This is a genomic window from Rhodoferax sp. GW821-FHT07F03 (genome assembly GCF_059418745.1).
Genome location: NZ_JBWKQM010000008.1, coordinates 1 through 115343 on the forward strand (window position 1 = coordinate 1; position 115343 = coordinate 115343).

The following is a 115343-nucleotide window of genomic DNA, read 5'->3' on the forward strand; positions in this document are numbered from 1 at the left end:
GCTTGACGGCTCGAATTCGCTCTTCGTATGAATACATGAACTACCTCCAAGTAGTCCAAGTTATTGTCCGCACCCCCTACGGGTCAGGTTTGCGTGGAAATTAACACTCCTCTCCTTGATTACATGATTTTTCGTGTTCAACACGGAAGTCCGCCTTTGGCCGACGACCGTAGCCGGACGCGCTGTCGTCGAAAAGGGGCCCAAATCGAGCCTTGCCAGCGACTCGCTATGCCCTCGGCACTAGCGCCCTGTTGACCGCATACCAGAACTCGGCTGTCCCGGCATCGCCCACGTCATTGGCTTGCTCAGACAGGCGCAGCGCATACCTGTATGCATCCCGTCCGTGGCGAAGCACAAGTTCGTGCGACTCACGGCCGACTTTGACGTAGTCCACTGTTGCAGATACTGGGCAGTTTTCTGGCGTCATGGCGAAGGTCTAGTTATGGCCGATAGTACCAATTCGCTCCCACCTCTCCACGTTGAGCACGATTGCTCAATGATTGCATGTACCGTCGCTCCACTAGGCCGGACCACGCAGCCAGCCACTTGTTCACAATAGTCCGTTTGGCAAATCTGCTGGAAGGAACGCAATGGATTCGGTGTATGCGGTGGTCGTGGTGGGGGCTGTGGTGGCGGGCTTTGTGCAGGGCTTGTCTGGCTTTGCCTATGGGCTGGTGTCCATGTCGTTCCGGGTGTGGACGCTGGAGCCTCGTCTGGCGGCGGCGTTGGCTGTGTTTGGATCATTGACGGGGCAGGTGATTGCCGCCGTCTCGGTGCGCCGTGGTTTTGACATCCAGGTTTTGCTGCCCTTTGTGCTGGAGGACTTGCTGGGCATACCGCTGGGCGTGGCCTTGCTGCCGCGCATGGACATGGACTGGTTTCGCCTGGTGCTGGGTTGCCTGCTGGGGCTGTGGTGCCCGGCCATGCTGATGGCGCGGCAGTTGCCCCGGGTCACGGTGGGTGGCCGGCTGGCCGATGGGCTGGTGGGGCTGAGTGGCGGTGTGATGGGCGGCCTGGGTGGCTTTACGGGTGCGCTGCCTACGCTGTGGTGCACGCTGCGCGGCTATGAGAAGGATGCGCAGCGTGCCGTGGTGCAGAACTTCAACTTGTCCATGTTACTGGTCACCATGGGCAGCTACCTGGCAGCCGGCATGGTCACGCAGGACATGCTGCCCATGTTTGGCCTGGTGGCGTTGGCCATGCTGGTGCCCACGCTGCTGGGTGCCCGGCTGTACATAGGCATCAGCGAAGCCGCGTTTCGCAAGATCGTGCTGGGCCTGTTGACAGCCTCCGGCGTGGCGATGCTGGTGTCTGCCGTGCCCAAGCTGCTGGCACGTATCATTTGAATTTTTTTGCTATGAAATGAATAGCTGCCAGCGCAGATGTTATGTGCGCTGGCGGCCTATTTCTTCTGTATCAGAGCTTGAGCGTCAGCTGGCGCCAAGCGCCGTCTACCGTGCTGCCCAGCAGCGTGGCGTTACCGAACTGCAGGCTGCGCGTGTCGCTGGCGGGCACATACAGCACCACGCTGTCTTGCACCGGCGCGCGGGCTCCTTCACGCAGCACCTGGATGTTGAGTGTTTCCGCCGTGCTGCTGACCTGCAGCCGCCATTGGCCGTAGTCGCCGTCGCGGCAGGCCTGGGTATGGCCGTCGTCCTCGAAGCAGGTAGCTTCGAACTGGCCTGTGCCCTGGAATGGGAAGACCTGGAAGCCACGCATGTCTTGCACCTGGGCGAAATGGATGTCGCCCACGTTCAGCGCGATGGCGCTGCCTTCACGCGCCAGCAGGGGCGGGGGGCCGTCCAGCGGCGCGTCCAGCGTGATGTGCTGGCCTGCCTTGTAGTACCGCGCCGTGGCCCATTCGACCCAGCCGCCGCTGCCGGGCAGCCAGACGCGGCGCTGGGTGTGGCCTTCGTCCACCACCGATGCCACCAGCAGGTTGGCGCCCAGCAGCATGTCGTCGTTTTCTTCCAGGCAGCGCGTGTCTTCGGGGAAGTCGTGGTAGGTCGGGCGGATGATGGGCTCATACGCGCTGTGGTAGCGCCACACCAGGTCGTATAGGCAGGGCATGAGCTGGTAGCGCCGGTGGATCAGCGCGCGGATCTGCGGCGTGGCGGCCGGGTACATCCAGGGTTCGTTGACCGTCTTGTCGTCGTTCCACGAATGGATGCTGAAGCGCGGCAGGAAGATGCCGTGCTGCACCCAGCGCACCAGCAGTTCGGGGCTGGGCGCGGGGCCGGAGAAGCCGCCGATGTCGTGCCCGGTGTTGGACACGCCGGACATCGCCAGGCCCAGGCCCATGCGGATGTTGTAGCGCAGGGTTTCCCAGGCGGTGTAGTTGTCGCCCGACCAGGTTTGCACATAGCGCTGCATGCCGGCCGCACCCGAGCGCGATACCAGGTAGGGCCGCTCGGCCGGCGCGAACTCGGTCTGTGCGGCGTGGGACGCCTGCATCATCAGCAGGGTTTGCAGCGGCTTGGCTTCACGCGCAGGGCGTGGCGTGCCAAAGCCGTACGACATAGCCTGGTCGCTCCAGATTTCGTATTCGTTGTTGTCGTTCCAGGTGGTGGGGATGCCGTACTGCAGCAGCTGCTCCGTCACCTGCTTTTTCCACCAGGCGATGGTGGCGGGCTGGGTGAAGTCCAGGTAGGCGCCGGTGCCGTCCCAGAACTGGATGGCGGTGGGCTGGCCGTCGGGGTCGGCCACCAGCAGGCCGGCTTGGCGGGCTTCTTCGAAACGCGGGTGGTCGCGCAGCAGGGCGGGCTTGATGTTGGGCACCAGGCGCACGCCTTTGGCGAGGTAGCTCTCTACGAATGCTGCGGGGTCGGGGAACTTGTCGCGGTTCCAGTTGAACACGTAGCGGCCCGGGCCGATGGAGGTGTAGCCGGAAGACAGGTGGAACGAGTCGCAGGGGATGTCGTGCTCGGCGCAGCGCTCCAGAAATTCGCCCATGCGTTCCTGTGCGTTCGGCGCGTCGGTGTAGCTCATGGTGGAGCCCGAATAGCCCAGCGCGTAGCGCGGTGGGAAGATCGGGCGGCCGGTCAGCCAGGTGTAGCGCTTGGTGATGGCGGCGGGGTCTACACCGGCGATGTAGTACAGGTCCAGGTCGCCGTGGTCGGCCACGAAGTAGCGGTAGTGGCCGTGGTAGTTGTCCAGCTCGCGGCCCATGTCGAAGCTGCAGTCGGACAGGGTGTCGTAGAACAGGCCGAAGCACAGGCCGGCATCCTTTTCGCCGCCCTTGCGGGTGATGTAGAACGGGATGTGCTTGTACAGCGGGTCGGTGTTGCGCGCGCTGTAGCCCATCGGGTCCAGGTTGCACATGCGGTAGCGCTGGCCGGCGCGGTTGGCGTCGCCTGCGCGCTCGCCCAGGCCGAAGTACTGCTCGCCACGTTCGCGCTGCAGGTAGTGGTAGACCTTCTCGTCCCACCAGCCGAAGTTGTAGCTTTGGGTGGAGCGGTCAGTGGCGGTGGCTTGCCATTGGCCTTGGTGCTGGCTTTCCCAGCGGCAGAAGAAGCCGGCCAGGTTGATGGTGAGGCGCACGGCGGCAGTGGTGATGCACAGCTGCTTTTCATCCTGCGTCAGCGCGAAGGCCGGTAGCGAGAAGCCGCTGGTGTCGAAGCGGTCGCGGCCCTCCACGGGCAGGTTTTCCAGGCCGGGGGCCACCGTCCAGCTGCGGGGCATGTGCAGCTGGCCACTGGGTAGAACCAGCACGCGCAGGATGTCTTCTTCAAGCACCCAGACATGGGCCACGGCGCCACCGGTGCTGCGCAGTTCGAGGTGGTTGCCGCTGCGTGCATGCAGGGCGAAGAGGGGAGGATTGTCGAGACGCATGGTGTTGGTGTGCAAGAGTTACAGACGCAAGCCGTTCTGATCAAAGCAGTGCAGGTGCTCAGGGGGCGCGCTGACGCGCACGGTGTCGCCGCGCTGGATGGTGGTCTGGCCGTTCAGGATCAGCTCGAACGGCGCATCGGCCACCACGTTGCCGTGCAGGATGCTGGTGGCACCCAGTTGCTCTACCTGCTTGACCTTGAGCTGCAGCGGCCCGGCGTCGTCCAGTTGTGCGTGCTCGGGGCGTATGCCCACGGTGTGCGCGCCGGGCAGGGCGGTGGGGAACTGCTCAGCGGGCACAAAGTTCATGCGCGGGCTGCCGATGAAGCCGGCCACGAACTGGTTGCAGGGCTTGTTGTACAGCTCCAGCGGCGTGCCCACCTGCTCGATGCGGCCGGCGCGCAGCACCACGATCTTGTCGGCCATGGTCATGGCTTCGACCTGGTCGTGGGTGACGTAGATCATGGTCGCGCCCAGGCGGGCGTGCAGGTCACGGATTTCGGCGCGCATGGAAACGCGCAACTCGGCATCCAGGTTGCTAAGGGGCTCGTCGAACAGGAACAGCTTGGGCTCACGCACGATGGAGCGGCCAATGGCCACGCGCTGGCGCTGGCCGCCCGACAATTGCGTGGGCTTGCGCTGCAGCAGTGGGGCCAGCTGCAGCATGGTGGCGGCGGCGGTGACCTTGGTTTCGATGACCGACTTGGCCACACCCAGGTTTTCCAGCCCGAAAGCCATGTTGTCGTACACGCTCATGTGCGGGTACAGCGCATACGACTGGAACACCATGGAGCAGCCTCGGTGCGCGGCCGAGACTTCGTTGACGCGCTGGCCGTCAATGAGGATGTCGCCGCTGGTGGCGGGCTCCAGCCCGGAGATGATGCGTAAGAGCGTGGACTTGCCGCAGCCTGAAGGGCCGACGAAGACCACGAATTCACCGTCGGAGACGGTCAGATCCACGCCATGGATGATGGTGCTTTTGTCAAAGGCCTTGACGATATTGGAGAGTGCCAGAGTAGCCACGGTATACGTCCTATGAAAGTGTTACTTCACACCGGCACCGGCGATGCCAGTGGTGATGTATTTCTGCAAGAAGGTGAAGACCAGGCTGATCGGGATGAGCGTGATCACCGTCATCGCCAGCAGGTAATGCCACTGGGTGTTCAGCTCGCCCTGGAATGCGTTCAGCGCCAGCTGCAGGGTGAAGTTTTCCGACTTGGACAGCACGATCAGCGGCCACAGGAAGTCGTTCCAGCGCCACATGAAGGAGAAGATGGCCAGCACCGCCATGGCGGGTGCGGCCAGCGGCAGGATGATCTTCCAGTAGATGCGCCATTCGCTGGCGTTGTCCATGCGCGCGGCTTCCAGCAACTCGTCGGGAATGGTCAGCATGTATTGGCGCAGCAGGAACACGCCGGTGGGCGTGGCCACGGCTGGCAGGATCACGCCCCACAGGTTGTTTAGCAGGTTCAGGCCCGAGATCACCAGAAATGCCGGCACCAGGATGATGGTGGGCGGAATCATCAGTGTGGCGATGATCAGCACGAACACCGTCTTCTGCCCACGGAACTGGTACTTGGACAGTGCGAACGCGGCCATGGAGTTGAACAGCAGCGTCAGTATGGTGGCCACCACGGTGATGAAAACGCTGTTCCACAGATAGGTGCCAAAGGCGAACTTGCCGAACAGCTCGGTGTAGTTGCCGCTGGCAAACTTCAGCTCATTCAAGGGCTTGCGGTCGTTGATGTTGACCCTGATTTCCGTTTCCGGCTGGGCCGGGTCCACCATGGTGGCGATGATGCCGATGCGGCGCACCTGGGCCAGCTCGCGGGTTTTACCGCTTTCGTCCTTGGCGAGGAACAGCGGCAGCGGTTTGTCAAAGCCCGCCACCACCACCTCTTTCTGGCTGTAGGGCAGGAAGCTGGGCGGGAACTGGCTCAGCGCGCTTTCGGTTTTGAAAGACGACATGACCAGCCACAGTACGGGGCCGAACATAACGACCAGGCCTGCCAGCAGGTAGGCGTAAGAGAGCCAGTCGGTCCAGTGCAGGCGGCTGCCACCATATTTGCCACTGTTTGCGCCACCACGGGTGCGGGTAATGAAATTGGCCATTGGGCTTGTCCTCTTATTTCTTGGTCTTGCCGGCTTCGCTGGCCTTGGACAGGCGCAGCTGCACCAGGGTCAGCGCCATCAGGCCCACGGCCAGAATCAGCGATGCCGCAGCGGCCAGGCCGTACAGGTGGATCTGCTCGGCAAAGCCGGTCTGGTAGATGTATTGCACGATGAAGGTGGTGGCCGAGCCTGGGCCGCCACCGGTCAGCACAAAGACCTCGTCAAAGCTTTGTACCGCGCGGATCATCACCAGCACCAGCACCACGATCAGGTTGGGCATGAGCAGTGGCAGGGTGACCCGGGTGAGCACGCGCCAGGGCGGTGCCGCATCCATCTCGGCGGCTTCGTACACGTCTTTCGGTATCGCTTGCAGGCCGGCCAGCAGGATCAGGGTGTAGAAACCCATGTGCGCCCAGATGGAAACCGCCACCACCCAGAAGAAGGCCCAGTGCCGGTCCAGCAGCCAGTCCATGGGTTGCGAGCCCATGGCGACCAGGCCGGCGTTGAACACGCCCTGGCTTTGCAGCAGCCACTTCCAGATCAGCGCCACCACCACCGGCGACAGCAGCACCGGGTAGAAGAAAACGCCGCGCCAGAAACCCCGGCCGATGATCTTGCGGTTCAGCACCAGGGCCGTGAGCAGCGAGAACAGCACCATCAGCACCACCTGGATCAGGCTGAACTTCACGGTGTTCAGAATCGAGCGCCAGAAGATGTCGGTGCGGCAGGTCTGCAGGTCCATGTAGTCACGGCACTCCAGCAGGATGGAGAAGTTTTCCACCCCCACAAACGGGCGCTGCGTGGGTAGCAGATTTACACCGCCCGTGGCTGCGTACACCAGGTTGATGACGATGGGCAAAAAGGTGAACACGCCGATCACCAGCAGGTTGGGCCCGACAAACAGCCAGCCTATGCGGGAGTTGCCCAGCCATTTCTGGCCCAGCCGAAAGACCGGCTCGAACAGATTGAAAAACAAGCCTAGAAGGCGCAGAAACACGGACATGGATATCCTCTCCTGTAGCACCCGCTTGGCGCAGGCGGGGCCCCTAGACGCAATGGCGCCTAGAGGTGGCTATTCAAATACTACAAACTTTATAGCTGCTTGCGCAGTATTTATCTGTGCTGGAGGCCAAAAAGGCATCTGGCGCAGCGCGGAGCAGCTGGCTACTTTTCAGCTTGCTTGACGGCCTCATTCATGTCCGCGCTGATCTTGGTGATGGCTTCGTCCACGCTGATCTCGCCGACGATGGCCTGCGTCACGCGGGTCACGGTGGGCAGCATCAGGGCGCGGTTGTACTTGTAGCCTTGCAGTGCGTAGGCCGCAGGGGCCACGGTGGGCGCGCCGTTGGTGAAGACGGTCAGCGCAGCCTTGGCAGCAGGCCCGGCACTGGTGTAGGCCAGGCCACGTTGTGCCACTCCGGCGTGGGCTGGAATGGTGTTGGTGCGGGATGCGAATTCGGCCACGTTGGCTTCTTGCGCCATGAAGTCCAGGAACTGCGCCACTTCCTTGGGCGACTTGGTGGTCTTCAGCGCGACCCAGGCCGAGCCGCCGGGCATACCGCTGCAGGCGGCGGTGCCGCAGGGGTTGGGCACGGCCACCCAGTCAAAGGCGTTGCCGATTTCCTTTTGCATGCGGTTGATCTGCCATGAGCCGGACAAGATCATCACCAGGCGGCCGTTCTTGAATTCGCCCACGGTGTCGGCATAGCTGGAGCCGCCGGAGCCACCCCATACGTCCTTTAGCATGGTGCCGTCTTTATGCCAGGCGACGAACTTGCCTACAGCAGTCTTGTAGCCTTCGTCTAGCGCCAGGTTGCCCTTGGCATCGAAGATCTTGGCGCCATAGCTGATGGCCGGGCCGGCAAAGCGGTGGCCCGAGCGGTCCCAGGCCATGGCTGCCGGGGTTTGCGTGGCCTTGGCGACCTTGCGGGTGGCGTCGGCCCATTCATCCCACGTGGCTTTGGGGCCGGGCAGGGCGATCTTGGCCTGTTCGAACAGTGTCTTGTTGACGAAAGGCCCGGTCATGGTCATTTGCGACAGCATGCCGTAAATGCCCTTGTCGCCCGCCTTGTTGCGCATCCAGGGCAGGGTGGTGCCGAAGTTGGTTTCCCAGTACTTACGGTCTTTCAGGTAGGGGCCGATGTCGATGTAGTTCTTCGACAGGCCGCCGATTTCAGCCACGCGGGCGATGTCCGGGCCCTGGCCAGCGGCCAGCTGGATGGGCAGCTGCTCGACCACAGTCTTGTAGGGCACGATGTCCAGGGCCACCTTGGCGCCGGGGTTTTGCTTCTCGTAACGCTTGATCAGGTCGGCGGTCACATCGCATTCGATGCCGTCTTGGTAGCACATGACGCGGATGTCGGCCAACGCCATTCCGGGCAGGGTGGCGGCGAGGCCGAGCAGGCCAACGCTGGCAGCGATCTTCAAGGGGGTGTGGTTGAGCTTCATGGCTTTGTCTCCTTTGGGTATGTTTTGATATTGGATCAGGCTCAGCGCACCATGCACGGACGCTTGTTGTCGAACTTCCAGCCGGGGATCAGGAACTGCATGGCCTGTGCGTCGTCGCGTGAGCCCAGTCCGTGCTGCAGGTACAGCTGGTGGGCTTTTTCGACCTCGGCCATGTCCAGCTCCACGCCCAGGCCGGGCTTCTTGGGCACTTGCACGTAGCCGCCCTGGATCTGCAGCGGCTCTTTGGTCAAGCGCTGGCCGTCTTGCCAGATCCAGTGCGTGTCGATGGCGGTGACCTTTCCCGGTGCGGCTGCGCCCACATGGGTGAACATGGCCAGCGAGATGTCGAAGTGGTTGTTGGAGTGCGAGCCCCAGGTCAGCCCGAAGGACTGGCACAGCTGGGCTACGCGCACGGAGCCGGCCATGGTCCAGAAGTGCGGGTCGGCCAGCGGAATGTCCACCGACTGCAAGGCCAGGCTGTGGGCCATTTCACGCCAGTCGGTGGCGACCATATTGGTGGCCGTGGGCAGGCCTGTGGCGCGGCGGAACTCGGCCATCACTTCGCGGCCGCTGTACACGCCCTCTGCGCCGCAGGGGTCTTCGGCATAGGCGACCACGCCGCGCATGCGCTGGCCCAGGCGGATGGCGTCGCGCAAAAACCAGCCACCGTTGGGGTCCAGTGTGACGCGGGCTTCGGGGAAGCGCTCGTGCAGTGCCACCACGGCATCGACTTCCTCGTCGCCGGGTAGCACGCCGCCCTTGAGTTTGAAGTCCTGAAAGCCGTAGCGTTCTTGCGCGGCTTCGGCCAGGCGCACGATGGCTTGGGGCGTCATGGCTTCTTCATGGCGCAGGCGGAACCAGGCGTTGTCGGCGCCGGGCTCGGTGCGGTAAGCCAGGTTGGTCTTTTTGGCGTCGCCCACGTAGAACAAATAGCCCAGCATCTGCACCGCGTCACGCTGCTGGCCTTCGCCCAGCAGGGCGGCAACCGGCACCTCCAGGTGCTGGCCCAGCAGATCCAGCAGGGCTGACTCGGCAGCGGTGACGGCGTGAATGGCTACGCGCAGGTCGAAAGTCTGGGTGCCGCGCCCGCCGCTGTCGCGCTCGGCAAACTGCTTGCGCATGGCGTTCAGCACGGCCTGGTAGTTGCCGATGGATTGGCCGACGATCAGGGCCCGGGCGTCTTCCAGCGTCTGGCGGATTTTTTCGCCGCCGGGCACCTCGCCCACGCCGGTGCGTCCGGCGTTGTCGGTTAGGACCAGGATGTTGCGGGTGAAGAACGGGCCGTGCGCCCCCGACAGGTTCATCAGCATGTCGTCGTGGCCCGCAACGGGAATCACGCGAAGTTCGGTAATGCGGGGCGTGGAGTGTGAAGATGGAGTGGACATGGGCGGCGTATGTGGTGGGTTGGTATTGTTGTTTGTTATCGATAACAAAGTGAGCGAAGCATAGCTTCTGGAAAATCCTCAAAACAGAGGGTATACCCTTAAATACCTATGAAAGAAATTAAATTCCATACCTAAAACACCTTGTTGACAAGAATGTTATTGATATCATTCGTGCATGTCACAAGCCCTGACTGTTCACGATATCGCCCGCCTGGCTGGAGTCTCCGCCATGACGGTTTCGCGCGCGCTGAACCACCCGGAGCAGGTGTCGCCGACCACGTTGGCCAAGGTGCAGGAGGTGGTGCAGCGCACCGGCTTCATCCCCAACGGCATGGCCGGTGGCCTGCGCTCGTCGCGCGCCCGGCTGGTGGCGGCGGTGCTGCCCACGCTGGTGGGGCCGGTGTTCCAGGAGACCATACAGTCACTGAACCAGGCGCTGGACGCCCGGGGCTACCAGCTGATGATTGGCCAGAGCGGCTACGAGCAGTCGCGCGAAGATGCGCTGCTGGACGCCATCATCCGCCGCCGGCCCGACGGCATTGTGCTGACCGGCATCATGCATTCGGCCGCCGGGCGGCGCCAGCTGCTGGCGTCCGGCATTCCGGTGGTCGAGACCTGGGACTTGACGCCCACGCCCATCGACATGCTGGTGGGCTTTTCGAACGAAGAAATCGGTGCCGCGGTCTGCTCCTATCTGCACCAGCGCGGCTACCGCAAGCCTGCCCTGATGTGCGGTGATGACGAACGCGCGCGCCGCCGTAACAGCGGCTTTCAGCGTATGGCGCGCAGCCTGGGCTGGCAGACCGATGTGCCGGTGTACCTCACGCCACCGCCCACCACCCTGGGCGCCGGGCGTGCGGGCCTGGCCGAGCTGCTCGGCCGCGCGGAGGCCCCAGATGCCGTGTTTTGCAGCTCCGACATGCTGGCCTTGGGCGTGCTGATCGAAGCGCAAACGCGGGGCATCAGCGTGCCTGACCAACTGGCCATCGTCGGCCTGGGCGACGTAGGCTTCGCCGCCAGCCTGGAGCCGGCGCTGACCAGCGTACGCATAGACGGCACGCGCATCGGCCAGACGGCTGCCCAGTACATCGTGGACCGGGCCGATGGCATTGCGATTGCCGAGCCAATTGTGGACATTGGGTTTTCGATCGTGGAGCGGGGTACGGCTTAGTTTTTCCTAGGGTCTTTTTGCTATATTTAACGTAGCCGCTTGTGCAGTATTTGTCTGCACCAGGGCTGGTTTTCTTGTGTAATAAATGGACTTTGGCGCAGGCGATAACTGCGCGCTCACTGACTCACTAAGGGGCCTAGCGCCCGTGCCGCCCGGTCTAGCGCGGCTATGTTGTAGCCCGCGTATCCGAACAGCCAGCCCCGGCGCCGCGCCTCCATGCAGTAACGGGAGATCGGCGCAAGCAGTACGCCGGCATCGTGTGCGCGCTGGCTGAGTTCGGTGTCCTGCACATGTGCGTCCACCGTCAATGCCAGATGCATGCCTTGCAGGCTGGGAGTGAGCCGGATCGCACCGTGGCTGGCACGTGCCAGGCTATCGATCATGGCGGCCTGGCGCTCGTGGTACAGCTCGCGCATGCGCCGCAGATGGCGCAGCAGATAGCCGTCTGCGATGAAGCGGGCCAGCACGTCCTGCACCGCGCCCGGCGACTGCCGGTCGCTCAGTGCCCGCCCTTGGGTAAATGCATCGACCAGTGCATCAGGCAGCACGATAAAGCCCAGCCGCAACCCAGCGCCCAGCGACTTGGAAAACGTGCCCACATGCAGCACCCGTGCGCCGTGCGCCATGCTGCATAGCGCCGGAATCCGCTGTGCACCGTACTGGAATTCGCCGTCGTAGTCGTCTTCCACGATCCATGCGCGCTTGGCTTGGGCCCAGGCAATCAATTCCGCGCGGCGTGCCAGGCCCATGCTGACCCCTAGCGGGAATTGGTGGGTGGGCGTCACCACCGCGAGCTTGGCCTGCGGGTATTGGGCGGCGCCCTGGGCAATGCACAGGCCTTGGTCATCCACCGGTACCGGGCGCACCAGCGCCCCCTGTGCGACCAGGTTGGCGCGGATGCCGGGGTAGCCCGGGTCTTCGACCAGCACCTCGTCGCCCACATCCAGCAGTAGCCGCGCCACCAGGTCCAGGGCCTGCTGCGAGCCGGCGGTGATCAGCACCTGGCCTGGGTCGCAGCGGATGCCGCGCGACACCAGCAGCCATTGGGCGATGGCGGCGCGCAGCGGCGGGTGTCCTGCGGCTTCGGTATAGCCCGCGTTGGCGGTGCGTGTGCCGATCGGCGTTTGTCGTTCCAGTCGCTGCCACAGCGCGAACGGAAACTCCTCCAGCGCCGGCCGACCGATGCGAAACGGCAGGGCGTTGCTGTTGGCTGGAATCCAGCGCGCCCCGACCTCGGCAATCAGCCGGCCCCGCTGCGATAGCAACTGGTGCGCGGCCAGTTGCGGGGCGCGCGTGTTGCCACGCAAGGGCGCACTGCGTTGTGCCACGTAGGTGCCATCGCCGACGCGGCCCACCAGGTAGCCCTCGGACTGCAGGCGCTCGACCGCCCACAGCACCGTGTTGCGCGACACACCCAGCACCCGCGCATGCTCGCGCGAGGCCGGCAAACGGCTGTCGGGTGGCAAGGTTCCGGTCTCTATTGATTCGCGCAGCTGTACATAGACCTGCTGGCGCAACTGGCCCGAAACGGCTCTTTGGTTTGCCAAGAAATGGCCCCTTGGATTGAGTTAAATAATCTTAGTATGAAGGGCCATTTTACGGAGCACCCATTCCATGTACCTGCCCGCCTACTTTGAAGAAACCCGCCCCGAGGTATTGCAGCCACTGCTCAACGCACACCCGCTGGGCCTGCTGGTCACACAGGATATGGAGGGCGGGTTGGTGGCCAATAGCCTGCCGTTTCTGTGGGAGCCCGACCCGGCTGGAGGCCCCGGCATACTGCGCGGCCACGTGGCCCGCGCCAACCCGCTGTGGCGCGAGTCCCGTACCGATGTCGATGCGCTGGTGGTGTTCCAGGGGCCACAGACCTATATCTCGCCATCCATGTACCCCAGCAAGGCGGCCACCGGCAAGGGCGTGCCGACCTGGAACTACACCATGGTGCAAGCGCGCGGCCCGCTGCGCGCGGTGGACGATGCGGACTGGCTGCGCGCCTTTGTCACCCGTCTGACCGAGCGCCACGAGGCGCAACGCCCGGTGCCGTGGGAGGTCAGCGATGCACCTGCTGACTACATCGACACCATGCTGCGCGCCATCGTCGGCATCGAGATCACGTTGACCTCGCTGCGCGGCAAATGGAAGGTGAGCCAGAACCGCGCCCGGCCTGATCGGGAGGGTGTGGTTTACGGACTGCGCAGCCAGGGTGGTGCCGAAGCCGAAGCCATGGCCCAGGTCGTTGCGGATGCCATCGCGCCGCTGTGCTGACTGGGGCGTATCCGCCTAGACGCTATTCAAAAGCTGAATTTGCTATTAAATAAGTAGCTGCTAGCGCACGCAGAATATGCGCTGTAGGCTATTTTTTACTGCAAGAGTGGGCGTGGTGAGGTATCCGAACGCATATTCCAGTGCCGATGTGTGTTTACGCTTCGTCGGCAAGCAAGGCGTCATCGGGGCCAATATGTGCCGGCGATCTCCACGACGCGTCGCGCATCGACCGTTGGACCAGGCTGTCGACTCCGAGCATTTGCGCAAACAGCGCCATGCGGATGGGAATGCCGTTGTCGGTCTGCCGGAAAATCGCCAGTCGAGGGTCGGTGTTCAAGTCCACGCTCAGGTCGAAGGAGCCGGGCCTGCTGTCTCGGGGTAGGGGGTGCATCAACACGGTGTCGGCTTTGCCCGTGGCATCAAGAAGGGCGCGATTCACCTCGAAGCTTTGGTCGTAGCCATCTATCGCTTCCTCTGTAAATCGTTCTTTTTGTATCCGGGTTGCATAAAGTACGTCGGCCCCCACCACGGCCGTGCGCAAAGAGTTGGATTGTTCGACGACATGCCCCCGGCTCGAAGCCAGATGGACGAGTTCGGATGGCATCTCCAGTGAGCGCGGAGAAACCAGGCTGATCTTCATGCCGCGGTAGAGCGTCAATAACTTGACCAGGGAGTGCACTGTGCGCCCATATTTGAGGTCGCCCGTCAGCACGATGTGCGAGCCGTCGATCAGCTTGCCGATGTGTGAAAACTCTCTTTGTATCGTGTACAGATCCAGCAGCGCCTGGCTTGGATGCTCGCCTGGGCCGTCGCCACCGTTGATCACGGGGATGTTGGTTGCGCTTGCAAACTCTGCCACCGAGCCTTGCTCTGGATGCCGAATGACCAGTGCATCCACATAGCCACTGATGACGCGACTTGTGTCGTAGATGGATTCGCCCTTGGCCATGGACGAGAAGGTGAAGCCCGTGGTGTCGCAAACGGAGCCCCCGAGTCTGCAGAACGCAGCGCCAAAGCTCACCCGGGTTCGGGTGCTGGCTTCAAAGAACAGATTGCCCAGCACTGCGCCCTCCAGAACCCGGGAAACCTTGCGGCGGCGCGCAATCGGCTGCATTACGTCTGCCAAAGAAAACAGCGCCTCCACTGCTTCGCGGCTGAACTGAGAGACAGACAGCAAGTGCACTGTTCCCGGCCAGGCATCCGATGGATTTGCATTTGTGCTGTATACGCTTTGCGTACTTTTTTCTGTTGCACTAGCCTGGGTAAGAATTTCCCCTATGAACCTCCGTACAACCTCGGGCATTGCTCGGTACTCTGCCGATTCGTCGGGCAGGAGCCAAGCGTCAAGAGCACGCTTTCGAGAGCCAATTCGCTCAGCGAAGGCCTCGCGGGTCATGTTGAGCCGCCGCATCGCATCGCGAAGAAGTACCTGTTGCGCTTGAGTCATGGATCGCAAATATATACGCTTAGCGTACGTTTTGCAATGGGTGAATGCATAACGCTTGCTCTGATGGTCAAGTCGAGTGGGTGCGACGGCAGCAAGTCTGGTCTTCGTTAATTCGTGGACACGTTACCGCCCTATATTTGAGGTTATGACTTACACCATCAAAGAAGAAATACCCAGCGTTCCCGACTACATTCGCATCCGTCTTGCGGCCGGGCTGAGTAGAAAGTCCCCGGAGGCTGCGGCAATCGGTCTCAAGAATGGCTTGTTCAGCGTGGTCGTGTATTGGGGCGAAGTGCCGGTGGGCATAGGCCGCGTCATTGGTGACGGAGGCTGTTTCTTCGAAATTGTGGACATTGCCGTTGTTCCAGAGCATCAGAAGAAGGGGCTTGGTCACATCGTCATGCAGCGACTCATGGCGTATATCCACGCAACGGCTCTGCCAACCGCCTACGTAAGCCTCATGGCTGACCATGGAACGCCGCGGTTTTACGAGCGCTATGGCTTTGAAGCTTCGCTTCTTCCCAAAAAAGCGGGTATGTCGCTGCGCATAGGTTAGCTACCACGCCAGGGCCCAACATTTGTACTGGGGCGTTCCATGTGCGCAAGAAGTCCTGGCGCCATGCTAGATTGATTTGCTACTAAAAAAATAGCTGCTAGCGCAGATAATTCCTGCGCTAGCAGCCTATTTCATCTGTAGATATCAGCCGCTATTACCCCGCGTTAATACTCTCCGCATGGTGGCAAGCCACCTCGCGCCCTAGCAGTGGGCGCAGCTGTGGTTCCTCGGTCGAGCAGCGGGCCGTGGCGTGCGGGCAGCGCTTGTGGAAGGCGCAGCCTGTGGGAGGGTTCAGCGGGCTGGGCAGCTCGCCGGTGATCTTGATCTTCACCTTGCGCTGGTGCCGGTCGATGGACGGCGTGGCCGACAGCAGGGCCTGCGTGTACGGGTGCAGCGGGCGCTCGAAGATCAGGCCCTTGGCGCCGACCTCGACCGCGCGGCCCAGGTACATCACCATCAGGTCATTCGCCACATGCTCGACCACCGCCAGGTTGTGCGACACGAACACGTAGGCGGTCTGGAACTCTTCCTGCAGGTCCATGAACAGGTTCAGCACCTGGGCCTGGATGGAGACGTCCAGCGCCGATGTGGGCTCGTCGGCCACGAGGATCTTCGGCTGCAGAATCATCGCCCGGGCAATCGCAATCCGCTGGCGCTGGCCGCCAGAGAACATGTGCGGATAGCGCTGGGCGAACTCGGGCCGCAGGCCGACGCGGCGCATGGTGTCATGGACCTTGGCGGTGCGCTCTGCGGCGCTGAGCTTGGTGTTCAGCAGCAGTGGCTCGGCTAGCTGGTCGATGATCTTCTGGCGCGGGTTCAGCGAGGCGTAGGGGTTCTGGAACACCATCTGCACCTTGCTGCGCATGGCTTTGCGTTGCGCCGGGTTGGCCGTGTCCAGCGCCTGGCCGTCCATCACCAGGCTGCCTGACGTTGGCGCTTCGATCAGCGTCAGTGCGCGGGCCAGTGTGCTCTTGCCGCAGCCGGATTCACCCACCACGGCTAGCGTCTTGCCGGCCTGCAGCTGGAAGGAAATGCCATTCAGTGCCTTGACCTGCAGCTTGGGCTTGAACGCACCCTGGGTTACCGCGTAGTAGCGGGTGAGGTTCTTTGCCTCTAAAACGATAGCGCTCATGCTGCCACCTCTGCATTCAGCGGGAAGAAGCAGCGCACGGCGTCACCGTTGTGCTGGGTCAGCGCTGGGCGTTCGGTCTTGCAGCGGTCTTGTACGCGCGGGCAGCGCGGCGACAGCAGGCAGCCCTTGGGCCGATCATATTGGCCGGGCACCATGCCTTTGAGCGTGCTCAGGCGGCGTGCGCCGTGGCTGCGCTCGGGCACGGCCTGCAGCAGTGCGTCGGTGTAGGGGTGGGCGGGGTGGTCGAACAGGCGGTCCACCTTGCCGGTTTCCACCACCTGGCCGGCGTACATCACGGCCACGCGGTGGGCCACCTCGGCCACTACGGCTAGGTCATGGGTGATCATCACCAGCGCCATGTTGTGGGCTTTCTGCAGGTTCACCAGCAGGTCCATGATCTGTGCCTGGATGGTCACGTCGAGTGCCGTGGTGGGCTCGTCGGCGATCAGCAGGCGCGGCTTGCAGGCAATGGCGATGGCGATCATCACGCGCTGGCTCATGCCGCCGGACAGCTGGTGCGGGTACACGTCCAGCCGGCTCTTGGCGGCAGGGATTTCCACCATCTCCATCAGCTCGACCGCGCGGGCCGTGGCCGCCGCGCCGCGCAGGCCCAGGTGCTGCTTCAGTACTTCAATGATCTGGTAGCCGACGGTGAAGCTGGGGTTCAGCGAGGTCATCGGGTCCTGGAAGATCATGGCCATGTCTTTGCCCAGCAGCTTGCGGCGCTGGGCGGGCGTGATCTTCAGCAGGTCCTGGCCGTCGAAATTCAGCGTGTCGGCGGTGATGCGGCCCTGGCCGTCGAGCAAGCCCATGAGGGCCATCATGGTCACCGACTTGCCGGAGCCGGATTCGCCAACGATGCCGACGATTTCACCCTGGGACACGGCCAGGTCCAGCCCGTCCACCGCCCGGAAAGCGCGGCCTTGTGGGCCGAACTCTACGGATAGATTTTTAATGTTTAACAAACTCATCGTGTTTCTTTTCGCGGGATCAGGCCGCAGTTTTCAGTTTCGGGTCCAGCGCGTCGCGCAGGCCGTCGCCCATCAGGTTGATCGCCAGCACCGACAGCAAAATGGTCAGGCCGGGCAGGGTGACGACCCACCAGGCGCGTTCGATGTAGTCGCGCGCCGAGGCCAGCATGGTGCCCCACTCGGGGTTCGGTGGCTGCACGCCCAGGCCTAGAAAGCCCAGTGCCGAGATTTCCAGAATCGCGGCCGAGAAGCCCATGGTGGCGTGCACGATCAGCGGCGCCATGCAGTTGGGTAGCACCGTGACGAACATCAGGCGCAGCGTGCCGGCACCCGACAGGCGGGCGGCGGTGACGTAGTCGCGGTTCAACTCGGTCATGGCGGAGGCGCGGGTCAGGCGTACATAGGCGGGCAGCGAAACCACGGCAATCGCCACCAGCGCATTGCCCAGCCCGGGGCCAAGCACGGCCATGATGGCCACGGCCAGCAGCAACGCGGGCAGGGCCATCATGATGTCCATGATGCGCATGATGGTGGAGTCCAGCGCCTTGCCAAAGAAGCCTGCGCACAGGCCCAGCACCACGCCGGGGATGAGTGCCATCAGCACCGAGAAGAAGCCGACGAACAGCGACAGCCGCGCGCCGTGGATCAGGCGCGAGAGGATGTCGCGCCCGACTTCGTCTGTACCCAGCAGGAACTGGCTGGAGCCACCGGCCACCCAGGCGGGCGGTGTCAGGAAATGCTCGCGGAATTGTTCAACCGGGCTGTAGGGCGCCACCCAGGGCGCGAACAGCGCTGCCAGGCAGACCAGGGTCATGAAGCACAGGCCGATGACGGCGCCTTTGTTCTTCGTGAAGCTGCGCCAGAACTCTGACCAGCTGGATGGAGGTGTGCCGGGTGCGAGTTCCAGCTCGTCGGTCACGGGAAGGGGTAGGGTAGACATGGGGGTTCTATTTCTGGTGTCGGATGCGTGGGTTGGCCACGCCGTACAGGATGTCGACGATGAAATTGGTGGTGATGACCAGGCTGGCGACCAGCAGAATGCCGCTTTGCACCACCGGGTAGTCACGCCGGCTGATGGCGTCGATCAGCCATTTGCCGATGCCGGGCCAGGAGAAGATGGTCTCGGTCAGCACCGCGCCGCCCATCAGCGTGCCGACCTGCAGGCCAATCACGGTCAGCACCGGTATCAGCGCATTGCGTAGCGTGTGGATGAACACCACGCGTGCGGGTGACAAGCCCTTGGCGCGGGCGGTGCGCACATAGTCTTCACGCAACACCTCCAGCATGCTAGAGCGCGTCATGCGTGCAATCACCGCCAGCGGAATGGTGCCCAGCACGATGGTCGGCAGTATCAGGTGCTTGATGGCGTCCCACAGCGCGCCTCCGTTCAGGCCCGGGTCGGCACGCTGGGCGCGCCAGGCGTCGATCAGCATGAAGCCGGTGTCGGGCGGTATGTCGAATGCCAGGTCGATGCGGCCGGACACAGGCGTCCAGCCCATGCCGCTGGAGAACACCATGATCAGCACCAGGCCCCACCAGAAGATGGGCATGGAGTAGCCGGTGAGTGCCAGCGTCATCACCCCGTGGTCCAGGATGGAGCCGCGTTTTACCGCCGCCGTCACGCCCGCCACCATGCCCACCACCAGGGCGAACAGCAGGGCCATCAGCGCCAGCTCCAGCGTGGCGGGGAACAGGGTTTTGAATTCGGTCCAGACGGGGATTTGCGTCTTCAGTGAAGCGCCCAGGTCACCCCGTGCGAGCTGGCCCAGGTAGTGAAAATACTGCACCGGCAGCGACTGGTCCAGCCCCAGGCGGTGCATGGCTTCGGCGTGCATTACAGGGTCCAGCGTGCGCTCGCCCACCATCACTTCGATGGGGTCGCCGGGGATCATGTGGATCAGGGAAAAGGTCAGCAGGGTGATACCGAAAAAGGTCGGAATCACCACGGCCAAGCGTTTGAGGATGTAGAGGAACATAGCTGCTTAAAACAAAAAAGCAAGGTAACGAACTTTGCCGTTACCTTGCTTTCTGGACTGACGATAGGGGCTTACTTCGAGCTCACACCTGCGAAGTCAAACACAGCAAACGGGCTGATCTTCAGGCCGTCCACACCCTTGGCGGTGGGCAGGCTCACCGTGGAGTGGGCAATGGTGGACCAGGGCAGGTCGCGCTTGAAGACTTCTTGCGCCTTCATGTACAGCGCTGTGCGTTCCTTTTGGTCCAGGCTGTTGCGGGCCTTCAGCACCAGGCCGTCGAACTCCTTGCTGCAGTAGCGCGCGTAGTTGTTGCCGCCCACGGATTCGCAGGTCAGCAGCACGCCCAGGAAGTTGTCGGGGCTGGCGTAGTCGCCGCTCCAGCCGATCAAGCCCGCGTCTTGTTCGCCGGCCTTCATGCGCTTGAGGTATTCACCCCACTCATAGCTGACGATCTTGGCCTTCACGCCGATCTTGGCCCAGTCGGCCTGGATCATCTCGGCCATCAGCTTGGCGTTGGGGTTGTAGGGGCGCACCACCGGCATGCTCCACAGATTGATCTCAAAGCCATCGGGGTAGCCGGCCTTTTTCAGCAGCTCCTTGGCTTTTTCGATGTTCGTGGGGGCGTTCTTCAGCGTCGGGTTGTAAGACCACAGCGAGGATGGGAAGGGGTTGGTGGCTTCCTGGCCCTGGCCTTGGTACACGGCCTCGATGATGGCCTTGCGGTTGATCGCCATGTCCAGCGCCTGGCGCACTTCCAGCTTGCCGGTGATGGGCTTTTCAGTGTTGTACGACAGGTAGCCGATGTTGAAGCCAGGCGCGCTGATGACCTTCAGCTTGGGGTCGGCCTTCAGGCTTTCCAGGTCTTGCGGCTTGGGATAGGACATGGCCTGGCATTCACCGGCCTTGACCTTTTGGGCGCGCACCGATGCATCGGTGGTGATGGCGAAGATCAGGTTGTCCAGCTTGATGTCCTTGGCGTTCCAGTACTGCTTGTTGGCCGCGTAGCGGATTTGCGAGTCTTTTTGGTAGCGCTTCAGGATGTAGGGGCCGGTGCCCACGGGCTGCTGGTTGATCAGCGCGGGCGTGCCGGCGGCCAGCAGCTTGTTGGCGTGCTCGGCCGACAGGATGGAGAACACCGGCATGGCGATCTTGGCAAGCAGGTCAGGGTCGGGCTTCTTCAGCAGGAAGACCACGGTGTTGTCGTCTGTCTTGCGTACCGAGGCCACGTTCGTGTCCAGACCGGTGTCGCCCGCGTAGGGGAACTGCACCGGATAGGCCTTGGCGAAGGGCGTGGTTTTGTCGAACATGCGCATGAACGTGAACACCACGTCATCGGCATTGAAGTCGCGGCTGGGGGTGAAGTTCTCGGTGGTGTGGAACTTCACGCCCTTGCGCAGATGGAAGGTGTAGGTCAGGCCGTCGGGGGCGCTGTCATAGGACTCGGCCAGGGCGGGGATCACCTTGGTGGTGCCGCGCTCGAACTCGACCAGGCGGTTGAAGATGGCCATGCCGGCCGCATCGAAGGTCTGGCCGCCGGTGTACTGTGCGGTGTCAAAGCCCTCGGGGCTGGCTTCGGAACAATAGACAAGGGTGCCTGCGGCGTGGGTTGCCAAAGCGGCGGCGGTCAAGCCCAGGGCCACGACCAGTTTGCTCAGATTTTTCATGGTTCTCCAAATATGTCAAAACGCAAAGTCAGACGTGCACTGCGATGGTGCTCGCATCGTGCGGTGGAGGGATTGGTAAATACCCCAGCGTCTGCCGGCGACATTATCAGCAGATTCCATGCCATCGTCAGACATCATGTCACTTAGGCGTCTTTGCTATGGAGTTTGTAGCTGCTAGCGCAGGTGATATCTGCGTCGGAGGTGGATTTTTTACATTTTTTACTTGGGTTGTACTCTGGCACCACCCAACAAGGGCCGCGCCATCAATGCGCAGCCGCTGGCCAGCAGCCACACCAGAGGCCAGCCCTGCAGCGCCAGCAGATGCGGCACGGCCAGCGGCGTTACAAAGCAGACGCTGAAGACGCAGGTATTCGCCATCGCCAGCGCCGTGCCGGACCGCTGCGCGCCGGCGCAGCTGGCCAGCTGCACGTAGGCCACGCCATGCCAGGCGGATACGCAGATGCCGCAGATGGTCAGCAGCACCAGCAAGCTAGCGCGTAGCAGCGGCGAGGCCAGCAGTTGCCCGCCGTCGGCCAGTGCGCTGAATATCGCCAGCCCGGCAAACAGCGCAGCACTCAGGTCGCTGCAGGAGCGCAGATAGGCCGGGCGATTGCGCCGCTGGTCGGTCCAGCGGCCGCTCCAGACGCGCATCACCATCGCGCCCAGCTGCACCAGCGCCATCGCCACGGTGATGGTCGCCAGGCCGGCATGTCCATAGTCGTGCAGGAACACGGTGCCGAAGGACAGCACGGCAAATTGCGGCGCACACAGAATGCCGATGCCGGCCACGGTGCGCCAGATGCGCGGGTCACGCAGTGGGCCGTTGCGGGCGGCGGCGGTAGCCGGTTTGGCGTGTGACATCAGCGCCGGCTCGTGCACCCAGGCCCAGGTCAGCAGCGCAGCCAGCAGGCACAGCACGGCCAGCAGGCTGTAGATCGCGGCAAAGCCGTGCTGCAACGCCAAAGCCGGCAGCAGCAGCGCGCCAATGCCGCCGCCCAGCGGCACGGCGGTCTGGCGGATGCTCATCGCCAGGCCGCGTTCGCCGTCGGCAAACCACAGCATCACCGCCCGGCCGCTGGCGCCGTTCACGCTGCCGCCTAGCAGGCCCACCAGCACCAGGCCGCCGGCCAGCAAGCCCAGCGGTGGAATCTGCCCGCCCGATGGAGCCGCCCACAGCGCCATGGCTGCCAAGGCCAGTGCGGTGCTGACCAGGCCGGTCAGCAGCACCGGGCGGTCGCCCCAGCGGTCGGTCAGCAGGCCCCAGGGCAGCTCGCTGATGGCGATGCCCAGGCCCATTAGGCCCAGCACCAGGCCCAGCGTCGCGTTGTCGAGCCGGTAGCCGTCGCGCATCAGCACCGCGGTCATCGGGATGCCGCTGAAGGCTACGGAAAAAGCCGCATTCGCGGCAACGCCGGCGGCCAGCACCTTCCAGCGGTGGCGCGGCGGCGGGCAGGTAACAAGGGGGGTGGAAAGAGTCGCTTGGTGTGTCATGCGGCAGATTGTGGGCAGCGCAGACTGTTTTGAAAATCAGAAACTAGTAGACTAATCATTTTGAAAATCAGGACGATTGCCATGGGCCAAGTCACCTACGACATCGACATGCTGCGCAGCTTCTCCACCGGCATTGCGCTAGGCAGCTACGCCCGCGCGGCGGATCGGCTGGGCCGCTCCACCTCGGCCGTCAGCGCGCAGCTGAAGAAGCTGGAGTCGCAGTCCGGTACGCCTTTGCTGCGCAAGTCCGGCCGTGGGCTGGAGTTGACGGATGCGGGCGAAACCCTGCTGGCCTACGCCCACCGCATGCTGGCGTTGAACGACGAAGCCGTGGCCGCGGTGCGCGGCACCGACCTGCAGGGCCGGGTGCGCCTGGGCCTGCAGGAAGACCTGGGCGAGGCCGTGCTGCCCGAGGCGCTGGGCCGCTTCGCCCGCGCCCACCCCAAGGTGCGCATCGAGGCCTGTGTGGCCACCAGCGCGGTGCTGCGCGAGAAATTGGCGCTGGGCCAATTGGACCTGGCGATGTTCTGGGACGTAGGCTTAGACGCTGCCGATGCGCGCACCGACAGCGTGCTGCGTCTGCCACTGCAGTGGATAGGCCCGGCCGACTTGGACGCGCTGGACGCCCCCTGGTGGCGTCAGCTGCGCCGCGGTACGCAGGGTGGCTTGCAAGAGCCGCTTCCGCTGGTCGTCGTAGACGCCCCATGCCCGCTGCGCGACATCGTTACCACTACGCTGGAACGCGCCGGTATGCCCTGGCGCTATGTGTTCACCAGCTCCAGCCTGGCCGCGCTGTGGGCCGCCACCTCGGCCGGCCTGGGCCTGTGTGTGCGCACGCCGTTCGGCCTGCCGGCCCATGTGCGGACGATCGAACGTACTGGCGCCGTGCTGCCGGCGCTACCGCAGATCACTCTGGCCCTGCGCCGGGCCAGCAGCGAGCCAGAGCCGCCGGTGCAGCGGCTGGCGGAATTGCTGACAGAGTCGGTGCAACAGGGTGGGTGGGGGAGGTTGCCAGCGGGGCGGGATGTAAGGGTGCTGGCTAAGGCTTAGTTTAGGCTGCGAGATCGCGTGCCAGTTTCACCCCACCCTCATCCCGCAAATCGCTTCCGGTATTCCACCAGGCTCACCCCCAGCCGGCGACCAAATGCCCGTCTGAAGCCGTCCACATTGGCATACCCCACGGCATCGGCCAGCCGCTTGGCGGGCCAGTCTGATTCTTCGGCCAGGCGGCGGGCCGCGTCTATGCGGGCGTTTTCGACAAATTCGGCGGGCGTGGTGCCGGTCTCAGCGCGGAAGATGCGGGCAAAGCTTCTCTCGCTCATGCCGGCCTTGGACGCCAGCAGCGGCACGGACAGATCGTCCTTCAGGTTTGCCAGCACATAGTCCTGCAGCGCGCGCACATGGGACCGCTCCGCGGTTTGCGCCGCCAGGTGGGCGCTGAACTGGCTTTGCCCGCCCGGGCGCTTGAGGAACATCACCAGCTCGCGCGCTACGCGCAGCGCAAGCTCGCGGCCATGGTCCTGCTCGACCATCGCCAGGGCCAGGTCCATGCCGGCGGTGACGCCTGCGGAGGTGAACAGCTTGCCGTCTTGCACGTAGATGGCGTCCGCTTCGACATTGGTATTGGGGTAGGCCGCTGCGAGGCGGGCGGCAGAATTCCAGTGGGTTGCGACCCGCTTGCCGTCCAGCAGGCCGGTGGCCGCGAGTACGAAGGCACCGGTACAGACCGAGCCATAGCGTCGCACGCTGCGCGCCTGCCGTCTAAGCCAATCTTGCAGTGGCAGGTCATTGGCCATGTCCTCGATATTCGGGCTGCCCGCGACCAGCAGGGTGTCGATAGGCCCGCGCTGTGTGGCCACGGTGGCGTCGACGGCCAGGCGCAACCCACCGCTGCTTTTGAGCATGCCTTCTTCGGTGCCAATGACCTGCACCTGGTAGGCGCTTGGATTGCCGAGCTGGCGCGAGGCTTCGACGAAAACGTCTGCGGGCCCTGCAACATCCAGCAGCTGGAAACGGGGAAAAGCGAGTATGGCGATACGCATGGCAGACATTGCCCAATGATTGGCAGAAAACGCCTTATGTCGGCGCAGACAGTAGGCGGAGTCTGGCAGAAAATATATGTTCATGCAAATCCAGCCAAAATATTCATCGTGCCAAACCTGTCCATCACTCCGTCCCTGAACCCGTCTCTCGACACGTCCGCCGTGCGCCATTCGCCGCCTGCCGCAGCGTCGATCCGCAACCTGCCGGTCAATTTGTTTGGCGCGGTGATGGGGCTCAGCGGGCTGGCCCTGGCCTGGCGGCTGGCGCACAGCAGCCTGGGGGTGCCGGCCTGGATCGGCGAGGGTGTAGGCGCATTCGCCGTGGGCGTTTTTCTGCTGCTGGCCTGGGGCTATGTGGCGAAGCTGGTGACGCATCCACAGGCGGTGCGGGCCGAGTTTCAACACCCGGTGGCCGGCAACTTCTTTGGCACTATCGCAATCTCGTTGTTGTTGCTGTCTGCTGTTACCGCTCCGTATAGCCCAGCGGCTGCCCGCGTTGTCTGGACCGTGGGCGTGCTGGCGACGTTTGCGTTGTGCTACCTCGTGGTTTCGCGCCTGCTGAATGGCCAGGTGGATGCTTCGCATGCGGTGCCGGCCTGGATTGTTCCGTGCGTGGCCACGCTGGACATCCCGGTGACCGGTGCGCAGATGCCTATGGCCTGGGTGGCTGAGGTGAATTTGCTTGCCGGTGCGGTCGGCGCCGTGCTGGCGCTGGTGCTCTTCGCGATGATTATTAGCCGGCTGGTGCACCGCGATCCGCTCGTGCCGGGCATGATGCCGTCGCTGATGATTCTGGTGGCGCCGTTTGCGGTGGGCTTTCTGGCCTACAGCAATATCGTGGGCAGCATAGACCGTTTTGCTGCGCTGCTGTTCTACTTCGCACTATTCATGTTCGCCGTGGTCGCGCCTAAGGTGTTCCGCCCCAGTGTGAGGTTTTCTGCGGCCTGGTGGGCGATCAGCTTCCCCATGGCTGCGCTGGTGAATGCTGCGTTGAGGTACGCGGAGTTGCGCGGTAGCGCACCGCTCTGGGTTCTTGCCACGGTGTTGCTGGGCGCGCTCAGCCTGGCCTTGGCGGTCCTTACCCTGCGAACCCTAAGGAGCGCACTCGATGGGACGTTGTGCAAGTAATTAGTTGTGGTGTTGCTCGCACTTAATCAAGCAAGCGTGCCGCAAGTATGTCCATGCTCAAGCGGACGCATTCGTTCAAATCTTGTATTCCCGTATTGAAGGACAAATGGGGGGACAGTGGCGCTTCATACGGGGCGCTGATTCCGGTAAAGCTGCTAATGTCGCCACTGCGTGCCCGACGGTAGAGGCCTTTGGGGTCGCGGGCCTCACATATCTCCATGGGGGTCGCCAAGTACACCTCAATGAACCGTGTCGGACCTATGGTTTGGCGTGCCATGTTCCGGTCATCGCGGTACGGAGATATCAGCGCAGCAATGGCCATAGTTCCTTCGTCATTCAATTGACGGCACAAGTTGGCGACGCGGCGAATGTTTTCACGGCGATCTTCCCGCGAGAAGCCGAGATCGCGGCTCAGCTGTTGACGTATCAGGTCGCCGTCCAGTACTTGGCACGACGCCCCATCCGCAGTGAGTGCTTCAGCCAGCGCTTGAGCCAAACTGGTTTTACCTGAGGCGCTGAGCCCAGTCAGCCAAAGAGTACAAGCTAGCTTTGACATTCTTACTCCTGTTCGATCGGACCAACCGAGGAAGGCAAACTTTGACGATTGTGAACACATCCAGATGCGGCCCGCGTGCCAGAGATGCCAAACGGCGCTGATTGATTTTCTGAACGGTGATGCTATGGTCGTTCCATCTTCGATATTGACAATTTAAATGGCAATTCGAGGTGTGTTTTATCCTCAATATTGGGGATGCGGACTCGCTGCTACTCTGGTCCTCCTCACCTCTGTAGCAGAGTCCCCATTGCAGTTTTTGAGCATGTGCGACATGCTAAACAACGTTTGGGGCAAGTTGGTTTTTATTACGCATTCCGTGGTTTCCTGACGTTGCTGCAGGAAAGATGTTTTGCGAATTAATTGTTGGTTTCAACAGCAGACAGGAGGTCTGATGGCCGAATCGGGAGTCCATCCCAATCCCCATATCCTGATCGTTGACGACGAAGCGGTGCACATGCGCGCTTTGTGCGATATTTTGGGTAGCCACGACTATAGGACAACCGGTCTCGTCTCTGGAGAGGTTGCGCTGGAGTTGCTGCAAACAGAGACATTCGATTTGTTGCTATCTGATCTGATGATGCCTGGCATCAACGGTATTGCCTTAGTGCAAGCGGCAATCAAGATGGACCCCAATCTCGCCTGCATCATCATGACGGGTGAGGGCTCCATCGCTTCTGCGGTGCAGGCAATGAAAGTCGGTGCCCATGACTACATTGTCAAACCTTTCAAAATAGCGGTCATTCTTCCCGTCCTTGCGCGCGCACTGGAGACGCGGCGGTTGCGCATCGAAAACGCGATTTTGGAGCAGCGCCAACGGACCCATGCTGCTGAACTCAACATATTGAACCGAGAGCTGGAGGCGGCAAAAAAAGAGGCGGAACGCACCAATCAGGAAAAATCAAAATTCCTGTCGCATATGAGCCATGAGCTACGCACGCCGCTCAATGCCATTCTTGGATTTGCACAAATCCTGAAATCAGAGTCAATTCCATCGACACTTGAAGAAAAGAGAAAATTTGCTACGCATATTGAAAGTGCGGGAAAGCATTTGCTCACATTAATTAACGGTGTTCTCGATATTGCGCAGGTTGAATCAGGGAATATATCTATTTCATTGGAGTTGATTCCCTTGGCGCTCATTTTTGATGAGTGTCAGACAATGATAGGACCCATAGCAGAAAAATATAAAATTGGAATGACTTATCCAGAGAATATTGATTTGTTCGTGTTTTCTGATAAAACACGGCTGAAGCAGGTGTTGATAAATTTATTATCAAATGCAATCAAATACAACACAAAACATGGAACGGTCACGGTATATTGTCAACCCATAAAAACTGACCGCATTCGAATTTCTGTCGTGGATACTGGGATTGGGCTCAGTTCCGAGCAATTAAAAGAAATATTCCAGCCATTCAATCGTCTTGGAAGAGAAAAATCTCAGGAGGAGGGCTCTGGAATTGGTCTTGCCTTCACTAAAAAAATAATAGAAGCCATGCATGCGGAAATTGGCGTTAACAGTGCCGTAGGTCTCGGTAGCACTTTTTGGATTGAGCTTCCGGTTAATAAATTAACCGCACCAGTATCGAATGATTTTGTTGGTGAGCCAAGTTGATTGCTTGGATGTGAGGCCATTAGCTGTCCAATAAGGTTTTTGTATTTTTGCAGGCCAAATGCAACGATCTGGTTTTTTTGTCGATGAGGTATGGTTGTTTAATTTTTAAAAGGTGGAACTTATGGAAAATAAATCTGCTTTAGAAGATGCAAAAATAAATCGCTGGCAAAAGGGGCGGCAAAAATTATTCAAATCGGTATCGCCTGAAGGAAAGGTTGTTAAATATTTGGGAAAAGAATTTTTGGTTTACCCAAATACATTTTGGCCGTTTACGGATAGCAAGCCTCTAGTGAAAAATTTCCACGTGCAGAGTGGAGAGAGCGTACTGGATGTTGGAACGGGGTCAGGTGTTATTGCTATTTTTTCTTGCTATCAAGGGGCGGGTAAGGTAGTTGGAGTTGATATTAATCCTGCTGCAATTAAAAGTGCAAAATATAATGCCAAATCTCATGGTTTTGAGAAAATCATGAAGGTTGTTAAGTCTAATTTGTTTGATAACCTGAAGGGTCAAAAGTTTGACGTTATTACGGCGAATATTCCATTTAGGGATAAATTTGCCCACGATATAGTTGCCAGGGCACAATGGGACACGGACTTCCAAACAAACACACGTTTCTTTGCAGAGGTTGGAGAGCATTTGAATCCAAATGGTCGTATATATTTTATACATTCCAATTTTGGAGAAACGGAACGAGTAAAAAAACTTGCCAAAGAGGCTGGATTTTCCGTGAAGGCGATAGGGCGTGAGTCGGCCGATAAATCAGAAACCAAAGTGTTTCACGCGTTTCTTATGAAGAGAGTGGCAAAAGTGGAATGATGCCGGGTGATCTCATTAAAGCCGTGAATGCAGCTCGAAATATTCAGCATTCCGAGCTGAATGTTTTAGTGAAAAGAGTTGCTGTGATTTTGTGTAGCCCTCGATCAGGGTCAAGTTTGTTAAAAAATGCATTGGAATCGCATCCTGGCGTCGCTTCATTGGATGGTGAGATTGAGCCTTTTCTTGTATTAACAGAAAATGGCTTTGGGTATAACTCGGATAGTGATGCGATTGGTAATTTAAATAATAAAAAATGTTTGATTGACAATATTTTCGACGAGCTTTCTACCTTTTCGGATGATGTTCCCGGTGCAAATTTTCTGGTAAAGAAATATGCAAAAAGATTTTTGTTGCAATTTCCTGTGAAGTTTTCGAAGAGTGCTGGCTTTGAGGATCTTCTTCGTATTTTACGCAGTATTTTTGATGAAAATAAAAATTGGGCTCATATAGAAAATGAGCGTGATCTAGATAAATTTGTTCTATCCAAGGTTTTTGAGAATGAGGCTTGGCGAATCAATTATTACGATGGAAATTTATCTGCAAATGAAAACCTCTGGTTTGATGAGTGCTTGAAAATTGAGGAGCCCCCATTTGTCATGCCCAGAATTAAACGGAGACCATTTGGTTCTGAGGATGTTGAGAGTAAAGTTTTGCTTTTTAAAACTCCACCGGATGTTTACCGAATCGGAATGTATGAGGATATTTTTCCGAATGCCATCGTTAAATATATTCACTTGACGCGTGGGTATGCGCAGTCTGTCAATGGTTTAATGGATGGTTGGTTGTCTCCTGTGGGGTTTTTTTCCCATGACTTAAGAAAATATGGGCTAAGTTTAAATATCGAAGGTTACTCTGATTGCGTTCCGTTTGGAAAATCGTGGTGGAAGTTTGATTTGCCACCGAATTGGAGAGATTTCCAAAATGAAAAATTGGAGAATGTTTGCCTTAATCAATGGTTGTCTTCACACCAAGCTATTATTTCTAGTGGTGTAGATGCTCTTCGGGTTGCTTTTGAGGATTTTTTGATGACACCACTTGCGGTGGTTAAAAGAATTGAAAAATACTTAGGGTTGCATGAAATGGAGGTCCTAAATGATCTCCCTGTTTTAATGGCAACCGAGACTCCAGCACTGAAGCGATGGAGAAAAAGGAATGATTTGCTGCTTACGCTAGGTCGCCGAGAAGAGGTTGCTAGCATGATGGGTTTGTTGGGTTATGAGATGAACTCGGAAACCTGGTTATGAACAATCATTTGATTGTTCCGTTCTTAATGGGGCAAAGACGTGATGGTCTTTGTCGTCTTCGAGAGTTAGACGATCATGTTTGGGACGTGCTTGCTGTTTCTGAACTGGACAAAGTAAGTATTGATGATCCAGATGAAAAGCTACGAAGAATGGGTGGGATTTATCGTGTGCTATCAAATAAAGTGAAAGAATTGGCAAGCATGGGTTTGCGTCCCATTAGCGTTGCTGGAGATTGTGTTTCTACATTGGGTGTTTTAAGCGGCTTGCAAAAGGCTGGAAAAACACCAGATCGTATTCTTTGGTTGGATGCCCATGGTGATTTTCATACTTGGGAGACATCGATCACAAAATATATTGGAGGCATGCCACTGGCTATGTTGGTTGGTCGAATTGAGCACGGTGGTTCCCATTATAAGGCCTTAAATTCGATGTTTGCGGATATCGGCTTTACCCCTTATGCTGAAAATAAAATCATATTATCAGATGCCCGCGATCTTGATGCTTCTGAAAAAGATGCATTGCACAATTCTGAAATTACTGTTTGTGGTATTTCGGAGGTTCTCAAGAATTTTAATTCCGATGAAAGCCTATATATTCATTGGGATACCGATGTGGTGGATGCAGAGGCGGAAACTCCTGCTCTAAAGTATCATGTGAAAAATGGCCCAACGTATTCAGAGATTGAGGCTCTTTTTAAAACTCTTTCTTTTGCAAATATTGTTGCAGTCTCCGTGTCTGCCTGGCATGAAGAAAAGGATGTCGGAAATAAGGCGGCAATCGCCTGTTTAAAGGTTATAAATGCTTTGAGGGCACCTCGATGATGAAAGAGATACAGACACCTGGTATGCGAAAAGCCTCCATATTTATGCTGGTGGGCGGAGTTAGTTTGTTGTTGGCCGTGTTGTTTGGGGTTTTTATTTGGTTCAAATATGCATCTCTGGTGTCAGCGAATTTGCAGTCCGAGCAAGTTGTTTTGGCCGTGAATACTGAATATGTGGGTAGTTGTTCCGTCATTGTTGCCCAGGAAGAGGGTTTTTTTAAAAATGAAGGACTTCAGGTTTCAATTAAACCTTATACCAGTGGAAAAGCTGCCATGGCAGCGATTACTCAAAAGAATGCTGATTTAGGTACGGTTGCCGATATTCCTGTAATGTTTGCTGGTTTGGATGCAACCCCAATTTCTGTAATTGCAACAATTTTTTCGGGAGAAAAAGACCATGGAATTGTTGGCAGAAAAGACAGAGGAATCAATGTGCCTAGCAATCTAAAAGGGAAAAATGTTGGTGTTCCTCTAGGTACATCGGCTCACTTTACTTTGGACGCATTTCTTAATCGGCAAAAATTGCTGGCAACTGAAGTGACAGTGCATAACTATAAGCCGGAGGAATTGCCTGCTGCACTTGCAGAAGGAAAGGTGGATGCAGTTGCTATATGGGAACCATATTTAGGCAATGCGATGGAGAAACTTGGAAATAATGGTGTTGTTTTTTATGGTCAGGATGTATATGAAAGCATCTATAACATGGTTGGAACGCAGAACTATGTTTCGCAGCATCCTGAAACTGTAAAGAAGGTTTTAGGTGCATTGATTCATGCAGCAAAAATATGCAACAATAATCCAGAGGTCGCTCAGAAAATTGTCTCTAAGGCTACAAAAATTCAAATTGAAAAACTGAGGGCTGATTGGTCGTCATATCAGTTTGATATTGTTTTGGATCAAGGATTGATATTGGCCTTGGAGGATGAGGCTCGTTGGGCCATAAAGAAAAAAATGACCGATAAACTGAAGGTGCCAAATTATTTGAATAATATGTATATTGGTGGATTGGAATTCGTCAACCCATCCGCCGTGACAGTTATTCATTGAGAGTTTTACCGTGAAAATCTCTACACGACTAAAACTTATTGAGCTATTTTGTGGGGTAGTGGTCGCCATCATTGTGGGCGTTTTACTATTTACAACTTCACAAATGAAGAGGGAGCTTGTAAAAAATGAGCAAGCCGGTGAGGTTTTACGTGCAGTTACCGCTCTCCGATATCTTTCGATGGAATATGAGCTTCACCATGAAGAGCGTGCACAGGAACAATGGCAATTGAAGTCTGCTTCTTTTTCCAAATTTCTTGCGGAAACGATGGGCTCAAATGATTTAGACGATGCAGAAATTATTGGAGATCTTCGACGCAACCAAGAAGACGTTGGAAGATTGTTCGGTTTATTAGTGGCGAATCGCCATGAACTCGAAAACGATCAGGGTCGAAGAGAAATACTTGAGGAGTTGGAGTCCAGATTGTCTGGACAGATATCAAACAAAACCCAAGCCATGATTTCTGACGCTTTGGTTTTGTCGGAGCGTAGTCGCAATGCTGTGCTTGATGCGCAACACAGAGCGAATGTTACGGTGATTGCGTTTGGCCTGTTGGTTGTGCTGGCTATTGCTTTTACTATCTTTATCACGTTGAGAAGCGTAACGCGACCGCTCGAGAGACTTCGTGAAGGCACGAAGGTGGTTGGTGAAGGTAATCTTGATTTTGTCTTAGGCGCGGCTTCGCAAGATGAAATTGGCGAACTCGCTCGTGCGTTTGACGGCATGACGGAAAAATTGAAGTTAACCACCGTTTCACGAGATGAACTGCTCAACGCCAATGAGACGCTCGCATCTGAAATTCTGGTTCGTCAACAGGCTGAGCAAAAGGCACATGCGCAACTTGAGCGGTTGAATCTGCTGCATCAGATTACCCGTTCTACGGGCGCACGCCAAGATTTACGAAGTATCTTTCAGGTGGTTATCCGTAGCCTGGAGGACCAACTGCCGATGGATTTTGTCTGCCTCTGCGTATACGACCAACCACAAAATGTGCTGATCGTTACCTGTGTGGGACTGCGCAGCGAAGCGCTGATGCATCAACTCTCTTTGGAGGAGAACGCCCGCATTTCCATAGACACGAATGGCCTATCCCTGTGCATGAAAGGGCAACTGGTATACGAGGGTGATATCAGTGGAGTAGATTTTCCTTTTCCACAACGTCTAGCCAAAGGTGGTTTGCGCGCATTGGTGATGGCTCCGCTGCTGGTGGAAAGTACGGTGTTTGGTGTCTTGGTCGTTGCGCGACAACAGCCGAACAGTTTTAGTAGTGGTGAGTGTGAATTCCTCCGGCAATTGTGTGAGCACGTTGCGCTCGCTGCCAACCAAGCGCAGTTGTATACCGCTTTGCAGCAAGCCTATGACGATCTACGTCAGACGCAGCAATCGGTGATGCAGCAAGAACGGTTGCGTGCGCTGGGTCAAATGGCCAGTGGGATTGCGCACGATATCAATAATGCTATTTCTCCAATCGCGCTATACACGGAGTTGCTGCTGGAAACTGAGCCCAACCTGAGCAACCGTGGCCGCAACCATTTGGAGGTGATCCAGCGGGCCATTGACGATGTGGCCGCAACGGTCGCTCGGATGAGGGAGTTTTATCGGCAACGTGAAACGCAGCTAACTTTGAGTCCGGTAAATGCCAATCTCCTGATCCAGCAGGTGGCCGACCTGACGCGAGCGCGCTGGAGCGATATGCCACAGCAACGGGGTGTTGTGATTGAGCTGCGGACCGAACTTGACCCTGATCTTCCTTTCTTTATGGGAGTCGAGGGTGAAATACGGGAGGCATTGACGAATCTTATTTTCAATGCGGTCGATGCAATGCCTGATGGTGGCACGCTGACACTTCGCACCAGGGTTGCGGGGGTTGAGGACCGGGATAGGCAGATCGTCTCAAGACATGTGTTTATCGAAGTGAGCGATTCTGGGATCGGGATGGATGAGGACACGCGTAAACGTTGCTTGGAACCATTTTTCACGACAAAAGGAGAGCGTGGAACAGGATTGGGGCTGGCAATGGTCTATGGCATGGTGGAGCGGCACAGCGCCAGCGTCGAATTGGAGTCGAAATTGGCCGTCGGGACAACGGTGCGTTTGGGCTTTCTTGTTCCTTCAGATGTTGCAGAAACTGCATCTCATGCCGACGAAAAGAGTGCGCCGTCACATTTGCGGATACTGATCGTGGACGACGACCCTTTGGTGCTGAGATCGCTGCGCGATATTTTGGCGTTTGATGGGCATACGGTGGTTTCTGCTGATGGTGGTCAAGCCGGCATTAATACGTTCCATAGTGCACAGGAGCAGGGCGAGTCATTCGCGATTGTGATTACGGACCTTGGAATGCCTTATGTAGATGGGCATAAGGTCGCTACTGCCATCAAATATTTGTCGCCGTCAACGCCCGTGATATTGCTGACGGGTTGGGGGCAGCGATTGGTTTCTGACGGCGTTGGACCCGCGAACGTGGACTGTGTGCTGAGCAAGCCGCCCAGGCTCAGGGAGCTGCGCGGAGCGCTGATCAAACTTGTTCCCACCAGCAACAGCACACTTTGATGGAGTTGAGTGTTTACCGGGTTGAATTCCAGCCGCTGGTGAATTAGCCAATATTCATCAAGTTGCTAAGGCTTGCCCATGGTGCCCCGTTGGGCATGGCTGCACTGCCGTAGATTATGTTGGCGCTGCCCACGTCGGAAGCGGGTCGGTATGACTTACCCGCTCCCAGCCCCGGAGGGGGCGTGGCAGTTCACCCCGCTTCACCCTGCAGTAGGCACACCGTCCATCAGGTTGTGTTTGTCAAACGCCTTGCGGGCCAGGGCAACCAGCTGCTTGTCCGTGGGATGGTCCACTATCTCATAGCCGATGATGTGCTGCGCGGTTGCGGGCTTGTGTTTGTCGGCATAGTGGCGAAAGTCGGCGATGGAGGTATGTGAGCCGGTGACCAGCACCTGGCTGATGCCGTCCAGCACATCGCATACATGGCCAAAGAACTCGTGCTGTGAGCGCACGGCGCTGCCGTGCTGGGCGGTGTCGTAGCTATGGGAGTGGAGCTTTTGCGGCAGCACTTGCTCGGCATCGAACTGGATGACCTGGGCGGATTGGTGGTCGGTCCAGACTACGGCGTGGAATAGTGGCATGTCAGAGTTTCCTTTCAAAAATGGAGGCACAGGCCACGCAGCGCAGGGCTTCGGGCTCAATCATCAAACGTGCAAACGGGATGGGTTGTGCGCAGTCCACGCAGATGCCAAAGCTGTCGTCCTGTAGGTGCTGCTGGGCACGCTGCACGGCAACCAGTTCAGCCGAGTCCATATCGGACAAAGCGGCTTCGACCTCGCGGTCGTTTGCGTTGGCCGGGTAGGCGCTGCTGTTTTGTGGGCGCTCTGCCAGCGTTGGGGCCAATGCGGCCAGATCTTGCCGGTGGTCGGCCAATTCACCCTCCAGCGCACGGCGGCGTTCTTGCAATACGCGGTTCAGGGTGGCCCGTTGTTCCGGGGTGAGGTGTTGCATGGTGGGACTCCTTGGACCTGATGGTCCTCCTATGCACCTGGGGCCACACTGATGCAGATCAAGGCATGGCGAAAGAGCCACAGGCTCCAGCCGTGCGCGGAGGCGCCTGGCGGCATCGGCTGTTTGCTATCTAAAGCGTAGCTGGATGCGTAGTGTTTGCCAGCGTTAACCAGGCTTTAGGGTCTATTGTTGAAGCGTCGCACTAAATGGCCCAAGGTGCGATACTTGCCGCCCGAACCAACAAGGAGACCCATCTTGCAATACCGTCCTCTCGGCCGCACTGGCTGGAATATTTCGACCGTCAGCTTCGGCGCATGGGCCATTGGCGGCACCTGGGGCGATGTGGATGACGCAGAGTCCATGGGCGCGCTGCACAAAGCGCTGGATATGGGCGTGAACTTCTTCGACAGCGCCGACGTATACGGCGATGGCCGCAGCGAACGGCTGCTGGCCCAGCTCAAGCGCGAGCGTAGCGAACCCTTCTACATTGCCACCAAGGCGGGGCGCCGCCTGAGCCCGCATGTGGCGGCTGGTTACAACCGCGAAAACCTGACCGCCTTTGTCGAGCGCAGCCTGGTGAATCTGAACACCGAGGCGCTGGACCTGCTGCAACTGCACTGCCCGCCAACCGAGGTGTTCTACATGCCCGAAGTGTTTGGCGTGCTGGACGACCTGGTGAAGGCAGGCAAGTTGCGCCACTACGGCGTGAGTGTGGAGAAGGTGGAGGAGGCGCTGAAGGCGATTGAATTCCCCGGCGTGCAGTCGGTGCAGATCATCTACAACATCTTCCGCCAGCGCCCGGCCGAGCTGTTGTTCGAACAAACGCAAAAGCGCGGCGTGGGCATTCTCGCGCGGCTGCCGCTGTCCAGTGGTCTGCTGAGTGGCAAGCTGACCAAGGACAGCACTTTCGCCGCGGACGACCACCGCCAGTTCAACCGCGAGGGCGCGGCCTTCGACAAAGGTGAAACCTTCTCTGGGCTGGATTACAACGTAGGCCTGCAAGCCGTGGACGCGCTGCGACCCCTGGTGCCCGCGGGCCAGAGCATGCCGCAGATGGCGCTGCGCTGGATACAGATGCACCCGGCGGTGACCTGCTCCATCCCCGGTGGCAAGCGCGCTATCCAGGTGGCCGACAACGTGGCCGCCGCCGACTTGCCGCCGCTGACCGACGGCACCATGCAGGCCATCGCGGGTGTGTATGAGCGCTTTGCCAAACCGCTGGTGCACCAGCGCTGGTAAGCATTGGCGCGGTTAACGCATGCTATTGAAAAAGTAGCTGCTGGCGCAGGTGCTACCTGCGCTAGAGCCCGATTTCCTTTGAATGGCTAAGGCACAGCGTTGCTGGCTGCCGGGCGCGGCGCCAAGGTGTCCGGCCGGCCCGGCGCAGACGTGGCCACGGTCGCGGCTTGCACGGGCGGCGATGTCTTGCGCAGGGCCGCCACCTGGCGCGCTGTGGCCGCACCACCCTGGTTGCCCCAACTGGTCTGGATGAAGCTGACGACGTCGGCGATGTCGGCGTCGCTGAGCAACCCGGCGTATGGCGCCATGGTGAAGGCCGAGGGCGCGGTCTGCGTGGCGGGCATGGCGCTGCCGGACAGCACGATCTTGATGCTGCTTGATGCGTCTGCGGTCTGTAGCAGCGCATTGCCGGCCAGCGCCGGGAAGGTTTTGGCAGCACCCTGGCCATCGGATCGGTGGCAGCCGGCGCAGCGGTCCAGGTAGATTTGTGCGCCGCGGCTGTTCACCACGCCGTTGTGCAGCTCCTGCGCCACGCGCGGGTCGGCTACATACGCTGCTGGCGCGGGTGCGCTGGTGGGCAAGGACTTCAGGTAGAGCGCGATGCTGGTCAGGTCGGCGTCGGTCAGGTGCTGGGTGGAATGCGCCACCACGTCATTCATGCCACCAAACGAGGCGCTGCGCTGGTTGCGTCCGGTTTTCAAAAAATCCACGATGTCACGCCCGCTCCAGCTTGCAAGGCCGCCGCCGTGGCTGTTGCGCAGGGACGGTGGGACCCAGCCGTCAACCGCGCCGCCGCCGGCCAGGTAGATGCTGTTGCCGGTATCACTCAGAGCCTTTTCCTGAAAGGCCACGCCGCGCGCCGTGTGGCAGGCGCCACAGTGGCCCAGGCCCTGCACCAGATAGGCGCCGCGCAGCAGATTCGGCTGCGGGCTTTGCGGCACGCTCATGGGGGCCGGCTGTGGCGCAAACACCATGCGCCACAGTGCCAGCGGGAAGCGCATCGATAGAGGCCAGGGAATGTCGGCCTTTTTATTCGGCGTGGGGTCGGGCTGCACGCCATGCATGAAATAGGCGTACAGCGCCTGCAGATCGTCTTCGCCCAGGCGCGAGAAAGACGGGTAGGGCATGGCCGGGTAGACGGTGTAGCCGGCCTTGGTGACGCCGGTGCGCATCAGCTTGGCGAAGTCTTCATAGCTCCAGTCGCCGATGCCGGCGGTTTTGTCGGGTGTGATGTTGGTGGAGTAGATGGCACCCACCGGCGTAGACATGGGCAGGCCGCCGGCAAATGGCTTGTCCGGTGTGGCGCTGTGGCAGGCGATGCAGTCACCGGCGCGGGCCAGGTAGGCGCCCTTGGCTAGCAGTTGGGCATCGACAGGGGCCGCGGCCTGCGCTGCGCCGGCGCAGAGTGCCAAAGCCAGTGCGGCAGCAAGTAGCAGGGTGGGGCGCTGGGTGGGGCGGGCCATCATGCATCTACCAGGGGGCGAGGGTCTTTCAGGTACTGTTCACGTATCGCCTTGGCGGCCCAGTAGGTCAGTGCGGTGGCCAGGCCGGTCGGGTTGTAACCTATGCCGATGGGGAACACACCAGAGCCGACGGCAAACACATTCGGCACGTCCCAGCTTTGCAGATAGCGGTTCAGCACGCTGGTGCTGCGGTCTTCGCCCATGGCCACACCACCGGCCCAGTGCGTGGTCTGGTAGGCGCGCAGGTCCAGGTGGTCGCCAAAATTCTTCTGGCTAACCTTGATGGATTGCGGGTTCATGGCCTTGGCCACTTTCAGCATCTCGCCGGTGACGTAGCGGCTCATCTTGATGTCGTTGTCTTTCCAGTCGAAGGTGAAGCGCATCAGCGCCTGGCCGTAGTGGTCGGTGTAGGTCGGGTCCAGATCGACATAGCAGTCGCGGTAGACCATGTTGGCGCCGTGCACGTCGAACGACACGGTGTTCAGGTAGTTGTCTTTCACCGCGCGCTTCCAACCCGCCCCCCAGTTTGGCGTGCCCGTGGGTACCGGTATGCCGCCTATCGGTTTCACACCGGCCGGGTTGCACCAGGCCGGCGCGCCGCCCACAAAGCCCAGCGGGCCGTGGTCGAAGTTGTCGGCGTTGTAGTCGTCCACCGCCACACCGGTGCCGCCGGCGCCGATAAAGGGGTTGGTGTTGGTGCCGGGTGGGAAGAACATCTGCACCGTGGACATCATCTGGTAGGCGATGTTGCGGCCCACCACGCCTTCGCCACTCACAGGGTCATAGGGCTTGCCAATACCAGACAGCAAAAACAGCCGCGCGTTGTTATAGGCAAAGGTGCTGGCGATTACCAGGTCGGCGGGTTGCTCGAAGCTCTTGCCGGTGGCGTCCACATAGGTGACGCCGGTAGCGCGCTTGCCGCTGGCGTCGAGGTTGATGCGCAGCACATTCGCGTCGGCACGCAGCTCGAAGTTGGCGGCCAGCCGCAGCGCCGGCATGATGTTCACGTTCGGCGAGGCCTTGGAGTAGTTGTAGCAGGCAAAGCCCGAGCAGAAGCCGCAGAAATTGCATGGCCCCATCTGGCAGCCATAGGGGTTGGTGTAGGGGCCGGAGGCGTTGGACGAAGGTTCGACAAAGGGGTGCAGGCCGACCTCCTTCGCTGCCTGCATGAACAGGCTGGCGGTGTAGGGCACTTTTTGCGGTGGCAGCGGGTAGTGGTCGGATCGGTCGGCCTCGAATACATTGCCTTCTCCGACCACCTGGCCCTTGACCTTGTAGGCGCGGCCGGAGGTGCCAAAGACTTTTTCAACAAAGTCGAAGTGCGGCTCCAGCTCGGCGTAGCTCACGCCGAAGTCCTGGATGGTCATACCGTCAGGGATGAAGTTCTTGCCGTAGCGCTGGGTGTAATGGGTTTTCAGCTGCAGCTCTTCGGGTGTCACACGCCAGTGCTGGCCCGACCAGTGCAGGCCGGCGCCGCCCACGCCTTCGCCGGGTTTGAAGGCGCCGATCTGCCGGTAGGGCACCGCTACATCGGCCACGCCGTGGCGGAAGGTGAACGAGCTCTTCGCCATGTTCTGGAACAGCTTGCCGCGCTGCACGAAAGTCAGCTCGTCCAGCGTTGTGGGGTAGATGCCGTCGGGGTAGGTGTCGCGGTAGGGGCCGCGCTCCAGGGCTACGACTTTCAGGCCGGCCTCGGTGAGTTCTTTCGCCATGATGGCGCCGGTCCAGCCAAAGCCGACGATGACGACATCGACCGCGGGTTTCTTGACGGTATCGCTCATGGCTTACGAACTGGACACCGGCGGCAGCGGGTACCTGGTTGCGTACTGGTCTACCCAGTCGATGTAGTCGCCGCGCGCGCCCGGAAAGCCGACCATCTTCCAGGCTGCCATGTTCTTGTTGCCGCCATGCTTGGGGTCGCAGAAGTAGCCTTCGCGGGTATTCGTCAGCAGCTGCGCGAAGAAGGTCTTGGGCGGCACTGTGCCTATGGCCAGCGTGCCGGCTTCCAGCCCGGTCAGCACCGCGTCCTGCTCGGCCGGGGTCAGATCGGTGAAAGGTTTGCTGTGTTGCTGCTGTATGGCCTGTGCCAATGCAGCCAGGGCCTGGCGGTACAGCTCGCGCGGGCTTTGCGCCAACTGGTAGCCGAATTCATCGGCGGCGGTGGGCACGAACGGCGCCTGCATGAACCACAGCGCACCATGGCCGTAGGGCTGGTCCATCTGCCGGTCGATGAACTCGGGTACACCGGCCTCGGTGGCGCTGGGGCCAGTGGGATCGGCCGGGATCAGGCGCTCCACCAGGGCTGACAGCAGCTGCCATTCCTGTGGGGTGAAATAGCCTGGGCTGTAGCTGGCAGGGCTGCTGCCGACAGGGGTTGAACTGGCCAGGCCGAGTGTGCTGCCCAGCGTCGCCAGCGCCGGTGCGGTTTTGACAGCGCCGCGCAAAAAGCGGCGGCGCGAGGCGGAAATGCCAATTATCTTCATAGCCTGTCCTGGTACGGAGCCCGCAGGAGAATCCCTGCCTGTGGGGCTACGGTAGATGCCCTGTCGGCGGTCGGCACGTACGGTAGCGTGCGCGCCGATATTGCTTCAGTTGCTATGATAAAAATAGCTACTGGCGCTGAAGAATTATGCGCTGCAGCCCTTTTTTTGTTGTACTGATTTTGTAACGGACCTAGTGCAGCGAGGCGGGACACAGCTGCCGCGTTCTTGTTCTTCTTGGCCGCTGGTTCACTGCAGAGGTTACGCCAGCCGCTCCAGTACGGCGGCCAGACTCAGTGGGCGGGCAAAGTAGTAGCCCTGGCCGGTGGTGCAGGCCAGCTGTGTCAGGCGCTGGCATTGTTCGGCGGTTTCTATGCCCTCGGCCGTGGTGACCATGTGCAGGCCGCTGGCCAGGTCGATGACGGAGCGCACGATGGCATCCGACTCCGCGTTGTCGCCAATGTGCATGACGAAAGAGCGGTCGATCTTTAGCTTGTTGAACGGGAAGCTGCGTAAATAGGCCAGTGACGAGTAGCCCGTGCCGAAATCGTCCAGCGCAATGCGGATGCCGGCGCTGCGCAGGCGGTGTAGTGCGGCCAGCACGTCGTCGGTGTCGGCCAGAAAGACGGACTCGGTGATCTCCAGCTCTAGCCGCTGCGGGTCCAGGCCGGTTCTTTCCAGCACGGCCAGTATCTTGTCCACCAGCAGCGCGTCGTCAAACTGGCTGGCCGACAGGTTGACCGCCATCAGCAGTGCATCGGGCAACTGGCGGGCCGCCTGGCAGGCGGTTTCCAGCACCCACAGACCGATGTCGCTGATCAGCCCGGCTTCTTCGGCGATGGAGATGAATTCTGCCGGCGAGACGCTGCCAAAGCGCATGCTGGACCAGCGCAGCAGGGCTTCCACGCCCGTCATCTGCTGGCCGGTGAGCGAGACCTGGGGCTGGTAGACCAGATGCAACTCGCCCTGTTGCAAGGCGTGGCGCAGATCGTCTTCCAGGGCGATGCGGCGGCGGGATTTTTCGTCCATGGCCGGTGAGAAAAAATGGGCCTGCCGCCGGCCACGGGCCTTGGCCTCGTACAGCGCCAGATCGGCGTGGTGGAGTACTTCGTCGGCGTGCCGGCCGTCCTGCGGCAGCAGGGCGATGCCGATACTGGTGTGCGGCGTGCAGCGTATGCCGGACAGGTTGCAGGGCTGCTCTATGGTCTGCATCAGGCGCTCGGTGAACAGGCGCACTTCGTCGGGCTGGGCGATGCCGTCGAGCAGTATGGCGAATTCATCTCCGCCCAGGCGGGCGACCATGTCACGGGCCCGGATGGCGCCGACCATGCGTTGGGCCACGGTCTTCAGCAGCAGGTCACCGTTGGCATGGCCGTGGGCGTCGTTCACGCGCTTGAAGTTGTCCATGTCGATGCACAGCAGTGCTGCGCTGCCCGGGGTGCCACCGTTCTGGGTGCACAACTGCTGCAGCCGGTGCTGGAAATGGCGGCGGTTGGCCAGGCCGGTGAGTGCGTCGAAATGCGCCAGGCGGTGCATTTCGTCTTCGGCGTGCTTGCGGTCGGTGATGTCGGCACCCACGCCGCGCCAGCCGTGCTGGTTCTGGTCGGCCTGGCCTGCTTGGCCCAGCAGGAATACAGGCTTGGCGGTTAGCGCCCACCAGCGCTGCTTGCCGTTGAGTATTACAGGTACAACCAGGTCGCGGAAGGGCTGGGGTGTGGCCAGCGCCTCCTGCAGTTTGTCCAGGTACTGCGCGGTGTCGTCGGGCGCCTGGGGGTAGGCGGCCTGGGTGCGTGCAATCAGCGTAACCAGGCTTTGGTCAGCGTCTTGCAGCGGGTCGAATTGCAGGGCTTTGGACAGCCGGCTGGAGGTGCGGCCCAGTTGCCCGCTGGGTGACAGCTCCCACAGAAAGTCGCTGGAGTTTTCTTCGAAGTCGCGCAGCAGCAGGCCAACGATCTGCTCTTTGTGGGCGGCGTCGGCTTCGGCCACCAGGCGCGAGCCGTAGGAGCGGGCCATGACGCGCACCGAGGCGACCACCACCAGGCTGTATACCAGCAGCAGGTAGAGCAGCACATGCGCACCCGGCAGCGCGATGCGCAGCAGGCCGATGGCGGAGCCCAGAGTCAGAATGCCCACATAGGACATTGCCGCTGCGGGTACGGTCACCAGGGCAAAGCCGCCCGCGCAGATCATTCCGCAGGAAATGATGGTCAGCATGTGCTGGTCTTGTGGCGCCGCGCCGGGCAGCAGCAGCGCGGGCAATAGGCCCCACAACGCACCCAGTCCGGCAGCGTGGCGCAGTGCGCGCCGCATGGCTTTCAGCGAAGCCCGGGGCCGGGGCGGACGGTTGCGTGTGCGGTACCAGGCCCTCAGGCCCTGGCCGGCAAATACCAGCAAGGCCAGGAACCAGAGCCACAGCCATTGGGCATGGGTGGGCATGCGGGACATGACGACGGCAGCGTTGAACAAGTTGACCAGCATGGCCAACGGGGTCAGGCCCAGCACGGCCTGGAGTTGCTTGGCGCGGAAACTGGCGGCCAGGGGTTCTTCCGCCTCGTACGGCGCCATGAACCGGCGAAAGCGTGCCAGCACGTTAGCGATGCTCTGCATAACTCTGACGAGAATGTGGTGGCGCAGATCTGGATGGGATGCAAGGTGCATTTTGCAGCCGATAGCCGTAGCTATTGGCCAGAAATGCGAGGCAGCAGACCGCCCAAGGCCGTGCTGCCACAGACCGCGGGGAGTGGCGCAGAGCGTCCCTAAACATATGCAGTTCTGTCACGCTTGCCATCGTTGGAGATCTGGGCGATCCCTTGTTATTCGTCTGCTGGAAACGGCAACATTTCCGACCCTGTTTACATTGTGACACTGGTGTAACGGGCCTGGGCAAGTACCCGACAGCGTTTGGATGGGGTACAAACCCTGCTCAGATCAAAGCAAAGGCAGACATCCATGGAACAGACGCGAGAGCACATTGGTTTTATTGGCCTGGGCCTGATGGGCCACGGCATGGCCAAGAACATTGTGGACAAGGGCTATGCGCTCACCGTCTACGCCCGCCGCCCGTCGGCCGCGCTGGAAGACTTGCAGCAGCGCGGCGCCCAGGTGGCGGCGTCACCACAAGCCTTGGCCGCCCAGGCAACGGTCATTTTCTTGTGCGTGACCGGCTCACGCGATGTGGAGGCGTTGCTACGCGGGCCGAACGGCCTGGCGGGCGGTCTGCAGCCTGGTGCGGTGGTGGTGGATTGCTCGACCTCCGACCCGGTGTCCACCGTGGCGCTGGCGGCGGAAATCGCGGCGCTGGGCGCCACGCTGGTGGATGCGCCGCTGGGCCGCACGCCCAAAGAAGCCTGGGATGGCACGCTGGACACCATGGTGGGGGCGGATGCCGCCACCTTCGCCCGCATCCAGCCGGTGCTGGCCACCTGGGCCGGGCGCATCGTGCACATCGGCGGGCTGGGCGACGGCCACCGTATGAAGCTGGTCAACAACTTTTTGTCGCTGGGTTATGCGGCGCTGTATTCCGAGGCCATGACGCTGGCGCAGGCGGTGGGCATTGGGCCGGAGCGGTTTGACTCGGTGATACGCGGCGGCCGCATGGACTGCGGCTTCTACCAGACCTTCATGGGCTATGTGCTGGAGGGCAACAAGGAGGCCCACAAATTCACTCTGCACAACGCCTTCAAGGACTTGCGCTATCTGGAGTCCATGGCCGACGCGGCGGGTATCTCCAACAGCCTGGGCAATGCGGTCAAGAATTCCTTTGCCCTGGCCTTGAAGAACGGCGGGGACCAGGCCTATGTGCCCATGCTGCCCGAGTACATCGCCAAACTCAGCGGCGTGGACTTAGCGCCCAAAGAGGGCGGGCAGTAGCGTGCTATTAAAAATGTAGCTGATGCCGCAGGTGAATCCGGCGTCGCGGTATTTTTTTGTGCAAGAGACGCAGAGGGCAGGGCAGAGTTTGGTTTTACACGCAGCACGGTGCAAGCATGGGCGACTCGGGTACATTTTGGCCATGAGCAGAATAGACCGCAGGGGGCGTGTCAGTTGCGCCCAGACAAGCAAGCCTTACCAGCGGCTGCACGCACGGCAGCCGGGTTGGCGCCCCCGCGCGGCACAGCGTGTCGGCACAGGGCGGGTGGATGGCTAGCGTGTTGCCTCTGCTGCAGACAGTGGCCGACACGCTGGACGGCCTGGGCATCGCCACTTGCGTGTTTGACGACGCCGACAACACCTTGCTGTGGAGCCGCAGCTTTCTCAAATTCTTCCCGGAGCACGCGGCCCATATCCATGCGGGGGAGCCCTACGCGGCCAACCTGCGGCGCTTCTACCAGGGGCGCCTGCCGCCGGAGGAACTGCCGGCCATAGACGACTACATCACCAGAGGCATTGCGCGCCACCGGGTGCAGCAGCGCGCGTATTCGTTCGTACACCGGGGTGTGCGCCTGTGGGTGTCGTCCCTGCCCCTGCCGGAGGTGGGGCGCATCCGTATCTGGCGCGCGCACGACCTGAACACTGGCGGGCTGGGTACCTCCATTCTGGGCACGGCCGATGCGCCATCCATCGACGGTGCGGGCCTGTTCGACAAGCTGCCGGACGGCATCATGGTTACCGGTGCGGACGAACGTATCGAATGGGTCAACGAGCCTTTTGTGCTGCTGTACGGGTTATCGGGGCGCAATGCGGCGGTCGGCCTGCGCTTCGAGAACCTTTACCGCAACTTGTGGAAGGGGCGCGAAGCGCAGGACGGCGCCTTGTTCCAGGAGGGCTTGCTGACCCTGGCCGAAGGCACGCGCTACCAGGGCATACCTGTTGAAGTGCCCTTGCCCGATGGACGCTGGAGCCGCGTCGTCGCCCAGCGCAGCCTGGATGGCAAGGGTTTTTTTGCCCATATGGACATCACCCAGCTCAAGCACCAGCAACAGCAGCTGCAGGATGCCGAGCGCCGGGCCCGCGACAGCGAAGCCATATTGCAGGAAAAATCGGCTCTGCTGGAGGCCACGCTGGAGTGCATGCTGCAAGGCGTGATGCGCATCAGCGCCGAGCGGGTGGTGGTGGTCTGCAATCGGCGTGCCCAGGAGCTGTTGGGCTTGCCCAAGGAACTGATGGACAGCCGCCCCACCTTGGATGCGGTGTTTGCCTACCAGGCTGCGCACGGCGAGTTCGTCCATGTGCCGCCCGAGCTGGTGGAGATCGTGCGCACCGGGGGCGACTTCAGCCGACCTTATTCCTACGACCGTAAGCGCCCGGACGGCAGGGTGATCGAGGTCAACAGCCTGCCCATTCAGGGCGGCGGCGTGCTGCGCACCTATACCGACATCACCGAGCGCAAACGTGCCGATGAGCGCATCCGCCATGTGGCCCGGCATGACGGTCTGACCTCGCTGGTCAATCGGGATGCTTTCCTGGAGGCGCTGAACCATGCCGTCAAGGTGTTTGGCCCGAGCTCCACCGGCTTTGCAGTGCACTTCATCGACATCGACCGCTTCAAGCCCATCAACGACAACTACGGCCATGCCGTGGGTGACAAGGTGCTGGCTTTGCTGGCCCAGCGCATGCGGCAGATCGTCCGAGACGGAGACCTGGTGGCGCGCATGGGCGGCGATGAGTTCGCCGTGCTGCAGTACCGGGTGGAGGGCGTGGAGAGCGCGCTGGGCCTGGCCTACCGCATGCTGGATGGTGTGGCCGAGGACATGGAGATCGAGTCTCACCAGTTGCAGGTGGGGGCATCCATAGGCATTGCGTTGTACCCCGCAGCGGGTGTCGACGCCGACGAGCTGCTGCGCAGTGCCGACGCCGCCATGTACGCCGCCAAGGTCAGCGGACGCGACTGCGTGCGTGTTTTCGGTGTGGACAGTGAACCTGCATCCACCTACTAGGCACCCAGCCTAGAGGTGGGTGATACTCCTGTTTTAATAGCTGCAACCGCAGGTGAATTCTGCGCTAGAGCCGGTTTTCTTCTATATGTTCAAGCGGGATGCCCGCCGCGCTTGCTGCCTGTCATAGCGGGCCAGTTCGCTGTGCTCCTGTGCCTGCCCGTGCACGCGGCTCGGGGCCTGGATGTCGCGCAGCAGGTGGCTGCTGAGCTCGCCCAGGGGCGTTGCGGCGGGCGGGCTGCGGCGGGTGCAGTGCTGCCACAGCCGGGCCAGCAGTTGGGTGCTACTGCGCCAGGCCAGAGGCCGTTTAAGTGCAAGGGTGAAGAGCGTCATGGCAGGCATTCAAATGGATCGCTGGTAAGCATATTCATCCATTGGTCTCTATAAAAGCGCTCATTTCTGCCAAGGCTGGATGCTTATACTTACCAGCATGCCCCGCATTCCCCTGCAAACCCTGCCCACTTTTTGTGCTGTGGCCAAGCTGTCCAACCTGCGCGCCGCTGGTGAACAGTTGCACCTCACGCACAGTGCGGTCAGCCAGCAAATCCGCTTGCTGGAGGAACAACTGGGCTTCTTGCTGTTTGACCGGCGGGGCCGCCGCGTAGTGCTGAATGCCGCTGGGGCCGCGCTGCTGCAAGCGGTAGAGCCTGCGCTGGCCCAGCTCGACGAGGGCATGCGGGCTGCGGCCCTGGCCTCCACCGGCACCGAGCAGCGTTTGCGCATCACCGTATCGCCGTCGTTTGCCCAGCACTGGCTGATGCCGCGCATGGCGCATTGGCGGGCCCTGCACCCCGGCATGGCGGTGGAGTTGCACACCTCGCAGCAGGCCATGGACTTGCCGCGCGAAGGCTTCCACGCGGCGGTGCGCCAGGGCAAAGGCCCGTGGCGCGGGCTGGAGGGCAGCCGCCTGATCGATTCGCAGCAGGTGGTGGTGGCCAGCCCGGCCATGGCCCAGCGCCTGGCCGGCAGCGGCCCCGCCAGCTGGGTCCACGAGCCCTTGCTCGGCACCAGCGAGTGCTGGGAGGCCTGGTTCGCGCTGGCGGGCCATCCCTGCCGAATCCAGCCGGTGGCGGTGTTCAATGATATGGGCCTGATGCTGCAGGCCACCGAGCAGGGCCTGGGCATAGCGCTGGGCCGCGAGCTGGTGGCCGCCGACGCGCTGCGTGATGGGCGGCTGGTGCAGTTGTCTCCCCTGGCCTTGGCGACCGAGGCGTACGACGCCTATTGGTTGGTGTACCCGCCCGAATACCGGGATTGGCCGCCGCTGCTGGCCTTCCAACAATGGTTGCAGGCAGAGTTACAAGTCGCCGCCAACTTGTTGCAGCAGTCCCGGGCGCCTGCAGGCTAACAGGTATTTGCTATTAAATAAGTAGCTACTAGCGCAGGTTCTACCTACGCTAGTAGCCTTTTGGGCTTGTATCCGCTTAGGCCATCAGTTCAGCGATGTGCGCCTTCAGGGCGGCGTTCTCTGCGGTCAGTTCGGCCACGGTTTGCTTCAGTCTGGCGATGATGCCTTCGGGCGTGTCGGGCTCGGTGCGCTCCACCGCCTTGGCCGCGCGTACCTGGCGGGCGGCCTGCTGCAGTTCTTTCTTGCCACCAGCGGCAGCGGCCAGTTGTTCCTCGGCGGGCAGCGTGGCCACAGTGGCGGCAGTGCTGATGGAGATGGTGCCGGACTTCACCGCGGCTACCAGCTCGGGCGTGGCGGTTTTCTGTATCTTCTCAATCTGGCTGATGGTGGCGCTGCTGACGCGGGCTGCCTTGGCCAGGGCCTCGCGGGTCAGCGCGGGCTCGGCGGCAGGCGTGGCCGGGGCTTCGGCAGGTGCCTCCCAGGGCGCGGGGCCGCTGGTGTCGGCCACGGCTTCGGCGGGCGCGGGCTGGTCGCGCCCGGCCAGGATGTCTTTTTTACGCAGGGCCAGCACGCCGCGCTGGAAGTCGGACACGCTGCGCCGGCCCAGGTGCTGGTCAATCATCCACAGGTGCACATCGTCAATGGTCTTGAAGGCCGCGTTCTGTATGGTGTTGAAGGGCAGGTTGTGCTTTTGGCAGATGCCGTAGCGGTTGTGGCCGTCCACCAGCACATCGCCCCACAGCACCAGCGCGTCGCGGCAGCCTTCGGCCAGGATGCTGCGCTCCAGCGCGGCGTGCTCCTCGGGGGTGAGCGGGTCGATGTAGGCAAGCAGTTCGTCGTTGACCGTGATATTCATTTTGTAGCGCTAGCAGGGGAAAAAGGGCGCGATTGTAAAAGGCCGCTCCGTCGCTCGCGCTCGAAGGCGCGCAGAGCGCTGCATATCTGTCTTTACTCAGGCTTTACCCACTTCACCAAACTGTAGTTTTGATAGCAGAATTTGTTGAAAGGGCGCGCGTGTGGCTGATGTGCCTCGGCGTAACGGTGGTTCACCTCACTGGGAGCGAAACATGAACTTGAGCGACTTGAAAATCAGCACCCGCCTGGGCATCGGTATCGCTTTGGCCGCCGGTTTGATGGCGGCGATGGTTTGGGTGGGTGCCAGCAATATGGCGTCCATTCGCGCAACCTTGAACCAGCAGACCAACGACCGCATGCCCAAGATGATGAACGTCAAGGATGTGAAGGACAACCTGCGGGTACGGGCGATCGTGGCGCGTGACATCGTGCTGCTGGAAAGCGCGGCCGATATCCAGAAGCAGGCCGACCGTCTGGCGGATGTGCAAGCCAGCTATCTGAAGCTGGACAAGCAGCTGCAGGACACCGTGATCAGCGCCGCAGCAGTGGCGGCGCTGCGCAAGCTGGAGCTGGCGGTGGAGGCCTTGCAGGCACCTACCAGCCAGGTAGTGGCGCTGGGCAAGGAGAACAAGAACACCGAAGCAACCCAGATGCTGCATACCACGGTGGCACCGCTGCAGCAGGCGGCGACTGACGCGGCCGAAGAAATGGTGGCTGTGCTGACAAAGAATGGAAAAAATGCCGAAGCCTCGGCCCAGGAAAATTACGATTCCGCCATGCTCATGCTGCTCAGCCTGGGGGCTGCGGCCATCGCACTTCTGTGCGCGCTGGGTTGGTTGCTGGTGCGCTCGATCACACGCCCGCTGAACCAGGCGGTGGACGTGTCGCGTGCTGTCGCTGCTGGTGATCTGAGTCTGGAGTTCGAGGCGGTTGGCGAGAACGAAACCTCGCAGCTGCTGCGCGCCCTGCAGGGCATGCAGACCAGTCTGTCCAAGGTAGTGGGCAATGTGCGGCAGAACGCCGAGGGCGTGGCCACCGCCAGCGCCGAGATTTCTCAGGGCAATAACGACCTGAGCGCGCGTACTGAGCAACAGGCCAGCGCGCTGGAGGAAACTGCTGCCTCGATGGAGGAGCTGTCCAGTACCGTGAAGCTGAATGCCGATAACGCCCACCAGGCGAACCAACTGGCGCTGAACGCCTCCAGCGTAGCCATGCGCGGTGGCGATGTGGTCGGCCAGGTGGTTGAGACTATGAAGGGCATCAACGAAAGCAGCAACAAGATTGCCGACATCATCAGCGTGATCGACGGCATCGCCTTCCAGACCAATATCCTGGCCTTGAATGCGGCCGTGGAAGCCGCTCGCGCTGGCGAACAGGGGCGCGGTTTTGCGGTGGTGGCCAGCGAGGTGCGCAGTCTGGCCGGCCGCTCGGCCGAAGCCGCCAAGGAGATCAAGTTTCTCATCAACGACAGTGTGGAGCGGGTAGCCCGGGGCACCAGCCTGGTAGACCAGGCCGGCACCACCATGCAGGAGGTGGTGACGTCGATCCGCCGTGTGGCTGACATCATGGGCGAGATCAGCTCCGCCAGCACCGAGCAGTCGCTGGGCGTGAGTCAGGTTGGCGAGGCGGTTACGCAAATGGACCAGGCCACGCAACAGAATGCCGCCCTGGTCGAACAAAGTGCCGCTGCCGCCGATAGCCTGAAGCTGCAAGCGCAGCAACTGGTGGACGTGGTGGCGGTATTCAAGCTGCGCCACGGTGTCGCACTGGCGGTATAGCGCAGCGGGGGGAGCAGGGGCGCGCCCCGGCTTTCGGGACGTATACCGCGTGTACGGTTTTGTAAATCCCAGGCGGTGTGACAAATGCCCGCAGCCATAAAGGAATTTTTCTGACACACTACGTTTGCACTTCGGGGGCTGAAATTCGCCCTGGTGCCGCGGTCAGTAGGCGGCTTCTGTGAAGCAAAACTGACAAGGGCAAACCTGGCGAAAGCCGGGGACGCAAAGCCACCGGGCTTCGGTGCTGGGTTCCAGCGCCATGCCAGCGGGGTTGCCGTACAGAGTGACGTCAAACTCTTCTCTGTGCACTGTCGCCCTTTTGTTCTTGTAAACCAAGGTGACGACATGCTGAAAACTTATACCTTTTCTCGTTCCACGGCACGTTGCGCAGGCGGCGGCTTGTCTCTGCTGGCGGCACTGGTGCTGAGCGCTTGCGGCGGTGGCGGCGGTGATGTGACGGCTAGCGCGGAATCGGACCCCGTGGCTGCGTTGTCCAGCGTGACGACCGAGGTGTTGCCCACCTTCCATACCGCGCCGGTAGATATCAGCGACCCGTCCCTGGTACCTAGCGACCCGGACGTAGTGCGCACCGAGACCGTGCTGCCCGCCATGGAAGGCATGGTCACAGCCCGTTTGCTGCCCGAAACCGTGGCTTCCGAGGCGGTAGTGGCGCGCCGGTTGGCAGTGGAAAATGCCGGCACCATCAGCGCGCGGGCTGCGTCCACCGTCACCGTCTACACCCCGGCGCAGATCCGCGCCGCCTATAAGTTGCCGGCGGTCAGCGCCACCGGCGTGGTGTCCACTGCGGCGGCGCGTGCCGCCCTGGGCGCTGGCCAGACCATCTACATCGTGGACGCGTACCACAACCCGAACACGTTTTCAGACCTGAACACCTACAGCTCTCGCCTGAACCTGCCTGGCTGCACCAGCGTGACCATTTCCGCGACTGCCAGCCTGCCTCTGGCGGCGGCCAGCACCGCGGCTGGTTGCACCTTCAGCGTGGTGTATGCGGGCGCCACCAGTGGCCGTACGGCGACTGCGCCGGCCTACAACGCCAGCTGGGCGGCCGAGATTGCGATGGACGTGGAGTCGGCCCATGCGATTGCGCCCTTGGCCCGCATCGTCCTGATCGAGGCGGCATCGTCCTCGCTATCGGCCCTAGCCAATGCCATTACCGTGGCCAACAACATGGGCTCGGGCGTGGTCAGCATGAGCTTTGGCGCGCTGGAAGGCTCATGGACTGCATCGGTGGACAGCCTGTTCCAGGTCTCGGGCATGCAGTACACGGCATCCACCGGTGATGCCGGCGCGGCGGTGAACTGGCCGGCCGTGTCCGCCAAGGTACTGGCCACCGGCGGCACCTCGCTGACCTATAACGGCAGCACCCGGTCTGAAGTGGTGTGGACCGGCACCGGCGGCGGCACCAGTGCCTATACCGCCGTGCCCACATACCAGAAGGCCTTGTCTTCCAGCATCACCAAGCGCCGCGTGGCCGATGTGGCCATTGACTCCGATCCTTATACCGGCCAGTACGTGGGGATTACCGTACCCGGCAGTGCCTTTGGCTTCATGTCTGGTGGCGGCACCAGCATTGCAGCGCCCGAATGGGCCGGTTTGCTGGCCATTGCCAGCGCCCAGCGTGCCTTGTCCAGCCTACCGGTGTTGAGCAGCGTGCACAGCGCGCTGTACCTGAATGTGTTGCCCAGCGCTACCTCGTACGCCCAGTCCTTCCTGGATGTGACCAGCGGCTCCAACGGCACTTGCAGCACCTGCAAAGCGACGACCGGCTACGACAGCAGCACCGGCCTGGGCAGCCCGAACGGTACGGCCTTGCTGGGCTTGCTCAGCGCGATCAAGCAGTAAACCCGATCGATGGTGCTCAGCCCACGGTGTCTTCGGGCGCCGTGGGTTTTTTTATTTGCTATTAAAAATATAGCTTCTAGCGCAGGTACTATCTGCGCCAGAGGCCGATTCCCTATAAATTCACGCCAGGGGCTCGGGCAGCGCGATCTTGGTTTCGAACTTCGAGCAGTGCATGGCAAACGCGCTTTTGAAGTTGCGTACATTGTTGTTGGATGAAAACCCCTCGCGCGTGCCTCGGTATGGGTAATACAACTATTTTGCCCATTCGTTTTGGCTGAAAAGCAGCATAGTTTGGCTAAATGCGGTGAATTGTTCCATCGCATTGCCTCAATAATTCTTGCCTGTATTTGCACCGATTCCCCCATCGGTTGGCCCGCGCGGAACAGGCGCCCACACAATCCGCGACAAACATTCCCCAACCTTGAAAGACATGTAATGCCGGTATTGGACTTTGATTCTCCCCAGGTGCTTCAACTGCGCGCCGACCTGGCACTGGCCTTGCGCGCCGCCGCCCACCACGGCCTGGCCGAGGGCGTGTGCAACCATTTCAGTGTGGAACTGCCTGACCAGTCGGGCCGTTTCTTGCTGAACCCGCGTGGCCTGCTGTGGAGCGAGATTGGCGTGGACGACATTGTGATGATCGACGCCCTGGGCAATAAGCTGGCCGGGCGCCACGCGGTGGAGCCCACCGCCATGTTCATCCACGCGGCCATCCACCGCCTGTGCGGCCAGGCATGCGTGCTGCACACCCATATGCCCTACGCCACCGCGCTGACCCTGACCAGTGACCGCGCGCTGGATACCTGTTTGTCGCAGAGCGCCATGCGTTTCCATGGTCGTGTTGCCGTGGATGCGGAGTACAACGGCCTGGCGCTGGACGCATCGGAAGGCGAGCGCATTGCTGGTGTGATGCGGGGGGCCGAAATTGCCTTCCTGGGCAACCACGGCGTGGTGGTCTGCGGGGCGCGCATGGACTATGTCTATGACGACCTGTACTACCTGGAGCGCGCCTGCATGAGCCAGGTGTTGGCGCAATCCACCGGCCGTGCCCTGCGACCCATAGACCCCGCGCTGGCCCAGCGCGTGTGTGAACAGACGCTGGGCGAGCGTTTGCAGTCCGAGCTGTTCTTTGAAGCCTTGCGGCGTACTGTGTAAACCCTTGGTGATCGGAGGTCGGATGTGCTCAAGGTTGGGTTATCATGGTGTAACAAATAGTATCAGCCGGGTGCCGACCAAGGCACCATCTCACTAGGTCGCCATGATTCAAACAACACGGGCTTGTATCTTCTCGGGATTGCTTCTGCTTAGCGGAATGGGGTGGGGGCAAACCGCTTTGCGGGCCTGGAATACCCATCCAGATGGTTATCCGGTCACGGAGGCCATGAAGAGCTTTATTGCGGAAGTGGCGACCCAGACCAAGGGCAAATACAAGATTGAGCTGTTTTCCAACGGCAGTCTGGGCGACCAGCCCAAGGCGGTCGCTATGCTCAAAGCAGGTGAGGTGGATGTCGCCGAGTTCAACTCCGGTCCATTGTCCGATGTGGCACCGGGCCTCAAGGCTTTCAACCTGCCTTTCCTGTTCACGGATACGGCGCATATGTTCCGCTATTTGGACGGTAAGGTTGGTGACCATTTGGCGACCCAATTGCAGGCCTCCGGGTTTGTGGTGCTGGGCTGGTACAACGGTGGCGCCCGCTCCATCTTCTGTGCCAACAAGCCCATCACCCGGCTGGAGGAGCTGGTCGGGCAAAAGATCCGGGTGCAACAGTCCGAGGTGTATATCGAAATGGTCAAGCTGTTGGGCGCTACGCCTGTGGTGATACCTTACAAAGACGTGCTCGATGGCTTGCAGCAGGGCAAAGTAGACTGTGCCGAGGGCAATATGGTGTCTTACGAGTCCACCGGCCAGTACAAGGCTGCCAAGTACATGCTGCAGACCAACCACGTGATTTCACCCGAAGCCTTGGTCGTGTCTACCAAGCTGTGGGATCGGCTTAGCGATGCAGAAAAAGCCGTGTTTAAAAAGGCCGGTCAAAGCTCGGCCTTGCTGATGCGCGACCTTTGGGAAAAGCGGGTTGCCACTGCACGGGCTGCGGTACTGAAAGATGGTGTGCAGCTGTCCAACGTGAAAGATTTTTCGCCCTACATCCGCAAGATGTCTCCGCTGTACGGCAAGTACATGGGCGATCCTTCGGTGCGAGGTGAGTTGTTTGAAATCATTGGCAACCAATAGCGCCGCCTCCCGGGCCACGCAAATCAATATCTTCCAACCTTGACCGGAGAAACTCCTTTGGCCACCTTTAACCCATCCATGCAGCGCGCCGGTTTGTTGCTGGGCGCAGGTCTGCTGGCGCTTGCCGGTAGCGCTGCAGCGACCACCATGGTTTATGTGTCGAACGCGGACAGCCAGGACATCTCTGTGCTGGAGCTAGACAGAAGCCAAGGCGTGCTCAAACCGGTGGAAACGGTTGCTGTAGCCGGGACCGTTATGCCCATGGTTGTCAGCGCGGACAAGCACTTTCTCTACGCGGCACTGCGGTCGCAGCCGTACCGCGTGGTCAGCTTTGCTATAGACGCGAGTAATGGTCATTTACGCAAACTGGGTGAATCCGCATTGGCCGACAGCATGGCCAATATAGATTTGGACGCAACGGGCCGTTGGCTGTTTGCGGCCTCTTATCCAGGGCACAAGATCACCGTGAACAGTGTGGGCAAAGATGGTGTGGTGGGCGCAGTGCAGCAGCTCATTCCTACGTCTCCGTTTGCCCATGCCATCCATGCCGATGCCAGCAACAAATACGTGCTGGCCACCAGCTTGGGTGGGGACACCATATCCAGCTGGCATTTTGATGCAGCCACGGGCCAGCTCGCTCCGAATGAGCCTGCGTTGACTGTCAATGCCCCCAAGTCCGGCGCCCGCCACTTCGTCTGGGACAAGGCCCAGCGCTTTGTCTACCTTGTCAACGAGGTGGATGCATCTTTGTATGTGTACGCATGGGACAGTGCGCGGGGCACGCTGCGTGAGCTGCAACGCACCACAACCCTGCCTGCGGGGTTCACCGGGAAGCCCTGGGCGGCGGACTTGCACCTGCGCCCGGACGGCCGTTTTCTGTATGCATCGGAGCGGACTTCCAGCACCATTTCCACATTCCGGGTAGACCCCAGCACCGGTTTGCTCCAGCCCCTGGGGCAGGCGCCCACCGAGCAGTCGCCACGTGGCTTTGCGATCGACTCCAGTGGCCGATTTCTGATCTCGGCTGGGCAAGACTCCAATAGCGTTTCGGTCCATCCTGTGGATGCTGCAAGTGGTGCGCTGGGGCAGCCCCAACGTTTGGCCGTTGGCAAGAATCCAAACTGGATCGAAATCGTGGATCTGCCCTGAGCGCTGAAAATTTGCATCCAGCAGCACTGCTTTTTCTCTTCAATCGGGGTTGTGTCTGCAGCAGGACCAGATGACCCCGCACAACACCGACTAGGCATGGTAGTCGACGGCCGTAGCCGGAAGTTAGCGTGAACCAGCGCAGAGGTTGACCGCGTCGCTGGGAACCTTCCAGCTCCAGCAAGGCGAAGCCGTCGCTCCCCCCTAGGGCCAGAACCGCGGCGCGCATCGCAAAGTATGGGCAGGGAAGTGCGTTGCGCATTACCCCCTGATGAACTCTTGATTCGACGCTTCCGCACGGCTGTAGCAGGGAGTAACCGCAATATTCAGGGGTTGTGGTCTTTGTTGTCATACGATGTCCTATAACAAATCCATGCAGAAACATGGCAGTTGGGTGGCGAAGGTTTGGCACTTTCAAGCGTGGGATTAAGGGTAAGTACTAGTCATTGTTCAATCAGCCGGTGGAACAATGGTTTTGTTGTCAGACAACAGATGATGTACGGGGTGTCAAACACACCGATCCGGTGTTGCAGGCGACCCCACCCTCTGCAGCATGAATGCTGCATTCACACTGCAGGGGCCTCTTTCACCCTTGAGTTCATGGCCCAGCGGGCGATGGAACACACAGCCAATGCGATATGAGCCAAAAACCTGATATGACCATCAACCCGGGTGACCCCTCGCAGCAAGTCGCTTCAGAGGCCAAGCGCAGCCATGTCCGGTACGGCATCTTGCTGATGATCTTTATCGTGACCACGGTGAACTATGCGGACCGGGCCACGCTGTCGATCACTGGGCCAATGATGAGGTCCGAATTTGGTTTCGATACCGTCCAGCTGGGCTACATCTTCTCGGCGTTCAGTTGGGCCTATGTGCTGTCGCAGGTTCTGGGGGGCTGGTTGTTGGACCGCTTTGGCCCACGCAGGGTGTACGCGGCCAGCATCTTCTTGTGGTCTCTGTTCACCGCACTGCAAGCACTGGTGGGTGTAGTGGGTAGCGCCGCAGTTGCAGTTGCAACTTTGTTCGTGATGCGCTTTTTTGTCGGTATGGCCGAGGCTCCCGCATTTCCGGCCAATGCCAAAGTGGTCGCTAGCTGGTTCCCCACCCAGGAGCGCGGCACTGCTTCGGCGATCTTCAATGCAGCGCAGTACCTGGCCGCTGCCGTGTTTCCTCCCTTGATGGCCGCCATGACGCATTGGTACGGTTGGCGCTCGGTCTACTTGTTCATGGGCGCGCTGGGCATTGCCTTGGCTTTTGTTTGGCTGAAAGTGATTACCAGCCCGGCCAAACACAAGGGCGTCAACCGGGCTGAGCTTGCGCATATCGAGGCCGGCGGCGGCCTGATCCATATGGACGAAGGCGGCGGGCCCAAGGCAACTGCCTTGCCCCCAGGAATGACCGGGCATTACGTCAAGCAGTTGCTGACCAACCGCATGTTGGTGGGTATCAATCTGGGCCAGTTTTCCATCAACGTGTTGACCTATTTCTTTCTGACCTGGTTTCCGGTGTACCTGGTGCAGGAACGGCATATGTCGATTCTGAAAGCGGGCTTCATGGTGTCGCTCCCTGCTATTTGTGGCTTTGCCGGAGGCGTATTGGGTGGCGCTGTTTCCGATTGGTTGATACGGCGGGGCCATTCGTTGACCCTGTCCCGCAAGGCGCCCATCGTGGCGGGCATGCTGCTGTCGTCCAGCATGATTCTGTGCAACTACACGGATTCGGACTGGATGATCGTGGGCCTGATGGCGCTGGCATTCTTTGGCAAGGGTTTTGGCGCACTGGGCTGGGCCGTCATGGCAGACGTTGCACCACGCGAGGTGATTGGTCTGGCTGGCGGTATCTTCAATATGTTTGGCAATGTGGCCGGCATTGTGACGCCCATCGTGATCGGCTACATCCTGGCCGCTACGGGTTCATTCAATGGGGCGCTGGTGTTTGTCGGCGTGAATGCCTTGGTGACCGTGCTGTCCTACCTGGTCATCGTGCAGGACATCAAGCGCATTGAAATCCAACACGCCTGAAGTGTGGGTGTTGAGGGCTTGCCCGGCCTGGTATCGTGGATGTTTGGAGTGCCGTAGGCAAACAGGTTTGTACGGCACGTATTTCATTCTTTGATTCACCATGCCCCACACTATCCGGTCCTTCCAGCCCGCCGACTGGCCCAGCGTCTGGCCTTTGCTGCAGACCACATTCGCCAGCGGCGACACCTATGCCTATGCCCCCGAAAGCAGCGAGGCCGAGATCCGCGCCATATGGGTGGATGCGCCTCTGGCCACCTATGTAGCCTGCGCGGACGATGGCACAGTCATCGGCACCTACAAGCTGCAGCCCAACCAGCCCGGGCTGGGCGCGCATGTCTGCAACTGCGGCTACGTCGTGTCGCCCCAGGCGCGCGGCCAGGGCATTGCGTCGCTGATGTGCGAGCACTCCCAGGCCGAAGCCTTGCGCCTGGGCTTTCGGGCCATGCAGTACAACCTGGTTGTGTCCACCAACGAGGGCGCGGTGCGCCTCTGGCAGAAGCTGGGCTTTCGTATTGTGGGGACCTTGCCCGGAGCGTTTCAGCACCGGCAACGTGGCTACGTGGATGCCTATGTGATGTTCAAGCAGTTGCTTGCCTGAACACGACGCTTGCTATCAATAATGAAGCTGCCTGCGCAGGTAATGTCTGCGTTAGAGGCATATTTCATTCAAACTTTTCATCGCCCGTAGGCTCGAAGTGTGGCACCGCATTCATCTGGTGGCGCAGCTTGGATAGCTCGTAGTACATGCGTTTGCGGGCCCGGCTCTGGTTGCCCAGGGGGCGGTGCTCGGCGATGCTGTGCCAGGGGTTGTACGACAGGCGCTTGGCAAACTCCATCTGGGCGGGCGAGTCGAACTGCTGGCGCGGGATGCGCAGTGTGGCGGCGCTGATGCGGGGAGACAGGCGCTCGGGCCACAGCACGGCTGCATTTTCAATCGGCATGAGGTGCGGGTCGGTTTGCAGCTGCAGGCGCACGTCCAGCTCCACGTCGCCCATGGCGAGTGACTGGACCATGGCGGCGCGCAGGTAGTCGTCCGGCGGGCGCAGCGGCAGGCGGGGTATGGGCGTGCGCTGCGTGCTTTTGGGCCAGAAGGAATACTGCATGGCCTGGCCCTCGCCCAGTAAGTACGGCACGCAGCTGAAGTAGGGCGCCTCCAGCGGGCTGCTCTGCGTCTTGGTCCACAGGCCTTGCATGATGGCGTCGAGGATGTGCGTGCGCTGCAGGTTGAAGAAGTAGAAGATCTGCGCGTTCTGCAGGCTGGTCTTTTGCAGTTGGGCGTTGGCCATGACGTCGGGGGTGACGAAGGTGGGCGGCGACACGCCGAACATGTCTTGGGTGAACTTCTCCTCATCCATCAGCTTGGGGCCGGGCACATCCATGAGCTTGACACTGATGCTCATGAAGCCTACGTCGTCAATATCCGGTGTGATGTAGGGGCCAGGGCCCGAGAAGCGCACCCAGGCAGGGTAGCTGCGCGGTTGCGCATAGATGCCGTGGCGTAGCGCAGGAGGCAGGTTGTCGTGCACGATGAACTCGGCGCGCACGATGCCCTGGGTCTTGGTGTTGCCACCGCGCTCGAAGCCGCCGGGTTTCCATAGTGCGCGCATCTGCTCTTGAAAGCTCTGGATGATGGAGTCGACGAAAGCCTCCTCGCCGGGCAGCAGCTTTTCTTCGGCGATCTTCAGGCCCTCGTTGGGGCGTTGGGCGTTGATCAGCGCCGTGGTCAGTCGGGCCAGCGGGTCGCGCAGCAGGGCATCGAAGGCGGGGCGAATGAAGGGGTCGATGCGGCGCTCCAGCTGGATCAGCGCCAGCGAGGTATCGGACAGCCAGTTCTTCACGGTCGAGCCGGTATTGGCGCGCGGCACCGGGCGGCTGGTGTTGGAATTCATGGTGTCTCCCCCTTATCACCAAGGTGCGCCAGGTAGCGCAGTGCGCGGATGCCGGGCAGAAAGAAATAGGCACCGCCGCGCACGGTGACGAACTGCGGCAAGCCGCTGAGCCGCTGGTCCGGCCCTTGGGTCTGGGGCATGGAAAACCCATCCACCACGCCACTGCCCAGCCCGGGCGCGCGGTTGCCCAGCAGCGGGTCGTTCTCGCCCTGCAGGCCATCGAAATGCGGTGAGTTCAGCCAGGCGCCCTGCACGAATTCAAACTGCCGGGCGATGTTGGCACCCAGGCATATGAAGTGCAGGCCGGTAGGCGTTTCACCGGGCGGCCCGTCCTGGCCATAAGCGCGGCCGCGCCGCAACAGGCGGTGGAAGCGGGTGGAGGGTACGCGGTCCTGCTCCAGCGCGGTGGCATCAAAACCCAGGGTGCGCGTGAGCCACGGCAGCAGGCCGGGGGCACCCGCCGGCAGGTCGGCATTGCGTGGATTGGCGCGGCGTATGTGGGCGCCCAGTGGGCATTGCGTGCCGCGTGGGTCGTCGCTGTAGTCGAAGGCGTTCAGGTCGTCTGCCGGTGTGCTGGGTAGCAGCGGCTGGCCGTCGCGTGTGCGGCCCAGCATGGCGGCGGCCAGTTGCTCCTGCCGCGCCGTGTCGCCGTCGGCCTGGGCGTGCAGGCATTGCCAGAAGCCCTGCACATCCTGCTCTAGCTGGCGCAGCACCAGGTAGCTGCCGTTGCGGCCCAGGTCGGCGTAGTCGGGCTGGTTTTCCGCACGCGGCAATAAACCTATTTGATCTTGCTGTTGGTCAAGTAGGGGGCGGTCGGTGTAGCCGCCGTATTCATTGGGGTAGCCCAGCAGGAATTCGCCCAGGCAGCTGAGGTTGGTGTACTTCAGCTGCTCGGCATCGCGCACGGGGCGGTCGCGGCTCCAGTCCAGCAGGGGCTGGGAGATGCCGTCCATAAAGCCAAAGGGCTCGTGGTCGCCGCGCTCGCTACAGCGCAGGCGGGCCAGGGTGTCGAAGCCGGCGGCGCATTGCGCTTCCACCGCGCTTTGCCAGGCATTCAACTGGCCGGGCAGGGCGTACAGCATCACCAGCACATGGGGCAGCTTGGCGTCGGCTCCCCACGCCCATTGGCTGGGCGCGTTGGCACCCACGTCGCCCAGGCGGCGGGAGCGGCTGGGGTCACCGCCCATGCCGGCGATGAACTCGGTGGAAAACCCATCTACCACCGCTGTCGGCACGCCCAGTGCGCGCAGGCCATTGCTGCTCAGGGCAATCTGCAGCACGGTGGCCGGCGGTGGTTCGGCCGGCGCGGCGCTGGCCACCGGGGCGCTGGCCAGCCAGGTGCGGGCGGCGGCCGGGTCCTTCACGCGCAGCAGCAGAAAGCAGGCCTGGCTGTGGTGCTTGTAGCCAAAGCGCAGCAGGCCCTGGATGTCGTCCAGCTCCACTGGCGCTGCGCTGTTGATTGTGCTCATAGCAGCCTCAACCAGGCCTGAGCCTGGGCATCGGTCATATGGGGGCGCTGCAGGCCTTCGCGGATGCGCTGGTTGCGCTGCATGTCGGCCAGCGTCAGACCGGGGTAGGCCTTGTACCAGACCTGGGTGGGAACCTGGTGGCGGCGCTGGTAGTACTTGAAGACCTGCTCCTGCCGCGCGCCACCCAGGATGAGCCAGCGTGTGCGCGGCCAGCCCAGGCCGTTGCTGAACACCAGGTTCAAGCCCCAGGCCACCTTGTTGATGAAGTCGTCCATATAGCCCTGGTGGCTGCCGTCGTAGTTGCTGGTGAAGAGCACGCGGCTTTTGTCGTCCAGAAATACCCAGCGCGCGAAGTGGATGGTCTGCACCCGTGCCAGGTGGCCACGGGTGAATACGTGGCGGCATGCGTAGTCGATCAGCACCAGCAGCAGCGTCACCAGCCAGCGGCGGAACAGGCCCGGCTTGACGGCGCCCAATGCGGTGTACTGGTTGCTGGCGTCGAAGTCCTCCAGGTCTTGCAGTGCCTGCAGGTCGGCCGGGTAGGGGCGGGGGCAGATTTCCACATCGGTCTCCTCGCGACTGCGCAACTGGTAGACAAGCCAGGGTGACAGCAGCACCAACAGGGGCAGCAACGCCAGCCCTGCCAGTGGCACGGCCAGCAGATGCAGCAGCTGGCCCAGGCTCCAGGCCAGCGGTGTGGGCGGTGGCGGCGTCAACGTGAGCCGGCCGGCCTGTATCTCGGTCTCGACCACCGACTGAAGTGCACGTCGCACGGTTTGCGCATCGGCAGCGCTGGTGCGTGGCAGGCGTGCCGACAGGGCGCGCTGCAGCGTGCTTTCCTGCTGGATCTGCTGCACGCTGCGCCCCAGCCAATGGACGTAGCGGGCGGCAATCGGGCGGTCATGTGCCAGCATCCAGCCCAGCAGGTCAGCGGTGGCGTCAAAGCCGGCGCAGTGGGCGAAGATGCGCCGCAGCCCGTCGCCCGCGTGCTGCACCAGATCGGCCAGGCAGTCCTGTGCCGCACCGTCGCAGTCGCCCATGAACGCCAGGTAGGTGGGCAGGCGCGGGCGTGGCAGGCCCAGTGTCTCCAGGTCTATCTGCAGCGCGTCGTCGAGCAGTACCAGGCGCGCAAAGTGCAACTGCTGGAAACGGGCGAACGGCAGCACCGGGTTATGGGCATCGGCCATGCCGGGGCTAGCGTTCATGCCATCCAGCAAGTTACGCAAGCTGATTTCGCGCCCCTTGGCCAGCGGCGCCACCACGGTGAATTGCGACTGTGGGGTCACGGCGACCTTTAGAACTGCAGGCAGAAGTCGATGAGCCGCTCCTTGCCCCAATACACCTTGCCCAGGTAGAAGTTGGGGCCGATCAGGCGGATCTCGTCGCGGATGTAGTGGGCGATGACCGATGTGTCGGAGTAGTCCAGCACGATGCATTCCTGCCCGTCCAGCCAGCTTTCGCCTTTGTAGACCTTGGCCAGCACGGCCTCGAAGCCGAACACCAGCACCTTGTTTTTTAGCAGGCCTTTTTCGGCGTCAAACACCTTGCCTTGCCAGCCGAACATATTGATCAGATGGGCAATATGTTCGGTGTACTTGGTGCCGGGCGCAATGATGGCCGTGCCGTTGGCCGAGCCATTGGGTATGTCGCCTGCCGGGCTGGCCCGGAACAAATCGTCTAGCTGCACCTGGCTCATCGCCAGCAGTTGTTTTACGTCGTAGGCCATGCTTTCTCCTTGTGCGGTTGCCCGCTGTAAAAAAACTAGGTGGGCGCTTGCGCGGCGTCTTGCAGCATCACATCGGCGGCTTTTTCACCCACCATATAGACCGCCGACGCGATGAAAAAACCGGGTATGCGCGGGAACACCGATGCGTCCACCACCCGCAGCCCTTGTGTGCCGTGCACGCGAAAGCGGCTATCCAGCACGCCGCCATCCTTCGCTGCACCTATGGGGCAGGAGCAGGATGCGTGGTGGCCCCAGGCCGTGTTGCGCACGTAGTCGGCCAGGGCTGCGTCGGTTTGCACCTGGGGGCCGGGCAGGCACTCCTCGGCGACCAGGCCCCGGGCCAGCAGTGGCGCGGTCAGGCTGCGCACAAAGCGTATGGCCTGCACCACGGCCTGCAGGTCGCTGCCCGTGGCATCGCTGCCTTCTTCAAAGTAGTGAAAGTTGACCTGTGGCGTGTCGCGCGGGTCGGCCGAGCGCAGGGTGATGCGGCCGGCGCGGTTCAGGGTGTGGGCCTTCAGCACGGCCCAGGTCAGCCTGTCGCTGTGCTGGCGTATCAGCTGCGAGAAGCCCGGGGCATAGCCCTCGAAGCGGGCGGGCAGGGCCATGCAGAAGATGTCTGGCTCCGGCTGGTGGCCGGACGAGCGGCGCACCAGGCCCACGGCGGCCCCATTGGTGGCGTACATGCCGCTGCGCTGGGCATGCCATTCCTGCCACTGCGGGTCGCCCCGCATGAAGCGGGCGCCGGCCAGTGCCTGCCAGGGCCTGGCCATGCGGTGGGTTACGGCTACCTCGTAGCGGTCTTGCAGATTGCGTCCTACGCCAGGCAAATCCACCTGCAGTGGAATGCCGTGGGCCTGTAGCCCGTCTGCCGGGCCTATGCCCGAGAGCATCAGCAGCTGCGGTGTGTTGAAGGCCCCGCCGCACAGCACCACTTCGCGCAAGGCGCGTACCTGCTGGCGCCGGCCAGGGCTGCTGCTGGCCTGGCTGTGCGCGCGGTACAGGCGCGCACCCTTGAGGAATTCCACGCCCTCGGCCCTGCCATCTGGCCCCAGCAGCACCCGTGTGGCCAGGGCATCCAGCTCGATGTGCAATTGGCCCGGGTGCCGAGCGGCCACCAGCAGCAGGCGCTCGCGGGTGCCGAACCGGCTGGCTTGCACCGTACTGGTGGGGGTATAGCACAGGCCTTCAAAGCTACCGCCGCCCCAGGGCCGCGCATTCGGGTCGCCCTTGCCACGCAGCCAGCGCAGGGCGCTACGCAGCGGATGGGCCAGGCCGCCAGTGAATGTGCGCGCGGTCTGTGACACCAGGCCCACCATTTGCGCATCGCCCAGAGCCTCCAGCGGGATGGCGCGCTCTGTGTGCAGCCAGCCGTTCCAGCCGTGGCCGGTGGGGTTGATGCCCAGGTGGCGCAGGGCGCGCCACAGCGGGCGGTGGTGGCAGGACTCCACACGTTCGGCATAGCGCTGCATGTGGCGGGCCTGCCAGCTGCGGTCACTGGTCAGCTCGGCGATGTGGTTCCAGTCGGAATCGTGCGGGCGCATGAAGATCATGGCGTTGTGCGCGGTGCAGCCGCCCAGGCCGGCCGCGCGAGGGTAGAGCACACCCTGGCGGCTGGCGTTGTACTTGGGGTCGCGCAGCTGGCGTGCCTCGTCGCCGTAGTGGCGTACCTGGAAGTTCCACGCCATGGCTTCGTTCTCGCAGGCAAAGCTGTGGAAGGCGGGTACGTCGTAGTCATCGGGCAGACGCGGCCCCGCCGTGGTACGCGGGTCACCGCCGGCCTCCAGCAAAAAAACCCGCATGCCGGCTTCTACCAGGCGCGCTGCCAGCGTGCCGCCGCCTGCCCCCGATCCGACGATGATGTAGTCCCATGGTCGTCTTTCGGCGTCGGTCATTTGGTGGGGTATGGGCGCTTAGAAGGTCTTGATGAAGGCGATCAGCGCACGCTTGTCGTCGTCGCTCAAAACTGGCTCGGTTCCGAATGACTTCTCGTCTGCGCTCAGCCCTTCTTGCTCGTTGAATGCTGCGGTGCCAAAGTAATGGCCGCGATTGACCACAAAGTCCGGGCATTTACTCAGGCGCAGCATGGGCGCGCGCAGGTTGGCGAAGGTGTCGCGCAGTTGCTCGTCCGTGGCGTTCTCGGGCGCGGTCAGCAGGTCGGCCTTGAGCTTGAGCGCCATCTCGGTCACGTCGCGCACCTGGGCAGCTTTGTCGCCCAGGTCGCCGCTTTCGCTACGCAGCTTGAGGTTGGCGATCAGGTTCACAGGCATGCCTTTGGGGATGGGGCCCAGCACCACGTCGCTGCCCGAGCCGACCAGCTTGGGGAACCAGCGGTGCAGCATGCCCTGCAGCGGCTGTAGCGCATCGGGCATGAAGCCGTCGGGGATGATGACCTCGCTGCGCTGGGTGGTGCGGTCTATGGTGCCGGGTACCTTGTTGCCCAGCACGCTGTCACGCTCGCGTTTTTCGGGCCACAGCAGCTGCTCGATGGAGGCGTCAAACACCTTCATGCGGCTGGCCACCGAGGGGCTGGAGTCAAATGGCCCCAGGCTGTTGTTCAGCAGGAATGGCGCGGTGGACCAGATGCTGATCAGCGACGGCACGCGGGTATAGCCGCGCCCGCCGGCCGGCATGGCATAGGGCACCAGATCGCCGGTGAACGGGTCGTTCAACGTGACTGTGCCCACCGATGGCAGCTGCTTGTACGAGGTGGACGAGAAGTCGTTCCAGATATTGCCGCCCAGGGCATTGGTGGCCAGCGGGCTGCAGACATTGGTGCGCAGCAGCGTGGCCGGTATGCGCGCCTCGGTGGACAGGTAGTTGCCCTGCAGGAAGTCCGGGGCCTGTACGATCTGGCGCATCTGCGACTTGTAGCCATCGGTCTGCGTCCAGCCCCAGTAGCGCTTGAAGCAGGCCAGGTAGCCGGCGCCGGCACATTTGTCCGGGTCCAGCGCCAGTTCGGGTGGTGGGGTGGGGGCCTTGCTGGAGTGGCAGCGCGCGCAGGTGTCGGCGAACACCTCTTTGCCGCGCTCTACCGTGGTGCTGTCCTCGGCCAGGTAGGTTGCGCCACCGGGGGCGTCTTTCAGATGATCGGGTTGCGCGGCTTTCAGGAAGAACAGCGCGGTATTGGGTGTGCCGGCCTCGGTGGCCTGCCAGTAGCCCGAGTTCTTTTGCGCCACCGCAATCTGGATCGGCGTGATGATCTTGCCGCCAACCACGGGATTGAAGTGCAGCAACCATTCCTCGCTGAACAGGCCGATGTTCAGGTACACGCGGTTCAGCGCGCCCAGCAGGCCCACCGAGTCGGCACCGTCTTTCAGCACATGGGGTGTACGTGTGGTGCCGCTGGCTTTGTCATAGAACTCCGTGAGCGGGCCGCTGGTGAAGAAGTCGTTGAACTGCTTGTTGTCGCGCTCGCCGCCGGTCAGCTTTTCATGCCACAGGTTTTTGGCCAGGCCCATGCGGGATGCGAAGTCGTACACCGCGTTCATGGTGCGCGGGTTGTTGATGCTGTCGGTGGAGATCAGCGAGGTGTCCATGGCGCCGGGGCGGAAGGTATGCGCCAGCTGGAACATATAGTTCTTCTGCCCCTCGGGCTTGTTGGCGTTGTGGATGAACAGCCGGTCCACCCACATGTACTGCGCGCCGACGGACGAGCTGAGGTTGGCGAACTTGGGGTGGGCCGGGTCGTCCGGCGGGTTTACCGGGCTGGGCCCCACATGGCAGAAGCCGCAGGACATGCCCACGCGGTAGGGGCGCACCAGGTCCTGCCGGTTGTAGTAGGTGGGGTCGGTGTAGTACTTCTCGGCGTTCCATTCCTTGGCCGCCTTTTCGTCAAATGCCGGGTTGGGGAACAGGCGCAGGCCCATGATGCCGGTGGCTTCGCCGTAGAACGAGCCCACGGGCAGCGGGTTGCCGCGCGCGCCTATGGCTACGCCGGGGTACTTGCTGGCGTTCTCGAACGGGTCGGGGGTGCAGCCCTTGCTGCGCTGGTCCAGCCACAGGCCCTGGTGCTTGGGGTCGGGGCCGGTAGCCTTTTCAAAGCAAGGTTCGTTCACCAGGCCCAGGTAGCTCCACCGGCTGTCGCGGGTGTAGCCCTGGCTGGGGTGGGAGCTGACCATCTTCAGCAGGTCGAAGGCGCCAAAGGTGTAGTTGGTCAGCTGGTTCCACATGCGGTCATTGCCACCGGTCCAGACCAGCCACATATTGCGCCCGGTGACTTCTTCGGGCGACAGGGCTACGGCACCGTCCATGTCGTGGAAGTAGTCCTCGCTGGCATGGGGAAAGCTTTTGCCGTTGCGCCCGGCCAGCAGGGCCTCATCCAGCACGGTGCCCGGTTCCTGTCCTTTGGAACAGGCCGCGAGCAGCAGCGCCAGTGCCAGCAGCCAAGGGATTCTTGTTTTACAGCCATTCGATGCCATTGCCATCTCCCGTTGACTCTGCTCAGAACAAGCCAGCCACAGCTGCGTAAAAAATGCAGCTTTTGCCTACTAGTTATCAAATTCGCAAGTTGTAAACATTGCGCCTTCTTTGTCGAAAAGTAAAGTTCTGGTAAGCGTGGAGGTAGTCTAGGCCGAGATGTGGCAGCAGGCATCCCTTGAAAGATGGATAAAGCCACGCCGGCCAAGCTGCGTGTGGCGTGCGGCGTGGCTTACAGGCCGGGCCTGTACTTAGGCCGGGGTGTTGTCGGTGCCGCTAGGCCAGACCATTACGGCCTTGGCGGGCTGGCCGGACTTCACCACGACCTGCTGGTGCAGGGTTTTGCCGTCCAGCGTCGCGTCCACGTTGTAGGCGCCGGGCGCCAGCTTGGCCAGCAGGAAGGGGCCCTGGGCCTGGGTGTCCAGCGCGGTCTGGCCATGGGTGTCGCGGACTTTGACGGCCACGTCGGCCGCATATTCGGCACCGTGGCGGGTCTTGATGGCGAACTCCAACGTTAGCGGCCATTGCTTGCTGGCGCTTTGGATGGCGCTGGCCTCGCCGTCGCCGATGCCGCCGCTGAGGTACTGCACAGCTCCGCTGTGGTGTACAGGTGGTAGCAAGGTTTCGGCATGCAGATGGCCCAGGCTCAGGGCCAGGGTGGTAAGGCCAGCGACCAGGGCCGTGCGCCGGATGCGGCGGGTGGTGGCGTGCATTGTGGCGAATGTCATGGGGTTTCTCCAATCCTCAAAGTTGGTGCGGCGAGGAATTGCAGTGCGCCGCACCTTGCACTGCTTGGGTGTGGCGAAATCTTTGCGCTGCAGACTTAGGCGGCGCTTAAAAACCTCAGCCCATGCCGCACTGCGAGGCTTGGTATTTGCTATCTTAAAAATAGCTACTTGCGCAGGTTATATGTGGGCTGGAGACCTATTTCTTGTGAGGCGAATGGTGGCATGCCGGCCCGTGTTTCCGTGTGGTAAAGCCGGCCAGGCGGGACGGGCTAGCTGGCGCTTGCGTGCGGTGTGTTGAGTTGCGCCAGCAGCCAGGCCTGGAATGCCTGCAGCTTGCGTTGCTCCGCGCGGTGGGCCGGGTAGGTCAGAAAGTAAGCCATGCCACTGGGCACCTGCTGCGCAAATGGCATGGCCAGCACGCCGTCGTCCAGGCTCTCGCGCAGCAGGGCCGGGTCGGCAATCGCCACGCCCAGGCCCCGTGTGGCCGCGGAAAGTGCCATGTCCAGTGTGTCGAAAACCTGGCCTTGGCCCGGCGCCGGCATGGGTTGGCCCACTGCCTGCAGCCACAGCGCCCATTCGCGCAGCCGTGGGTCGGGGTGCAGCAGCGTGTAGCGGGCCAGGTCGCTGGGGCTTTGCAGCTGCGGCAGCAGGGCGGGGGCGCACAGCGGCGTCAGCCTTTCCTGCATCAGGGCCACCTCTACCAGTTGCGGCCAGCCGCCACGCCCATGGGCCACGATGGCATCCACGCCGGGGCTGCTGAAGTCCGGTGCGTCGCCCCAGTGCGTGGCAATGCGCACCTCCAGGTCGGGCAGGGCTTGCCGCAGCTTGGGCAGCAGCGGCAGAAACCAGCGCGATGCAAAGGTGGGCGGTAGCTGCAGCGTCAGCACGCCGCGGGCCTGTGCCAGCTGGGCTGTGGCCTGTTTGAGCGTGTTGAAGGCCTCGTGCACGGCGGGCAGCAACTGGCTGCCTTCGGCGCTGAGCGCCAAGCCCTTGGCCTGCCGCACGAACAGCGGGCAGCCATAGAAGTCTTCCAGCAGCAGGATCTGCCGGCTGACCGCGCTTTGCGTCAGGTGCAAGGCCGTGGCCGCGCGGGTAAAGCTGCCCAACTGCGCGGCGCTCAGAAAAGCCTGCAAGGCATACAGCGGTGGGAGTTCGGATGGCATGGTTAAGGCATGCGTTGAACGCATGGGGTGTCGGCGAATTTTTCGTTAGGTTATAGCAGGCGTTATTCCTAGAATTTCACAAAACCGATCGCGAAGGCATTCCTATTTTGCATGGAATGGCAGCGGTTGGGCCGGCTGGGCCGCAGGCCCAGGTTTCGTTCCACCACCAGAAAGAAGACCACATGACCCCCTCCACATTGAACAGCCCCTACGTTGACACCGTGGCCCAGTACCTGGCCCATCTGGAGCGTGGCGACGTGGACGCGCTGAGCGCGCTGTTCAGCGCCGACGCCCAGGTGTTTTCACCCTTTCTCGGGTGGATGGCGCCGCACCCGTTTTTCACCAAGGTACGTGACGCCTCCGGCCAGAGCCGTATCGAGACGCTGGATATCCTGGTCAGTGCGCAGGGTGCGGCACGGGCGGTGGGCTATTTCGTCTACCACTGGCAACTGAAGGACGGGAGCATGGTGCATTTCGACTGCGCTGACGTGTTCGACTTCGACCCCGAGGGCCGTATCGCGCGCATGACCATTGTCTACGACACCCATCCCATCCGCGCCGAGGTGGGTGATAAGTACGCTTGACGGTTTTACACGCAGGTTTACGTGCTATTGAAATAATAGCTTGCTGTGCATGGTTTGTATGCGTCGAATGCATATTTGACGGGTTATTTCTGTGTTAGCGCAATGCCTGACGCCTGGAAGCACGTGCACCCTCAAGTAGACTCTTGGGATGTGGCGGTCGCGCAAGCGACTCCGCTTAACCGCTGCGAGCGGCTCACACATTTGTTAAATGCACTAGAGGACGAACTATGGCTGCCGAAAAATTCAAGATCTTTTACACCCTGACCGACGAAGCGCCGCGTCTGGCAACCTACTCGTTGTTGCCCATCGTTCAGTCTTTCACGGCGGCAGCCGGCATCGAAGTGGTGACCAGCGACATTTCCGTGGCAGCCCGTGTGCTGGCCGAGTTTCCCGAGTTCCTGTCCGATGACCAAAAGGTTCCTGCCACCTTGGCCGAGCTGGGTCGCCTGACCCTGCTGCCCGACACCAACATCATCAAGCTGCCCAACATCAGCGCATCCGTGGGCCAGCTGCAAACCTGTATCAAGGAACTGCAAGCCAAGGGCTACGCGATTCCTGACTTCCCCGAAGATCCCAAGACCGACGAAGACAAAGCCATCCGTGCGCGCTACTCCAAGTGCACCGGCAGCGCGGTAAACCCCGTGCTGCGCGAAGGTAACTCCGACCGCCGCGCCCCCAAGGCCGTGAAGGAATACGCCCGCAAAAACCCGCACAGCATGGCCGAGTGGAGCCAGGCTTCGCGTTCGCATGTGTCGCACATGCACCATGGCGACTTCTACCACGGTGAAAAATCGCTGACGCTGGACAAGGCCCGCGACGTGAAGATGGAACTGCTGACCAAGAGCGGCAAGACCATCATCCTCAAGCCCAAGGTCTCGCTGCTGGACCGCGAAGTCATCGACAGCATGTTCATGAGCAAGAAGGCGCTGGTCGAGTTCTATGAAAAAGAAATCGAAGACGCACACAAGACCGGCGTGATGTTCTCGCTGCACGTCAAGGCCACGATGATGAAGGTGTCCCACCCCATCGTGTTCGGCCACTGCGTGAAGATCTTCTACAAGGACGCGTTCGAGAAGCACGGCGATCTGTTCAAGGAGTTGGGCGTCAACGTCAACAACGGCATGGCCGACCTGTACACCAAGATCGCCACCCTGCCGCAAAGCAAGCAGGACGAGATCAAGCGCGACCTGCACGCCTGCCACGAGCACCGCCCCGAGCTGGCCATGGTGGACTCGGCCAAGGGCATCACCAACTTCCATTCGCCCAACGACGTCATCGTTGATGCCTCCATGCCGGCCATGATCCGCGCTGGCGGCAAGATGTACGGTGCCGATGGCCGCCTGAAGGACGTGAAGGCCGTCATGCCCGAATCCACCTTCGCCCGCATCTACCAGGAAATCATCAACTTCTGCAAATGGCATGGCGCTTTCGACCCCAAGACCATGGGCACCGTGCCCAACGTCGGTCTGATGGCCCAGCAGGCCGAGGAATACGGCTCGCACGACAAGACCTTCGAAATCCCCGAAGACGGCGTGGCCAACATCACCGACCTGGCTACCGGCGAAGTGCTGCTGAGCCAGAACGTGGAGCAGGGCGACATCTGGCGCATGTGCCAGGTCAAGGACGCCGCCATCCGCGACTGGGTCAAGCTGGCTGTCAGCCGCGCGCGTAACTCCGGCATGCCCGTGGTGTTCTGGCTGGACGCCTACCGTCCGCACGAAGCGCAGCTGATCACCAAGGTCAAGATGTACCTGCACGAGCACGACACCACCGGCCTGGACATCCAGATCATGAGCCAGGTCCGCGCCATGCGCTACACCCTGGAGCGCGTGATCCGCGGCCAGGACACCATCAGCGCCACCGGCAACATCCTGCGCGACTACCTGACCGACCTGTTCCCCATCATGGAACTGGGCACCTCGGCCAAGATGCTGTCGGTTGTGCCTTTGATGGCCGGCGGCGGCATGTACGAAACCGGCGCGGGCGGCTCGGCCCCCAAGCACGTGCAGCAGCTGGTGGAAGAAAACCACCTGCGCTGGGATTCGCTGGGCGAGTTCCTGGCCCTGGCCGTCAGCCTGGAAGACCTCGGCATCAAGGCCGGCAACGCCAAGTCCAAGGTGCTGGCCAAGACGCTGGATGCCGCCACAGGCAAACTGTTGGATAACAACAAGAACCCCTCGCCCAAGACCGGCCAGCTGGACAATCGCGGCAGCCACTTCTACTTGGCGCTGTACTGGGCCGAGGCCTTGGCCGCCCAGACCGACGACGTTGAGCTGCAAACCCGCTTTAGCCCCTTGGCCAAGCTGCTGGCTGAGAACGAGCAAAAGATCGTGACCGAGCTGAATGCGGTGCAAGGCCAACCGGTAGACATCGGCGGCTACTACCTGCCTGACGTGTCCAAGACTGATGCCGTGATGCGCCCCAGCGCCACGCTGAACGCAGCACTGCAAACCGTCGCCGCCTGATAGCTCACTGCGCAGACCGCGCAGTGCCGCCATGCGTATACGTGCCACACGCCAGCCCAGGCTGCCGTGTGGCATTTTCTTGTGTGCTATTGAATTGGTAGCTGCTGGCGCAGGTGGAATCTGCGCCAGAGTCTGATTTTGCTTAAATGGATTTCAGTGCAGCTTGCCGTACTGCGTCCCGCCTGTCATGTTGCCGCCTTCCAGTGGCATCAGGTCGGACTGGTATTCCTGCTCGCCCACGCGTATCGCAGGCGGCGCCTTGCCGCGCTGCAGGGCTTCCATGAAGGCTATCTGCTCGGCGGGCGAAACGGGTTGGTAGGTGCGGCGCGATAGTATCGGCATCGATTGGTGGCCGTTGGCGGCTGTGGCGGCGGTAGTCGCCACCGGTTTGGGCGGCTCGAAACTGCCGCTACGCGCCGGGTCGCCCGCGCGGGTGCGGCGCTCAAACTGGTCCTCGGTCTCGCTGACGCGCCAATACACGCCGTCTATCAGCACGCCGTAGCGCTTGAAGGCATCGGTGCGCAGGCTGTGTTCCATGGCCGCAAAACTTTTGCCCTTGCCGTGGGCCCCAGCGGCGAACGACTTCGCCACATCCACCATGGCGATGAAGCGGTGGTGCCGCTCGTCCACCGGCATGAGCTTGAAGCGGTACATATTCGACACCACTTCCATCGACAAAAACGACTCGCGGATCGACTGGTACAGCCGCTCCTTGCGGTAGGCCTTGCGCTCCTCCAAATCCATGCGCCGTAAAGACGGCTCTGCCAGGGGCTGGGCGGTCACGGCTGTGGGGCGCTGGAATCTTTTGAGAAATGCAAACATGTGGCGTGCTGCTAGTCCTTGGATGGAAGTACCCGTGCTCTGGTAGCGCGGGGGCTGTCTCATTATGTGGATGTCCGGGGTTGTTTGGGGAAGCGGCTTGCTTCGTTTTAGGGACGCAAAGCTAAAACCCAATTGCTCTTGAATATATAGCAGCTGGCGCATATTTTGAAAGCGTAGGAGCACTATTTTGCACGTGATTTTTGCGCTAGGCGGCCGTACGCGTGGACCCGCCTGGCGCTTTTGTCTACGTGCATGCATGCCTTGTCATCAGACCTCCCCGCAGAGTGCACAAATCGTTACACTGTGTAGCATCTGCACGCGATTCACTTCGATGGAGAGCCATTGTGAAAGGTATTGTTTTTACCGAGTTTCTTGGCTTTGTGGCCCAATGCTATGGCGAAGATATGGTGGACGACATCATCGACGCCAGTGCCTTGCCCAGCGGCGGCGCATACACATCCGTAGGCACCTATGACCATGGCGAACTGGTGGCGCTGTGTAATGCACTGGCGCAGCAGACGGGGGCAGCTGCGCCCGAGCTGGTACAGGCTTTTGGCGTCCATCTGAGCGGGAGTTTTGCCAGAGGCTACCCCGCATTTTTTGCCCGCTGCAGCCATTTTTTCGACTTTCTGGAAAGCATAGAAGAGCACATTCACAAAGAGGTGCAAAAGCTTTACCCAGACGCCGAGCTACCCACCTTTACCGCGCTGGAACGTAGCGCTTCGCGCCTGGTGCTGGACTACCGCAGTCCACGCCAGATGAGCGATCTTGCCGTGGGGCTGATCCAGGGTTCGGCCCAGCAATTTGGCGTCCAGGTCCATGTTCAACCCCAGGCCTACGACAGTGAGGACGGGCCCGTGGTGCGTTTCGTGATCGACGTGGCGGGCGACACACCTGACCATGCCTAGCGACACCCCAACGCCTGACCCAAGCGTTGCCGCGCTGGCCGAACGTGTGCGCCGCATGGAGGCGCGGCTGGACCGGGAGCGGCGTGCCCGCGTCGAGGCAGAGCACCTGCTGGAAGAAAAATCGCGGGCCTTGTATGAGGCCAATCTGGCACTCAGCGCCCTGGCCAACGATCTGGAGCAACGCGTCGAGGTGCGCACCGAAGAGCTGCGCACCGCGCGCCAGGCCGCCGTGGTGCAGGCCGAAACCGATGCCCTGACCGGCATTGCCAACCGGGCCGCATTCACCCGCAGGCTGGACGACACCCTGAGCAATACGCATGCGATGCGGGCCGGCGTGGCGCTGCTGCTGATCGACCTGGACAACTTCAAGCACGTCAACGACACCCAGGGCCACCAGGCCGGCGACGCCCTGCTGGTGGAGGTGGCGCACCGCCTGTCCGAGGCCTTGCGGCCGGACGATGCGGGCCGCACCGGCGACTTGGTCGCCCGACTGGGCGGGGACGAGTTCGCGGTTATCGCCAAGAACATAGGAGCCCAGCAGAACGGGCTGCGGCTAGCGCAGCGGCTGCTGGCCGTGCTGTGCCGCCCGGTGCTGTTCAACGGTGCCAGCATTCCATGCTACTGCTCCATCGGCTTGGCGTCGGCCGAGCTTCCCGATGAGCCTGCCGGCACTCTGCTGGGCAATGCGGACCTGGCCTTGTACGCGTCCAAGCGCATGGGGCGTGCCCGCGTGACCTGCTACGAGCCCAATCTGCGCATCGAGGTGGAGCACCGCGCCCGGCATGAAAACGAGGTGCGTGAAGCCGTGCTGGCCGACCATATCGAGCCCTGGTTCCAGCCCGTGTTTCGCTGTGACCTGGGGCGCCACAGTGGCGTGGAGATGCTGGCGCGTTGGCATGTCTCCGGTGGCGAAGTGCGGTCGCCCCAGGCCTTTTTGCGCACAGTGGAAGAGCTGGGCCTGCTCGACGTGATGATGGAAAACATGTTGCGCCGCGCCTTGTCCGAAGCGTTGCCCCTGGTGATCAGCGGCGCCTTGGACTACCTCGCGGTGAATGTGTCGCCCACCCAGTTCAACGCGGGCTGGGCCCTGCGCGCCTTGCCTCTGCTGCTGGCCCAGATCGGATTCCCGGCCCGAGCCTTGGTGATCGAGCTGACGGAAACCGCGCTGCTGCAGGACACCGACCTGACCCGCTCCATGCTGTTTGCGCTCAATGCCCAGGGCATGCGCATTGCGATAGACGATTTTGGTGTGGGCTATTCCAACTTCTCGCTGCTGCGCCAGCTGCCGTGCGACTTCCTCAAGCTGGACCGTACGCTGAGCGTGGACGTGGAGCGCGACGAGTCCGCGCGGGCGCTGACCGAATGCATTCTGGCCCTGGCGGCGCGCCTGAAGATCCAGGTAGTGGCCGAAGGCGTGGAGACGCTGCAGCAGTCGCACTATCTGCTGGAGGCTGGCTGCGCGGCCCAGCAAGGCTATCTGCATGCGCGGCCGCAGCGAGATCTGGCCGCCTTGTTCACACCCGCTGCAGCGCTTTAATGCTTCCAAAATAGTAGCTGCTAGCGCAGGGTTTATCTGCGCTGCAGGTACTTTCAAGTGAAGGCCATCGAACTTTGATCAACGTGGCCAGAGTTGCTTGAGGAACTGTTCGATCTCGCTGGGCCGCGAATGGGTGATATGGGCCCACATCAGCCCTTCAATTCACTCCAAAGCGGTCACTCCCGCAGATAGACGAAGGGAGTCGTAAAAACAATCCGCAAAGTTCCGGCAGGGAAATCGGGAGGGAATGGCCCTCCGGCTACTTCTTTCAAAATCTTTTTGGCATGCGCCTCAAGAAACCTATCGGTACCCTTCAGTAGTTCTGCTCGCTCAACTTTGCCTTTGGCGCTAACCATTACCGACATTAGTATTCGGCCATACACGGACGCGCCATTGCGTTTCGGAAAATTCTCCGTGCCCTTCTGCTCAATCTCGTGCTTGAAATGTTCAACGTAGTCTCGGAGAGACGACTCTGGTGTAGCGGGTGTGACGTATCTAGTTCCCTTTCCTAACTGCCGTTCAATCTCTTGGGAGATTCGCCGGAGCTCTTCTATCTTTATCGCTTTCTGCCGAGCTTCGTCCGAATCACTCTGCGTTGGCTGCCCGATTGAATTCGGACTCCCCTGAGCCCAGGCGCTTGCGGGAATCGACACCCCGCCAAATATGCCCAGGGCGCAGAAGTAAAAAAGAGACGTTGTCAGCAGATTCATTGGAGTAATTCAACAAACGTTGTCGGTTGACGTGAAAGTCGGCCCCTGACCAAAATGAGCGACGTCGGGGACTGACAGCTTCTGGCCGAGTGCCGTCAGCATGGAGCAGCTTCGCCCTCGACCCATACGAGCTCACCTGGATGGTGCTGGTCGATGGTGTCTAGCGCTCCTTCAAGCGTTTCTACATTGCTGTCCCCCAATGCGTAGTTGAAGCGCGTCAGGTTTTTATATTTATTCGCGTCAAAGTCAGCCTCAGACATGGCATCTGTGCCGCACCAAACAGCCGCCCCGGTGGGAGCAGCTTGCAATAGTGCTTCACTTAACCCCTTTGCCGTGATTGCAAGGTAGACCATATTTTCATCGTTATGAATAATTGCCGAGTGCGCCGCACAAACGTCTAGTTTTGGCCGTATGTTGCCGCAGCTTGAGGTCGAAATGCGTCACGCGTTCACTACGTAAGTGCCAGCGGCGACGTCTCCGAGGCGCCTACTTTCTTTGCCTAGGGCGAATGCCCAGTCAATAAAACCCAGCCCGTTGAACATATTTCGAATGAACGAACGAGGTAGGCCGCAGGCGTCTCCTGTAGACCTCTCTAACACCTTAATATTCATCCAACGCTTTCCGATGCTCTGACCAGTCACCCCATCCTTGAAGAAGATATACATAAAGGCCAAAGTCAGGGACGCATAGCCAACCGGGTCGGAAAATGACTTCGGCGTGTACACGTAAACGGGGAAATTGACCACAAACAGGACAAGCCAGAGTCCGCCGAAATCCACCGCGCCAGCGACGAATCGCCGCCACAGAGGAGCGAGCATCTCTTGCTGCAGTGGCTGTAGCGAGGTTGTCCTTTGAGCTACCACTTGAACGGCTTGCTCTGTATCGGCACGGGAAGCCAACTCCTCCTCAAGTACGACTCTAGCGTCGGCTGTAAGGTCGGTCGACTGTAGCTTAAGCAACTCTTCTGTTGCAAGCCGGTCATAGTGCTGCCTAAGAAAGCTGGACTCCATATCTTCCTATTGTTGTTTGCCTGTAAATCTTATTTTGTCAATTACGGCTTCTCGTGGAGAGTTGCCTCAGCTCGGGTCTTAAATATTCAAGTCATCATCAAAATGACGGACGACTGGCGGGCGAGTGTCTGCTTCTGGCCGACTGTAGCCTGTTGGCGTTCTCCCCCATTCCTATGGTTTGGCCGTTGGGAGTTCATACCGTGCGAATGAGGAAGCCCCAATCTGGACGACGCTGTGCAGGGAAAAGCCAAAACCCTCATAGAGGTCTCGCAACGCTTGACGGTCTGCGATGCAGTCAAGGCGAAGGTGAGTTCGTCCAAGCTGTTGAGCTAGAGTTCTTGCATATGACAGCAATTGGGTCGATACACCCTTTTTCGCCCATGCTCTATGCACAGCGAGCTTGTGAACGAAGGCGGAGGTGCCCAGCGGAATTTCAGGCCAAAAATAAGCGTCTTCCAGTTCGAACTTCAGGACGCCAGCCAGTTGGTCGCCATCACGAGCGACATGGAAGAGCCCAGCACATGCGTCTCGCTGAACGCGGTCAAGGGTAAATTCGGCTGCCGACCAAAGCCCTTTACCGTCGTTGATGAGCCACTGCGCCGCCTCTTGTAAAACTGAGGCAATCATCGGTGCATCGGTGCGGCACGCTTCCTGAATGTTCATGAGTAGGGAAGAGGGGTGACGTCGTTCAATGAGTGTCCGGGGCCAAGGTCCGGTGTTGGCCGAAGCCGGTCAACTGGCTGGAGTCAAGCTGCACTCGCCAAGATTTGAGTTAAGAGTCATTATTGCGACTCCCGGCTCCGATTCGACCAAATCCCCTTAGCTCGCTCGTAACAGGCACCGCACAGAAGCTGAATGTTGAGCTTCTTCTCAACTTCAGGTGTCCACTCGCCCCCTGCCGCCTCCCTAGCGGCCTCGCAGGAAGAGCACCATGCATCTGGAAAACGCTGGGTAGACCCAGCAGGCCAATGGAAACCAGTCGGATAGCCGGTACTAAGTGATTGAACGATGTGCTGACAAACGAACGACTCCTCTTGCCAGCCGTGAGATGAACAGTTGACTTTGGCCGATTCACTCATTTGTCTATGCCTTATGTTGGAGTTAATGGTTTTGATAGCGCCTTTTCGGGATTCGGTACTGAATGTCGGCTCCTGGCCGACCGCGGTCATCGTAGCAGGAGCTACAGGACTCATAAATTCAAGCGCGGCTCAATACCTGAAGCCGACGATAACAAATGATTTGTCGCCGTAGCGAGGTCGAACTGTTCAAAGCCAGGAGTAGCGATGGAGCCGTCAGAAAGCAGTTCAGAGACGTTGAATCCTTCTTCAACATCCTCGTAGTACATGACCATCGTCCCCGTTTGCGCAACCACAAAGACCAATTCGCGATTGCCAAATCGCGATAAGTTCACTTGACGAAACGGCACACGCAAACGGTCAAAAAGGGTAGCAATATCTGGCGGACTGTCAGCAAGCTGATTCGCAACCAGTGATTCGAGCTCGTGTACAGAAATAGGAACCCAGGGTCTCATAGCTTTCCAATGTCGGGTATTGGCCGACTGCTGTCTACCGCGGCGAGGACCATCGAACGGTGAGTATGCATGCCGGCTGGACGCCAAATGCCCGATGAAACACGCCTGGTCCCCATATGACAAAGTCACCATGGCGGCGCAAAGTGTGCGACAAGATGTCCTGCGACGGGAAGTCAGCGTTCACAGAGAACTCAATTCTGAATTCGCTGGTTGGGCTCACCAACACAGACATCGTCCGCCCCTCGCTCAACGGCTTGGGTTCACCGTTCGGATTTCGCTCCGGATGAGAGAACCATTTCACGCACAGCCCGGCAACAAGCTCGTTTGCGGGCACATGGCGCAGTTCGCCAGGTGGTTCCTTGGTCCAAGCGCTGAATCCGACAAACCAGCCTGTTCCGCTCGTGTCCAAATCGCCGGCGTTGCCGAACTCCACGTTCTGCTCAAGAAACTGCTTCGAATGCATGCCGAATTTTGCCCTCGTGTTGTACGTCCAGTTTTGGCGGCGGATTCAGCCGTATAGGGCGCGGCTGAACAGGGTCCGAAGCCGAAGGTTAACTTTACCCAGAGCTGACATGTTAAATCTCGTCAGCATAACCAAGTAGCTTCGCTGTCCAGGCCACGACTGCGCAACAAAGTGGGTGGTTTGCCTCGGACCTTATTCCCTACAGCGTCAACGCAAACCCCTCCACAACCGCCCCCGGCGCGGTAATGCTTTGCAGCTGCCGCGCGCCATAGGTGCCGTCGGTTGGTACCAGCTCGGCGTGGTCGGTCAGGGCGACCAGGCCGGTGCCGAACATGCGCAGGAAGGAGTCGTCGAAGCGCATCACCGGAATGGGGGCGACGATCTGGCCGTTTTCCACCCAGAAACAGGCGAAGCGGGTCATTCCGGTCATACGGCAGGCCTGGCGGTCGCTGTAGTTTAGGTAGTGCAGGTTGCTGATGTAGACGCCGGTGCCCAGCGTTTGCAGCACTTCGGTCTCGGGCAAGTGGCCGGGGGCCATGGCCAGCGACTCGGGGCTTTCGCCGTCGCTGCTGCCGTTGGTGGCATGGCCATATTCCTTGGCGCTGCGTGGGCTGGTGAGCGATGCGCCCATCTGGCCGGCACGCACCAGTTCCACGGCGTCGGGTTTGGTGAAACCGTCGGCCTGGAAGCGCGGGGCGATGCCCTCTGCCGTGGCCTCGGTCAGCGTGAGCTGTGGGCTGAGCCAGGCCTGGCCCTTGTGGGCCAGCAGCAGGCTGGAGGTGCCGGTTTGAAGGTCTCTCAGGCCAAAGCCGCCCCAGGACAAGGTGCCCAGTATTTCGGCCACGGCCACCGGGCTGAAGTAGACGCGGTAGGCGCCCGGGGCCAGGGTTTTGGGCGGCAGCGCCAGCAAGGCGATACGGCTGCGGCCTTCGGCCACGCGCTGGGCAAAGTCGGCCTCGCTCCAGGCGGTGCCGGCGTAGCTGGATTTCACGGCCTGGTCCTTTTCCCGATACAGGCACCAGTCGAAAAGGAAGCTCTCGACGCTGTGCCAGTTGCGCTGGCCGCGGCTGTCGGCAAAGGCGCGTACCACGCTGCCGCCGGCGTAGAAGCCGACCAGGTCGCTGCCGGCCGCGTGCTCGGCCACGGCGGCGATCAGTTGCTGCGGCGTGGGCAGGCTACCGGCGGCGCTGCGCTCGGTGTCGACCACTGCATCGGGCAGCAGCAGGTAGGCGTCGTCGGGCACCAGGGGCAGCTGTTCCAGCAGGGTACTGCGCTCGGTCAGCAGGGCTGCAGTGTCGGCCACCAGGTCGCCGCCCAGGCTGATGTTGCTGGAGGCGCGCTTCTGGCCACTGACGACGCTAACCGTGCCGTAGCGTTGCTCCACATGCGTGGCCTGGCGTACCTGGGCGTGGTTGAAGCGGATGAAGTCGGACGCCTCGGCGCTGAAGTACAGGGTGACGCGGTCCGCGCCCGGTGCCGGTGCGCAGACGGCTGCGGCGAGTTGTTGAAAGTAGCTGTGCATCATGCGGCTCCGCCAAATACCGACACATCTTTGAACAGGCAGGCGGGTGCCGCGTGGCCTACACGTATCACCTGGTTAGGCTCGCCCTTGCCGCAGTATGGCGTGCCCATCACCTTGAAGGTGGACGCGTCGCCCACCATGGCCAGGGAGCGCCAGAAACTGGCCGAGATGCCGCGGTAGTTGGGCCGCTTGACCACCTCGGCCAATTTCCCATTGCGCACCATCTGGCCCCATTCGCAGCCGAACTGGAACTTGTTGCGCGAGTCGTCGATGCTCCACGAGGCATTGGTACGCAGCAGGATGCCGTAGTCCATGCTGGCAACCATTTGCTCCAGCGTGCTGTTGCCGGGCTCGATGTTCAGATTGCTCATGCGGTCTATGGGCGCGCGGTTCCAGTTGCTGGAGCGCGTGGTGGCCACGCCGTTGATACTTGGCCGCAGCCTCTGTGCCCGTGCCTGCGACAGGCTGCCGCCCAGCGGCCGCTGCAGTATGCCGTGGTGGATGATCCATTCCCGTTGCGCCGGCGTGCCGTCGTCGTCGAAGGCAAAGCCGGCAAATTCATGTTGCTGGTCGGGAGCGAAGCTGACGTTCAGAAGTGGGCTGCCGTAGGCATAGTGGCCGAACATGTCCAACGTCACAAAGCTGGTGCCGGCGAAGTTGCGCTCATCACCCAGGATGCGGTCCAGCTCCAGCGGGTGGCCTATGCTTTCGTGGATCTGCAGCATCATCTGGTCGGGCATCAGCAGTACGTCCATCACGCCGCTGGGGCAGTTGGGGGCGTGGGCCAGCTCCAGGGCTTCACGCGCCACGCGCGGGCCGTCCTGGGCGAAGCCGGCGCGCTCCAGCACCTCCAGACCGCCTTGCTGGCAAAAGCCGTTGTATTGGCCGGCGGCGGAGCGGGTCTGCGTGTCGCCGTTGGCGCTGGCCACGGCCATGATGTTGGGCACCACAAAGTCCCAGCTTTGCGCCATGTGGCCGCCGTCGCTGGTGATCAGCAACTGCTCGGTGTGGGTGGTCCACAGCGAGGTTGTGCGGTCCTTGATGGCCTCATTGATGTTGGCGCTGGCGCAAACTTCTTTGAGTAAATCAAAGCGCTCGGCCAGCGCGGTTTGCGCGATCGGTCGCGTGGTGGCGGAGCGGTAGTCGCCTTGGTCGCCGGGCCGTGGTGCCTTGCGAAAGTCGAACACGCTGTGCCTGGCGCTCGCCGATGCCAAGTCTTGCGCCTGCGCAAACGCTAAGCGCAGGCCGCGCTCCGACACATCGCTGGTCGCCGCATAGCCCAAGCCCCCGCCGTGCTGCACTGACACCATCACGCCGGCATCGCGCTCACGCGAGGGCGCCTCGGCCACGTCGTTGCGCACCGTCAGGCGCTCGGCACTTTCCACTACGTGGCGGACGGACCAGAAATCTAGGCCGGCGGGCGCGGCGGATGGGGCGAGTTGTTCTATGGTCGGCATGGTGCTATGGAATATGTAGCTTCTAGCGCAGGTGGAATGTGCGTTAACTCAGGCTAAAGGCATTTGGGTTTGCGTAGCTTGGCACATCGTATCGTGCAGCTCCTGCACGGCTTGGATGTCCGGGTGGATGACGCCGCTGCCCAGGGTTTCCACAAATCTGCAAGAAGCGTAGGCAGGGGCTTGGGCTTCGTATTGGGCGATCCAGGCGTTTCTGACGCCCAGTTGCTCCGGCTTGATGGGCCAGACGCCGGGGCGGGGGCGCATATTGGTCTGTATGCCGATGCGCCAAGGTTTGGGGCTCACCCGGGCGCGAAAGCATTGCTGGTTGTGGCACATGGCAGCGTACACAGCATCTGCTTGTATCGCTTTGAAGAACGCGTCGACGGCAGGGTCCGCGGGATCAAAAGGCTGGTGGGTTGCCAGTACGCGCAGGCCGGCGGGCGTACGGTACAGGCGCAGGCCCCAGTCGGTATGCTCTTGCGCGAACTGTGTAACCCGGCTGCGTGCCAAAGTCTCTGCGGCATCTGTTTCGTCGGGGCGGCGGCGTTGAATCCACCGCGTGATGGGCCCTGACGCAATGAATGCCAGCAGGGCAAAGGCAATGCCGGCAAACGGCGAGTGCGTGAGCCAGCCGATGGCCGCTGCCATCAGCAGTATGGCGACACAACCGCGCAAGCCAATCCGCAAGTAGGACTTCTCCGGAAAGTCGATATCGGCGAAGAGAGCGTGGGGTGTATTGAGACAGCGTGCGCCGTAGGCATTGCGCGTGATGATGGTGCTGCCGTGGCGGCTGACGATCTCCTCACGGATGGGTACGCCAGACGCACCGTTGTATGGTGTTTTGGGCTCGCGGCGCTCCAGCTTTTCGCCGGCCAACAGGCGGGACATGGCTTCTTGGGCACGCATGTCTGCGCTGGCTTGGGCGCTGGCCTGGTCGGTGTCTGACCAGCCAAAGCGGCGCACCGTGATCTGCTTTCCTCGGTGCTTTTGTTGTAGACGGGCCTCAGCCCAATACTGTGGAACGATCATAGGTATGGCACTTCAAGGGCGATGAACATGTGGCGCTTTCGTTGTTGCAGAAGGTGGCGTCTGTCGCGTGCTCTTCAGTGTGCAAAGAAGAATCGCACCAGTGCGAATGCCAGTGCAAACAAGTAGCCGTATGAAAAGCTGTCAATCCGCAGCGCATCTTGCCCGCGGCGCGCGCGCCAGGCGCCGAGTATGGCCATGGCCAGGCCGGCGGCTACCGGGGCCAGCAGCAGGTTGGCTAGCTGGCCCAGGTGGTTCAACACCAGGTGGGAGGGAAACACCAGCAGGCTCAAGCCACCGAAGGCTGCGCCAAAAACTGCGTAGCCCGCTGCTGCCAGCCAGGGGTTGCGCTTGCGTCGGAAAGGTTCTGCCAGGGTGTGCAGGCCCAGCTCAAAAAGCGCCTCCACGATGATTTGCAGCAGGAACTCGCCAAAGATGGAAAAGAGGAGCTCGAACATGCGCGTAAGGGAATGGGCGACCTGTTGCGGGAAGACGGTGGGCCACTATAGCCCAGCCCTTGCCAGCCCTCGCCAGCCCGTACCGGTGCGCTGCGTACAGCATCAATTCCTATTTTGATAGCGGCTGGCGCAGGTTCTGCCTGCGCTAGCGGCCGATTTCATTTAAATTTTGGTAGACAAATTCTTAGACTGGCTGCAGCGCGCCGCTCCATAGGCCGGCTTCACGCGTGGCCAGTAGCAGCAGGCCGCCAGTGCCGGGTGCGGCCACCACCAGCGGCCCGCCGGGGGCCCAGAAGCTGCTTTTGCCGGCGCTGGCATAGCCGCCGGTGGGGCCGCCATGGTTGGCCAGCAATACGCCGACATTGAACTGGTGGGCGTATTGCTGCAGCTGGCGCGCGTCGCCGTCAAAACCGCCGACCGACACGAGCGAGCTGGCCAGGTACAGCGCTGCGCCAGCAACGGCTGCGCGCTGGGCATGTGGCGGGTGCATGGAGTCGGCGCAGATGGCCAGGGCTGCGGCGGTATCGCCCAGCATGTAGCCATTCGGGTTGCTGCTGTCCACCGGGCCCGGTGTGGCAAAGCCTTCTTCGCCGGGGTGCAGATGCTGTTTGCGGTAGACGCCGTGGCTGCCGTCCGGGTAGAAGCTGATGGCGCCGATGAATGGCTTGTCGGCCACGTGGCTGGTCAGCGGTGCACCGACAACGATGGTCATGCTGGCTTCGCGCGCCAGGTCTTTTATCGGTGCCAGTTGGTCGTCGTTCGGCTCCAACAGGCAGTGGCGCACCATCGCGGGTTCATAGCCGCTGAGCGACAGCTCGGGGAACAGCAGCAGTTCGGCCCCGGCCTGACGGGCCGCAGTGATGAAGCGCAGATGCGTCTGAAGATTGGCGGCAATATCGCCGGGTACGGAGCAGGATTGGGCGGCGGCGATGCGCAGGGTGCGGTGCGTGGTCATGGAAAGCCGAGGATTTATTTGCTATCTAAAGTGTAGCTTCTAGCGTATATGAAGCCTGCGCCAGCGGCCTTTAAAGCTTTGGAATATGGACGCCGCCACGGTGTGTCGTAGACGCTATGTTTCATCTATAGTGATGAAAAATAGCGCCTACGACCCATGCTAAGCACCGGTCTGCTAGTTTGCTGCAGCCGGGTGCTGGTCGTGCCGAATAGTGTTTCTGCCCATACACAGGAGTGAAAAATGGCTTTTGCAAATCTGAAGATCGGTGTCAAGTTGGCGGTCGCCTTCGTGGCGATTTTGCTGTTGACGGTGATCACTGGCGTCTACGCTGTGACCCAGCTGGACAGGGTCAACGGCAGCACCAAGGAGATCGCCACCGACTGGCTGCCTAGCACGCGCAGCCTGGGTGAGATCGATGCCGCACTGAATGAATACCGCCGGGCCGAGATTCAGCATGTGCTGGCCGTGGACCCGGCCGGCGTGGAGGACAACGACAAGCGCCTGCAGACGGCCCGCAAGCGTATTGATGATGCCTTGGTGGCCTATGAGCCGCTGGTGAGCTCCCCTGACGAACGGGCGCTGTTTGATGATCTCAAGCGCATGGCCAGTGCGCACTACGCCAGCGATGCGAAGTTGATTCCGCTGTCCAAGGGCGGCGAGGCCCAGCACGACCGGGCCAAGGCGTATTTGAATGGCGAGTCGCGCACCACCTTCCGCGTGATGGCCGGCGCGATAGCCAAACTGGTGAAGCTGAATGGCGACGGCGCCGATGCGGCCTATCAGCTGTCGCAGCAGGTGTTCAGCTCGGCCCTGCGCTGGGTGATTGGCTTGCTGGTGGTGGCGATTGGCATAGCCAGCTTTTTGGCGGTGTGGATTACGCGGTTGATCACTGGGCCGATAGGCCAGGCCGGCGCCGCTGCCAGCCAGATTGCCGGTGGCGAACTGTCGCAGCCGTTGCATGTGACCGGTGCCGACGAAACCGCCCAGCTGCTGCGTTCGCTGGAGGCCATGCGCAGCAGCCTGTCGAGTGTGGTCACGCGCGTGCGCCATGGCTCAGATGCGGTGTCCATTGCCAGTGCGGAAATCGCCCAGGGCAACCAGGATCTGTCGGCGCGCACGGAGAGCCAGGCCAGCGCGCTGGAGCAGACGGCGGCTTCCATGGAGCAGCTCAGTGCCACGATGCGGCAGAACGCCGACAGCGCGCGTGAAGCCAACCAGTTGGCGCAGCGGGCCAGCACGGTGGCGGTGGATGCCGGGGAGGTGGTGGGCCAGGTGGTGGAGACCATGCAGGGCATCCACGAAGCCTCGCGCAAGATATCCGACATCATCGGCGTGATCGATGGCATCGCCTTTCAAACAAATATCCTGGCGCTAAATGCCGCCGTGGAAGCGGCCCGTGCCGGCGAGCAGGGCCGTGGCTTTGCGGTGGTGGCGAGTGAAGTGCGCAGCCTGGCCGGCCGCGCTGGCAGCGCGGCCAAGGACATCAAGCAATTGATCGCCACCAGCGTGGAGCGCACCGAGCGCGGTACGGCGCTGGTGGGCAAAGCCGGGAGCACGATGGCCGAGGTGGTGACGGCTATTCGCCGCGTCAGCCTGATCGTGGGCGAGATCAGCACCGCCAACAACGAGCAAAGCGCGGGTGTCACGCAGGTGGGCGAGGCGGTAACGCAGATCGACCAGGTGACGCAGCAAAACGCCGCATTGGTCGAGGAAATGGCGGCCTCGGCCAGCAGCCTGAAAGCCCAGGCGCTGGAGTTGGTGCAGGCCGTGGCCGTGTTTAAGCTGTCGCCAGGCGCGGGCGGTGGCTTGCTACTTGGGCGCGCGGCCTAGCGCGGACGGCTCAGCAGGCAAACGACTCGACAAACTGCGCGCCGCCGTCCAGCAGGCAGACCAGCGACTGCGCGCTGGCTTCGAGTTGCGCGCCGTTGGAGAAGCGCAGCTCCAGCCGCACCGGGCCGGTCGATGCATAGGGCAGGGGCAGGGTGGTTGGCCGCAGTGCGCCGTCCCACAGCCGACCCTCCGATAGACGCCCCACGCATTCGGCGAGGTGCCCGCTCCAGACCACATCGTGTAGCTCCATGCGCAGGGGCTGCAGGTAGCCTATGCGCGCGTCCGCCAATTGCACGGACGCGGCGGAGAACACGATGGCCAGCGCTGTGGCCTGCGGCGTGCAGCTGCGCACCTCGGAGTCGTGAAAGCTGAATTGCATGGGGGTGGCTGGGTGTGTGCTCATGGTGTTGTTGCTACGGGTTTTCGCCAATTCGAGTTTTGCAATTGAATATCGGCAAAACGCTATTGGCTTCGTATCGTTTATTTCCCTAGTATGCAAGGACCGCTACCGGTGCTCGCTGTGCTGCCGGACCAATAAGGCGGATCTATTAGGAGACAAACAGAGTGAAACTACGCGGAAAACCCCTTTCGGCGCTGCTTGTCAGCGCCGCAGTCTTTTTGTCAACCACGCTTTTGAGCGCCTGCGGCGGCGGCACGGATACGGTGGCAACTGCCAGCTCGGAGGTCACGGCCAGGGCCGGTGCCGGCGATATTGCACCCGACACCGCACCCGATACCTCGGTGGCCTGGGTGCTGAGCTATTTCGGACCCAGCCAAGACCTGCCCAACGACTCGCTGCACCTGGCCTACAGCACCGACGGCCTGCACTGGAGCGGCCTGAACAACGGCAAGCCGGTCTACCAGGCGCCGACCACGATTGGCGGAATCGCCGGCTCCGGCCATATCCGTGACCCGTTCATCCTGCGCAAGAACGACGGCAAGTTCGTCTACATCGCCACCGACTGGACGCTGGCGGTGAACGACTCCAATTACTGGAACCGGCCCAGCTCGCGTATCTTCGTGGCCGACAGCGACGATCTGATCATCTTCAAAAACCCACGCTTCCTGACCATGGCGACCAGCCTGGGCAGCAATACCACGCCGCACGCCTGGGCGCCCGAGGCCTATTACGACCCGGACCGCCGCAACTACGCCATCGTCTGGTCCGGCAACGCTGACCGCAACCGCACCTATGTGAGCCACACCAAGGATTTCGTCAGCCTGACCAACCCCACGCCCGATGTGCTGTTCGACCCCGGCTATGACGAAATCGACGCCACGGTGACGCCCTACAACGGCCACAACTACCTGTTCTACAAAGGTGAAGAAGGTAGCGGCAAAGACATTCAGTTGGCCAAGTCCTCGGGTACGGCTTTGGCTGCGGGTACCTTTACCCGTGTTTCGCCCAACTTCATCACTCGGGGGACCAACCAGAGCGTGCAGCAAGGCGTGGAGGGACCGCTGGTTATCAAGGTACCTGGCCAGAACCGCTGGTACCTTTACGCCGACTACTACGGCAAGGGCGGCATTTTTGGCTGCTGGACCACCGACAACCTGGACGCCGATGTCACCAGCTGGACCCAGCTGACCAATGGTGTGGATTTCACCCTTCCAGCCGGGGTACGCCACGCCAACACCGTGCGCGTGACCCAGGCCCAGTTGGACGCCCTCAAAGCGCACTACGGCGTGACGCCCCCCGCGACACAGATCAAGACGACTTACTCTGAAGGTGGTGTGCCGTTTTACGTAGCGCATTCTTGGTTCCACGGCATGATCACCCAGCTGAGCGACACGGCCAACGGCCAGTTGCCCACCGATTTCAAGTGGAATGCCGTGCCCGGCCTGGCCAACCCGTCGGACCCCAGCCTGGTGTCCTTCGAGGCCCAGGGCTTTCCGGGGCGCTACCTGCGCATAGACAGCGCCAACCCGACGCGTTGGCCCACCGGCGGCAGTGCCACGCAAGCCAACCGCGGCTACGGCCTGGGCTGGATCGCCACCGCCGACCAGAAGAACCTGACCTGGGTGGACACTTTTGCCGACACCACGGTGTTCAAGAGCGACGCTACTTTCCGTAAGGTAACCGCGCTGAATGGCGACAGCAGCATGGTGTCGCTGCAGTGGTATGGCAACAGCAATCTGTACCTGCGCCACATGGCCTACCAGCTGCTGGGCCTGCCCAGCACGGGGACGACGCAGCAAAAGATTGATGCGTCCTTCACGCTGGAAACCCAGTAGGACTCTGCCAGTTTCTCCGCCGGTGCCCGTCTGCGGGCGGGCACCTCTTTTTTCATTTTTGCCAATACGCTATGACGCTATGAATACCTATCTTTCCCGCATGATCGCCGGCTTGGGGCTGCTGGGTGTCACCGCCCTGGTGCCCCATGTGGCGCAGGCCGTGCCCGTGACCTCACTGGCGGTAGCGTCTTCCATCACCATGCCTGTGCTGAATGTGTTCGGCGGTGGCCCACAGACTCTGGCGCCCGGCATGACCTGGACCAGCACCAACAGCGACGCCGTGTTTGGCTATACCGACGGCTATGACTTCAATGGCAATGGCGCCTGGGACTACACCAAGACCATGGTGGGCACCAATGACGCCAGCTCCAGCATGACCATCACCTTCGACAAGGCGGTGACGGCCTTTGGTGGCTTCTTCAACTGGGCGCCGGGCGAAGGCTTGGCCAGCATCGCCGCCTACGACGTGAACAATGTGCTGATCGAGTCGCTGGACCTGACGTTTCTGACCGACGGCAGCCTGAACTCGGGCGCCTTCTTCGGCTTCCAGGAGTCGGGCACGAGCATCAAGTCCTTTGTGATGACCGGCGCCTACATCGGCGCGGCCGACTTCCAGGTGCAGACCGTGCCCGAGCCCGGCACCGTGGCCTTGTTGCTGGGCGGCCTGGGCTTGCTGGGCCTGGTGTCGCGGCGTAAGTCCCGCGGCGGCTAGCCTGCCGGGCAGGCAGCCAAGGCGCGGCTGCCTGGCTGCTGCCTATACTGGCCGGTGGATACATTGGTAGGAGACACACATGCCATGGACCACCCACGACGTGAGCAACGTGGTGCCCGAGCTGAAGGACATTCCGCTCTACCAGCGCGACCTGGCGCTGCGGGAAGCTTTGCAACGCGGCGGCGCCCACGCGCAGGAGGCGGCCGTCTCCGCCTATGGCACAGCACTGGGCCGTGAGCAGACTATCCGCTGGGCCGAAGACGCCAACCGCCACGAGCCCGAGCTGCAAGCCTTTGACCGCAACGGCCAGCGCATCGACGTGGTGAGCTTTCACCCGGCCTGGCATGCGGTGATGGGCTTGTTGCGCGGGCAGAACCTGGTGTCCCAGCCGTTCTCCGACCCGCGGCCTGGCTGCTGGAGCGCCTACGCCGCCGGCTTTTACCTGCATGCGCAGGCCGAGGACGGTTCGCTGTGCCCGGCGTCCATGACATTTGCCAGCATCCCGGTGCTGCAAAAAGAGCCGGCGCTGTTCGCTCAACTGGGGCCCAAGTTGTATTCCACCGTGTACGACCCGCGCGACCTGCCGATTCCGCAAAAGCAGTCCATCTGGATCGGCATGGGCATGACCGAGAAGCAGGGCGGCAGCGACGTGCGCAGCAACACCACCACGGCCACGCCCATCGCCAGCGCGCAGGGCCGGGGCGCTGCCTACAGCCTGGTCGGACACAAATGGTTTTTCTCGGTGCCCATGAGCGATGCGCATCTGGTGCTGGCGCGCACGTCGGCGGGGTTGTCCTGCTTTTTCGTGCCGCGCTTCCAGCCCGATGGCACCAAGAACGCGGTGCGCATCCAGCGCCTGAAGGACAAGCTGGGCAATAGCTCCAATGCCAGCAGCGAGGTCGAATTCCACGGCGCCTGGGGCCAGATGGTGGGCGAGGAGGGGCGCGGCATCCCGACGATCCTGGAAATGGCCGGCTACACCCGGCTGCACTGCGTCATGGGCAGCGCCGGTCTGCTGCGTGCAGCCACGCTGCAGGCCATCCATTACGCACGGCAGCGGCAGGCCTTTGGCAAACGGCTGGTGGATCAGCCGCTGATGCAAAGCGTACTGGCCGACATGGCGCTTGAGAGCGAGGCCGCCACGCAGCTGATGATGTCTCTGGCCCAGGCTTTCGAGCAAGGTGACGCCCCGCTGGCGCGGGCGATTCAGCGCATCGTTACGCCAGCGGCCAAGTTCTGGGTCTGCAAGCGCGGCGTGGCGCTGGCCGGTGAGGCGATGGAGGTGTTCGGCGGCAACGGCTACGTGGAAGAAAGCCCCATGGCCCGGCTGTTCCGCGCCATGCCGGTGAATTCGATCTGGGAAGGTTCGGGCAATGTGATGTGCCTGGATGTGTTGCGTGCCATAGGCCGCGAACCGGCGGCCTGGCAGCTGCTGTTGGATGATCTGGCGGCGCGCAGCCAGGGCGATGTGCGGCTGCAGGCGGCGCTGCAAGCATTGCGCAGCGCGTCGACGGCCGAAGCTGATGGCCGGCGCCTGGCGCAGACCCTGGTGCTGCTGGTGCAGGCAACGCTGCTGCGTCAATATGCACCGGACTATGTGGCCGAGGGCTTCATCGCCTCGCGCTTCAGCGCCGACTGGGGCCGCGTCTGTGGTGTGCTGCCAAATACGTTGGCACGCGACGCCATCATCGCCCGCGCCTGGGGCGATGTGCTATGAAATAGGGCGTCATTCCTGCGGATGAAAAGTGCCGCTGGCGCAGGTAATATAAGCGCAGGCCGCTACTTTTATCGTAGCAAAAATGCTTGAAAGCTCTCCCCGTCGCCGCTGTCGGTGCCGTATTGGCCCGTTTGGCGGATTGGCTATGCTGCAGCCTGTTACCTCTTTCGCACCCTGGCATCCATGCACATCACCTTCCGTTGCGACCCCGCGCTGCTGGACATCCTGCCGCGCCCGATTCCGGCCAAGCAGGCCTTGCCGGACTGGCTGCGCGCCATGCCGCCCAAGGCCTTTTCCGAGCTGCATGGCCGCGACGTCCGTACAGTAAAGCAGTGCCCGCCATTCATCGATGCCATGTCGCATGGCTTCATGGTGCTGCTGCCCTGCGATGTGCGGGTGGAACAGGGCCAGTTCAGCTGGGACTGGGAGCTGCCACCGCTGACGGTGCAGGCGCACCCGCGCGCGCCGCTGAGTTTTCATGTGCCGGCGCAAATTGCCGGGGCGCCGTTTTTTGACGGCCATAACTCTGCGCTGAAGTTCAACAGCTTCTGGACCATCGAGCTGGAGCCCGGCTGGTCGCTGTTCGCCACCCATCCGGTGAACCGGGACGACCTGCCATTTCGCCTGCTGACCGGCCTGGTGGATGCGGACCGGTTTACCGATGCCGGCATCAATTTCCCGGCGGTGTGGACCGCGCCCGACTTCAGCGGTGTGCTGCCCAAGGGCACGCCAGTGGCCCAGTGCTTTGCCGTGCCGCGTGCTGCGCCTACGCTGGTGTGTGAAGGCTTTTCGGCCGAACGTACAGCCCGCTACGACGCTCTGGTGGGCGAGGTGCTGGCCGCCCCCGGCATTTACCGCAAGCGCTTTCGCGCCAAGCGCGGCGGCTCAGCCGGCTAGCGTAGCTTTCAAAGCATTCAGGTCCAGCCACAGCGCGCCATGCGGGCTGGAGGTGAGCGCATTGGCGATGCGGCCAAAGGTGTCGGCGCGCAGCCTGTAGGCCTGGCCATAGGCGGCCATGGCAGCGGGCAGGGCGCCGGTCTCCTGCAGCGCGATGCCCAGATTCACGGCAGCCTCCAAATAGCCGGGTTGCAGCTGCAGCGTGGTCTGGAATGCCGCTACGGCAGCCGCCATCTCGCCCAGGTCTTGCCGCGCCACGCCCAGCTGGAACCAGGCAGCAGCATGTTGCGGGTGCTGCCGCACCAGGCTTTGCAACACCGGGGCGGCGGCTGCGTTCTGCCCCTGTTCGCACAGGCTCAGGCCCAGCAAATAGGCGGATTCGGGATGCGCCGAATTGAGTGCGCAAGCTTGTGCCAGGTAGGCCGTGGCGGCGGCCAGGTCGTTCTGGGCCCGGGCAATCTTGCCCGCCAGCAGCAGCGTGGGCGCATGTTGTGCACGGGCTTGCAGGCTGCTGTGCACATGGCTGCGGGCCAGGTCCAGTGCGCCGGCCTGCAGCTGCATCACGGCCAGCAACTGGTGGGCTGCGGGCTCGGCTGGTTGCCGCTGCAGTATGTCCTGGCAGATGCGCATGGCCGTGTCTGACTGCCCGGCGTTATAGGCTGTGATGGCCGCGCCTATTGCCTGCTCAAGTGTCTGCGGTGTTGCGGCCATGGTGCATGGATTCCAGATATGAAAATAGCTACTGACGCAGGCAGAACCTGCGCGAGTAGCTATTTATTTAGGAGCGGTCTGGTTTAGACCACTTTGGCGATGGACGCGCAGACGTAGTCGATGTTCTTGCTGTTCAGCGCGGCCACGCACATGCGGCCGGTGTCGGTGCCGTACACGCCGAACTCGGTGCGCAGGCGCACCATCTGGTCCTTGCTCAGGCCGGAGTAGCTGAACATGCCGATCTGGCTGGTGATGAAGCTCATGTCTTGCTTCACGCCGGCAGCCTTCAGGCCGTCCACCAGCTTCTGGCGCATGGCCTTGATGCGCACCCGCATTTCACCCAGTTCGCTTTCCCACTGGGCGCGCAACTCGGGGGTGTTCAGCACCGTGGCCACGACGGTGGCGCCGTGGATTTGCGGGTTGCTGTAGTTGGTGCGGATGCAGATCTTCAGCTGGCTCAGCACGCGGCTGGCTTCTTCCTTGGATTCGCAGAGCACGCTCAGGGCGCCCACACGTTCGCCGTACAGGCTGAAGCTCTTGCTGAACGAGGTGGAGACCAGAAAGCTCAGGCCGGCGGCGACGAACTTGCCGATGACGGCACCGTCTTCCTTGATGCCGTAGCCGAAGCCTTGGTAGGCCATGTCGAGGAAGGGGGTCAGGTTGCGGGCCTTGACCACGGCAACCACCTGGTCCCATTCGGCGGCGGTGATGTCGTAGCCGGTGGGGTTATGGCAGCAGGCGTGCAACACCACGATGGTGCCGGCAGCGGCTGCGTTCAACGATGCCAGCATGCCTTCGAAGTTGACGCCGCGCTTGGCTGCGTCGTAGTAGGCATAGCTGTCGACTTCGAAGCCGGCGTTCTGGAACAGCGCGCGGTGGTTTTCCCAGCTCGGGTCGCTGATCAGCACCTTGGCGCTGGGGTTCAACTTCTTCAGGAAGTCGGCGCCGATCTTCAGGCCGCCGGTGCCGCCAATGCCTTGCACGGTGACCGCGCGGCCGGAGGTGACGGGTTCCGAGTCGGCACCGAAGACCAGGCCTTTGACGGCGCTGTCATAGGCGGCCACGCCGTCGATAGGCAGGTAGCCACGTGCCTTGGGCGCGTCGGTCATTTGCTTTTCAACGGTTTGCACGCAGGCCAGCAGCGGCAGCTTGCCGTTGTCGTCGAAGTACACGCCCACGCCCAGGTTCACTTTGTTGGGGTTGGTGTCGGCAGCGAATTGCTCGTTGAGTCCCAGGATCGGGTCGCGCGGTGCCATTTCGACGGCGGTGAACAAAGACATGGAAAAAGTCCTATGGAGTTGGTCGGGGAAAGAGCTGGCCCGCTGCGCGAATCTGCGCGGAGGGCAGCCTTGAATTTTAGCCGCCAGCGCAGGGGGCGCCCTTGCCAATCCGGCATGGCCGCATGTGAGGCTGTATGTGGGTACTATGTATTTGATAGCTGCTTGCGCACGTCTTGTCTGCGCTGGCGGCCAATTTCATGCGAAATTTGCGCTTGTTGGACAATCCTGCCATGCGTTATCTACGGCTTTATGCGACCACCCGGCGCCACCCATCTGCCATCCTGCTGCTGGTGCAGTTGCTGGGCATGGTGCTGTACCCATTTATCGAGAACACGGCGGCCGGCCATATCGCCTTCGGTGTGTTTGGCATCGTGGTGCTGGCCATCACCACCCGCATGGTGCGGCGCACACCGGGGCTGGCCTGGGTCAGTGCCTGCATTGCGACACCAGCGGTTGTGCTGCTGGCGCTGCAAGCCATGTTCGGCATGCCCCATCTGCTGCCTTGGTCGGCAGGGCTGGAGGCGGTGTTTTATCTGTATGCGGCGGGTAGCCTGATCGCCTACATGATGGCCGACCGGCACGCCAGTACCGACGAGTTATTTGCCGCCGGCGCCACCTTCACCTTGCTAGCCTGGGGCTTTACCTATTTGTTCGTGATGGTTCAGGCGCTGCAGCCAGGCTGTTTCTCGGCCATGGTCAACCCCGGCGAGCCGCGCAGCTGGACGGAGTTGATGTTTTTAAGCTTTGCGCTGCTGTCCAGCACCGGCATTGGCGACGTGATTCCCATCACGCCGCATGCACGTGCGTTGGCCAGCGTGGAGATGTTTACCGGGGTGATGTACCTGGCGGCCGTGGTTTCGCGTCTGATTGGTTTAACGCTGGTTTCGCGCACCTGAGTTGGATTTACCCCTGGATTATTCAGGTTTGAATAATCCAGCTGCTACGGTTTTGCCTGTATTCCTATACAGTATCGGGTTTTGCCGCTTTTGTTGCGATGGGAGCTTGCGCGCCATGACCGAAACCGTTTCCCTGTATCCATCTACCTCCCCCGAGCCGCCGGCGGGCGAGTTTGTCAGCTTCCCCGATTCGCCGTTTGAGCTGTTCATGCCCTACCCACCGGCCGGGGACCAGCCAGAGGCCATCCGCCTGCTGGTGGAGGGGGTGAACGACGGCGAAGTATTCCAGACCCTGCTGGGCGTGACCGGTTCCGGCAAGACCTACACCATGGCCAATGTGATCGCCCGCCTGGGCCGGCCGGCCATCATCTTCGCGCCGAACAAGACCCTAGCGGCACAGCTGTATAGCGAGTTCCGCGAGTTCTTCCCTAAGAACGCGGTGGAGTATTTCGTCAGCTATTACGACTATTACCAGCCCGAGGCCTATGTGCCGCAGCGCGACCTGTTCATCGAGAAGGACAGCGCCATCAACGAGCACATCGAGCAGATGCGCCTGAGCTGCACCAAGAGCATCATCGAGCGGCGTGACGTGGTAATCGTCGCCACTGTCTCGGCTATCTACGGTATCGGCGAGCCCGAGAGCTACCACCGCATGGTGATGACGCTGCGCACCGGCGACAAGGTGGGCCAGCGCGACGTGATTGCCCAACTGATACGCATGCAGTACCAGCGCAACGACATGGAGTTCAGCCGCGGCAAGTTCCGCGTGCGCGGCGACACCATCGACGTGTTTCCGTCCGAGCATTCCGAACTGGCCATCCGCATCGAGCTGTTCGACGACGAGATCGAAACCCTGCAGCTGTTCGATCCGCTGACCGGGCGCATTCGCCAGAAGATTCCGCGCTTCACCGTCTACCCCAGCAGCCACTATGTGACGCCGCGCGACAAGGTGCTGGCTGCTGTGGAGACCATCAAGATGGAGCTGTCCGACCGGCTGAAAGAGCTGGTCAGTGCGGGCAAGCTGGTGGAGGCGCAGCGGCTGGAACAGCGCACCCGTTTCGACCTGGAAATGCTGACCGAGATCGGCCACTGCAAGGGTATCGAGAACTACACCCGCCACCTGAGCGGCGCGGCACCCGGCCAGGCGCCGTCCACCCTGACCGACTATCTGCCCAAGGACGCGCTGATGTTCCTGGACGAGAGCCACATCCTGATCGGCCAGTTTGGCGGCATGTACAACGGCGATAGGGCGCGCAAGACCACGCTGGTGGAATACGGTTTTCGCCTGCCCAGCGCACTGGACAACCGGCCGCTGAAGTTTGAAGAGTTCGAAACCAAGATGCGCCAGGCGGTGTTTGTATCCGCCACGCCCGCGCAATGGGAAAAGGACCATACCGGCCAGGTGGTTGAGCAACTGGTGCGGCCTACCGGCCTGGTGGACCCGAATGTGGAGGTGCGCCCCGCCACCCACCAAGTGGACGATGTACTGCAGGAGATACGCATCCGCGTCGAGAAGAATGAGCGCGTTTTCATCACCACGCTGACCAAGCGCATGGCCGAGCAGCTGACCGACTACCTGACCGAAAACGGCGTCAAGGTGCGCTATCTGCACAGCGACGTGGACACGGTGGAGCGGGTGGAAATATTGCGCGACCTGCGCCTAGGTACCTTCGATGTACTGGTGGGTATCAACCTGCTGCGCGAGGGCTTGGATATTCCCGAGGTGTCGCTGGTGGCCATTCTGGATGCGGACAAGGAGGGCTTTTTGCGTTCCGAGCGGTCGCTGATCCAGACCATTGGCCGCGCCGCACGGAACTTAAATGGCCGTGCCATCCTCTATGCAGACAAGGTGACCGATTCGATGCGCAAGGCCATCGACGAAACCGAGCGCCGTCGCGCCAAGCAGATCGCCCACAACCTGGCGCAGGGTATTACCCCGCGCAGCATCGTGAAGCAGGTGAAAGACCTGATCGACGGCGTGTACAGCGAGAAATCTGGCCGCGAGGCCGAGAAGCTGGAGCAGGACGCCATCCAGCGCGCCAAGGTGGAGGAGATGGGCGAGAAAGACATCGCCCGCGAAATCAAACGCCTGGAAAAGCTCATGCTGGAGCATGCGCGCAACCTGGAGTTCGAAAAGGCGGCCCGTGTACGCGATCAGCTGTCGGTACTCAAGACCCAGGCTTTCGGTGCTTCCGGGCACGACAGCGTGGCGCTATAGCCGTAAAAAATACCCATCGTTCTAAAAAAGACTGATTGGTCTGCTTACCCGACGGATTCGATTGGGTTCTCTGCTACAATGGCACCTGTCAATAAAGAAAAACCAGCAGTTGAGGGCTCGCAATCGCTATGAAAGGCGATTGATAGCTGGAGGAAGAGGGGGTCAGGTTTGCGTTGTGCAGGCCGGCCCAATGTCAACACCAGTACAGCCAACCAGAAGGAGCTTGCGATGCGACTCACCACCAAAGGCCGTTTTGCGGTCACCGCGATGATTGATCTGGCCCTGCGCCAGAATAACGGCCCTGTCACCCTGGCTGCCATTAGCCAGCGCCAGCAGATTTCTTTGTCTTACCTGGAGCAGTTGTTCGGCAAGCTGCGTCGCCACGAGCTGGTCGAATCCACCCGCGGCCCCGGCGGCGGCTACACCCTGGCTCGCAAGGCCGCAGACATCACCGTTGCCGACATCATTGTGTCGGTGGACGAACCTATCGACGCCACCCAGTGCGGCGGCAAGGAAAACTGCCTGGGCGATGCCGGCCGTTGCATGACCCACGACCTGTGGGCCTCGCTGAATACACGCATGGTCGAATTCCTGGATTCCGTCAACCTGCAAAAGCTGGTCGACGACCAATTGGCCAAGGGTGTGCAGATCGAGACAAAGCCCATGGTCAAGCGCGCCATTTCCAGCCTGCCCGTGGTCAAGCCCATGCGCATCACCGGGCCCAATTCGGTATTCGCCCTGGGCAATGTATTTGCCAAGTCGTGATGGCTGACGTGTTTTTGCAGCCCCATTTTTCAACCGTGCTTTTTCAAGCCAGCCGCCACTGAGAGCTAGCCAATGGACACCCCACATTTCCCGATTTACATGGACTACAGCGCCACCAACCCTTGCGACGAGCGGGTAGTGGACGCCATGATTCCCTGGTTGCGCGAGCATTTCGGTAACCCGGCCTCGCGTAGCCACGCCTGGGGTTGGGAGGCCGAAGCCGCCGTGGAAAAGGCGCGTGAGCAGGTCGCCGCGCTGATTGGCGCCGACCCGCGTGAAATCGTCTGGACCTCGGGTGCCACCGAGTCCAACAACCTGGCGTTGAAGGGCGCCGCCCAGTTCTACAAGACCAAGGGCAAGCACATCATCACAGTCAAGACCGAGCATAAAGCCGTGCTGGATACCTGCCGCGAGCTGGAGCGCCAAGGCTTTGAAGTGACCTATCTGGATGTGCAGCCCGACGGCCTGGTCGATCTGGAAGTCTTCAAGGCAGCGATCCGCCCCGACACGATTCTGGCCAGCGTGATGTTCGTGAACAACGAAATCGGCGTGATCCAGGACATTGCCGCCATCGGCGCCATCTGCCGCGAAAAAGGCGTGATCTTCCATTCGGACGCCGCGCAAGCCACGGGCCGTGTCGAATTTGATTTGTCGAAGCTGCCCGTGGATTTGATGAGCCTGACCTCGCACAAGACCTATGGCCCCAAGGGCATTGGCGCCTTGTTCGTGCGTCGCAAACCGCGCATCCGCCTGGAAGCGCAAATGCACGGCGGTGGCCACGAGCGCGGCATGCGTTCCGGCACCTTGCCCACGCACCAGATCGTCGGCATGGGCGAGGCCTATCGCATCGCCAAGGAAGAAATGGCCGTGGAGAACGTCCGTATCAAAGCCTTGCACGACCGCATGCTGGCCGGCCTGAAGGGCATTGAGCAGGTGTTCATCAACGGCCATGAAACGCAACGTGTGCCGCACAACCTGAACATGAGTTTCAACTACGTCGAAGGCGAATCGCTGATCATGGGCATCAAGGGTTTGGCCGTGTCCAGTGGCTCAGCGTGCACTTCGGCCAGCCTGGAGCCCAGCTATGTGTTGCGTGCCCTGGGTCGCAGCGACGAGCTGGCACACAGCAGCCTGCGCATGACCATCGGCCGCTGGACTACCGAGGCCGACATCGACTACGCCGTCGATACCATCAAAGTCAATGTGGCCAAGCTGCGTGACTTGAGTCCTTTGTGGGAAATGTACCAAGATGGTGTAGACATCAGCACCATCCAATGGGCTGCCCATTGATTTGAATTGAAGAGGTAAACACCATGGCTTATTCTGAAAAAGTGGTAGACCACTATGAGAATCCCCGTAACGTGGGTTCGTTCGAAAAAGGTGACGACAGCGTAGGTACCGGCATGGTCGGTGCCCCCGCTTGCGGCGACGTGATGAAGCTGCAGATCAAGGTCAACCCCGTAACCGGCGTGATCGAAGACGCACGTTTCAAGACCTACGGCTGCGGTTCAGCCATTGCTTCCAGCTCGCTGGTGACCGAATGGGTCAAGGGCAAGACGTTGGACCAGGCCGCGGCCTTGAAGAACAGCGAAATCGCCGAAGAACTGGCCTTGCCGCCAGTGAAGATCCACTGCTCCATCTTGGCTGAAGACGCCATCAAGGCAGCGGTCAACGACTACAAGCAGAAACACGGAGCCGCCCAGGCCCACTGATATGGCTGTGACTTTGACAGAGGCCGCCGCCCGGCACGTGACCCGCTACCTGGCCAAACGTGGCAAGGGTGTGGGCGTGCGTCTGGGTGTCAAAACCACCGGCTGTTCCGGTTTGGCCTATAAGCTCGAATACGTGGACGAGTTGGCTGCGGAAGACGTGATTTTCGAAGGCCACGGCGTGAAGGTGCTGGTCGATCCCAAGAGCCTGGCTTATATCGACGGCACTCAGCTGGACTATGTGCGTGAAGGCCTGAACGAAGGCTTCAAGTTCGAAAATCCGAACGAGCGCGACAAATGTGGCTGCGGAGAAAGCTTCCGGATTTAACGGCTGCGCTCCGAACACCAACCGCCCGTGCCCTGTGTGCTGGCGGTTTTTTCTTGGCACCTATGAACCTCCAATCCAACGACTTCGAGCTGTTTGAAATCCCCGTGCAGTTCGCGCAGGACCATGCGGCCATGCAGGCGCGCTGGCAGGCCTTGCAGCGCGAAGCGCACCCGGACCGCTTTGCTGCCCAGGCCGGTGCCGCGCAGCGCGTGGCCATGCAGTGGTCGGTGCGCATCAACGAAGCCTGGGCCCGGTTGAAGGACCCACTGAAGCGGGCCTCCTACCTGTGTGAGCTGCATGGCGCACCCATCCAGGCCGAAAACAACACAGCCATGCCTCCCGCCTTTCTGATGCAGCAGATGGAATGGCGCGAAGCCTTGGATGATGCCGATAGCGTTGCGGCCCTGGGGGCCTTGAACGCCGAGGTGCTGCAGGCCCGGCGCGACATCCTGGCCCGATGTGCGCAGTTGTTGGATGTGGCGCATGACTATGCGGCCGCTGCCCAGCAGGTGCGGGCGTTGATGTTCATAGAGCGCTTTGCCAGCGACGTGGACGACCGCCTCGACGCAATGGTTACAGCTCCCAAGGGACAATAAGCGTCCCAGATCCCCGCGAACAGATTACAAAAATTCCATGGCGCTTCTTCAAATTTCCGAACCCGGCCAGTCGCCCGACCCGCACCAGCGCCGCCATGCCATCGGCATCGACCTCGGCACCACGCATTCCCTGGTGGCCACGGTGCGCAGCGGCGAGGCCGTGTGCCTGCCCGATGAACAAGGCCGCATCATCTTGCCCAGCGTGGTGCGCTACCTGGCGGGTGACAAGCGTCAAATCGGCCATGACGCCCTGGCCGCGCAGGCTACGGACCCGGAAAACACCATCGCTTCCGTTAAGCGTTTCATGGGCCGCGGCCTGGTCGACATCGCCCAGCGCGAAAAGCTGCCCTATGCATTCATCGACAAGCCCGGCATGGTCAGTCTGCAGACCGTGCACGGCGAGAAATCGCCGGTCGAGGTGAGTGCCGAGATCCTGGCAACGCTGCGCTTTCGCGCCGAAGACAGCTTCAACGACGATGTGTACGGCGCGGTGATCACCGTGCCCGCCTACTTCGACGATGCCCAGCGCCAGGCCACCAAGGATGCGGCCCAGCTGGCTGGCCTGAACGTGCTGCGCCTGATCAACGAGCCTACAGCGGCGGCGATTGCCTATGGTTTGGACAATGCCAGCGAAGGCATCTATGCGGTGTACGACCTAGGCGGCGGCACCTTCGATATTTCCATACTGCGCCTGAGCCAGGGTGTGTTCGAGGTCATCGCCACCGGTGGCGACGCGGCCCTGGGCGGTGATGACTATGACCGTGCCTTGGCCGACTGGGTGCTGGCGCAAACTGGTCAACAGGCGCTTACCGCATCCGACAAGGTGGCGATGCAAGTCGCAGCCCGGGCCTGCAAGGAAGCCCTGTCTGCTACAGATTTGGTAGCTTTCAGCGCAGATATTTCCTGCGCCAGCGTGCGATTGGATGTAAAGAAGTCAGACTTCGAAGCAGCTACCGCGCAGCTGACCGCGCGCACCATGGTTGCGGTGCGCAAGGCTTTGCGCGATGCCAAGCTGACCGTGGAAGAAGTGCAGGGAACGGTGATGGTTGGCGGCTCCACCCGCATGCCACAGGTGCAGCAGGCGGTGGCCGCTTTCTTTGGCTGCGCACCCCTGACCAACCTGAACCCGGATGAAGTGGTGGCCTTGGGCGCCGCCATCCAGGCAAATCAGCTGGCCGGCAACAGCGGCGCCGATGATTTGTTGCTGCTGGATGTGATCCCGCTGTCGCTGGGTATTGAAACCATGGGCGGTCTGGTCGAGCGCATCGTGCCGCGCAACCAGACCATCCCTACCGCGATGGCACAGGACTTCACCACCTACCAGGACGGCCAGACCGCGCTGGCGCTGCACGTGGTGCAGGGCGAGCGCGACCTGGTGGCCGATTGTCGCAGCCTGGCCCGCTTCGAGCTGCGCGGCATTCCGCCGATGGCGGCCGGTGCAGCGCGCATCCGCGTTACCTTCACCGTCGATGCCGATGGCCTGTTGAGCGTGGCCGCGAAAGAGCAGGGCAGCGGCGTGGAAGCGCAGATCACCGTCAAGCCTTCTTATGGCCTGAGCGACGAACAGATTGCGAAGATGCTGCAAGACAGCTTCAGCACCGCCGCCCAAGACATGCAGACCCGAGCCCTGGTCGAGGCCCGCGTGGATGCCGATCGCATGCTGCTGGCCACCCACAGCGCACTGGCCGCCGATGGCGATCTGCTGTCTGCCGACGAGCGCGCGCAAGTCGATGCGCTGCTGGCCGAGCTAGTACAGGCCAAGGCCCTGACCGATGCCAAGGCCGTGGAAGCCGCCACCAAGCGCGTTGCCGAAGGCACCGAAGCTTTTGCCGCCGCCCGCATGAACCGGGGCATACAGCATGCCCTGTCCGGTAAGAACATAGAAACGATCTGATATGCCCGTCATCAAAATACTGCCCCACCCCGAATACTGTCCGCAGGGCGCCGAAATCAGCGCGCCGGCTGGCACGTCCATCTGCGAAGCGATGCTGGACAACCATATCAACATCGAGCATGCCTGCGACATGAGCTGCGCCTGCACCACCTGCCACGTGATCGTGCGCGAGGGCTTTCAGTCATTGGGCGAGCTGGACGAGAACGAAGAAGACCTGCTGGATCGCGCCTGGGGCCTGGAGCCGAATTCGCGCCTGGGTTGCCAGGCTTTGCTGGCGCAGCAAAATGTGACGGTGGAAATTCCCAAGTACACCATCAACCACGCCAAAGAAAACCATTGATGAAATGGGCTACTGGTGCAGTTTCTATCTGTGCCAGTAGCTATCAATAGAGTAGCACCTACCGCCATGCGCCAGATCATTCTCGATACCGAAACCACCGGCCTGTCTGCCGCAGGTGGCGACCGCATACTGGAAATTGGTTGCGTCGAGCTGCAGCACCGCAAGCTCACCGGCAACCATTTCCACCAGTACATCAACCCTGAGCGTGACAGCCATGAGGATGCACTGCGTGTGCACGGCATCACCACCGAGTTCCTGCGTGACAAGCCCAAGTTTGCCCAGATCGTGGATGCGTTTCTAGAGTACTGCAGCGGTGCGGAAATCATCATTCACAACGCGTCCTTCGACGTGGGCTTTCTGAATAAGGAGTTGGAGCGCCTGGGCAAGCCGCCGCTGAGCCATTACGTCAGCGGTATCGTCGACACCTTGGCCATGGCCAAGGAGCTGTTCCCCGGCAAGCGCAACTCACTCGATGCCTTGTGCGACCGCCTGGAGGTAGACAACTCGGGCCGTACCCTGCACGGCGCCTTGCTGGATGCCGAGCTGCTGGCCGATGTCTACATCAACATGACGCGCGGCCAGAACGCGCTGATGATCGATGTGGGCAGTGAAGAGACCGAAGTGGGCGTCGCAGCCATACCGCGCATGGACTTGAGTGGCTTTGTGCTCCCGGTACTCGACCTCAGTGAAGAAGAGGCCGCCGCCCACCAGGATGTGCTCAAGCAAATCGATAAATCTAGTGGCGGGAAAACAATTTGGCGAAACCTCGAAAAAGATGTTGTATAATTTGAGGCTTACCTGATAAGAATAAAACATAAGGTTTTAAACGGTTTCAGGGCGATTAGCTCAGGGGTAGAGCACTGCATTCACACTGCAGGGGTCGCAAGTTCGAAACTTGCATCGCCCACCAGATCAAGCCTCCCAAGTCATTGACTTGGGAGGCTTTTTTATTTCCGATGGGGGCGTTTTTTGTGATGCGATGCTGCAAGGGCCATCAGAGAACTCCCCCGTTGCTCACTCATGGATTGTGCTGACAGGTGCTGGCATGTTCCGGGCGTCCAAGCCAAGGCGGGCGCTATTTTTTAATAGCCGCAAAGTTTCAGCGCAGTGTTTCCAGCGGGTGTGGGCCGTGAAAACGCGGTTGAAAATGCGCTTCTATCCATGGCGGCGTGATGTCTTCCAGCGTGGCGGGTGTCCAGCGCGGGTTCCGGTCCTTGTCGATCAACAAGGCGCGTGTGCCTTCCGCCAAATCCGGGTGGGCGCAGCAGCCCAGGGACACGCTGTACTCCAGCCTGAACACCTCGGCCAACGACATGTGGCGCACGCGCTGCCACAGCGCAAACGACAAGGCGGCGGACGTGGGTGAGCCATGGTTGAAGCTGCTTGCTGCCTGGTCCAGCCACGCGTCGCCGCTGCGCAGCGTGCGCAGACGGGCGGCAATGTCCAGCAGATCCTCGCCCGCCATGAGTGCCTGGATGCTGTCCCAGTGCGTACGAACGTGCGAAACAGGCAGGCTGTCGCGAGCGTGTTCGGCCAGGCTGGTGAGCAGGCGCGACAACTGGCTGCGGTTGTGCACAGCATCCTCGCTCCAATGGCTTGCGGCGATGCTGGTTTGTAGTTCATCGCGCGTATGCGCTCCCACATGGAAGTCGGCCAGTCCACAAAACAGTGCATCGGCCGCATTCAGGTGTGCGCCGGTCAGCGCCAGGAACAAGCCTACACGCCCAGGCATGCGACGCAATATCCAGCTACCACCCACGTCGGGGTAGAGGCCAATGCTGATCTCTGGCATGGCGAGTTTGCTGCTGCTGGTGAGCACGCGGTGCGAGGCGCCGGCCATCAGCCCAATGCCGCCGCCCATGACGATGCCCTGGCCCCAGCAGAGTAGAGGTTTGGGGTAGGTATGGATGGCATAGTCCAGCGCGTATTCCTGGGCGAAGAAGGCCTCTGCATGCGGATTGGCACCGCTGCCGCAGTCGCGCAGAGTCTGGTACAGGCCGCGCAGGTCACCGCCTGCGCAAAAGGCTTTTTCACCGCTACCTTGCAGGATGACGCCTACGACCTTCGGGTCACTGGCCCAGTGCTGCAGGGCAGGGGCCAGGCGCTGCACCATGGCCAGGGATAAGGCATTCAAGGCAGCAGGCGTATTCAGTGTTGCCACGCCAAAGCTGCGGCCATCGGCGGTGGGCAGCGTGTCCAGCAGAACGACTTCGGAGGGGTTGGGTGTCATGGTTGGGGCCTGGAAATAGGGGTTTCGTGCCAGTGGCTGCAGGCAGAGCATGCCGAGGTATGGATTTTGCTCATTTGTGGCGCTGGGTGCTCAGCCTACCTGCATGCCCCAAATTCCACGCCAGGCTTGGCGGATATGGCGATTTCTAGAATAAAGTTCGGTATATGAATCTACCCCCATGGACCCGATTGCTGCCCGGTGCCCGCTTTGTCATCGGCGTGCCGTATTTTTGGCTAGCCCTGTTTTTTGTGGCGCCGTTTTTGATACTGGTACGTATCAGCATGACCGATATGGGCAATGGCATTGATCCATTTGCCCCGTTGCTCAGCGCGGTGGACGGCGTTTGGCACATCGTCCTGAAGTACCAGAATTACCTGTCCATCTTCGGTGAACCATCGGAAGACGGGCACATGGTGTGGGGCCAGACCATCTACATCGAGGCCTATGCCACATCCCTCAAATACGCGTTCTGGACCACGGTGCTGTGCCTGTTCATTGGCTATCCGTTTGCCTATTTCATTGCCCGCGCCAAGCCCGGCGCACAAGTGCCTTTGCTGATGATGGTGATGCTGCCGTTCTGGACCTCGTTCCTGCTCCGTGTCTATGCCTGGAAGGGCATCCTGGCAGACCAGGGCGTGCTGAACAATCTGCTGATGTGGCTGGGCATTACCCACGAGCCCATCCAGATGCTTTATACCGATGTGTCCATGCTGGTCGGCATGACTTATGTCTACATCCCATTCATGATCCTGCCGCTGTACGCCACCTTGTCCAAAATGGATACGCGGCTGCTGGAGGCGGCGTACGACCTGGGCGCCACGCCTTGGAGCGCCTTCTGGCTGGTGACCGTGCCGCTGAGCAAGGCGGGCATCATCGCCGGTTCTATGTTGGTATTCATTCCCGCGGTGGGCGAGTTCGTCATTCCGTCGCTGCTGGGCGGTGCAGAAAACCTCATGATTGGCCGCGTGGTGTGGGACGAAATGTTCAGCAGCAACAACTGGCCGCGCGCTTGCGCGCTGGCGATCGTGATGATCCTGTTCATTCTGGTGCCCATGGCGGTCTACAACCGCTACAGCGATGCCCACAACCCGACCGGAAAGGCCTGAGATGCACGCGATGACCCGGCCCTTTCAGCGTCTCATGCAACGCCATTTCGGCCGCTTCTGGCTGGCGGCGGTATATCTTTTCCTGTACCTGCCACTGGTGTTTTTGATTGTTTTCTCGTTCAACAGCACGCGCCAGGACGGGGTTTTCACAGGATTTTCCTTGCGCTGGTACACGGCTTTGATGGGCGATTCACGGCTGGTGGACGGCTTCTTTCTGTCGCTCAAGGTAGCGGTGATCACCGGCACCCTGTCTACCGTGCTCGGTGCTTTTGCGGCCTTTGTGATGGTGCGCTTTCTGCGCTTCAGGGGGCGCACGCTGTTTGCGGGCTTGGTCAGCGCGCCCCTGGTGATGCCGGAGGTGATCATCGGCCTGTCGCTGTTGCTGCTGTCGGTGGCGGTGCAGCGCAGCCTGGGCTGGCCCGATCGCGGTGCCGTTACCATCGTGCTGGGCCACACCTTGCTGGGCATGGCCTATGCCACGGTGGTAATCAGCGCGCGCCTGCGTGAAATGGACCGTTCGATCGAAGAGGCGGCCATGGACCTGGGTTGCCGTCCTTCTCAGGTGTTCTTTCTGGTGACGCTGCCCAACATCGCGCCTTCGCTGATGGCGGCCTGGATGCTGACCTTCACCCTGTCGTTTGACGACGTGGTGGTCTCGGAATTTCTCTCCGGCCCCGGTGTGACCACTTTGCCGCAGGTGATCTTTGGCTACGCTCGGCGCGGCGTGAACCCGTCCATCTACGCGGCTGCCGCGATTCTGATCACCGTGGTGTCCATCGGCATCATCTTCTACAGCGCCTATGTGGTGCGCAAGGAAGCCCGGCGTCTGCGCGACATCCAGGCGGCTTCCGCTGCCGGCTAAGTCTTGCCCTGCGGGGCAAACAACCTGGGCGCCATGTAGTCCACAAACGCCCGTAGCTTGGGCGACAGCTGGCGGCTGGACGGCCACAGCATCCAGAAGTCGCCGCCGTACTGCGTGTGTTCCGGCAGCACGGCTTGCAATGCGCCGCTCTGCAGGGCTTCACGCGTCAGAAAGTCCGGCATATAGGCAATGCCCATGCCGGCAATGCAGGCCTCCAGCATGGCCTCCATGTTGTTGCACACCAGCGTGGCCGGAGCGGTGGCGGCCTCGTCCCTGTTGAGCTGCCATTCCTGCAGCTTGCCGCTGGTCGGGAAGCGGTAACGCAGGCAGGCATGGCGTGCTAGATCGTCCGGCTGCTGCGGTGTACCGGCTTGTTGCAAATAGCTGTCTGCGGCGAACAGCAGGTGGCGAAACGGCCCCAGTTTGCGCGCCACCAGGGCAGAGTCTGGCATCCCGCCGCTGCGTATCACCACGTCCAGCCCGTCTTCAATCACATCCACCATACGGTCGTTGAAATCCAGCTCGAGTTCGATTGCTGGATAGCGCCGGCCGAACTCGGGCATGTGCGGCAGCAGAAAGCGGTAGCCGATCACTGGCAGGCTGACGCGCAGCCGGCCCTGGGGCTCTTGGGCCGACTGCAGCATCATGGCGCGCGCGTCGTTCAGGTCGTCCAGGATGCGCCGGGCCCGCTCGTTGAACACCTCGCCCTCGGCCGTCAGCCGGATGTGGCGGGTGCTGCGGTGGAACAGGCGCACGCCCAGTTGCGCCTCTAGCTTGGCTACGTTCTTACCCACCGCAGACGCGGAAATGCCCAGCAGACGCCCGGCTGCCACAAAGCTTCGGGTATCGGCTGCCCGCACGAACGAGGTCAGGCCGGCGAGATTGTCAAAACTGTTATCGCTCAATTCGCAACTTTCACTCCGTAAATAGCGGAGTTTCAAATGGTTTATCTCTGATTAGAACGTAAATACGATGGAGTTCACTTTTCACTTGCGAACACCATGGCATCTTCAGTACTTTCTTCCATCCCTGCGCGCCAGCGTTTGGCCCTATTGCTCAGCGTCTGCCTGGCGGCATTGGCCATGCCCTTGTCCTTTACCGGCCCGGCCCTGGCGCTGGGTGCTATCCACCAGGACCTGGGCGGTAGTCCGGTGGCCTTGAACTGGGTTACCAATGCCTTCATGCTGGCCTTTGGCGCCTGCCTGATGGCCATGGGTGCGCTGGCCGATACACATGGGCGGCGGCGCGTGTTCCTATGCGGTCTGGCGCTGTTTGTGCTGGCCTCGCTGGCCTGGACCGTGGCCCCAGGCATCGCCAGCTTCAACCTCCTGCGGGCCTTGCAGGGCCTGGGTGCGGCGGCGGCATTGGCCGGTGGTGGCGCCGCGCTGGCACAGGCATTTGACGGCCCGGCCAGAACCAGGGCGTTCAGTTTTCTCGGCACAACTTTCGGCGCAGGCCTGGCGTTTGGCCCCTTTCTGGCGGGCCAGCTGATGGCGATGGCGGGTTGGCGTAGTTTTGGGCTGCTGCTGGCCCTGGTGGGCGGGTTGGCTGCCGGTCTGGCCGTTAAATGTATGCCCGAGTCGCGCGACCCGCAGGCAGCGGGGCTGGACCTGCGAGGCGCTATGACGTTTACCGGTGCTTTGGGCCTGTTTACCTTGGCCGTGCTGCAGGCTCCGGCCTGGGGCTGGGCCGATGGCGCGACCTTGGCGTGTTTTGCCGCATCGGCCCTGCTGCTGTATGGTTTTGTGCGCACGCAGCAGCAGGCGGCGCGGCCCATGCTGGACCTGTCGCTGTTTCGCTACCCGCGATTTGTGGGGGTGCAATGTCTGGCTGCTGCGCCAGCCTATGCCTATGTGGTGCTGCTGGTCTTGCTGCCGTTGCGCCTGGTCGGTATCGAAGGCCATAGTGCCGCCGATGGAGGCCGTATCTTGATGGCCTTGTCCGCGCCCATGCTGCTGGTACCGCTGTTGGCGGCGTACCTGACGCGCTGGTTCTCGGCCGGTGCACTGTGCGGCAGTGGGTTGCTGGTGTGCGCTACCGGTCTGCTGTGGCTGGGCCACTGCCCAACGGGCAGTACTGGGCTGGCGCTGGCCGCGCCATTGTTGTTGATCGGTTGCGGCATCAGCCTGCCCTGGGGCTTGATGGACGGCCTGGCCGTCAGTGTGGTACCCAAGGAGCGGGCCGGTATGGCCACCGGCATTTTCGGCACGGTGCGGGTGGCGGGCGAGGGCGTAGCTTTGGCTCTGGTGGCTGCCGTGCTGGTCGGTCTGGTGGAACATCAGCTGACCCCACTGGTCGGGTCGATAGCGGCATCGTCAGCGGTGGCGCAGCAGCTGGCGACTGGCAATTTGGCGCAGGCCCAGGCGGCTTTGCCGGGCGTGGCGGCAGACGCGCTGGTGCAGGCCTATGGCCAGGCCTTCAGCCTGCTGCTGTACGGCCTGGCAGGGGTGACGGTGCTGACGGCCGGGGTAGTGTTTGCGTTTTTGCGCGAGCCAAGGACTATTGCAGTGCCCCAAGTGCTTGTAAGCGATTTAAGCCGCTAGCGCAGGTAAATACTGCGCTAGCAGCTATCAATTGCATAGTGAAATAGTGTCCGCGCCGTGTTCACATGCGCAGCGTGTCTGCGTAGCCCGTCATCTCTAGATAGCCACGCCCGACCAGCCGGCCTTGCGCGTCCAGCAGGCGGCTCAGGCCTTCCCAGTAGATGGCGCCCGTGGACCCACGGCTGTCCAGTTCCTGGTCGTCCAGCATGGCTTGCACGGTGAAGCGGGCTTGTGGGGTTTGCAGCGTCCATTCCACCGGGTAGCTGGCTTTGCTGCGCGGGCTGGTCCAGCGGCGCAGCGGGCTGAATTGCACCTCGCCAGGCTGGAAGATGCTCAATACCCCCTGCGCCGTGCGGAACGAGCCACCGTCCCACAGCGTGCTGCCGTCCTTGCGGCGGATGCGGAAGGCGGTGAGGGCACTGCCGTCTTGCAGGTTCATGCCCAGCCAGTCCCAGCCGGCGGCCTCGGGCGCCAGGTAGGCCTGGCTCCACTCGTGGTCCAGCCAGGCACGGCTGGCGTCCGTGTTGATTTCAAAACGCTGGCCTTGCAGTTGCAGATGGCCGCTGACAGCCAGCTGCGGCTGACTGACGTAGTAGCTGGCCTGGTCGGGCTGCGGGCCTTTGCGCGACAGGCCTTGTTGGCCCTGTAGCAGCAGCGGCTGGGTAGGCGCCAGCTGCAGATGCAGGCCAAAGTCTTGGGCCGGCAGCTCGGCATGGTATTGCTCGCCGGTGCGGACCAGCGACCAGTCGCGCAGGCGCACGGCGGTGTCGGTCTCGCTAGCTTCGGCAATGCCGAAACCGGCGCGGGCAATGCGCTGGTCGTGCCAGAGTTTTTGACCCTGCACGTCGGTGATGGCGGCGTGGGCAAACAGCAGCTGCTTGGCTGCGAAGCGCGAAGTCATGCCCTGCGTGGCGGCCACGCGGCTGCGGAAGAAGGTCAGTTGAAAGCCGAATTCGCGGGCGCCTGAGATAGCCCGGCCGGTGATGTACCACCACTCGGTGCCGAAGTCCGGGTGGCTGCCCAGGTCGCGCGGGAACTGCATGTGGGCCGGCGACAAGGCCCAGGTCGGATGGGCCAGCCCCACTAAAGCCAGGGCGAGAAGATGGCGGCGCTGCATTACCAGTCCTCCTTCACGGCCAGCACTGCATCTTGCCCGGCGGCGGCGCGGCCGGCCAGCCAGGCCGTGACCGTACCGGCCAGTACCACGGCGGCGCACAGAGCCAGCAGGCGCAGCCAGGGCACCCACAGGTCCATGGTCCAGTGGAAGCTTTGCGGGTTGACCACGAACACCAACACCATGGACACCGCTAGCCCCAGCGCCAGGCCGGCGATGGAGCCTATCAGCGTCCAGGCCGCGCCCTCACCGGCGACCACGGCCAGGATTTGCGTGCGCGTCAACCCCAGGTGCGCCAGCAGGCCAAATTCCTTGCGCCGGGCCAGCACCTGCGCGCTGAAGCTGGCAGCCACGCCGAACAGGCCGATGCCAATGGCCACCGCCTGCAGCCAGTAGGTCACGGCAAAGCTGCGGTCGAAGATCTTTAGCGAGATGGCGCGGATCTGGCGGGCGGACGAGAACTCCAGCGCCTCGGCCACGCCGGCCGGTGCCAGCGCGCGGATGGCCTGCTGCACCGCTTCGGGCTGCGCGCTGTCTTGCAGCCACAGCGCCATGTCGTTGACCTGGCTGTCGCCGCCCAGGCGGATGTAGTCGGCCTGGTCCATTGCAATGGCGCCAAACTGCCGCGCATAGTCGCGCCACACGCCTGCTACAAAAAAGGTAGCTGCTGGCGCAGATGATTCCTGCGCTAGCGCCCCAAAAGACTTTGAAAGTGGGGCGAACACCGTGCCTGGCCGTGCGCCGTACAAATCCACCATGGGCTCGCTCACATAGATACCGATCTGCCCCGCAGGCACGGGCAGGGCCGGGCCTACCAGCGGCAGGCTGCGCGCCGGGTCGCCGATGCTGCGGGCCAGCAGCGTCACGGTGGGTTGGCCCGGCGCCAGTAGCAGGGAGCGTATGCGCAGGCTGCTGGCGCGCTGCACGCCGGGTGTTTGCGCCACGGCCTGCACAAAGCTGGGCGGTAGGGCCAGCGCGTCGTTGCCCGCACCGCTGCTGCCGCTGCGCAGGTACAGGTCGGCCGGCAGCACCACGTCCAGCCACTGCACCATGGAGTCGCGGAAGCTGGCGACCATCACCGTCAGCGCCACAGCCAGGCTTAACGATGCCACCACGCCGCTGACCGCCACGGCCGCGCTTTGGCGCACCCGGCGCGCACGTTCTATGGCCAGCATGGGCAGCAGCCGGTGCGCCAGCAAAGGCGCCAGCCGGTCATACACCATAGCAATCAGCCAGGGCAGGGCGGTAATGCCACCCACCAGCAATAGCGCCACAGAGACGTAGGCGCCCAGCGGGATACCGAACACCGGTGGCAGGCAGGCCAGCAGCAAGCCCAGGCCCAGCAGGGCCAGGCTGACCCAATGTGTGCCGCTGCGGCCCAGGTCGGCACCCAGGCCTTTGAGGGTTTGCGCTGGCGGCAAGCGCTGGGCCGCGCGGGCCGGCCACCAGCCGCCCACCAGGGCTGCGGCAACGCCCAGGCTGCCATAGGCAAGTGCCGCCCAGGTATTCCATTGCAGTGGCGGGGCCTCGCCTGAAAAGTAGCCACCGCCCAGGTCGCCACCCAGCCAGCGCAGCGCCAGCGCGGCCAGGCCGGTGCCCAGCGCCAGGCCTGCCAGGCTACCGATAATGCCCAGCACCAGCGACTCCATGAGCACCAGCTGCAGCCGCTCGCGCCCGGTCAGGCCCAGCACGCCCAGCAGCGCGAACTGCTGTGCCCGCTTGGCCACGCTCAGCGATAGCACTGAAAACACCAGAAACGCCCCGGTGAACAGCGCCACCAGGGCCAGTACCGTCAGGTTGACGCGGTAGGCGCGCGACAGGTTGTCCACCCGCAGGGCCGCATCGCCCGGCTCGGCGGTGGTGATGCCCGGCGGCAGCGCCAGTGTGCGCAACAGGGCCGCCCGGTCGGTACCGGGGCGCAGGCGCAGGTCGATGCGCGACAGCTGGCCCAGGCGCTGGAATGTTTGCTGGGCCGCGCCAATGTCCATCACCACCAGGGCCGGGCCGGTAGCGTTCACTGTGCCGGCCACGGTCAAGGGCGTGGCAGCGCCCGCCAGCTGCAGCGTGTGGTGGTCCCCCAGGGCCTGGCGGGCGGCGGGGTTCAGAAAGATGGTGTCAGGCGCGAACAGGGCCAGGCGCTCCGCCTGGGCTGCGGGCACGGGCATCAGGCCCGGCGCGACCGCGCTGACCACCAGGGCATCCACGCCCAGCAGCTTGATGGGGATGCGCTGGCCGCCGGCATCCATGGCAAAGGTAGACAGCTCCAGCACTGGGCTGGCCACGGCCACATCCCGGTGCTGGGCTACGCGGGCAAAAATGTCCTCGTCAAAATGGCTTTGGCTGGCGCGCAGCTCCAGGTCGGGCTGGCCGCCCACCGAGCGCACCGCGCTGGAAAATTCGCTCAGGGCCGATGCATTGATGAGCTGTACCGAGAACGCCAGCGCCACGCCCAGCATGACGGCGATCACGGCGGCGGCATTGCGCCAGGGGTGGTGCTTCAGCTCCTGCCAGGAAAAGCTTTGCAGCAGTGCGCGCAGCGGCGAGGAGAGGGTTGACGGCGGGTGGGCTGGCATGCCAGCCATGATAGTTGCCGGGCCCGTCAAGCCGGGCTGACCAATACCTGCAACTGCGTGCGCAGCCCGCTCCAGCCCTGTAGTGCCGGTTCGGCCTGGCCGGTATGGCAGAGGTTCTCCAGCGCCCAGGCCTGGGCAGAGAGATCGGCATAGCCCAGGGTTTGCAGCACGCTTTTCAGGCTGTGGGCCACACGGCGCAGGGCGGGCAAGTCCAGCGGCGTGCAGGCCGCGTTGCCGGCTTGGATATCGTGCGGGAACTGCAGCAGGCAGGCGGCGCGGTAGCTGTGGAACAGCTCCAGGTCACCCGCGAAATAGGTGTCGGCGGCGTGCTGGTCGTCTGGCGCTGGAGGATTGGCAGGTGGTGGCGGCGCCGCGCTGTCGGCAGGCGGTGCGTCGTTCAGGGCCTCCATCACGCTGTCTTCCAGCAGTTGCAAAGACACGGGTTTGGACAGCATGCGCCACACATTCAAAGGGGCCAGCTTGGCGCGGACTTCCGGGGTCAGGCCGGCACTCAGAACCATGGTCCTGGCTTGGGCCAGCAGGGCAGGCGTGCGTTGCAGGTATTGCAGCAGGTCAACGCCGGAGGCGCCCGATAGCATCAGGTCGGTAATGATGAGCTGGACCTGCGTAGCGGCCAGTATTTCCAGCGCGGCTGGTACGCCATCGCATTCCAGCAGTTGCAGCGGCAGCTCTTCCAGGGCCATGCGCACAAAACGCCGCAGCAGCGGGTCGTCTTCTACCAGCAGTACGCGCGGCGTGTCCATGCCGTTGGTCAGGGCGACAGTTGTTGCAGGTTTTGCAGGCACTGCGTGAGCAGCGGCGGCAGTTCGGCGACCAGGCGGGGTTTGTGCACTACGGGTACGCCATCCAGCGCAAAGGCGTAGGGCGTGAGTTCGCTGGGGTCCAGCGAGGTGATGACGATGACCTGCAAATTTCTGAACAGCGGGTTGGCGCGCAGGCCGGTCAGCAAGGTGGCACCGTCAATGCCAGGCAGCAGCAGGTCTACCATCAGCACGTCGGGTTGGAACTGCCCGGCCATGATCAGCCCGGCAATGCCATCGGATGCGGTGCGCAGCTCCAGCGCCGGGAACTGCCGCTGCAGCAGCAATGTGACCAGATTCTGGAAGTGCATGGAGTCTTCTATCAGCAGCACCTTGGTGGGCACGCTGCCAGCATGGCGGGGGGCGTCCTGTACTGGGGTGGCCGTGCTGTCACCTGTGCGGGCGGCCTGGCCACCAGCCCGCCAGCGCTCCACCGATTGCCGGGAAATCCGGCGGTGGCCACCGGGTGTTTTCCAGGCTTGTAGTTCGCCCCGGTCCACCATGAGTTGCACGGAGCGCACCGCCAAGCCCAGCATGCGCGCCACGTCCAAAGTCGTGAGGTTGTCACCGGGGGGGAGGGTGGTAGTTGTCTGAATATCAGTGTCCATTTGCGGATTCTAACGAATGCATCAGCTTTTGTTAATTAATTCACTTGAAAATGATAATTTCGGAATATATGATATGTCCATCGCGTTTTTAATCTTTCTATCGTTTCAAGAGCCGCAAAATGAAAAAAATATTGATAGTGGATGACCATGCTGATATCCGTCGGTTGATCCGTATGACTTTGGAATTCGAAACCTACAACGTTTTCGAGGCCGAGGACGGCGAGAGTGCACTGATGATGGCCATGCAGGAGCAGCCCGACCTGGTGTTGCTGGATGTGATGATGCCTGGCTCGGTGAACGGCTTGGAGGTATGCGGTACGCTGAAGTCGCTGCCCAAGGCACCGCGCATTCTGCTGCTGACGGCCCGTGGCCGCAGTGAAGACCTGGAGGCGGGCCTGAAGGCTGGCGCCGACGCTTATATGGTCAAGCCCTTCAGTCCACTGAAATTGATGGAAACGATAGACCAGCAGTGGGAAGCATGAGTCCGCTGGCCGTGTTGCGAAAGAGTACAACATGACTACCCTGGGCGGAAACAGCTTCTCTGACTCTGCAAGTCTGCAGATGCAAAAACTCATCGAGGATTTTGGCCGCATGTACCGGGAGCGGAATGAGGCCTTGGAAGAGGTGGCGCGTGCCCACCACGAGGCCTTGTTTCGTTTGTCATTGGCCGCCGATCTGAAGGACGACGACACCGGGGTGCACATCATCCGTATGGGCTATCTTTCCGAGGCCTTGGCCTTGGTGCTGGGCCAGAGTCCGGCCATGGCCCGCATGTTGCGTAAAGCAGCGCCCATGCACGATATTGGCAAGATCGGTATACCTGACGCTGTGCTGAAGAAGCCTGGCACATTTTCTCCGCTGGAGCGCGCCTCCATGAACCAACATTCGGAAATGGGGGCCGACATTCTGGGGCGTTCGCGTATCCCGCTATTTCAACTTGCGGCTGAATTGACCTTGGCCCACCATGAGCGTTGGGACGGTACGGGCTATCCTGCGGGTCTGC

The 115343-nt window shown here is 61.5% G+C and carries 100 protein-coding genes, 1 tRNA gene and 1 riboswitch (1 of these 102 running past the window's edge); of the genes, 48 read left to right on the plus strand and 53 right to left on the minus strand.

Going from position 1 to position 115343, the window contains the following annotated elements; translation table 11 throughout:
• The first annotated feature begins 590 nt into the window (after positions 1-590).
• Entirely contained in the window at positions 591-1346 is a 756-nt protein-coding gene (locus tag AC07R0_RS13180; protein ID WP_495105148.1) for a sulfite exporter TauE/SafE family protein, read from the plus strand.
• A 70-nt stretch (positions 1347-1416) separates the two neighbouring features.
• Here the strand turns inward: AC07R0_RS13180 and AC07R0_RS13185 are convergent, their stop codons facing one another.
• From AC07R0_RS13185 to gudD, 6 genes are all read right to left on the minus strand, one after another.
• Entirely contained in the window at positions 1417-3831 is a 2415-nt protein-coding gene (locus AC07R0_RS13185; protein ID WP_495105149.1) for a glycoside hydrolase family 31 protein, read from the minus strand.
• 18 nt (positions 3832-3849) lie between these two features.
• Positions 3850-4851, minus strand: coding sequence for an ABC transporter ATP-binding protein (locus AC07R0_RS13190; RefSeq protein ID WP_495105150.1), 1002 nt, complete (start codon positions 4849-4851; stop codon positions 3850-3852).
• Positions 4852-4872: 21 nt separating this feature from the next.
• On the minus strand, positions 4873-5940 hold the full coding sequence (locus AC07R0_RS13195) for a carbohydrate ABC transporter permease (protein WP_495105151.1): 1068 nt from the start codon (positions 5938-5940) through the stop codon (positions 4873-4875).
• A 13-nt stretch (positions 5941-5953) separates the two neighbouring features.
• Positions 5954-6943 (minus strand): carbohydrate ABC transporter permease, encoded by a 990-nt coding sequence (locus AC07R0_RS13200; protein WP_495105152.1) that lies wholly within the window; start codon positions 6941-6943, stop codon positions 5954-5956.
• 161 nt (positions 6944-7104) lie between these two features.
• Complete coding sequence (locus tag AC07R0_RS13205; RefSeq protein ID WP_495105153.1) at positions 7105-8388, minus strand: ABC transporter substrate-binding protein; 1284 nt, start codon at positions 8386-8388, stop codon at positions 7105-7107.
• Positions 8389-8429: 41 nt separating this feature from the next.
• The gene (gene gudD, locus AC07R0_RS13210) at positions 8430-9773 is read right to left on the minus strand and encodes a glucarate dehydratase (RefSeq protein ID WP_495105154.1); all 1344 of its coding nucleotides are present in this window, start codon (positions 9771-9773) and stop codon (positions 8430-8432) included.
• Between the two features lie 175 nt (positions 9774-9948).
• On the opposite strand from gudD, the gene AC07R0_RS13215 reads away from it, so the two are divergent.
• Complete coding sequence (locus AC07R0_RS13215; RefSeq protein WP_495105155.1) at positions 9949-10944, plus strand: LacI family DNA-binding transcriptional regulator; 996 nt, start codon at positions 9949-9951, stop codon at positions 10942-10944.
• A 116-nt stretch (positions 10945-11060) separates the two neighbouring features.
• Here the strand turns inward: AC07R0_RS13215 and pdxR are convergent, their stop codons facing one another.
• A complete protein-coding gene (gene pdxR / locus AC07R0_RS13220; RefSeq protein WP_495105156.1) occupies positions 11061-12491 on the minus strand; it encodes a MocR-like pyridoxine biosynthesis transcription factor PdxR in 1431 nt (476 codons plus the stop codon).
• Positions 12492-12558: 67 nt separating this feature from the next.
• On the opposite strand from pdxR, the gene AC07R0_RS13225 reads away from it, so the two are divergent.
• Positions 12559-13209, plus strand: a complete 651-nt coding sequence (locus AC07R0_RS13225; protein WP_495105157.1) for an FMN-binding negative transcriptional regulator — start codon at positions 12559-12561, stop codon at positions 13207-13209.
• Positions 13210-13363: 154 nt separating this feature from the next.
• Here the strand turns inward: AC07R0_RS13225 and AC07R0_RS13230 are convergent, their stop codons facing one another.
• Entirely contained in the window at positions 13364-14656 is a 1293-nt protein-coding gene (locus tag AC07R0_RS13230; RefSeq protein WP_495105158.1) for an aspartate carbamoyltransferase, read from the minus strand.
• Between the two features lie 145 nt (positions 14657-14801).
• Between AC07R0_RS13230 and AC07R0_RS13235 the strand changes: the two genes are divergently transcribed.
• Complete coding sequence (locus tag AC07R0_RS13235; RefSeq protein ID WP_495105159.1) at positions 14802-15212, plus strand: GNAT family N-acetyltransferase; 411 nt, start codon at positions 14802-14804, stop codon at positions 15210-15212.
• A 154-nt stretch (positions 15213-15366) separates the two neighbouring features.
• Here the strand turns inward: AC07R0_RS13235 and AC07R0_RS13240 are convergent, their stop codons facing one another.
• The 6 genes from AC07R0_RS13240 to AC07R0_RS13265 form a co-directional block, all read right to left on the minus strand.
• On the minus strand, positions 15367-16344 hold the full coding sequence (locus AC07R0_RS13240) for a peptide ABC transporter ATP-binding protein (protein ID WP_495105160.1): 978 nt from the start codon (positions 16342-16344) through the stop codon (positions 15367-15369).
• The gene (locus AC07R0_RS13245) at positions 16341-17315 is read right to left on the minus strand and encodes an ABC transporter ATP-binding protein (protein ID WP_495105161.1); all 975 of its coding nucleotides are present in this window, start codon (positions 17313-17315) and stop codon (positions 16341-16343) included. Before AC07R0_RS13245 ends, AC07R0_RS13240 begins: the two co-directional genes overlap by 4 nt.
• 19 nt (positions 17316-17334) lie before the next feature.
• The gene (locus AC07R0_RS13250; protein ID WP_495074518.1) at positions 17335-18255 is read right to left on the minus strand and encodes an ABC transporter permease subunit; all 921 of its coding nucleotides are present in this window, start codon (positions 18253-18255) and stop codon (positions 17335-17337) included.
• Positions 18256-18262: 7 nt separating this feature from the next.
• Positions 18263-19291 (minus strand): ABC transporter permease subunit, encoded by a 1029-nt coding sequence (locus AC07R0_RS13255; RefSeq protein WP_495096449.1) that lies wholly within the window; start codon positions 19289-19291, stop codon positions 18263-18265.
• A gap of 71 nt (positions 19292-19362) precedes the next feature.
• Positions 19363-20955: an ABC transporter substrate-binding protein gene (locus AC07R0_RS13260; RefSeq protein WP_495105162.1), complete on the minus strand. Its 1593-nt coding sequence runs from the start codon at positions 20953-20955 to the stop codon at positions 19363-19365.
• Positions 20956-21174: 219 nt separating this feature from the next.
• Entirely contained in the window at positions 21175-22446 is a 1272-nt protein-coding gene (locus tag AC07R0_RS13265) for an MFS transporter (RefSeq protein WP_495105163.1), read from the minus strand.
• Positions 22447-22527: 81 nt separating this feature from the next.
• Between AC07R0_RS13265 and AC07R0_RS13270 the strand changes: the two genes are divergently transcribed.
• Positions 22528-23496 carry a LysR substrate-binding domain-containing protein gene (locus AC07R0_RS13270; protein ID WP_495105164.1) on the plus strand — a complete coding sequence of 323 codons (969 nt, stop codon included), beginning with the start codon at positions 22528-22530 and terminating at the stop codon, positions 23494-23496.
• 38 nt (positions 23497-23534) lie between these two features.
• On the opposite strand, the gene AC07R0_RS13275 is transcribed toward AC07R0_RS13270, so the two are convergent.
• Complete coding sequence (locus tag AC07R0_RS13275; protein ID WP_495105349.1) at positions 23535-24488, minus strand: GlxA family transcriptional regulator; 954 nt, start codon at positions 24486-24488, stop codon at positions 23535-23537.
• 117 nt (positions 24489-24605) lie between these two features.
• Here AC07R0_RS13275 and AC07R0_RS13280 point away from each other — a divergent pair, with 117 nt between their 5' ends.
• On the plus strand, positions 24606-25616 hold the full coding sequence (locus AC07R0_RS13280) for an SLAC1 anion channel family protein (protein WP_495105350.1): 1011 nt from the start codon (positions 24606-24608) through the stop codon (positions 25614-25616).
• 22 nt (positions 25617-25638) lie between these two features.
• On the opposite strand, the gene cysC is transcribed toward AC07R0_RS13280, so the two are convergent.
• Positions 25639-26172, minus strand: a complete 534-nt coding sequence (gene cysC, locus AC07R0_RS13285; RefSeq protein WP_495105165.1) for an adenylyl-sulfate kinase — start codon at positions 26170-26172, stop codon at positions 25639-25641.
• 391 nt (positions 26173-26563) lie between these two features.
• Between cysC and AC07R0_RS13290 the strand changes: the two genes are divergently transcribed.
• The 6 genes from AC07R0_RS13290 to AC07R0_RS13315 all read left to right on the plus strand — a co-directional run bounded on the left by AC07R0_RS13290 (position 26564) and on the right by AC07R0_RS13315 (position 34266).
• On the plus strand, positions 26564-27787 hold the full coding sequence (locus tag AC07R0_RS13290) for a sensor histidine kinase (protein ID WP_495105166.1): 1224 nt from the start codon (positions 26564-26566) through the stop codon (positions 27785-27787).
• A 121-nt stretch (positions 27788-27908) separates the two neighbouring features.
• Positions 27909-28604, plus strand: a complete 696-nt coding sequence (locus AC07R0_RS13295) for a methyltransferase (RefSeq protein WP_495074510.1) — start codon at positions 27909-27911, stop codon at positions 28602-28604.
• The gene (locus AC07R0_RS13300; RefSeq protein ID WP_495105167.1) at positions 28604-29848 is read left to right on the plus strand and encodes a hypothetical protein; all 1245 of its coding nucleotides are present in this window, start codon (positions 28604-28606) and stop codon (positions 29846-29848) included. Before AC07R0_RS13295 ends, AC07R0_RS13300 begins: the two co-directional genes overlap by 1 nt.
• Positions 29845-30669 carry an arginase family protein gene (locus AC07R0_RS13305; protein ID WP_495105168.1) on the plus strand — a complete coding sequence of 275 codons (825 nt, stop codon included), beginning with the start codon at positions 29845-29847 and terminating at the stop codon, positions 30667-30669. The genes AC07R0_RS13300 and AC07R0_RS13305 overlap by 4 nt, the downstream gene beginning before the upstream one ends.
• A complete protein-coding gene (locus AC07R0_RS13310; protein WP_495105169.1) occupies positions 30666-31715 on the plus strand; it encodes an ABC transporter substrate-binding protein in 1050 nt (349 codons plus the stop codon). The genes AC07R0_RS13305 and AC07R0_RS13310 overlap by 4 nt, the downstream gene beginning before the upstream one ends.
• A gap of 10 nt (positions 31716-31725) precedes the next feature.
• A complete protein-coding gene (locus AC07R0_RS13315) occupies positions 31726-34266 on the plus strand; it encodes an ATP-binding protein (RefSeq protein ID WP_495105170.1) in 2541 nt (846 codons plus the stop codon).
• Between the two features lie 200 nt (positions 34267-34466).
• Here the strand turns inward: AC07R0_RS13315 and AC07R0_RS13320 are convergent, their stop codons facing one another.
• Together AC07R0_RS13320 and AC07R0_RS13325 are read right to left on the minus strand one after the other, a co-directional pair.
• Complete coding sequence (locus tag AC07R0_RS13320; RefSeq protein WP_495074505.1) at positions 34467-34847, minus strand: hypothetical protein; 381 nt, start codon at positions 34845-34847, stop codon at positions 34467-34469.
• Between the two features lies 1 nt (position 34848).
• Positions 34849-35217, minus strand: coding sequence for a TraR/DksA family transcriptional regulator (locus tag AC07R0_RS13325; RefSeq protein ID WP_495105171.1), 369 nt, complete (start codon positions 35215-35217; stop codon positions 34849-34851).
• Positions 35218-35472: 255 nt separating this feature from the next.
• On the opposite strand from AC07R0_RS13325, the gene AC07R0_RS13330 reads away from it, so the two are divergent.
• Positions 35473-36456: an aldo/keto reductase gene (locus tag AC07R0_RS13330; protein WP_495105172.1), complete on the plus strand. Its 984-nt coding sequence runs from the start codon at positions 35473-35475 to the stop codon at positions 36454-36456.
• Between the two features lie 86 nt (positions 36457-36542).
• Here AC07R0_RS13330 and AC07R0_RS13335 read toward each other — a convergent pair whose 3' ends face one another.
• The 4 genes from AC07R0_RS13335 to AC07R0_RS13350 all read right to left on the minus strand — a co-directional run bounded on the left by AC07R0_RS13335 (position 36543) and on the right by AC07R0_RS13350 (position 43006).
• Positions 36543-37922 carry a c-type cytochrome gene (locus AC07R0_RS13335; RefSeq protein WP_495105173.1) on the minus strand — a complete coding sequence of 460 codons (1380 nt, stop codon included), beginning with the start codon at positions 37920-37922 and terminating at the stop codon, positions 36543-36545.
• On the minus strand, positions 37919-39700 hold the full coding sequence (locus tag AC07R0_RS13340) for a GMC family oxidoreductase (protein WP_495105174.1): 1782 nt from the start codon (positions 39698-39700) through the stop codon (positions 37919-37921). Before AC07R0_RS13340 ends, AC07R0_RS13335 begins: the two co-directional genes overlap by 4 nt.
• A 3-nt stretch (positions 39701-39703) precedes the next feature.
• On the minus strand, positions 39704-40402 hold the full coding sequence (locus tag AC07R0_RS13345) for a gluconate 2-dehydrogenase subunit 3 family protein (RefSeq protein WP_495105175.1): 699 nt from the start codon (positions 40400-40402) through the stop codon (positions 39704-39706).
• Positions 40403-40660: 258 nt separating this feature from the next.
• Positions 40661-43006 (minus strand): putative bifunctional diguanylate cyclase/phosphodiesterase, encoded by a 2346-nt coding sequence (locus tag AC07R0_RS13350; protein ID WP_495105176.1) that lies wholly within the window; start codon positions 43004-43006, stop codon positions 40661-40663.
• A gap of 294 nt (positions 43007-43300) precedes the next feature.
• Here AC07R0_RS13350 and AC07R0_RS13355 point away from each other — a divergent pair, with 294 nt between their 5' ends.
• Both AC07R0_RS13355 and AC07R0_RS13360 read left to right on the plus strand, forming a co-directional pair.
• A complete protein-coding gene (locus AC07R0_RS13355; RefSeq protein WP_495105177.1) occupies positions 43301-44269 on the plus strand; it encodes an NAD(P)-dependent oxidoreductase in 969 nt (322 codons plus the stop codon).
• Positions 44270-44538: 269 nt separating this feature from the next.
• Complete coding sequence (locus AC07R0_RS13360) at positions 44539-46275, plus strand: diguanylate cyclase domain-containing protein (RefSeq protein ID WP_495105178.1); 1737 nt, start codon at positions 44539-44541, stop codon at positions 46273-46275.
• An 81-nt stretch (positions 46276-46356) separates the two neighbouring features.
• On the opposite strand, the gene AC07R0_RS13365 is transcribed toward AC07R0_RS13360, so the two are convergent.
• Entirely contained in the window at positions 46357-46605 is a 249-nt protein-coding gene (locus AC07R0_RS13365) for a hypothetical protein (RefSeq protein WP_495105179.1), read from the minus strand.
• A gap of 85 nt (positions 46606-46690) precedes the next feature.
• Between AC07R0_RS13365 and AC07R0_RS13370 the strand changes: the two genes are divergently transcribed.
• Positions 46691-47620, plus strand: coding sequence for a LysR substrate-binding domain-containing protein (locus AC07R0_RS13370; protein ID WP_495105351.1), 930 nt, complete (start codon positions 46691-46693; stop codon positions 47618-47620).
• Between the two features lie 76 nt (positions 47621-47696).
• Here AC07R0_RS13370 and AC07R0_RS13375 read toward each other — a convergent pair whose 3' ends face one another.
• Entirely contained in the window at positions 47697-48476 is a 780-nt protein-coding gene (locus AC07R0_RS13375) for a ParB N-terminal domain-containing protein (protein ID WP_495105180.1), read from the minus strand.
• 211 nt (positions 48477-48687) lie between these two features.
• Between AC07R0_RS13375 and AC07R0_RS13380 the strand changes: the two genes are divergently transcribed.
• The 7 genes from AC07R0_RS13380 (at position 48688) to AC07R0_RS13410 (ending at position 58114) form a co-directional block, all read left to right on the plus strand.
• Complete coding sequence (locus AC07R0_RS13380) at positions 48688-50253, plus strand: methyl-accepting chemotaxis protein (RefSeq protein ID WP_495105181.1); 1566 nt, start codon at positions 48688-48690, stop codon at positions 50251-50253.
• Between the two features lie 187 nt (positions 50254-50440).
• Positions 50441-50532, plus strand: a riboswitch (cyclic di-GMP riboswitch).
• A gap of 66 nt (positions 50533-50598) precedes the next feature.
• A complete protein-coding gene (locus tag AC07R0_RS13385) occupies positions 50599-52116 on the plus strand; it encodes a S53 family peptidase (RefSeq protein ID WP_495096430.1) in 1518 nt (505 codons plus the stop codon).
• 435 nt (positions 52117-52551) lie between these two features.
• Positions 52552-53271, plus strand: a complete 720-nt coding sequence (locus AC07R0_RS13390; RefSeq protein ID WP_495105182.1) for an aldolase — start codon at positions 52552-52554, stop codon at positions 53269-53271.
• 157 nt (positions 53272-53428) lie between these two features.
• A complete protein-coding gene (locus AC07R0_RS13395) occupies positions 53429-54349 on the plus strand; it encodes a TRAP transporter substrate-binding protein (RefSeq protein ID WP_495096653.1) in 921 nt (306 codons plus the stop codon).
• A gap of 78 nt (positions 54350-54427) precedes the next feature.
• Complete coding sequence (locus AC07R0_RS13400; protein WP_495105352.1) at positions 54428-55498, plus strand: lactonase family protein; 1071 nt, start codon at positions 54428-54430, stop codon at positions 55496-55498.
• A gap of 635 nt (positions 55499-56133) precedes the next feature.
• Positions 56134-57516, plus strand: a complete 1383-nt coding sequence (locus AC07R0_RS13405) for an MFS transporter (protein ID WP_495105183.1) — start codon at positions 56134-56136, stop codon at positions 57514-57516.
• Positions 57517-57616: 100 nt separating this feature from the next.
• Positions 57617-58114 (plus strand): GNAT family N-acetyltransferase, encoded by a 498-nt coding sequence (locus tag AC07R0_RS13410; RefSeq protein WP_495074491.1) that lies wholly within the window; start codon positions 57617-57619, stop codon positions 58112-58114.
• Positions 58115-58178: 64 nt separating this feature from the next.
• Here AC07R0_RS13410 and AC07R0_RS13415 read toward each other — a convergent pair whose 3' ends face one another.
• From AC07R0_RS13415 to AC07R0_RS13450, 8 genes are all read right to left on the minus strand, one after another.
• Positions 58179-59405 (minus strand): catalase family protein, encoded by a 1227-nt coding sequence (locus AC07R0_RS13415; RefSeq protein WP_495096428.1) that lies wholly within the window; start codon positions 59403-59405, stop codon positions 58179-58181.
• Positions 59402-60874, minus strand: a complete 1473-nt coding sequence (locus tag AC07R0_RS13420) for a Dyp-type peroxidase (protein WP_495105184.1) — start codon at positions 60872-60874, stop codon at positions 59402-59404. Before AC07R0_RS13420 ends, AC07R0_RS13415 begins: the two co-directional genes overlap by 4 nt.
• Positions 60871-62160, minus strand: coding sequence for a hypothetical protein (locus AC07R0_RS13425; protein ID WP_495105185.1), 1290 nt, complete (start codon positions 62158-62160; stop codon positions 60871-60873). The genes AC07R0_RS13420 and AC07R0_RS13425 overlap by 4 nt, the downstream gene beginning before the upstream one ends.
• Before the next feature lie 8 nt (positions 62161-62168).
• Positions 62169-62600, minus strand: a complete 432-nt coding sequence (locus tag AC07R0_RS13430) for a hypothetical protein (protein ID WP_495105186.1) — start codon at positions 62598-62600, stop codon at positions 62169-62171.
• Between the two features lie 35 nt (positions 62601-62635).
• Positions 62636-64492, minus strand: coding sequence for a GMC family oxidoreductase (locus AC07R0_RS13435; RefSeq protein ID WP_495105187.1), 1857 nt, complete (start codon positions 64490-64492; stop codon positions 62636-62638).
• 18 nt (positions 64493-64510) lie between these two features.
• Complete coding sequence (locus tag AC07R0_RS13440) at positions 64511-67018, minus strand: hypothetical protein (RefSeq protein ID WP_495105188.1); 2508 nt, start codon at positions 67016-67018, stop codon at positions 64511-64513.
• Positions 67019-67267: 249 nt separating this feature from the next.
• A complete protein-coding gene (locus AC07R0_RS13445; protein ID WP_495105189.1) occupies positions 67268-67744 on the minus strand; it encodes a hypothetical protein in 477 nt (158 codons plus the stop codon).
• A 269-nt stretch (positions 67745-68013) separates the two neighbouring features.
• Positions 68014-68907: a LysR substrate-binding domain-containing protein gene (locus AC07R0_RS13450; protein WP_495105190.1), complete on the minus strand. Its 894-nt coding sequence runs from the start codon at positions 68905-68907 to the stop codon at positions 68014-68016.
• A gap of 182 nt (positions 68908-69089) precedes the next feature.
• Between AC07R0_RS13450 and AC07R0_RS13455 the strand changes: the two genes are divergently transcribed.
• The gene (locus AC07R0_RS13455) at positions 69090-69491 is read left to right on the plus strand and encodes a nuclear transport factor 2 family protein (RefSeq protein ID WP_495074480.1); all 402 of its coding nucleotides are present in this window, start codon (positions 69090-69092) and stop codon (positions 69489-69491) included.
• Positions 69492-69718: 227 nt separating this feature from the next.
• The gene (locus AC07R0_RS13460) at positions 69719-71956 is read left to right on the plus strand and encodes an NADP-dependent isocitrate dehydrogenase (protein ID WP_495105191.1); all 2238 of its coding nucleotides are present in this window, start codon (positions 69719-69721) and stop codon (positions 71954-71956) included.
• Between the two features lie 153 nt (positions 71957-72109).
• Here the strand turns inward: AC07R0_RS13460 and AC07R0_RS13465 are convergent, their stop codons facing one another.
• Positions 72110-72778, minus strand: coding sequence for a hypothetical protein (locus tag AC07R0_RS13465; RefSeq protein WP_495105192.1), 669 nt, complete (start codon positions 72776-72778; stop codon positions 72110-72112).
• Positions 72779-73122: 344 nt separating this feature from the next.
• Here AC07R0_RS13465 and AC07R0_RS13470 point away from each other — a divergent pair, with 344 nt between their 5' ends.
• Both AC07R0_RS13470 and AC07R0_RS13475 read left to right on the plus strand, forming a co-directional pair.
• The gene (locus AC07R0_RS13470; RefSeq protein WP_495105193.1) at positions 73123-73686 is read left to right on the plus strand and encodes a heme NO-binding domain-containing protein; all 564 of its coding nucleotides are present in this window, start codon (positions 73123-73125) and stop codon (positions 73684-73686) included.
• On the plus strand, positions 73679-75223 hold the full coding sequence (locus AC07R0_RS13475; protein WP_495096421.1) for a putative bifunctional diguanylate cyclase/phosphodiesterase: 1545 nt from the start codon (positions 73679-73681) through the stop codon (positions 75221-75223). Before AC07R0_RS13470 ends, AC07R0_RS13475 begins: the two co-directional genes overlap by 8 nt.
• A 176-nt stretch (positions 75224-75399) precedes the next feature.
• Here AC07R0_RS13475 and AC07R0_RS13480 read toward each other — a convergent pair whose 3' ends face one another.
• From AC07R0_RS13480 to AC07R0_RS13530, 11 genes are all read right to left on the minus strand, one after another.
• The gene (locus AC07R0_RS13480) at positions 75400-75933 is read right to left on the minus strand and encodes an energy transducer TonB (protein ID WP_495105194.1); all 534 of its coding nucleotides are present in this window, start codon (positions 75931-75933) and stop codon (positions 75400-75402) included.
• A gap of 95 nt (positions 75934-76028) precedes the next feature.
• Positions 76029-76286 carry a hypothetical protein gene (locus AC07R0_RS13485; protein ID WP_495105195.1) on the minus strand — a complete coding sequence of 86 codons (258 nt, stop codon included), beginning with the start codon at positions 76284-76286 and terminating at the stop codon, positions 76029-76031.
• Positions 76287-76373: 87 nt separating this feature from the next.
• Positions 76374-76943, minus strand: a complete 570-nt coding sequence (locus AC07R0_RS13490; RefSeq protein ID WP_495105196.1) for an RDD family protein — start codon at positions 76941-76943, stop codon at positions 76374-76376.
• A 171-nt stretch (positions 76944-77114) separates the two neighbouring features.
• The gene (locus tag AC07R0_RS13495) at positions 77115-77606 is read right to left on the minus strand and encodes a GNAT family N-acetyltransferase (RefSeq protein ID WP_495105197.1); all 492 of its coding nucleotides are present in this window, start codon (positions 77604-77606) and stop codon (positions 77115-77117) included.
• A gap of 526 nt (positions 77607-78132) precedes the next feature.
• Positions 78133-78474, minus strand: a complete 342-nt coding sequence (locus AC07R0_RS13500) for a hypothetical protein (protein WP_495105198.1) — start codon at positions 78472-78474, stop codon at positions 78133-78135.
• Between the two features lie 34 nt (positions 78475-78508).
• Positions 78509-78937 (minus strand): hypothetical protein, encoded by a 429-nt coding sequence (locus tag AC07R0_RS13505; protein WP_495105199.1) that lies wholly within the window; start codon positions 78935-78937, stop codon positions 78509-78511.
• 199 nt (positions 78938-79136) lie between these two features.
• The gene (locus tag AC07R0_RS13510; RefSeq protein WP_495105200.1) at positions 79137-80459 is read right to left on the minus strand and encodes a TldD/PmbA family protein; all 1323 of its coding nucleotides are present in this window, start codon (positions 80457-80459) and stop codon (positions 79137-79139) included.
• Entirely contained in the window at positions 80459-81916 is a 1458-nt protein-coding gene (locus AC07R0_RS13515; protein ID WP_495105201.1) for a TldD/PmbA family protein, read from the minus strand. The genes AC07R0_RS13510 and AC07R0_RS13515 overlap by 1 nt, the downstream gene beginning before the upstream one ends.
• Before the next feature lie 48 nt (positions 81917-81964).
• Positions 81965-82945, minus strand: a complete 981-nt coding sequence (locus AC07R0_RS13520) for a hypothetical protein (protein WP_495105202.1) — start codon at positions 82943-82945, stop codon at positions 81965-81967.
• Positions 82946-83019: 74 nt separating this feature from the next.
• Positions 83020-83400, minus strand: coding sequence for a hypothetical protein (locus AC07R0_RS13525; protein WP_495074470.1), 381 nt, complete (start codon positions 83398-83400; stop codon positions 83020-83022).
• A gap of 184 nt (positions 83401-83584) precedes the next feature.
• Positions 83585-84355, minus strand: coding sequence for a carbon-nitrogen hydrolase family protein (locus AC07R0_RS13530; protein ID WP_495105203.1), 771 nt, complete (start codon positions 84353-84355; stop codon positions 83585-83587).
• Positions 84356-84595: 240 nt separating this feature from the next.
• Between AC07R0_RS13530 and AC07R0_RS13535 the strand changes: the two genes are divergently transcribed.
• Positions 84596-86185: a methyl-accepting chemotaxis protein gene (locus AC07R0_RS13535; protein ID WP_495105204.1), complete on the plus strand. Its 1590-nt coding sequence runs from the start codon at positions 84596-84598 to the stop codon at positions 86183-86185.
• 10 nt (positions 86186-86195) lie between these two features.
• Here the strand turns inward: AC07R0_RS13535 and AC07R0_RS13540 are convergent, their stop codons facing one another.
• Positions 86196-86588, minus strand: a complete 393-nt coding sequence (locus AC07R0_RS13540; RefSeq protein WP_495105205.1) for a hypothetical protein — start codon at positions 86586-86588, stop codon at positions 86196-86198.
• 215 nt (positions 86589-86803) lie between these two features.
• Here AC07R0_RS13540 and AC07R0_RS13545 point away from each other — a divergent pair, with 215 nt between their 5' ends.
• The 4 genes from AC07R0_RS13545 (at position 86804) to AC07R0_RS13560 (ending at position 91746) form a co-directional block, all read left to right on the plus strand.
• Positions 86804-88420, plus strand: a complete 1617-nt coding sequence (locus AC07R0_RS13545; RefSeq protein WP_495105206.1) for an AbfB domain-containing protein — start codon at positions 86804-86806, stop codon at positions 88418-88420.
• Positions 88421-88499: 79 nt separating this feature from the next.
• Positions 88500-89132, plus strand: a complete 633-nt coding sequence (locus AC07R0_RS13550; RefSeq protein ID WP_495074465.1) for a PEP-CTERM sorting domain-containing protein — start codon at positions 88500-88502, stop codon at positions 89130-89132.
• 79 nt (positions 89133-89211) lie between these two features.
• Entirely contained in the window at positions 89212-90849 is a 1638-nt protein-coding gene (locus AC07R0_RS13555) for an isovaleryl-CoA dehydrogenase (RefSeq protein ID WP_495074464.1), read from the plus strand.
• Positions 90850-91032: 183 nt separating this feature from the next.
• A complete protein-coding gene (locus tag AC07R0_RS13560) occupies positions 91033-91746 on the plus strand; it encodes a hypothetical protein (RefSeq protein ID WP_495105207.1) in 714 nt (237 codons plus the stop codon).
• Here the strand turns inward: AC07R0_RS13560 and AC07R0_RS13565 are convergent.
• Together AC07R0_RS13565 and AC07R0_RS13570 are read right to left on the minus strand one after the other, a co-directional pair.
• A complete protein-coding gene (locus AC07R0_RS13565) occupies positions 91735-92457 on the minus strand; it encodes a tetratricopeptide repeat protein (RefSeq protein WP_495105208.1) in 723 nt (240 codons plus the stop codon). The genes AC07R0_RS13560 and AC07R0_RS13565 overlap by 12 nt on opposite strands.
• A gap of 83 nt (positions 92458-92540) precedes the next feature.
• Positions 92541-93737, minus strand: coding sequence for an amino acid aminotransferase (locus AC07R0_RS13570; RefSeq protein WP_495074461.1), 1197 nt, complete (start codon positions 93735-93737; stop codon positions 92541-92543).
• Between the two features lie 230 nt (positions 93738-93967).
• Between AC07R0_RS13570 and AC07R0_RS13575 the strand changes: the two genes are divergently transcribed.
• From AC07R0_RS13575 to AC07R0_RS13625, 11 genes are all read left to right on the plus strand, one after another.
• Complete coding sequence (locus AC07R0_RS13575) at positions 93968-94633, plus strand: ion channel (RefSeq protein WP_495105209.1); 666 nt, start codon at positions 93968-93970, stop codon at positions 94631-94633.
• A gap of 115 nt (positions 94634-94748) precedes the next feature.
• Complete coding sequence (gene uvrB / locus AC07R0_RS13580; protein WP_495074459.1) at positions 94749-96851, plus strand: excinuclease ABC subunit UvrB; 2103 nt, start codon at positions 94749-94751, stop codon at positions 96849-96851.
• Positions 96852-97079: 228 nt separating this feature from the next.
• Positions 97080-97616, plus strand: a complete 537-nt coding sequence (gene iscR, locus AC07R0_RS13585; RefSeq protein WP_490590051.1) for a Fe-S cluster assembly transcriptional regulator IscR — start codon at positions 97080-97082, stop codon at positions 97614-97616.
• Between the two features lie 72 nt (positions 97617-97688).
• Positions 97689-98906, plus strand: a complete 1218-nt coding sequence (locus tag AC07R0_RS13590) for an IscS subfamily cysteine desulfurase (RefSeq protein WP_495105210.1) — start codon at positions 97689-97691, stop codon at positions 98904-98906.
• 23 nt (positions 98907-98929) lie between these two features.
• A complete protein-coding gene (gene iscU, locus AC07R0_RS13595; protein ID WP_490590049.1) occupies positions 98930-99328 on the plus strand; it encodes a Fe-S cluster assembly scaffold IscU in 399 nt (132 codons plus the stop codon).
• A gap of 1 nt (position 99329) precedes the next feature.
• Positions 99330-99653 carry an iron-sulfur cluster assembly protein IscA gene (iscA, locus tag AC07R0_RS13600; protein WP_495074457.1) on the plus strand — a complete coding sequence of 108 codons (324 nt, stop codon included), beginning with the start codon at positions 99330-99332 and terminating at the stop codon, positions 99651-99653.
• A gap of 62 nt (positions 99654-99715) precedes the next feature.
• Positions 99716-100249, plus strand: coding sequence for a Fe-S protein assembly co-chaperone HscB (gene hscB, locus AC07R0_RS13605; protein ID WP_495105211.1), 534 nt, complete (start codon positions 99716-99718; stop codon positions 100247-100249).
• 37 nt (positions 100250-100286) lie between these two features.
• Positions 100287-102143: a Fe-S protein assembly chaperone HscA gene (gene hscA / locus AC07R0_RS13610; RefSeq protein WP_495105212.1), complete on the plus strand. Its 1857-nt coding sequence runs from the start codon at positions 100287-100289 to the stop codon at positions 102141-102143.
• A 1-nt stretch (position 102144) separates the two neighbouring features.
• On the plus strand, positions 102145-102483 hold the full coding sequence (fdx, locus tag AC07R0_RS13615) for an ISC system 2Fe-2S type ferredoxin (RefSeq protein WP_495074454.1): 339 nt from the start codon (positions 102145-102147) through the stop codon (positions 102481-102483).
• A 66-nt stretch (positions 102484-102549) separates the two neighbouring features.
• The gene (dnaQ, locus tag AC07R0_RS13620; protein ID WP_495074453.1) at positions 102550-103269 is read left to right on the plus strand and encodes a DNA polymerase III subunit epsilon; all 720 of its coding nucleotides are present in this window, start codon (positions 102550-102552) and stop codon (positions 103267-103269) included.
• 49 nt (positions 103270-103318) lie between these two features.
• Positions 103319-103393 (plus strand) — tRNA-Val (locus tag AC07R0_RS13625).
• A gap of 189 nt (positions 103394-103582) precedes the next feature.
• On the opposite strand, the gene AC07R0_RS13630 is transcribed toward AC07R0_RS13625, so the two are convergent.
• Positions 103583-104713, minus strand: coding sequence for an enoyl-CoA hydratase/isomerase family protein (locus tag AC07R0_RS13630; protein WP_495105213.1), 1131 nt, complete (start codon positions 104711-104713; stop codon positions 103583-103585).
• Positions 104714-104877: 164 nt separating this feature from the next.
• Here AC07R0_RS13630 and AC07R0_RS13635 point away from each other — a divergent pair, with 164 nt between their 5' ends.
• Positions 104878-105819 carry an ABC transporter permease gene (locus AC07R0_RS13635; RefSeq protein WP_495074451.1) on the plus strand — a complete coding sequence of 314 codons (942 nt, stop codon included), beginning with the start codon at positions 104878-104880 and terminating at the stop codon, positions 105817-105819.
• A gap of 1 nt (position 105820) precedes the next feature.
• Positions 105821-106681 carry an ABC transporter permease subunit gene (locus tag AC07R0_RS13640; protein WP_495105214.1) on the plus strand — a complete coding sequence of 287 codons (861 nt, stop codon included), beginning with the start codon at positions 105821-105823 and terminating at the stop codon, positions 106679-106681.
• Here the strand turns inward: AC07R0_RS13640 and AC07R0_RS13645 are convergent.
• On the minus strand, positions 106678-107586 hold the full coding sequence (locus AC07R0_RS13645) for a LysR family transcriptional regulator (protein WP_495105215.1): 909 nt from the start codon (positions 107584-107586) through the stop codon (positions 106678-106680). The two genes, AC07R0_RS13640 and AC07R0_RS13645, sit on opposite strands and share 4 nt — an antisense overlap.
• Before the next feature lie 96 nt (positions 107587-107682).
• On the opposite strand from AC07R0_RS13645, the gene AC07R0_RS13650 reads away from it, so the two are divergent.
• Positions 107683-109224 (plus strand): MFS transporter, encoded by a 1542-nt coding sequence (locus AC07R0_RS13650; RefSeq protein WP_495105216.1) that lies wholly within the window; start codon positions 107683-107685, stop codon positions 109222-109224.
• Positions 109225-109285: 61 nt separating this feature from the next.
• Here the strand turns inward: AC07R0_RS13650 and AC07R0_RS13655 are convergent, their stop codons facing one another.
• From AC07R0_RS13655 to AC07R0_RS13670, 4 genes are read right to left on the minus strand one after another with little or no spacing between them, the layout of a single operon-like run.
• Positions 109286-110341 (minus strand): lipocalin-like domain-containing protein, encoded by a 1056-nt coding sequence (locus AC07R0_RS13655; protein WP_495105217.1) that lies wholly within the window; start codon positions 110339-110341, stop codon positions 109286-109288.
• The gene (locus AC07R0_RS13660; RefSeq protein ID WP_495105218.1) at positions 110341-112920 is read right to left on the minus strand and encodes an FtsX-like permease family protein; all 2580 of its coding nucleotides are present in this window, start codon (positions 112918-112920) and stop codon (positions 110341-110343) included. Before AC07R0_RS13660 ends, AC07R0_RS13655 begins: the two co-directional genes overlap by 1 nt.
• Before the next feature lie 17 nt (positions 112921-112937).
• Entirely contained in the window at positions 112938-113717 is a 780-nt protein-coding gene (locus tag AC07R0_RS13665) for an Hpt domain-containing response regulator (RefSeq protein WP_495105219.1), read from the minus strand.
• Positions 113684-114340 carry a response regulator gene (locus AC07R0_RS13670; RefSeq protein WP_495105220.1) on the minus strand — a complete coding sequence of 219 codons (657 nt, stop codon included), beginning with the start codon at positions 114338-114340 and terminating at the stop codon, positions 113684-113686. Before AC07R0_RS13670 ends, AC07R0_RS13665 begins: the two co-directional genes overlap by 34 nt.
• Positions 114341-114459: 119 nt before the next feature.
• Here AC07R0_RS13670 and AC07R0_RS13675 point away from each other — a divergent pair, with 119 nt between their 5' ends.
• On the plus strand, positions 114460-114822 hold the full coding sequence (locus AC07R0_RS13675) for a response regulator transcription factor (RefSeq protein ID WP_495074443.1): 363 nt from the start codon (positions 114460-114462) through the stop codon (positions 114820-114822).
• A gap of 31 nt (positions 114823-114853) precedes the next feature.
• Positions 114854-115343: the 5' portion of an HD-GYP domain-containing protein gene (locus tag AC07R0_RS13680; RefSeq protein ID WP_495105221.1), read on the plus strand. 254 nt of this gene lie beyond the right edge of the window; only the first 490 of its 744 coding nucleotides appear in the window; the start codon lies at positions 114854-114856; its stop codon lies off the right edge, out of view.

Excerpts from the sequence above, each read along its gene's own strand:
- AC07R0_RS13180 (WP_495105148.1), top strand. The coding sequence starts at position 591 with ATGGATTCGGTGTATGCGGTGGTCGTGGTGGGGGCTGTGGTGGCGGGC.
- AC07R0_RS13185 (WP_495105149.1), bottom strand. The coding sequence starts at position 3,831 with ATGCGTCTCGACAATCCTCCCCTCTTCGCCCTGCATGCACGCAGCGGC.
- AC07R0_RS13195 (WP_495105151.1), bottom strand. The coding sequence starts at position 5,940 with ATGGCCAATTTCATTACCCGCACCCGTGGTGGCGCAAACAGTGGCAAA.
- AC07R0_RS13200 (WP_495105152.1), bottom strand. The coding sequence starts at position 6,943 with ATGTCCGTGTTTCTGCGCCTTCTAGGCTTGTTTTTCAATCTGTTCGAG.
- AC07R0_RS13205 (WP_495105153.1), bottom strand. The coding sequence starts at position 8,388 with ATGAAGCTCAACCACACCCCCTTGAAGATCGCTGCCAGCGTTGGCCTG.
- gudD (WP_495105154.1), bottom strand. The coding sequence starts at position 9,773 with ATGTCCACTCCATCTTCACACTCCACGCCCCGCATTACCGAACTTCGC.
- AC07R0_RS13215 (WP_495105155.1), top strand. The coding sequence starts at position 9,949 with ATGTCACAAGCCCTGACTGTTCACGATATCGCCCGCCTGGCTGGAGTC.
- AC07R0_RS13225 (WP_495105157.1), top strand. The coding sequence starts at position 12,559 with ATGTACCTGCCCGCCTACTTTGAAGAAACCCGCCCCGAGGTATTGCAG.
- AC07R0_RS13230 (WP_495105158.1), bottom strand. The coding sequence starts at position 14,656 with ATGACTCAAGCGCAACAGGTACTTCTTCGCGATGCGATGCGGCGGCTC.
- AC07R0_RS13235 (WP_495105159.1), top strand. The coding sequence starts at position 14,802 with ATGACTTACACCATCAAAGAAGAAATACCCAGCGTTCCCGACTACATT.
- AC07R0_RS13240 (WP_495105160.1), bottom strand. The coding sequence starts at position 16,344 with ATGAGCGCTATCGTTTTAGAGGCAAAGAACCTCACCCGCTACTACGCG.
- AC07R0_RS13245 (WP_495105161.1), bottom strand. The coding sequence starts at position 17,315 with ATGAGTTTGTTAAACATTAAAAATCTATCCGTAGAGTTCGGCCCACAA.
- AC07R0_RS13250 (WP_495074518.1), bottom strand. The coding sequence starts at position 18,255 with ATGTCTACCCTACCCCTTCCCGTGACCGACGAGCTGGAACTCGCACCC.
- AC07R0_RS13255 (WP_495096449.1), bottom strand. The coding sequence starts at position 19,291 with ATGTTCCTCTACATCCTCAAACGCTTGGCCGTGGTGATTCCGACCTTT.
- AC07R0_RS13260 (WP_495105162.1), bottom strand. The coding sequence starts at position 20,955 with ATGAAAAATCTGAGCAAACTGGTCGTGGCCCTGGGCTTGACCGCCGCC.
- AC07R0_RS13265 (WP_495105163.1), bottom strand. The coding sequence starts at position 22,446 with ATGACACACCAAGCGACTCTTTCCACCCCCCTTGTTACCTGCCCGCCG.
- AC07R0_RS13270 (WP_495105164.1), top strand. The coding sequence starts at position 22,528 with ATGGGCCAAGTCACCTACGACATCGACATGCTGCGCAGCTTCTCCACC.
- AC07R0_RS13275 (WP_495105349.1), bottom strand. The coding sequence starts at position 24,488 with ATGCGTATCGCCATACTCGCTTTTCCCCGTTTCCAGCTGCTGGATGTT.
- cysC (WP_495105165.1), bottom strand. The coding sequence starts at position 26,172 with ATGTCAAAGCTAGCTTGTACTCTTTGGCTGACTGGGCTCAGCGCCTCA.
- AC07R0_RS13290 (WP_495105166.1), top strand. The coding sequence starts at position 26,564 with ATGGCCGAATCGGGAGTCCATCCCAATCCCCATATCCTGATCGTTGAC.
- AC07R0_RS13295 (WP_495074510.1), top strand. The coding sequence starts at position 27,909 with ATGGAAAATAAATCTGCTTTAGAAGATGCAAAAATAAATCGCTGGCAA.
- AC07R0_RS13300 (WP_495105167.1), top strand. The coding sequence starts at position 28,604 with ATGCCGGGTGATCTCATTAAAGCCGTGAATGCAGCTCGAAATATTCAG.
- AC07R0_RS13305 (WP_495105168.1), top strand. The coding sequence starts at position 29,845 with ATGAACAATCATTTGATTGTTCCGTTCTTAATGGGGCAAAGACGTGAT.
- AC07R0_RS13310 (WP_495105169.1), top strand. The coding sequence starts at position 30,666 with ATGATGAAAGAGATACAGACACCTGGTATGCGAAAAGCCTCCATATTT.
- AC07R0_RS13320 (WP_495074505.1), bottom strand. The coding sequence starts at position 34,847 with ATGCCACTATTCCACGCCGTAGTCTGGACCGACCACCAATCCGCCCAG.
- AC07R0_RS13325 (WP_495105171.1), bottom strand. The coding sequence starts at position 35,217 with ATGCAACACCTCACCCCGGAACAACGGGCCACCCTGAACCGCGTATTG.
- AC07R0_RS13335 (WP_495105173.1), bottom strand. The coding sequence starts at position 37,922 with ATGATGGCCCGCCCCACCCAGCGCCCCACCCTGCTACTTGCTGCCGCA.
- AC07R0_RS13340 (WP_495105174.1), bottom strand. The coding sequence starts at position 39,700 with ATGAGCGATACCGTCAAGAAACCCGCGGTCGATGTCGTCATCGTCGGC.
- AC07R0_RS13345 (WP_495105175.1), bottom strand. The coding sequence starts at position 40,402 with ATGAAGATAATTGGCATTTCCGCCTCGCGCCGCCGCTTTTTGCGCGGC.
- AC07R0_RS13350 (WP_495105176.1), bottom strand. The coding sequence starts at position 43,006 with ATGCAGAGCATCGCTAACGTGCTGGCACGCTTTCGCCGGTTCATGGCG.
- AC07R0_RS13360 (WP_495105178.1), top strand. The coding sequence starts at position 44,539 with ATGGCTAGCGTGTTGCCTCTGCTGCAGACAGTGGCCGACACGCTGGAC.
- AC07R0_RS13365 (WP_495105179.1), bottom strand. The coding sequence starts at position 46,605 with ATGACGCTCTTCACCCTTGCACTTAAACGGCCTCTGGCCTGGCGCAGT.
- AC07R0_RS13375 (WP_495105180.1), bottom strand. The coding sequence starts at position 48,476 with ATGAATATCACGGTCAACGACGAACTGCTTGCCTACATCGACCCGCTC.
- AC07R0_RS13380 (WP_495105181.1), top strand. The coding sequence starts at position 48,688 with ATGAACTTGAGCGACTTGAAAATCAGCACCCGCCTGGGCATCGGTATC.
- AC07R0_RS13385 (WP_495096430.1), top strand. The coding sequence starts at position 50,599 with ATGCTGAAAACTTATACCTTTTCTCGTTCCACGGCACGTTGCGCAGGC.
- AC07R0_RS13390 (WP_495105182.1), top strand. The coding sequence starts at position 52,552 with ATGCCGGTATTGGACTTTGATTCTCCCCAGGTGCTTCAACTGCGCGCC.
- AC07R0_RS13395 (WP_495096653.1), top strand. The coding sequence starts at position 53,429 with ATGGGGTGGGGGCAAACCGCTTTGCGGGCCTGGAATACCCATCCAGAT.
- AC07R0_RS13400 (WP_495105352.1), top strand. The coding sequence starts at position 54,428 with ATGCAGCGCGCCGGTTTGTTGCTGGGCGCAGGTCTGCTGGCGCTTGCC.
- AC07R0_RS13405 (WP_495105183.1), top strand. The coding sequence starts at position 56,134 with ATGAGCCAAAAACCTGATATGACCATCAACCCGGGTGACCCCTCGCAG.
- AC07R0_RS13410 (WP_495074491.1), top strand. The coding sequence starts at position 57,617 with ATGCCCCACACTATCCGGTCCTTCCAGCCCGCCGACTGGCCCAGCGTC.
- AC07R0_RS13415 (WP_495096428.1), bottom strand. The coding sequence starts at position 59,405 with ATGAATTCCAACACCAGCCGCCCGGTGCCGCGCGCCAATACCGGCTCG.
- AC07R0_RS13420 (WP_495105184.1), bottom strand. The coding sequence starts at position 60,874 with ATGAGCACAATCAACAGCGCAGCGCCAGTGGAGCTGGACGACATCCAG.
- AC07R0_RS13430 (WP_495105186.1), bottom strand. The coding sequence starts at position 62,600 with ATGGCCTACGACGTAAAACAACTGCTGGCGATGAGCCAGGTGCAGCTA.
- AC07R0_RS13435 (WP_495105187.1), bottom strand. The coding sequence starts at position 64,492 with ATGACCGACGCCGAAAGACGACCATGGGACTACATCATCGTCGGATCG.
- AC07R0_RS13440 (WP_495105188.1), bottom strand. The coding sequence starts at position 67,018 with ATGGCATCGAATGGCTGTAAAACAAGAATCCCTTGGCTGCTGGCACTG.
- AC07R0_RS13445 (WP_495105189.1), bottom strand. The coding sequence starts at position 67,744 with ATGACATTCGCCACAATGCACGCCACCACCCGCCGCATCCGGCGCACG.
- AC07R0_RS13450 (WP_495105190.1), bottom strand. The coding sequence starts at position 68,907 with ATGCCATCCGAACTCCCACCGCTGTATGCCTTGCAGGCTTTTCTGAGC.
- AC07R0_RS13455 (WP_495074480.1), top strand. The coding sequence starts at position 69,090 with ATGACCCCCTCCACATTGAACAGCCCCTACGTTGACACCGTGGCCCAG.
- AC07R0_RS13460 (WP_495105191.1), top strand. The coding sequence starts at position 69,719 with ATGGCTGCCGAAAAATTCAAGATCTTTTACACCCTGACCGACGAAGCG.
- AC07R0_RS13465 (WP_495105192.1), bottom strand. The coding sequence starts at position 72,778 with ATGTTTGCATTTCTCAAAAGATTCCAGCGCCCCACAGCCGTGACCGCC.
- AC07R0_RS13475 (WP_495096421.1), top strand. The coding sequence starts at position 73,679 with ATGCCTAGCGACACCCCAACGCCTGACCCAAGCGTTGCCGCGCTGGCC.
- AC07R0_RS13480 (WP_495105194.1), bottom strand. The coding sequence starts at position 75,933 with ATGAATCTGCTGACAACGTCTCTTTTTTACTTCTGCGCCCTGGGCATA.
- AC07R0_RS13485 (WP_495105195.1), bottom strand. The coding sequence starts at position 76,286 with ATGGTCTACCTTGCAATCACGGCAAAGGGGTTAAGTGAAGCACTATTG.
- AC07R0_RS13490 (WP_495105196.1), bottom strand. The coding sequence starts at position 76,943 with ATGGAGTCCAGCTTTCTTAGGCAGCACTATGACCGGCTTGCAACAGAA.
- AC07R0_RS13495 (WP_495105197.1), bottom strand. The coding sequence starts at position 77,606 with ATGAACATTCAGGAAGCGTGCCGCACCGATGCACCGATGATTGCCTCA.
- AC07R0_RS13500 (WP_495105198.1), bottom strand. The coding sequence starts at position 78,474 with ATGAGACCCTGGGTTCCTATTTCTGTACACGAGCTCGAATCACTGGTT.
- AC07R0_RS13505 (WP_495105199.1), bottom strand. The coding sequence starts at position 78,937 with ATGCATTCGAAGCAGTTTCTTGAGCAGAACGTGGAGTTCGGCAACGCC.
- AC07R0_RS13510 (WP_495105200.1), bottom strand. The coding sequence starts at position 80,459 with ATGCACAGCTACTTTCAACAACTCGCCGCAGCCGTCTGCGCACCGGCA.
- AC07R0_RS13515 (WP_495105201.1), bottom strand. The coding sequence starts at position 81,916 with ATGCCGACCATAGAACAACTCGCCCCATCCGCCGCGCCCGCCGGCCTA.
- AC07R0_RS13520 (WP_495105202.1), bottom strand. The coding sequence starts at position 82,945 with ATGATCGTTCCACAGTATTGGGCTGAGGCCCGTCTACAACAAAAGCAC.
- AC07R0_RS13525 (WP_495074470.1), bottom strand. The coding sequence starts at position 83,400 with ATGTTCGAGCTCCTCTTTTCCATCTTTGGCGAGTTCCTGCTGCAAATC.
- AC07R0_RS13530 (WP_495105203.1), bottom strand. The coding sequence starts at position 84,355 with ATGACCACGCACCGCACCCTGCGCATCGCCGCCGCCCAATCCTGCTCC.
- AC07R0_RS13535 (WP_495105204.1), top strand. The coding sequence starts at position 84,596 with ATGGCTTTTGCAAATCTGAAGATCGGTGTCAAGTTGGCGGTCGCCTTC.
- AC07R0_RS13540 (WP_495105205.1), bottom strand. The coding sequence starts at position 86,588 with ATGAGCACACACCCAGCCACCCCCATGCAATTCAGCTTTCACGACTCC.
- AC07R0_RS13550 (WP_495074465.1), top strand. The coding sequence starts at position 88,500 with ATGAATACCTATCTTTCCCGCATGATCGCCGGCTTGGGGCTGCTGGGT.
- AC07R0_RS13555 (WP_495074464.1), top strand. The coding sequence starts at position 89,212 with ATGCCATGGACCACCCACGACGTGAGCAACGTGGTGCCCGAGCTGAAG.
- AC07R0_RS13560 (WP_495105207.1), top strand. The coding sequence starts at position 91,033 with ATGCACATCACCTTCCGTTGCGACCCCGCGCTGCTGGACATCCTGCCG.
- AC07R0_RS13565 (WP_495105208.1), bottom strand. The coding sequence starts at position 92,457 with ATGGCCGCAACACCGCAGACACTTGAGCAGGCAATAGGCGCGGCCATC.
- AC07R0_RS13570 (WP_495074461.1), bottom strand. The coding sequence starts at position 93,737 with ATGTCTTTGTTCACCGCCGTCGAAATGGCACCGCGCGACCCGATCCTG.
- AC07R0_RS13575 (WP_495105209.1), top strand. The coding sequence starts at position 93,968 with ATGCGTTATCTACGGCTTTATGCGACCACCCGGCGCCACCCATCTGCC.
- uvrB (WP_495074459.1), top strand. The coding sequence starts at position 94,749 with ATGACCGAAACCGTTTCCCTGTATCCATCTACCTCCCCCGAGCCGCCG.
- iscR (WP_490590051.1), top strand. The coding sequence starts at position 97,080 with ATGCGACTCACCACCAAAGGCCGTTTTGCGGTCACCGCGATGATTGAT.
- AC07R0_RS13590 (WP_495105210.1), top strand. The coding sequence starts at position 97,689 with ATGGACACCCCACATTTCCCGATTTACATGGACTACAGCGCCACCAAC.
- iscU (WP_490590049.1), top strand. The coding sequence starts at position 98,930 with ATGGCTTATTCTGAAAAAGTGGTAGACCACTATGAGAATCCCCGTAAC.
- iscA (WP_495074457.1), top strand. The coding sequence starts at position 99,330 with ATGGCTGTGACTTTGACAGAGGCCGCCGCCCGGCACGTGACCCGCTAC.
- hscB (WP_495105211.1), top strand. The coding sequence starts at position 99,716 with ATGAACCTCCAATCCAACGACTTCGAGCTGTTTGAAATCCCCGTGCAG.
- hscA (WP_495105212.1), top strand. The coding sequence starts at position 100,287 with ATGGCGCTTCTTCAAATTTCCGAACCCGGCCAGTCGCCCGACCCGCAC.
- fdx (WP_495074454.1), top strand. The coding sequence starts at position 102,145 with ATGCCCGTCATCAAAATACTGCCCCACCCCGAATACTGTCCGCAGGGC.
- dnaQ (WP_495074453.1), top strand. The coding sequence starts at position 102,550 with ATGCGCCAGATCATTCTCGATACCGAAACCACCGGCCTGTCTGCCGCA.
- AC07R0_RS13630 (WP_495105213.1), bottom strand. The coding sequence starts at position 104,713 with ATGACACCCAACCCCTCCGAAGTCGTTCTGCTGGACACGCTGCCCACC.
- AC07R0_RS13635 (WP_495074451.1), top strand. The coding sequence starts at position 104,878 with ATGAATCTACCCCCATGGACCCGATTGCTGCCCGGTGCCCGCTTTGTC.
- AC07R0_RS13640 (WP_495105214.1), top strand. The coding sequence starts at position 105,821 with ATGCACGCGATGACCCGGCCCTTTCAGCGTCTCATGCAACGCCATTTC.
- AC07R0_RS13650 (WP_495105216.1), top strand. The coding sequence starts at position 107,683 with ATGGCATCTTCAGTACTTTCTTCCATCCCTGCGCGCCAGCGTTTGGCC.
- AC07R0_RS13655 (WP_495105217.1), bottom strand. The coding sequence starts at position 110,341 with ATGCAGCGCCGCCATCTTCTCGCCCTGGCTTTAGTGGGGCTGGCCCAT.
- AC07R0_RS13660 (WP_495105218.1), bottom strand. The coding sequence starts at position 112,920 with ATGGCTGGCATGCCAGCCCACCCGCCGTCAACCCTCTCCTCGCCGCTG.
- AC07R0_RS13670 (WP_495105220.1), bottom strand. The coding sequence starts at position 114,340 with ATGGACACTGATATTCAGACAACTACCACCCTCCCCCCCGGTGACAAC.
- AC07R0_RS13675 (WP_495074443.1), top strand. The coding sequence starts at position 114,460 with ATGAAAAAAATATTGATAGTGGATGACCATGCTGATATCCGTCGGTTG.